This is a genomic window from Brevibacillus sp. FW301-21C12A, from assembly GCF_058788915.1.
The window spans coordinates 112629-227971 of record NZ_JBYTBG010000001.1 but is presented as its reverse complement, the minus strand read 5'-3'; the positions used below and the strand labels follow the sequence as shown (position 1 = coordinate 227971).

The following is a 115343-nucleotide window of genomic DNA, read 5'->3' as shown; positions in this document are numbered from 1 at the left end:
TCTACTTACATATCCGCAATCGCAAGCCGCAAAAAGCATTCGGAATCTGGTAGCCCGGTATTTGGAGACTCCAGCCGATGCAGATGCAATGACGAGCGGGCTGAAAGGTTTTCTTGCGAGGCTGAAACACTTCATACGATAAGGCAAACAGGTAGGAAGGGAGTGACATTCGATTGAGCAAAATTCGAGTTCTGGTCACAGATGATTCTGCATTCATGCGTAAAGTTATTAGCGACATTTTATCAGGCGATCCCGAGATTGAAGTGATTGATCGAGCAAAGAATGGACTCGAATGTATCGAAAAGTGCAAACAACTCAGTCCGGATGTCCTCACACTGGACATCGAGATGCCGATCATGAACGGCCTGGAAGCATTGGAAAAGCTCATGGCAGACTGTCCGGTGCCAGTGGTTATGCTGAGCAGCCTGACACGCGAGGGAGCAGAGGCGACGATTCAGGCTTTGGAACTGGGTGCCTTTGACTTTATTACGAAGCCGTCTGGCCCGATTTCACTCGATATTCACAAAGTCGCGGATCGGCTGATCGAGCGGGTCAAAGCGGCGGCGGTAGCAAAAGGCCACATGCGCCGGACGCTGCGACCGAGCAGACCTGCCGCGCCAGAGCCAATGCGGCCAAGTCCGGCTTCTGCCACCGCTCCGGTGCGAACGGCACAGCCGTCTGTCCTGAACGCTTTGCCGCGACTGCAAAGCAGCGGAAAAGCAAGACTGGTCGTGCTGGGAACGTCGACAGGCGGCCCCAAGGCGCTGCAAAACGTCCTGACCGCAATCCCGGCTGGCTTCCCGGCACCGATCGCGATTGTGCAGCACATGCCGGCTGGTTTTACGAAATCGCTGGCGCAAAGGCTCGACTCCCTATGCCACATACGTGTGACGGAAGTAACGGACGGGGAATGGCTTGAGCCGGGCACAGCCTATATTGCACCAGGCGGGTATCACTTTGAGGTGCACCAGGCGAATGGAAAGCTGCAGGCCCACCTGCACCAGCAAGAGCCGCGGGGAGGTCACAGACCTTCTGTCGACGTCCTTTTTGAATCCGCCAGTCGATTGACAAATGTAGACAAATGGGCAATTATCATGACAGGCATGGGAAATGATGGGACCAAAGGTCTAAAGCAGATGAAGGAGCTTGGACCTGTTACCAGTATTATCGAAGACGAGTCGAGTTGTGTCGTATTCGGGATGCCACGAGCGGCGATCCAGGCAGGACTGGCAGATCATGTGGCCCCATTAGAAAAAATTCCAGAGCTGTTGTGCAAGCTCTTGCACTGATTTTGGGAGGTGGATCACCGATGGATATGAATCAGTATTTGGACATGTTTATTGAGGAGTCAAAAGAACACCTGCAAGCAATCAACGCCAATTTGTTGCTGTTGGAAAGTGATCCGGGAAACATTGCGCACGTCAAGGAAATTTTTCGTTCGGCGCACACCTTGAAAGGGATGTCGGCGACCATGGGCTTCGAAGATATGGCCAGCCTGACGCACGAAGCGGAAAACGTGCTCGATCTGATTCGCAACCAGAAGCTGACGATCACCAGTGACATCATGGATGTCATCTTTCAAAGCGTGGATCTGATCGAAAGCATGGTGATCGATATTACAGAAGGCGGAGACGGCTCGGCCGACGTATCGGGTCCGGTGAAAAAGCTGAGGGCGATTGTCTCCGGCGATTATTCCGCCGAACAGGAAGTGGCGGCGGCTGCGACAGCCGTAGCGGAAGAGGAAGCAGTCGAGGCGGCGCAAGCGGAAGGCACGCCTGCCGAGGACCACGACCTGGACGACTACGCGCTGATGGTGCTGAAGCAGTCCAAGGAGCTCGGCAACAACGTGATGTGGATCAAGGTCACGCTGAATGAGAACTGCCTGCTGAAAGCGGCGCGCGCCTACATGGTGTTCGACCAGTTGGAATCGATGGGGGAAGTCATCAAGACGAAGCCGTCGGTCGAGGATATCGAAAACGAGTGCTTCGAGCAATCTTTCGAGATCGCCTACGTCACCATGCAGTCTGCGGAAAAAGTCCGCAGCACGATTCTTAACATTTCGGAGATACAGGACGTTGCGATTGATCCGATTCAATTGAAAAAAGAAGCGCCACCAACTCCTGTAGTGACGGAAGCAGCCGCACCTGTGGAGAAAAAAGCGCCGGACAATGCCCAGGCAGCCGCTGCCAAGAAAGCGACCGCTGGCGGCAAAACGATCCGCGTCGACATCGACCGCCTGGACATTTTGATGAACCTGTTCAGCGAGCTGGTAATCGACCGCGGACGTCTGGAGCAGTTGGCTCGCGAGATCGGCAAAAGCGAGCTGCAGGAAACGGTGGAGCATATGAGCCGCATCAGCGGAGATTTGCAAAACATCATCCTGACGATGCGCATGGTTCCCGTCGAGCAAGTCTTCAATCGCTTCCCGCGCATGATTCGCGATTTGCAGAAGGAGCTACATAAAAAAGTGAATCTGGAAATCATCGGGGCGGAGACAGAGCTGGATCGCACCGTCATCGACGAGATCGGGGACCCGCTCAACCACTTGTTGCGCAACTCGCTCGACCACGGGATCGAATCGCCGGCAGATCGGAAAATGGCCGGAAAGCCGGAAGAAGGAACGATCGTACTGCGCGCGTTCCACAGCGGCAACCACGTCTTTATCGAAGTGAAAGACGACGGCGCAGGCATCAACAAGGAAAAAGTGCTGAAAAAAGCGATTGAACGGGGCATTGTGAATCCGGCCAACGCAGACAGCATGTCGGATAAGCAAATTCACGAACTGTTGTTCGCAGCGGGTTTTAGTACCGCTGAAGTGGTCTCGGATATTTCCGGCCGCGGCGTAGGGCTGGATGTCGTCAAATCCAAGATCGAATCGCTCGGCGGCAGCGTCGGTGTCGAATCTGTTCGCGGACAAGGAACGACTTTCCTGATCCAGCTCCCGCTGACGCTCTCGATCATTTCTGCGATGCTTGTGCAGGTAAAAGACGAGAAGTACGCGGTGCCGCTTTCCTCGATTATTGAAACGGCTGTGTTCAAGAAAGACCAGATCATGATGGCTCATCGCCAAAAGGTGATCGACTTCAGGGGACGCGTTGTTCCGCTCGTTTCCTTGCAGGACATTTTCCAGGTGCCGGACAACGGGGCGGACAAAGACGATGAAGTAGCGGTTGTCATCGTCCGCAAAGGGGAAAAAATGGCCGGCCTTGTGGTCGATTCCTTTATCGGCCAGCAGGAAATCGTCCTCAAATCACTTGGCAAGTACCTGGTCAACGTCTTTGCCATTTCGGGTGCAACGATCCTGGGAGACGGCCAAGTCGCTCTCATCATTGATTGCAACGCACTGATTAAGTAGAGGGAGGGGCAGCCACATGCTCGATCAAAAAGAAATCGTAAGCGAAGTCAAAGTGATTGTGTTTCGGTTGAAGGACGAAGAGTACGGGGTAGAAGTCAATCAAGTAAAATCGATCGAAAAGCTGGAGCACATCACCCGTGTTCCACGCACGCCCCAGTTCGTCAAAGGAGTTATCAACCTGCGCGGAGTGGTCACCCCGATCATTGACCTTCGCAACCGGTTCGGGCTGGAGGAAAGCCTCTATTCCGAATCGACCCGCATCATCATCGTCGCGGTAGGCGAACTGGAAGTCGGCTTGATTGTGGATGCTGCCAACGATGTCATCGACATCCCGGTCAATGCGATTGAGCCGCCGCCAGAAGTTGTAGGCGGGGTTGAAGCCGCTTATCTGCGCGGAGTAGCGAAGCTGGACAAACGACTGTTGATTTTGTTGAATCTCGATAAAGTATTGAGCACAGAGGAAATCAAACAACTGGACTCAATTGAGGGGTAAGAAAGATGGCCTATTTCACAAAGTTTGGGGATTTCCAATTTGATGTGCTGCGGGAAATCGGGAACATCGGTGCAGGACATGCTGCAACGGCTCTCTCCAAGCTGATGCAAAAAGAGATCGACATGAAAGTGCCTCAGGTCAGCATCATACCGTTTGACGAGGTGGCGGATTGTGTCGGTGGCGCGGAAGCGGTTGTCGTTACCGTCTTTTTACGAGTTGAAGGCGATTGTCCAGGAAACATGTTTTTCATTCTCGACCTGGACTCTGCGAGACATCTGCTGGAACAAATTACGGGGATCAACAAGGATGTTTATGATTGGGAAGAGCTGGAAATTTCGGCTCTTCACGAGATCGGCAATATTTTGACTGGGTCCTATCTCTCCTCACTGGCAGATTTCACACAGCTCAACCTGCAGCCTTCTGTACCTGCGCTCGCTGTGGATATGGCTGGAGCGATTCTCAGCTACGGATTAATAGCGTTGGGTCAAGCGGGTGACTTTGCCCTCACGATTGACACAGCTTTTTTTGAAGGCAATGAAAAAGTCAAAGGGAACTTTTTCCTTATCCCTGATCCTGAATCGCTTCCTATTCTATTTCGTTCATTAGGGGTTCCGTTCGATGGAGATTATTAAGATAGGTATGGCCGACCTCGGTGTGGCAAAGCCACCGAGCAAGCTACGAACCACAGGTCTGGGTTCTTGCGTAGGGGTTGTCCTCTACGATCATATCCATAAAATTGCAGGGATGGCACACGTTATGCTTCCGGAGTCTTCGCTGGCCAAAAGCGGGGAGGTGACGATCGGGAAGTACGCCGATACAGCGATTCCCCATCTGATCGAGTTGATGGAAAAAGCAGGTGCCCAAACCCGGAATATCGTCGCCAAAATCGCGGGTGGAGCACAGATGTTTGCCTTTCTCGGAAGCAGCGACACCATGCGGATTGGGCCTAGAAATGTCGAGGCTTGCAAACAGGCTTTGAAGGAAGCTCACATTAGAATCGTGGCAGAAGATACAGGGGGAAACTGCGGTCGGACAATAGAGATGGATGCCACCAGTGGGGTTCTTCAAATCCGTACGGTAAATCAAGGTGTGAAGGAAGTATAAGAATGTTGGGAACCATTTGGATAAATGCAGGCATGGGGTTGCTCGCTTTTGTCATCACATTTTGCACGGCACTTGCGAGTAATGTCTGGCTTGTCTCTCTGGAGCGGGCCGTCATTGCTCTGGTGATATTCTTCCTTGCCGCTTTTCCGATCCGCTTTGTTCTGGCTCTCGTCACCGAGACACCAGGCCAGTCCGTGACAGCAGAAGGACCAGAGGAGTCAACCGCTCCTCTGGCTGAAGGCGGGACAGAGGCGAAGCCGACAGAACAAACGGGTGAGACGGCGGCAGAGGAAGCATTTTCTCCGCTCTCCTTCACCAAGCTGGAGGCGGTACCTCCTACTGAGGATCCAGCCACCGTTGCAGAGGTCGTTAGGCGCTTAACAGATGAGTAAAGGTTGGTGACTATTCGTGGCACGGCTAACCAGTCAAGAAAAAGCAAAAGAGTTCGATAAATGGGTCATGTGGAAGCAAGAGGGCAGTCGCGAAGCGGAAGTTGATCTCATCACCAAGTTTTTGCCGCTGGTGGACAAGGTGGCAAATCGGCTGGCCATCAATTTGCCGGCTAACGTGGACAAGGATGACTTAATCAGCTACGGACGATTTGGGTTGCTGGACGCTTTGGCCAAATTCGATCATACGCGGGGACTGCAATTCGAGACATATGCCATGTGGCGCATTCGCGGAGCCATGATTGACGGCCTGCGTGAAAATGACTGGATCCCTCGCACCGTTCGGGACAAGGCCAAAAAAATCGAAGAAGCGTACACCACCTTGGAGCAGAAAATGCTGCGAATGCCAACCGATCAGGAAGTTTCCGAATATCTCGGAATAAGCGAAAAAGATCTGCAGCAGGTGTTTCTGGAAACCTCTTTGGCCAGCATGGTTTCCATTGACGAGGCAGTGGGGGAAGAGGACGAGCAGAAGACCGCAAGACATTCCTACATCGTGGACGAGCTGACTCCGCGACCGGAAACGGTAGCAGAAGTCGGCAGCTTGAAAGAAGTGCTAGTAGGTGTAATCGACAAGCTTCCAGAGAAGGAAAGACTCGTCGTCTCCCTGTTTTACTTCGAGGAGATGACGCTGTCCGAAATCGCTGAAATCATGAGCTTGTCACCTTCACGGATCTCCCAGCTTCATTCGAAGGCTCTTTTCCGGCTTCGTTCCGCCTTGTCGAGATGGAAGTCGCAATTGATGTAAACGTAATGTACCCAAGCTTGAGAGGGGTAGAATGTATGGAAGGGATCGGGAATTATAGACTAGAGGTAAAAATCTCAGCAGATAAACTAGAGGCAGAAATCTTTCTGAAAGTCGGGGAAGAAGACCTCGAAAGCATCGTGCTCAAGGAATCGGACGTCTACAACGCGCTGCAAACGAGCAAAGTGAAGGCGGGCATCCTCGAAGAAGTTGTGCAGGAGCTGTGTGCAATCCCTGCGAAGTATGCAAACGCCCGCGTCACGATTGCGCGCGGAGTCGCTCCAGTTGACGGAACCGATGCTTTTATCGAGTATCCGTATTTGGCAACTGTTTCCGATGAGGAAGGGCCAAAAGAACTGGAAGATGGCCGAGTCGATTTTTATAATATAACCAGCATACCGAATGTAGTAAAAGGACAGCTCTTAGCCCGCAAAATTCCAGCTACCCCTGGAACCCCGGGGACAGCAGTTACCGGAGAGCCCATCGCTCCCAAAGCAGGCAAGGAAATCAACATCAAGCCCGGCAAAAATGTCGTGCACAACCAGGAGCGTACGATGCTTTACGCTGCCATTGATGGACAAGTTTCCTTTACCGACCAGGACAAACTGAACGTCTTTCCCGTTTTTGAAGTGAATGGGGATGTCGATTTTGGGGTTGGCAACATTGATTTCGTGGGAACGGTGGTCATTCGCGGGAACGTATTGAACGGATTTCGGGTCAAGGCATCTGGCGATATCCGCGTGTTAGGAAGCGTAGAGGGAGCCGAGCTATACGCGGACGGATCGATTGAGATTAAAAGCGGCATCGTGGCGCAGGACAAAGGCATGATCGTCGCAGGGAAGGACATCCGCACGTCGTTTATCCAAAATGCGAATGTGACGGCGGGCCATCAGGTGATCGTGTCGCAGAGCATCATGTTTTCCACCGTGCGGGCAGGAAAGCAAATCATTTGCAAAGGCCCGAAAGGCATTATTATCGGGGGCGTCCTGCAGGCGGGAGAAAAAATTGCCGCCCGGGTGTTCGGCAACAACAGCGCAACCCCTACCGTTTTGGAGGTAGGCGTGAAGCCGGAGCTGCGCCAGGAACTGGCCAACATTCAAAAAGATTTGCAGAATGTGTATGAAAATTTACGCAAAACGGATCAGGGCCTGGGTGTGCTCAATCAAATTTTGCACTCAGGCAAGGAGCTTACAACCGAAAAGCGGATCATGCAAATCAAGCTGACCAATACGCGACTGGTTTTGGAAAAGGAATGCAAGGAGCTTGAAGCCCGGAAAAAGGAGCTGGAAATCGAGCTAAAAGGCGAAGGCCCCGCCGCCGTAGAGGTGTACCAAGTTATGTATCCGGGGATCAAGCTGACATTCGGCAAGCTCGTGCATTTTATCAAGCATGAGTACGCCCGGACGCGCTTTATCGTCCTCGATGGGGAAATCAGTACCGCAACCCTCATCTAAAAGCCGAGTTTGATTCCGCAGGCGAGGAAGGGAGTTGAGCTGTATGAGTTTGAAAGCGGTTGAATTGCAAGTGGCGCTGCCACGCACGTTAGAGGTCAGCCGGATTCAGGAGCACCAGCTACAACGGTCCATGCATGAAACACAGTCGATGATCGATCAGCGCAAAGATTTGGACGCGCACATGCGCCAGCGTCCGGCGAACGTCGATGAAACGCAAAAAAATCAGATTCGCGAGAGGGAGCAGGGACAGCAGCAGAAGCAGGAGGACCCAGCGCACAGCGCATCTGCCGAAGCAAAGAATGCCGCAGCAAAAGAGCACAGCTCCCCTTCCTCTGTCTCCATGCGAGATCCCATGCGCGGGCGCTTTATTGATATTTCCTTATAAAAGGAACAAAGTAAGACAAGCCAGAAGCAAAGGTGGCCAACATGGACCAAGTGTATCTCATCTTGATTGGAGCGGGAATCATCATCATGCTGCTTGCTTTTTTCCTGCAAAGAAAGACGCCGGATGATGCTGCCGCCATACCGACACAGCGACTGACAGACAAGGCAGAAACTGAAAAAAGCCTGCAACGGTTAAGCAAGCAGTTCAAGCAGGAAACCGCCCTTCTTTCTGCCGAATGGCAAGAAACAAGGGCTGATTTGCTTCACGAAATCGATCTGTTGAAAAAGCGGGTCGAGCAACTGGAGCAGCAATGGAACGAAAGAGCTGCCCATGCGCAAGTGGCCGCCTCCGCCGAGCAGGGGCAAGCGAATGGCGCGCAACCTGAGGCGGAGGATGTCGATATGCTGGCTTTGCGCGAGCGCTATCGGCGCGTGTTCGAGTTGAGCCGGGAAGGGCTCTCTCCTGACGAGATCGCCAAGCGGCTGGGCGCAGGCCGCGGGGAAATCGACCTCATTTTCGCGCTGGCGCAAAGGAACGAGCGAGGTTTTGCCGATGCGTAAACGCGAGCTGTTATTCGGATTTGGCGCAGGCTTGCTCGTGGCTGCTTCGATCATCGGTCTGGTCGCACCGAAAAGCGAAGCGCCACCGGCAGCACTTACCGAGGAAGAAATCAAGCAGGCGGCGACCGAATTGCAAATGGTCGTACTCACGCCAGAGGAATACAAGCAATGGCAGGAAGAAAAAAAGGTCAACGTCCAGCCTGCACCGAGCGCCCCGAAGGCGCCGGAAGCGCCTGAAGTGCAGCAGACGAAGCCCCCGGCGACAGTCCAGCCGAAAGCGCCAGTGACGAGCGAAGCGACACCGCCAAGCGTGGAGAGTGCCGCACAGCCTGCTCCTGCCGCTGAGACGGCGAGCCAGAGCACCACGCCGGCGACAGCACCAGCCGCAACTGCCGCTCCACAGCCGCCTGCTGTCGCGTCTCCCGCAGCGAAGAAAACCGTCTCCTTTACAGTGCCGTACAAAGCGACGGCGGAGGGAGTTGCCGCGACGCTCGTCAAGGAAGGGATATTGCCTAAAAACAACAAGTTTGTGGAAGAGTTGCGCTCCATGGACAAGCTGAACCGCATCCGGGTAGGAACGTATCAGGTTTCGGTGCCTGTCTCGGAGGCGGAGATTGCCAAGCTCATCACCACGCCGCCGAAAAAATAAGGCGGTATTTTTTTGCAAAAATAATGGAATTCGTTTGTTGCAATTGAAACACCCATATGATATATTCATTTACGGTGTTGAAATCGCACGTCCACCAATTCCGGCAATGGTGCTGCCACTTTGGCAGAATTGCTTGGAACATGCGGTGAGGCGGAGGTAGGCATCAAAAAAACCACTTTTTGAAGGAGGTGTGAAATATGGCAGTAATTTCGATGAAACAACTGCTCGAGGCTGGTGTACACTTCGGTCACCAAACTCGTCGTTGGAACCCGAAAATGGCTCGCTATATCTTCACCGAACGTAACGGAATCTACATTATCGACCTGCAAAAAACCGTGAAAAAAGTTGAGGAAGCGTACAACTTCGTACGTGAACTCGCTCAAGACGGCGGAAAAGTGCTCTTCGTTGGTACGAAGAAACAAGCACAAGAATCCGTAAAAGAAGAAGCTGAACGTACAGGTCACTACTACATCAACCAACGCTGGTTGGGTGGTACCCTGACAAACTTCACAACCATCAAAAAACGTACAGCTCGCCTCGCTGAGCTGAAACGCATGGAAAACGATGGTACTTTCGAAGTGTTGCCTAAGAAAGAAGTTATCGTTCTGCGCAAAGAAATGGATCGCCTGGAAAAATTCCTCGGCGGTATCGCTCACATGGATAAATTGCCAGACGCTCTGTTTGTCATCGATCCTCGTAAAGAGCGCATCGCTGTAGCAGAAGCTCGCAAATTGGGTATCCCAATCGTTGCAATCGTAGATACTAACTGCGATCCAGATGAGATCGACTACGTGATCCCAGGTAACGATGACGCAATTCGCGCTGTGAAACTGCTCACTGCAAAAATGGCAGACGCTCTCTTGGAAGGCAACCAAGGAACAGAGCAACAAGCCACAACAACTGCGTAAGCAAGTGTGTAAAAGGGTGGACTGAGGGTGTCAGAGCCCCCGTCCATCCTTTTTTTTCTTCAAAAGGCATTTGTAGATTGTAACTTTCCAAGGAGGTTTCACCCAATGGCAATTAGTGCACAAGCGGTTAAAGAACTGCGCGAGCGTACAGGCGCAGGAATGATGGATTGCAAACGCGCGCTGGAAGAAACAGCGGGCGACATGGAAAAAGCGATTGACCTGCTCCGCGAGCGCGGTATCGCAAAAGCGGCGAAAAAATCCGGCCGTATCGCAGCAGAAGGTTTGACAGCTACAGCGGTTGCTGGTAACGTAGCAGCAGTTGTGGAAGTAAACTGCGAAACAGACTTCGTTGCGAAAAACCCTGAGTTCCAAACACTCGTGAAAGACATCGCTGAGCACGTTGTATCCCAACGCCCTGCAACTGTAGAGGAAGCGCTGGAGCAACCGTTCAAAGGTGCTGGCGACACTCTGGCACAAGTTATCAACGAAAAAATCGCGACTATCGGAGAAAACATCTCCTTCCGTCGTTTCGCTGTATCCGAGAAATCCGACAACGGCATATTCGGTACTTACCTGCACATGGGTGGTAAAATCGGCGTGCTGGTAACACTCGAAGGCACGCAAAACGAAACATTGGCGAGAGACCTGGGTATGCACGCTGCTGCTTCCAACCCTCGTTTCGCTAACCGTGAAGAGGTTTCCCAAGACGAAATCGATCGCGAGCGCGAAGTTCTGAAAAACCAAGCACTGGCTGAAGGCAAGCCTGCTAACATCGTAGAGAAAATGGTGGAAGGCCGCCTCTCCAAATTCTTCGAAGAATACGTACTGGTTGAGCAACCATTCGTAAAAGACCCAGACAAGAAAGTATCTGCTCTGTTGAAAGAAGCAGGCGCTTCCTTGAAAGAATTCGCTCGCTTCCAAGTAGGCGAAGGGATCGAGAAGAAGCAAGAAGACTTCGCAGCCGAAGTAATGGCTCAAGTGAATAAGCAGTAATAAAGGTATAGGGAACACCTTCGTGTTCCCTATTTTCAAAGCGAGAGTTTCACGACATGTGAAACTCTCCTGCACGTAAAAAGCAATGTGTCCGAAGCTTTTCAGAAGGAATGCAGACGAGGCACAGAGAATGATTCATGAATGGAGGCCGTTTCACATGCCACTTCCTGCCTATAAACGGGTTGTGTTAAAGTTGAGTGGGGAAGCACTGGCGGGGGACCTCGGGTACGGAATCGACCCGAAGGTGATCTTCTCCGTAGCGAACCAGATCAAAGAAATCGTAGAATTGGGAGTACAAGTCGCCGTAGTCGTCGGTGGAGGTAACATCTGGCGCGGACTTTCCGGAAGCTCCAAAGGAATGGATCGGGCTACTGCTGACTACATGGGGATGTTGGCCACGATTATGAACTCACTCGCCTTGCAGGATGGGTTGGAAAAAGTGAACGTCCCGACTCGTGTCCAAACCTCGATTGAGATGCGACAAGTGGCGGAGCCATACATACGCCGACGCGCCATTCGCCACCTGGAGAAAATGCGCGTGGTCATTTTCGCTGCCGGAACGGGTAACCCTTATTTTTCTACAGATACGACGGCTGCCCTGCGTGCTGCTGAAATCGAAGCAGAGGTCATTTTGATGGCGAAGAACAAGGTCGATGGGGTCTATTCCGCTGACCCGAGCCTGGATCCGAATGCGCAAAAGTACGACAAGCTGACGTTCCTGGAAGTCCTCAACAAAGGGCTGGGTGTTATGGATTCGACCGCATCGAGCTTGTGCATGGATAACAGCATCCCACTCATCGTGTTTAACATTTCCGAAGAAGGCAATATTCGCCGGGCAGTAATGGGCGATAAAATCGGTACTCTAGTGAAGGGGGAATAATCATGCCACAAACAGTGCTAAAAGACATGGAAGATCGTATGAATAAAGCGATCCTCGCTTTGAAAAAAGACTTGTCCAGCCTCCGTGCAGGCCGTGCCAACCCTGCGATGCTGGACCGCGTGATGGTGGACTACTACGGTACGCCAACACCGATCAGCCAGCTCGCGAACATCAGCGTTCCTGAGCCGCGCATGCTGACGATCCAGCCGTGGGACAAAACCGCGCTGAAAGAAATTGACCGTGCGCTGCAACAGTCTGACCTGGGCATTTCTCCATCCAATGATGGGGTTATCATCCGCCTGGTCATCCCGCCGCTTACCGAAGAGCGCCGCAAAGAGCTCGTGAAGCTGGCGTCAAAAGGCGGAGAGGAAGCGAAAGTCGCCATCCGCAATATTCGCCGCGATGCGAATGACGAGATCAAAAAGCTGGAAAAGGCTGCGACCATTTCCGAGGATGAATCCCGTCGCCATCAGGAAACGATCCAAAAAACGACCGACAAGTTCATCGCAGAAGTCGACAAGATCGTGAAGGACAAAGAAAAAGACATCTTGGAAGTATAATTTTTAGGGCGATCCCCCTCATTTGAGGGGGATGTACGTCTATATCTCTCATTACGGGGGAACACTTTATGTTAGAACATCTGGCGCGCAAATGGAGCCGCAAGGAAAAACAATCGGTACCAGCCGAGTTGGATCGTTCCGGAAAAATCCCGCAGCATGTCGCGGTGATTATGGACGGCAACGGTCGTTGGGCCAATATGCGCAATTTACCCCGGGTCGCCGGGCATCGAGCAGGCATGAAAACGGTAAAGGAAGTCGTAAAGGCTGCTGACGAGATCGGCGTGCGTTACATGACCATGTACGCTTTTTCTACAGAAAACTGGAAGCGACCACGCGACGAAGTCGATTTTCTCATGAAGCTTCCGCAGGAATTTTTGTCGACAGAATTGGATGAATTGATCGAACGCGACGTGCGCATCCGCATGCTCGGCAGCAAGGAAGAGCTGCCGTCGCATACGTTGAAGGCTCTGCATGAAGCAGAGGAGCGCACCCAAGGAAATCAAGGTCTTCAATTGTGTTTTGCCTTGAATTACGGAGGCCGCGACGAAATCGTCAAAGCGTTTTCCGTGTTGGCACAGAAAGTAAAAGCGGGGGAGCTCGATCCGGGAGAACTGGATGAAGAAGCGATTTCCCGTTATCTTTATACAAGCGACATTCCGGACCCTGACCTCTTGATTCGCACCAGTGGAGAAATTCGCTTGAGTAACTTTATGCTTTGGCAGTTGGCTTACACAGAATTGTGGTTTACGGATGTGCTCTGGCCTGATTTTACCCGTGAACACTTTTTTCAAGCGATTGTGGAATACCAAGGCCGAGCTCGTCGCTACGGGGCGGTATAGCCGAGAGGTGGAATCAGTTGAAGCAACGAATCATAACAGGCCTGATTGGTGGAGCGGCTTTTCTCTTTTTTATCTACCTAGGTGGAGCCTGGTACTCACTATTGGTGTTTTTGCTGGCCGTCATAGGCCATTTTGAATTTATGCGGATGGCTGGCATTCAGCCATTCCATGTGGCAGGAATACTCGGCTACGCGCTCGTGGTCAGCTTGCTCTGGCCGTCGCTCGCGTTTTCGGAATGGCTTCGCATCAGTATGCCGGATCTGTTGCTGCCTGTCATCCTGCTTTTGTTGATTTACTCCGTTTTGCGGAAAAATCAGTTTCACATTGAACACGTCGCCCTTACGCTGGTGGGGGCGTTATACATAGGCTTCGGTTTTACATACATGGCCGCAGCCCGCAACCTCCCCGACGGACTGATGCTCACCGCGCTGGTGATCGCAGCGATCTGGTCGACGGATTCGGGGGCCTATTTTGTCGGGAAAGCGATCGGCAAGCGCAAGCTGTGGCCGGAAATCAGTCCCAACAAAACGGTCGAGGGTGCGCTGGGCGGCTTGGCAGCGGCTATTTTGGTCGTCATCGTCATCAATGCAAGCTTCGGCAGCTTGCCATTTGACAAGGCGCTCGTCATCGCGCTGGTCGCCGGTGTCGTCGGGCAGTTGGGCGACCTGGTAGAGTCGGCGTTCAAACGACATTTTCACGTAAAAGATTCAGGACAGCTCATTCCCGGACACGGCGGCGTGCTGGATCGTTTCGACAGTTTTTTGCTTGTCTTTCCGGTTTTGCATCTGCTAGGTATCGTCTGAAACCTGGTGCATATAGAAGAGATATAGAGGGTGAAATCAGTGAAAAAAATAGCGCTCTTGGGTTCAACCGGCTCGATTGGAACAAGCACGCTGGAAGTCGTGGAACAGCATCCCGAAGAGTTTTCTGTCGTCGCCATGGCAGCAGGGACGAATGTGGAGCTGCTCGCCCAGCAGGTCGAAACGTTTCGGCCTGAGCTTGTTTCGGTGGGGAACGAGCAGGCGGCTGCCCGGCTTCGCGAACGACTGGGGAGCGGATACAAGCCCGAGATTGTCTGCGGTTCAGAAGGGCTTGAGTTGGTTGCCCGCCATGAAGCCGCCAGCATGGTCATGACCGCTGTCGTTGGCAGTGTAGGGGTCGCTCCTACACTCGCGGCGATCGAGGCAGGAAAAACGATCGGGCTTGCGAACAAGGAAACGCTGGTGAGCGCAGGACCCGTCGTGATGAAGCGGGCGAAGGAAAAGGGCGTGGCGATCATCCCGGTTGACAGCGAGCATTCCGCTGTTTTTCAATGTCTGCAGGGAGAGCGGGCAGAAGATGTGGCGCGGGTCATTTTGACGGCATCAGGCGGTTCTTTTCGCCATTTGAGCCGCCAAGAGCTGCAGAAGGTGACAAAAGAGCAGGCATTGGCGCACCCGAACTGGAGCATGGGCGCAAAAATCACCATTGACTCGGCTACGATGATGAACAAAGGCTTCGAGGTGATCGAGGCCCACTGGTTGTTTGATTTGCCGTACGAACAAATCGACTGCGTGCTGCATTATGAAAGTATCATTCACTCTATGGTAGAATACAAAGACCGGGCCGTGATGGCGCAACTGGGCACGCCGGATATGAAAGTGCCGATCCAGTACGCCATGAGCTATCCCGGCAGAAAAAATCTGACTACGGAACCTCTTGATCTGGTCAAAATCGGCTCGCTTCATTTTGCTGCCATGGATTTTGAACGCTATCCTCTGCTACAATTGGCATATGAGTGCGGGAAAGCGGGAGGCACGTACACCGCTGTCCTGAATGCAGCCAATGAAGTGGCTGTCGATCTTTTCCTCAAGGGGGCGATTGCCTTCCTCGACATCGAAAAGGTCGTCAGACAGACGTGCGAGGCTCATAAGGGCGTGCATAATCCTGAACTGGAAGAGATTTTTGAAGCTGATCGGTGGGCGCGCACGCATGCGCTTGCGTCCGTATAACAAAACTGGATCTAGACACTCCAACGAAAGGTGGCTGTTCACTTGCCTTTTCCCAACATGGATTCCGTTGAATCAATTCTCGCGATCGTCGTCGTTTTTGGTGCGCTCGTTTTCGTGCACGAGCTCGGACACTTTCTTTTGGCAAAAAAAGCAGGGATTCTGTGCCGCGAATTTGCGCTGGGAATGGGGCCAAAAATTTTTCGCGTGAAGCGGGGAGAAACGGAATACACTCTTCGCCTCTTACCTATTGGAGGTATGGTCCGCATGGCGGGCGAAGACCCCGAGATGGATATGTTGAAGCCGCACATGGAAGTAAGCCTGGAGCGGGATGCGTTAGGAAAGGTAACCCATTTTTTGCTGGATGGACCGGGGAGCGCTTCCCCTCGGGCGATTACAGGTACGGTTGTTCGCTTTGACTTGGAAAAAGATTTGCATATCGTGCTGGATGTGGGCGGGGAAGAGCGCCAGTTTTCCGTTCATCCCCAGGCGCAACTGGTTAAAGATGGACAAGAGGTGCAAATCGCGCCTTTGAACAGGCAGTTTAAAGGCAAGACGATCTCGCAGCGCTTCTGGGCCATTTTTGCCGGGCCTTTTGCCAACTTCCTGCTGGCGTTTGTCCTGTTCATCGCGATCGGGCTTTTGTATGGGGTGCCAAAAGACATCCCGTATTTGGGCGAGGTCAGAGCAAACGGCCCGGCGGCCGAGGCGGGCTTGATGCAAGGGGACAAAATTATTTCCATTCAGGGACAGCCTGTGGCTTCCTGGAAAGAAATCGTCCAGATTATCAGTACGTCGCCGGGTAAAGAAATGAAGTTTGAGTACGAGCGCAATGGACAGCGCAACTCGGTTTTGGTCAAGGTCGCAAAAGACGAAAATAACGTGGGCAAAATCATGGTGACGAACCCATTGACGTATGCCCCGGGAGAAGTGTTGAAGTACGGCGCTTCCTCGACTTATGAGTTCACGGCGATGATTTTGAAAAGCTTAGGGATGCTCTTTACCGGCTCTGTAGGGCTTAACGACCTGAGCGGTCCGGTGGGCATCTTCAAAATGACCGGAGAGTTCGCCCAGCAAGGCATGGCGATTTTGATGAAGTGGGCAGCCGCCCTCTCGATCAACCTGGGGCTGTTCAATTTGCTGCCGCTTCCGCCCCTGGACGGCGGTCGACTGGCATTTCTCGCGGTAGAAGCGCTGCGCGGGCGTCCGGTTGATCCGCACAAAGAAGGCATGGTGCATTTTCTCGGCTTCGCCTTTTTGATGCTGTTAATTTTGGTTGTAACCTGGAACGATCTGCAACGGTTGTTCTTTCAATAACGTACTATCATGATGAGTAGAAAACAGACAAAATTAAAGGATGGTGCAAAATGTACAAGCGCGAGGAGACGAAACCGGTTTTTGTGGGAGGCGTGCAAATCGGTGGCCAAAAAAGCGTAGTAATTCAATCGATGACGACAGCAGACACGCGTGATGTAGAGAAGACACTGGCCGAGATTCAAAGACTTCATGATGCCGGTTGCCAAATTGTCCGCCTGGCCGTCATCAATGAAGACGCAGCCCGCGCCATCAAAAAAATCAAGGAGCGTTCCCCGCTGCCGCTCGTTGCGGACATCCATTTCGACCACAGGCTGGCACTGATCGCTCTTGAGAGCGGCATCGACAAAATCCGGATCAACCCCGGAAACATCGGTTCCAAGGAAAAAACAAAACGCGTGGTCGAAGCTTGCCGCGAGCGCAATGTACCGATCCGCATCGGGGTAAACTCCGGCTCCGTGGAAAGAAGGCTGCTGGAGAAGTACGGCTATCCTTCGCCGGAAGCGATTGTCGAGAGCGCAGTAGACCACGTGGAAATTTTGGAAGACTTGAATTACGATAATATCGTCATCTCCCTGAAATCTTCCGACGTGCCGACGATGATCCAAACGTATTCGCTGATGGCGCAAAAGCGCAACTACCCGCTGCACGTAGGGGTGACGGAGGCAGGTACGCAGTTTTCCGGCGCGATCAAGTCTTCCGTCGGGATCGGGACCGTGCTGTCGATGGGTATCGGCGACACGATCCGCGTATCGCTGACGGCCGACCCGGTGGAGGAAATCAAGGTGGCGAAGCAAATTTTGCGCAGCCTCGATATCGTCAACAACGATCCGGTCGTCATCGCGTGCCCGTCCTGCGGCCGTTGTGCGATCGACTTGATCGGACTGGCGACAAAGGTTGAGGACGCGATCTCCACTTTGAAAGTTCCGCTGAAAGTAGCTGTCATGGGCTGCGCCGTAAACGGGCCGGGCGAAGCGCGCGAAGCGGATGTCGGCGTTGCGGGCGGCAACGGCGAAGGGCTGATTTTCCGCAATGGTGTCATTGTTCGGAAAGTGAAAGAAAACGAACTGTTTGAAGAGCTGATGAAAGAAATTAACGAAATGGTCAACGAGAAAAAACCTACCGAGGTAGGCTGATCGTCGTTGATTGCTGACGAGGCATAAGGAGGACACGCACGTGTTGAAGCAAAGTCAAATGTTGATTCCTACCTTGCGGGAAGTGCCTGCGGATGCGGAGATTGCCAGCCATAAGCTGCTTCTCCGCGCCGGTATGGCCCGCCAACTGGCTTCCGGGATTTATACGTACCTGCCATTGGCGCTTCGTACCCTGCATAAAATCCAGGCCATTGTGCGTGAAGAGATGAACAAGGCAGGGGCCCAGGAGCTGTTGATGCCTGCCATGCAGCCTGCTGAGCTGTGGCATCAGACAGGCCGCTGGGATGTGTACGGCCCAGAGCTTGTGCGTTTGCGCGACCGTCACGACCGCTCCTTTGCGCTCGGACCGACTCACGAAGAAGTCATCACCAGCCTGGTTCGCGACGAGATCAACTCGTACAAAAAGCTCCCGATCAACCTGTACCAAATCCAGACGAAGTTTCGCGATGAAGTGCGTCCGCGCTTCGGCTTGATCCGTTGCCGCGAGTTTATCATGAAGGACGCGTATTCGTTTGATACGACCCAGGAAGGACTGGATCGCAACTTCCAGGCGATGTACGACGCCTACACGAACATTTTCACCCGTGTCGGCCTGAATTTCCGCGCAGTAGAAGCGGACGCAGGCGCGATTGGCGGAAAAGGCACGTACGAGTTTATGGCCTTGTGTGACATCGGCGAAGACACGATTGCCTACTCCGAAGAAGGCGATTTTGCAGCCAACCTGGAAAAAGCGGAAGTCGTGTACAAGCCATCCGCGAAGCCGACGGAAGAAGCGCCAGCCCGCGAAAAAGTACATACGCCGGGGATCAAGACCATCGACCAGCTCGTCCAGTTCCTGAACATCGAAGCGAAGCAAATCATCAAGAGCCTCCTCTACCGCGTCGATGACAAGCTGGTAATGGTGCTTGTGCGCGGTGACCACGAGCTGAATGAAGTGAAGCTGAAAAACTTGTACGATGCGACAATCGTCGGTTTGGCATCCGAAGCGGATATCGTTTCCGTGACAGGGGCGCCTGCCGGATTCGTTGGCCCTGTCGGCTTGGATGGCGAAAAAGTGGAAATCATCGCGGACAACTACGTCCAGGATGTGTATGACGGCATCGTTGGCGCAAACGAAACCGACTACCATCTGACTCATGTTGTGCCAGGCCGTGATTTTGCCGTTTCCCGTTTTGCTGATTTGCGCAACATCACAGAAGGCGATGAGTGCCCGCGTACAGGCGGCGCGATCAAGTTTGCGCGCGGGGTGGAAGTCGGCCATGTGTTCAAGCTCGGAACGAAGTACTCGACAGCGATGGGAGCAACGTACCTGGATGAGAACGGCCGCAGCCAGCCGATGATTATGGGCTGCTACGGGATCGGCGTATCGCGGACGATCGCTGCTGTCATTGAACAAAACAACGATGAGAATGGCATCATTTGGCCTGTAGCTGTCGCTCCTTTCCATGTACATGTGATCCCGGTCAATGTTAAAGTAGAGGAGCAACGCCAAATCAGCGAACAAATTACCGAAGCTTTGCAAAAAGCGGGCGTGGAAGTTTTGTTCGACGACCGCCCGGAGCGTGCTGGCGTGAAGTTCAAGGATGCTGATTTGATCGGCCTGCCGCTGCGCATTACCGTATCGGACAAAGCGGCGCAAGAGGGCACCGTCGAAGTTCGCGTCCGCAAAAACGGGGAAACCGTGAACGTGAAGCTGGAGGACCTCGTATCTGAAGTGAAAACGATGCTTGCTCGTGTAGACCATACCGGGGCAGCCCTGTTCGGCAACGAGTAACTAGCAGGATTGAAGGAAGATTTTGTCGAATTTTACGGGGTACTCCCCTGGACACAATGGGAGTACCTCTTTTTCTTGTTTTTGGGAGGGTGGAATACCGTGGACCGTACACAAGAGCAAAAACAGCGCTTCTCTCTGCTGCTCAAGCAAATGGAAGTGCCTGACGAATGGGTCAACCGCTATTTTCTTGACGGACAGATTGACAAGCTTGAGCTTTACAAGCAAAACAAGGAATGGGTCTTTCATTTTACCTTGCCCAAGCTGCTGCCCGTAGAAGCCTATGCAGCGTTCACGAAGCGCCTGACGCAAACCTTTTCCCACCTGGCAAAAGTCGATGCCAGATTCCGCTACAAGCAAAAACCAGAGCTAGGCCTCGTGGTAGAGGAGTATTGGGATGCGCTGGTCGCAAGCTTAGAGCCGACGCTCAATTCGCTGGCCGTCACGCTACGCTCTGCCAGAAAGCAGGTCGAGCAGCAGGAAGTGAAGGTGTACTTACCGACAGAGATGACCGTCGAAGTCGCGAAGCGCAAACGGGCGGACAACGAGCTCTTAGCCGCTTTTCAAAAGGCGACGGATTGCTCCATGCGCTTTTCCTTCCACGGCGAAGAAAGCGATGAGGCTTATCAGGCGTTTGTCGAGCAGCGCAACGAGGAAGAGCGCGCGCTGGTCGAAGTCGTCATGACAGCCGCTGCCCAGGAAAGCAAAGGCTCGGAAAAGACAGAAGCCATCACGACCTTGATGATGGGCTACGAAATCAAGGACGCGCCGATTCCGATCTGCGAGATTCAGGAAGAAGAGCGCCGCGTCGTGATTCAAGGTACGGTTTTCAACGTCGAGGTCAAAGAGCTGCGTAGCGGACGTCATCTGTTGACCTTCAACGTGTCCGACTACACAGACTCCCTGACCGTGAAGATGTTCTCCCGCGACAAGGAGGACGTCAAGATGCTGGAGGCGCTCAAGGACGGCATGTGGGTCAAGGTGCGCGGCAGCGTGCAGCATGACACCTTTATCCGCGAGCTGGTGATGAACGCCAACGACCTGAACCAGATCGAACAGGTCATTCGCCGGGATCAGGCCGAGGAAAAGCGCGTCGAGCTGCATTGCCATACTCCGATGAGCGCGCTGGATGCGGTAGCTTCCGTCAAGTCGCTGATCTCGACCGCGTCGAAATGGGGGCACAAGGCAATTGCTATCACCGACCATGGAGTGGTGCAGGCGTTCCCAGAGGCGTACTCGATTGCCAAGAAGCACAACATGAAGTGCATCCTCGGCATGGAGGCGTATGTCGTTGAGGACGGCATCGACATCGTTTACAACCTGAACGCCGACAACAACTTGCCGATCGACGAGACGACCGAATACGTTGTCTTCGATACGGAGACGACAGGTCTGAATGCCGCCGAGCATACGATTATCGAAATTGCTGCCGTGAAGATGAAAGGGGCAGAGATCATCGACCAGTGGACCGAGCTGATTGACCCGCAGTTGGAGATCGGCCCGAAGACGACAGAAATTACCGGGATTACGAACGACATGCTCCGCGGCAAAGACACGCTCGATGTCGTGCTGCGCAAGTTCAAGGAGTTTACCGGAGATGCCGTGCTCGTCGCGCACAACGCGGAGTTCGACAAGGCGTTCATCAATGCTTGCGCGAAGCGGATCGGCATGGAGCCGTGGAACAACCCGTTTCTGGACACGCTGCCTCTGGCGCGGATGATGTACAAAGGAATGCGCAACTACCGCTTGGGCTCGCTCGCCAAAAAGTTCAATGTCGAGCTGATTAATGCCCACCGGGCGTTGGACGATACAGTTGCGCTCGCCCACGTGTTCCAGCAAATGCTCAAAGACATCAAGGAAGCGCAAATCAAGACGCTGGCCGAGTTGAACGAGAAGAGCAACGAAGAAGCCGACTACAAGAGCGGCCGTCCTTTCCATGCGACGATTCTCGTGAAAAACAAGGCGGGGCTGAAAAATTTGTACAAGCTCGTCAGCCGTTCGCATGTGGAGACGTTTTTCCGTTGGCCGCGCATTCAGCGCAGTCAGTTGACCAAATTCCGCGAAGGCTTGCTGATTGGAACCGCATGCAAGGAAGGCGAGCTGATGCAGTCGATCCTGCGCGGGAAATCGTCTGAAGAGTTGAAGGAAGTCGCTGCTTTTTACGATTTTCTGGAAATTCAGCCGCTTGACCATTACTCGCCACTGCTTCGCAATGAAGAAATTCCGTCGCTAGAGACGATGAAGGGCTACCATAAGATGATCGTGGAAATGGGCAAGGAAATGGGCAAGCTCGTCGTCGCGACAGGGGATGTTCATTTTCTGAACCCGCAGGATGAGATTTTCCGCGATGTGTTCCTGTTGTCAAAAGGCGACCCGACTGCCGGGAATCAGCCGCCGCTGTATTTGCGCACGACAGATGAAATGCTGGAGTCGTTTTCCTACCTTGGCGAAGAGCTGGCCAAAGAAATCGTCGTGACAAATACGAATGCGATTGCGGACATGATCGAAGACGTCAGCCCGATTCCGGACAAGCTGTACACCCCGGTCATCCCGGGCGCAGACGACGAGTTGCGCGAAATGTGCTACAACAAGGCAAAGCTGCTGTACGGCGATCCGTTGCCGGAGCTTGTGGAAAAGCGGCTGGAAAAAGAACTGAACAGTATTATCACGCACGGCTTCGGCGTCATTTACTTGATCTCGCAGCGGCTGGTAACGAAGTCGCTGCAGGATGGATACCTGGTCGGCTCGCGTGGATCGGTCGGTTCTTCCTTCGTCGCGACCATGGCGGAGATTACCGAGGTCAATCCGTTGCCGCCGCACTATCGCTGCCCGAATTGCAAGCACAGCGAGTTTATTACGGACGGCTCGATTGCCTCCGGCTTCGACTTGCCCGACAAGGAATGCCCGCAGTGCGGCACCAACTACGCCAAGGATGGGCAGGACATTCCGTTCGAGACGTTCCTCGGCTTCAAAGGGGACAAGGTTCCCGATATTGACTTGAACTTCTCCGGTGACTACCAGCCGCGGGCGCACAAGTACACGCAGGAGCTTTTCGGCGAGGACTACGTGTACCGTGCGGGGACGATCGGCACCGTTGCGGAAAAGACAGCGTACGGCTACGTCAGAAAGTACGCCGACGAGCGCGGACTGACGCTGCGCAATGCGGAAATTTCGCGGATCGTCAACGGCTGCACAGGGGTAAAACGAACGACGGGACAGCACCCGGGCGGGATTATTGTTGTTCCGGACTACATGGAAATTGAAGACTTTTGTCCGATCCAGTTCCCGGCAGACGACAGCGAGTCCGAGTGGCGCACGACGCATTTCGACTTCCACTCGATTCACGACAACTTGCTGAAACTCGATATTCTCGGACACGACGACCCGACCGTCATTCGTATGCTGCAGGACTTGACCGGCATGGACCCGAAATCGATTCCGCTCGACGACAAAAAGACGATGTCTATCTTCAGCTCGACGGAAGCGTTGGGCGTGACGCCGGAGCAAATCGGGACGAATATGGGCACGCTCGGCATTCCCGAATTCGGAACGAAGTTCGTTCGGCAGATGCTCGAGGATACGAAGCCGACGACGTTTGCCGAGCTTGTGCAGATTTCCGGTCTGTCCCACGGTACGGATGTATGGTTGAACAACGCGCAGGACTTGATTCGCAACGGCATTTGTAAACTGCCTGAAGTAATCGGTTGTCGCGACGACATCATGGTTTATTTGATCTACAAAGGTTTGGAGCCGTCGCGCGCCTTCAAAATCATGGAGTCGGTGCGGAAAGGGAAAGGCGTGCCGGAAGAGGATCAGGAAGAAATGCGCAAAAACAACGTGCCGGAATGGTACATCCAGTCTTGCCAGCGCATCAAATACATGTTCCCGAAAGCGCACGCCACCGCGTACGTCATGATGGCCGTGCGGATCGCCTACTTCAAGGTGCATCGCCCGCTCGAATTTTACGCGACGTACTTTACCGTGCGCGCCGACGACTTCGACATCCCGCTGATGGTCAAAGGCTCGGCAGCGATCCGGCAAAAAATCGAAGAAATCGAGGGCAAGGGTCACGACGCACAGCCGAAGGAAAAAGCGCTGCTCACCGTGCTGGAGATGGCTTTGGAGATGGTGGAGCGCGGCTTCCGTTTTGCCAACATCGACCTGTATGAATCCGACGCTACCCGCTTCCTGATTAAAGGCGACTCGTTGATTGCGCCGTTCAATGCCTTGCCAGGTCTCGGGACGAACGCCGCGATCAGCATCGTGCAGGCGCGGGAGGAAGGCGAGTTTTTGTCCAAGGAAGACCTGTTGTCCCGCTCGCGTATCTCCAAGACGATTCTGGAGTATTTGGAGGAGCAGGGCGCGCTGAAAGGTCTGCCGGAATCGAACCAGTTGTCGCTGTTCTAGGGCAGCGAAGCGATGCAGCCGCATCCAAAGGTTGTCAGCGGAGGGCTGTTATGCTATAATTTTTTTGGAAATACTGGTTTTATACGCACGACAGATCGAGAGTGGGGAAACCCACTCTTTCTTTCTGGCTGCACCTCATGGTTCAAACGTAAAGGAGGTACTTGCTTGAGCAAGGTAACGGGCATCGTCACCGAACTGGTCACGCCCATTGTTGACGAATTGGGTTTGGAACTGGTTGACATCGAGTACAAAAAGGAAGGCAGCAACTGGTTTCTGCGCGTGTTTATCGACAATGAAACTGGCAACATCGACATCGATGACTGCAGCCTTGTCAGCGAGAAGCTGAGTCAAAAACTTGACGAAGTAGATCCGATTCCGACTGCATACTTTTTGGAAGTATCTTCGCCGGGTGCTGAGCGTCCGTTGCGCAAGGATAAGGATTTTACCAAAGCTGTCGGCAGGCACGTGCACATTACAACCAAAGAGCCGATAGAAGGAGCAAGCCTGTTCGAAGGCGAACTGATATCGTACGAGGACGGCAAGCTGACTGTTAAGGAAGCGAAAAAAACGTACGTGATTTCCCAGGAGCAAATTGACACGGCACGCATGGCCATCGTCTTTTAGATGCCAGCGGCCGGTGGGTAAGTAAAGGAGGAGGCAACGAAAGTCATGAACGGCGATTTTATCGAGGCTTTAGAAGCCATTGAGAGAGAGAAAGGCATCACCAAAGACGTGCTGATCGAGGCCATCGAAGCGGCTCTTATCTCTGGATACAAACGTAACTTCAACTCGGCCCAAAATGTGCGGGTGGATGTAAATCGTCATTCAGGTATGGTTCGCGTGTATGCACGCAAAAACGTGGTGGAAGAGGTTTTGGACCCGCGTCTGGAGATTTCTCAGGAAGCTGCCCAAGAAATCGATCCGAACTTCCGACTGGACGATATTGTGGAAATCGAGGTGACGCCTCGCGACTTCGGCCGCATTGCCGCGCAAACGGCAAAGCAAGTGGTGACCCAGCGCATTCGCGAAGCGGAGCGCGGTCTCATTTACAGCGAGTTCATCGAGCGCGAGGATGATATCGTCACAGGGGTTGTTCAACGTATGGACGCCCGCAATTACTACATTGATCTGGGCAAAGCGGAAGCGGTTATGCCGATCACCGAGAAAATGCCTTCCGAGGAGTTCAAGTCACAAGATCGGGTGAAGGCATACATCATTAAAGTAGAAAAAACCACCAAGGGACCGCAAATCGTCGTTTCCCGTACCCATCCGGGACTTTTGAAGCGCCTCTTTGAACTGGAAGTGCCAGAGATTTACGATGGTGTGGTTGAAATCAAATCCGTTGCTCGTGAAGCAGGCGATCGCTCCAAAATCGCTGTCCATTCGATCAATCCGGACGTAGATCCTGTAGGAGCATGTGTAGGGCCAAAAGGCATGCGTGTACAGACAATCGTGACGGAGCTGAAAGGTGAAAAAATTGACATTGTTCGTTGGTCCGAAGATCCTGCCGAGTACGTGGCAAACGCGCTCAGCCCGGCGAAGGTGCTGCATGTAGAAGTCAACCTCGCCGAAAAGGTAACCCGCGTCATCGTGCCGGATTACCAGTTGTCGCTTGCGATTGGCAAACGCGGACAAAACGCTCGTCTGGCCGCCAAGCTGACAGGCTGGAAGATCGACATCAAGAGCGAGTCCCAGGCAGACCAAGAAGGCATCGTCTATCCGAAAGAAGTAGAGGGCGATGAAGGAGTCGACAACGAATAGTCATGAAGCAAAAAAAGATCCCTTTGCGTAAATGCATTGTTTGCCAAGGAATGTTTCCGAAAAAGGAATTGATCCGCGTAGTCCGGACGCCCGCTGAGGAGATTGTCATCGACCTGACGGGAAAGGCGGCGGGACGCGGTACCTATGTGTGTCGGCAGGAAAGCTGTCTGAAGCCGGATGCGTTCGCATCGGGAAAATGGAAAAAAGTGCTGGAACGTGCCCTGAACATGTCCATCTCCGAAGAGAAGTACGATGCTTTTCGTGAGAAATGGCTGGAGATGATGGGACGATGATCCCTAAAGCAGCTCAGTTGCTCGGCATTGCGATGCGCGCGCGCAAAATCGTGACCGGGGAGGAATTGGTCATCACGGCTGTTCGCAACGGCCAGGCCCGTCTCGTTTTGCTCGCATCGGACGCATCTGACAATACGGCCAAAAAAGTCAAGGATAAATGTTCCTATTACGGGGTCTCATGTGTAACCACAGGCGACCGATATTCATTGGGACACGCAATCGGAAAAGATGGGCGCGTTACCGTGGCGGTGACCGATGGGAAGTTGGCTGAAAGCATTCAGCGTCTGCTCACCTAACTTAGAAAGGGTGAAGTTTATTTGAAGACACGTGTGTATGAATATGCCAAACAGCACAACATGAGCAGTAAGGAAATCCTCAATTTGCTAAAACGATTGAACATAGAAGTAGCAAATCATATGAGTATTATGGAAGAAGGGACGATCAAGCGGATCGAGGATCACATGGCCAAACTGCGTGCCGGCTCCAAGCCGGAAGCGCGCAATACGCCTGGCGATGCAAGATCAAAACAAATGGACGATCAACGACGCCCCAACGAATCCAGAGGACAACAAACCCAGTCCCACGCAGGGCAGGGGCAGCCGTCACAAGCTGCAAAAAACGACAGACAAAACGAACGCGATCGCGGCGATTTTTCCGGCAACAATCGTCCAGGCAGCACCAGCGGAAATCAGCCCGATCAGCATAGTCCTCAACACGGAAAAAATCAGGGGAAGAATCAGGAGAGAAGACCAAACCATATGAGAAGTCAACCAGCAAAACCGACTGACCGTAAGCCGCAAAACCAACAACGTCCACAGAGCCAACAAAGACCACAAAACCAACAAAGACCGCAAAACCAGCAGCGTCCTCCGCAACAGGCAACTGCCAGCCAAACGGAAGGCCGCACCGGGGATGAGTTTGAAGACAAAGTAAAACTTCCATCCAATGTCGGTCTGGAAAAACGCGAGAAAATCAAAAAAGCTCCACAAACGCAAAAGACGTTTGAAGACAACAAAAAGAACACGCCTTTCCGCGGCGGAAATAACCGCAACCAAAACAACCGTCGTGGCGGCAACAACCACCAGCGCGGCGGACAAAAGCCACAGCGTCCAGTGCTTGAGACGCCTAGCAAAATCACCTTTACCGAGTCGTTGACGGTGAACGAGCTGGCTGTGAAACTGCGCAAGGAACCGGCGGAAATCATCAAAAAGTTGTTTAATTTGGGGATCATGGCAACGATCAACCAATACCTGGAACGCGAAGCGATCGAGCTGATCTGCGCTGATTACAACGTAGAAGTCGAAGAAAAAATCGTCATCGACGAAACCAACTTCGAAACGCTCGAAGAAGTAGATCCGCCTGAGTCGCTCGTAGAGCGTCCGCCAGTCGTCACCATCATGGGTCACGTTGACCACGGGAAAACAACGTTGCTCGACGCCATCCGCTCCACGAACGTAGTAGCGGGGGAAGCAGGCGGGATTACCCAGCATATCGGTGCTTATCAGGTCGAGATCAAAGGCAAGAAGATCACGTTCCTCGATACACCTGGTCACGCGGCGTTCACGACCATGCGTGCCCGCGGTGCGCAAATTACCGACATTACGATCCTCGTCGTTGCTGCCGATGACGGCGTGATGCCACAAACCGTAGAGGCGATCAGCCACGCGAAAGCGGCAAACGTGCCGATCATCGTCGCTGTCAACAAGGTGGATAAACCGGAAGCCAACATCGACCGCATCAAGCAAGAGCTTACCGAGTATGAGCTCGTTGCGGAAGAGTGGGGCGGGGACACCATTTTCTCTCCACTGTCTGCGAAGCAGCGCACTGGGATCGAAGAGCTGCTTGAGTACATCTTGCTCGTCGCAGAGGTTCAGGAGCTGAAAGCAAACCCTGACAAGCGTGCGCGCGGTACGGTAGTCGAAGCTGAGCTCGACAAAGGCCGCGGTCCTGTAGCGACCATTCTGGTACAGCAAGGAACGCTGCGCGTCGGCGATCCGATCGTAGTCGGCTCTACCTACGGCCGTGTACGTGCGATGGTCAACGACAAAGGCCGCCGTCTGAAAGAAGCAGGTCCTTCTACCCCTGTGGAAATTACAGGTCTGAACGATGTACCGCAAGCGGGCGACCAGTTCCGCGTGTTTGAAGACGAGAAAAAAGCCCGTGCAATCGGGGAAGCGCGCGCAGCCAAGCAGCGTGAATCCGAGCGCCGTGCAAGCTCTCGCGTATCGCTGGACGATCTGTTCCAGCACATTCAGGAAGGCGATATCAAAGAGCTGAACCTGATCGTAAAAGGCGACGTGCAAGGTTCTGTAGAAGCTCTGCGCGGCTCCCTGGAAAAAATCGACGTCAACGGTACCCGCGTGAAAATCATTCACACTGGCGTCGGCGCGATCACCGAGTCCGACGTTACGCTGGCAAACGCATCGAATGCGATCATCATCGGTTTCAACGTGCGTCCTGAGCCAAACGCTCGCAGCATGGCTGAACAGGAGAAAATCGACATTCGTCTGCACCGCGTGATCTACACCGTGATCGAAGAGATCGAGCAAGCTCTGAAAGGCATGCTGGACCCTGTGTACAAAGAAAACATCATCGGTCAGGCAGAAATCCGCGAAGTCTTCAAAGTATCCAAAGTCGGCAACATCGCCGGTTGCTATGTAACCGAAGGAAAACTGAGCCGCGATGCAGGTGCTCGTCTGATCCGCGAAGGCATCGTCATCTACGAAGGCAAGCTGGACACCTTGAAACGCTTCAAGGACGACGCCAAAGAGGTAAACGCAGGCTACGAGTGCGGTCTGACCTTGGAACGCTTCCAGGACCTCAAAGTCGGCGACGTAGTCGAAGCCTTCGTCATGGTTGAAGTGAAGCAATAATGGTAGCAGGGGTGCAGATTGAACTGTTTCTGCCCGCTTGCCAAAACTTGAAAGAAAAACGGGCCATCGTCAAAAGTCTCATTGGCAAGCTGCGAAGCCGCTTCAACGTCTCCGCAGCGGAGATGGCTTATCCCGAGCAGTGGCAGCGTACCGTGTTGGGTATCGCTGCCGTTGCTAATGAAATGTCATTTTTGCAACAAGAAATGCAGGCTGTCGTGCGGTTCGTGGAAAACCATCCCGATGTGGAGTTGATTCGGGTCGATACGGAATACTACGAATAGGGCAGCCAGCGGAGGTGAGAATAGATGAACAAAACACGAATGAGCCGCGTCGGCGAAGAAATCAAAAAAGAACTGAGCCTCATCTTGCAACGTGGACTGAAAGATCCTCGCGTCGGCTTTGTTACGGTAACGGATGTAGAAGTGAGCAGCGATCTCCAGCTTGCGAAAGTATTCGTCAGCATTTTCGGCAGCGAGGAGCAGCGCAAAGACTCTCTGGCAGGACTGACGAAAGCCAAAGGCTACCTGCGTACCGAAATTGGCAAACGCGTCAAGTTACGCCATATTCCCGACTTCGTCTTCAAGTTGGATGAGTCGATTGACTACGGTTCCAAAATTGAGTCGATCCTGCGGGAAATCTCCACAGAAGGAGAGAAACAGGATGAATCCTAATCGAGCAGCAGTAGAGGAAGCGGCCCGCTTTTTCCGGGAGCATGACCGCTTCCTGGTTCTTTCCCATGTCAATCCAGATGGCGATGCTACCGGCTCTGCGCTTGGAGTCGTGCTCATGCTTGAACAGTTGGGAAAAGAGTACGTAGTGGTGAACGAAGGGGAAACGCCGCTCAAGTTTGACTTTTTGCCGCGTTTTGACCGCTTGCGCAACCTGCGCAAACAACCGCTGACCGAAATGTTCGAGGCCGTAATCGCCGTAGACTGTGCCGATGAGTCACGGATGGGCGATGTGCGGCCTTTATTTGCATCTGGCGCCGCTGTCCTCAATATCGACCACCACCCGACCAACGACATGTTCGGAACGGTCAACCTGGTGCGGCCGGAAGCGGCGGCGACAGCGGAAATTTTGTTTGAAGTGGCGGAAGAGGCGGGAATCGCGTTCAACGAAGAACTCGCCTTGTGCATCTATACCGGCCTTTTGACAGACACAGGCGGCTTTCGCTACTCCAATACGACGCCACGGGTAATGGAAATCGCGGCCCGCTTGCTGACCTACGGGGTGAAGCCGGGCGAAGTGGCGGAGCGATGCCTGGAGGAAATCACGTTTGCGCATGTCAAAGTATTGCGCCGCGCCCTGCAGACGTTGCAGTTGTCCCACCAAAACCTCGTCGCCTCCATTTGCGTGTCGGTCGATGATTTTGCCGAGGCAGAGGCGAAGCGCGAGGATGCAGGCGGACTGGTGAACTACTGCCGCAACATCGAAGGCGTCGAGGTCGGCGTTTCCTTTGTGGAGTCGGAGCCGGGAATCGTCAAGGTCAGCATGCGCGCGAGAGATCGCGTGGACGTGTCGGCTGTTGCCAAGCAACTCGGCGGCGGAGGGCATGCCAAAGCTTCCGGCTGCACGGTCAAAGGGACGATCGCGGAAGCGAAACAAAAAGTATGGGACGTACTGGAGCCAGCATTAGGAGTGAAACACGATGAGTAACGCGCACGGCGTGCTGGTAATCGACAAGCCGGCGGGCATGACTTCCCACGATTGTGTGGCGCGCATCCGCCGGCTGTATGGAACGAAAAAGGTAGGACACACGGGAACGCTCGACCCCGATGTGACAGGCGTGCTGCCGATCTGCGTGGGCAACGCGACTCGCCTGGTAGAGTATTTGCAGGATTTGCCCAAGCGCTACAACGTCGTCTTGCGGCTCGGCTCCGCGACGACGACGGAGGATGCCTCCGGTGAAGTGCTGGAGCAAGCTCCGGTAGACGCAGCCGCGATTACGGTAGAGCGCATCGAGCAATTGCTGCAATCGTTTTTGGGAGAGATCGAGCAGGTCCCGCCGATGTTTTCCGCGGTAAAAGTAAACGGGAAGCGCCTCTACGACCTGGCCCGCGAAGGCACGGTCATCGAGCGCCAGCCGCGCAAAGTGACGCTGTACGAGCTGACGCTCCACGAGATCAAGGTAGACGGGGACAGCGTCGATATCTCGTTCACGTGCACATGCTCGAAAGGGACGTACATGCGCACCTTATGTGTTGACCTCGGTCGCGCTCTGGGTTATCCTGCCCATATGAAACTGCTTCGGCGAATCAAGAGCGGTCCGTTCGTAGAGGAGGAGGCGATTCCTCTTCAGGAACTGGAGGAGCGGGCTGCGAGTGGGGAGGACCTCTCCCGTTATCTTGTCTCCATCCCACAGGCGATTTCATTTTTGCCGTCTTATCAGGTCAAACCGGAGCGAACCCGTGCGGTGCGCAATGGACTGGCGACTGCGCTGCCAGGAGTCGATGCCGAGGTAGGCAGCCTGATCTGCCTGTTTGCAGGCGAAGAGCTGCTGGGGATTCATCGCGTGTGCCGTGGGGACAAAGGTCTTTTCGCCAAAGCAGAAAAAGTCTTTCCAGCCGAGGTGTAAACCGTGAAAACGATCTCCCTGACCTATCCACTACCAAATGAGTTGCAGGCGACGCCATGCGCGATTGCGCTTGGCTATTTCGATGGCGTACATATTGGACATCGCCGGGTGATTCAAAAGGCGATTGACACCGCAAAAACGAACGGATGGGAGAGTACGGTGCTGACGTTCGACCCCCATCCGCGCGAGGTTCTTGGGCAAAGCGGCTATACGAGCTACCTCACTCCGCTTTCCGACAAGCTGGAGCAATTCGAAAAGATGGGGGTAGACAGGACGTATGTCATGAAGTTCGATATCGGGTTTGCCGCGGTTTACCCGGAGGACTTCATTACCGAGTGCATGCTTCCCCTCGCGTGCCGGCATGTCGTGGTCGGCTTCGACTACACGTTTGGCTACAGGGGAATGGGAACCGCCCAAACGCTGCAGGAGATGAGCAAAGGCCGCTACGGGCTCGACATCATCAGCCCGGTCAACCGGCTGGGGGAAAAAGTGAGCAGCACGATCATCCGCGAGTATCTCCACCACGGAAATGTCGAGCAGGTGCGCCATCTGCTGGGCCGCCCGTACAAGGTGCGCGGCAAGGTCGTTCACGGCGACAAGCGCGGGCGCACGATCGGCTTCCCGACGGCGAACGTCCGGGTCGGACAGCCTTATCTCATCGGCAAAAACGGCGTGTACGGCGTGCGCTTCACGGTCGATTCCAAGAGCTACTTCGGCGTGATGAATGTCGGGATCAAGCCTACGTTTGAGCTGGAGAAGAAAGAAAAATCACTAGAAGTGCACATTTTCGAGTTCTCTGGTGACATTTACGACAAGGAAGTCGAAGTAGAATTTCTGTTCTACATCAGGGAAGAGCAAAAGTTCGGCGGTGTGGATGCGCTGATCGCGCAAATCGGCCGCGACGTAGACATGGCCAAGCGCAAATTTGCCGAGGGAATCTCGTAACGGAATCTCTTTGCTTTTCCTGAAATGATATGCTATAATTCAAAACGTTGTACAGATAACCGTAGCTTGGCTGTCCGATGCTCACCGACGGCAGACTCGGCTAACGGGATATAAAATAAGGAGGTGAGTCATGATGGCATTGTCTCAAGAACGTAAAACTCAACTGATCCAAGAGTTCCGTACTCACGAGAACGACACCGGTTCGCCGGAAGTTCAAATCGCTATCTTGACCGAAAACATTAACAACCTGAACGGACACTTGCGTACGCACAAAAAAGATCACCACAGCCGTCGTGGTCTGTTGAAAATGGTAGGTCAACGCCGCAACCTGTTGACATACCTGCGTGAAGCAGATGTTCAACGCTATCGTTCGGTAGTAGACCGCCTGGGTCTGCGCCGCTAGTCAGCGTTTTGTAAAAAGCGGGTTCTTCCCGCTTTTTCTATCGTGTAGGAGAGCTTGGCGCTTCTTGCTGTCAGGCTCTCTGAAGCGATAACACAAAGCATGCGATACAGGCGCAATGGAATTGGCTTCAACAGAAGCTTTTTTTATTATCCAAAACGACTGCCAAAGCTCACCATTTAATTTTCACGGTGGCAGGAAATAATACATACAGGTAGAAAACAAAGTGTAGATATGCACATTGTCGCAAAGGAGGACTGCTAGCATCATGGAGCAACAATACCGTACATATGATTTTGAACTGGCAGGCCGCAAGCTGACGCTGGAATTTGGCAAAATGGCCAAACAGGCGAACGGCTCGGTTCTGGTTCGGTACGGCGATACGGCAATCCTGTCTGCAGTTACAGTCTCGAAGGAGCCGAAAGCGCTCGACTTCTTCCCGTTGACTGTCAACTATGAGGAACGTCTCTATGCGGTCGGTAAAATTCCCGGCGGCTTTATTAAAAGAGAAGGTCGCCCAAGCGAAAAAGCCATTTTGGCAAGCCGTTTGATCGACCGCCCGATCCGTCCCCTTTTTGCAGAAGGATTCCGCAACGACGTACAAATTGTCAATACTGTTCTGTCGGTTGACCAGGACTGCTCTCCGGAAATCGCCGCTATGATCGGGACGTCTGCCGCTCTATGCGTTTCCGAGATTCCGTTTGAAGGACCGATTGCCGGTGTCATCGTTGGGCGCATTGACGGCGAGTTCATCATCAACCCGACTGTGGAGCAGGCAGAAAAAAGCGATATTCACCTCGTAGTCGCAGGTACACACAAAGCGATCAACATGGTGGAAGCAGCCGCTAACCAAGTGCCAGAGTCCGTTATGCTGGAAGCGATCATGGCCGGCCATGAGGTTATCAAGCAACTGGTGGAGTTCCAAAACCAGATCGTAGCCGAAATCGGCAAAGAAAAAATGGAAGTCATCCTGCATGAAGTCGATCCGGAAATCGATCAGGCTGTGCGCGAATTTGCAGAAGCACGTCTGAAAGAAGCCGTTCGGATTGAAGAGAAGCAGGCGCGTTACGACGCGATTGACAACATCAAGGAAGAGACGAAGGAACATTTCGCTGCCAAAGATCCGGAAGCTTATCCAGAGCAGGAGAAAATGATTAGCGAAGTGCTGGGCAACATCGTCAAGGACGAAGTTCGCCGTCTCATTACAGAAGAAAAAGTTCGCCCGGATGGACGAGCTTTGAACGAAATTCGTCCGCTTTCCAGCGAGACTGGCATTTTGTCCCGCACGCACGGTTCCGCGATGTTTACCCGCGGTCAAACACAGGCGTTGAGCGTCTGCACACTGGGCGCGCTGGGCGATGTGCAAATTCTCGATGGTCTTGGACTGGAAGAATCGAAACGATTCATGCACCATTACAACTTCCCGCCTTACAGCGTAGGGGAAGCTCGTCCGCTGCGTCCTCCAGGCCGTCGCGAAATCGGGCACGGAGCGTTGGGTGAGCGTGCAATCGAGCCGATCATTCCTTCCGAGCACGAGTTCCCGTACACGATCCGCCTAGTTTCCGAAGTCATTGAGTCCAACGGCTCGACATCGCAAGCTTCCATTTGCGCGAGCGTGCTGGCTCTGATGGATGCCGGGGTACCGATCAAGGCTCCTGTAGCCGGTATCGCCATGGGCTTGATTATGAGCAAGGATGAACAGTCTTTCTCCATTTTGACAGACATCCAGGGCATGGAAGACCATTTAGGCGATATGGACTTCAAGGTAGCAGGTACCGAGGCTGGCGTAACGGCGATTCAGATGGACATCAAAATTTCCGGGATCAATCGGGAAATTTTGCAGCAAGCGCTGGAGCAAGCGCGCGAAGGTCGCCTGCACATCCTCAAGCACATGATGAGCACGATTTCCGAACCGCGCAAAGAGCTGTCTCCTTACGCGCCGAAGATTTTGACCATGACCATCAACCCGGACAAAATCCGCGATGTAATCGGCCCACAAGGTCGCGTCATCAACAAAATCATCGAAGAAACCGGCGTCAAAATCGACATCGAGCAAGATGGACGTGTGTTCATCGCTTCGATCAACCACGAAGCGAACATGCGCGCGAAGCAAATCATCGAGGACCTGGTTCGCGAGGTTGCGGTCGGCCAGATTTATCTGGGAACCGTCAAGCGCGTAGAGAAGTACGGGGCGTTCATCGAGCTGTTTGCTGGCAAGGAAGGTTTGTGTCACATCTCCCAACTGGCTGAGGAACGCGTAGCCAAGACGGAAGATGTCGTAGCAATTGGCGACAAGGTACAAGTAAAAGTAACCGAGATCGACGATCAAGGTCGCATCAACTTGTCCCGCAAAGCCGTGCTCAAGGAACAAGCGGCCGCAGCTCAGGCCGACAAGGCACCGACCCAAGCAGAATAAACGACAAACAAAAGGCTTCGTCACTCGAAGAAATTCGTGTACGGAAGCTTTTTTCTTTTGGCCAAAATGTCTAAGTCACTCGCCTCGTTCATACATTGGACAAAGAGAGACTTGTACGTACAAAGAGGAGGGCTGGCTCCACGATGGCTGAAAGAAAGAGGAGGCTGTGGGTTACGGTCTTTGTCGCAGGAGCGATGGCGCTGCTGCTGCAATACCAGCCGATCCACCAATACATCAGCTTTGTCAAAAACGATCAGGTCGTGACGGCGGAAAAAATTTTGGATGAAAAAGAGCGGTTGCGGGCCCAGATTGAGCAGTGGAAGGAAGGACGGGAGGAAGCGCCTGTCGATGCCGTCGTGGATCAGACGTGGAAAGCGATCCCTGGCTACAACGGACGCGTCGTGGACGTGGAAGCGTCCGTGGAAAAGATGCTCGCTGCCGGAGTGACCGGGCCGGAAATGCTGGTCTACAAGGAAGTTCCGCCAGCCGTCTCGCTCGATCAGCTTGGGGCGCAGCCCATCTACCGGGGAAATCCGAAGAAGCCGACCATTTCCTTCATGATTAACGTAGCCTGGGGCAATGAATACTTGGATTCGATGCTGGATACATTGGATAAGCACAAAGTGAAGACGACGTTTTTTCTCGATGGCTCATGGGTCAAACGCTATCCGGAAGAAGCGAAAAAAATTGCCGCGCGCGGCCATGAGATCGGCAATCACGCCTACTCGCATCCGGACATGAGCACGCTGGGGACGCAGCGCATCCACCAGGAGATCAGCCGCACACAGGACGTCATTTCCAAAACGCTGGGGATCAAGCCCGCCTTGTTTGCTCCCCCTTCCGGATCGTTCAACAAGCAGGTCGTGCAAATCGCGCACGCCTCCTACCAGATGAAGACGATCATGTGGACGGCCGATACCGTGGACTGGAAAAAGCCTTCCCCAAGTTTTGTCATCAAAAAAATCAGCGGCTTGATGGGCAACGGCGTCCTTGTGCTGATGCACCCGACAGCAGCCTCAGAGGCCAGTCTGGACCAGTTGCTCACGATTGCCAAGCAAAAGGGCTTGCACCCGGTCACCGTATCCGAGGTGCTCTCCAGCCGCCGCCTGCCGTGATGCGAAAACGTGTTCATTTTATTGTGGAGATAAAAGAAGTTTGCTATAGTTAGACGTGTTTACATTCACTTCCCGAAAGTTTGCGGATAGAGAGATGATTAACCGAGGAGGATTTGTGTGATACAACGTCATACGTGTGATAACGGTCTTAGAATTGTGACGGAACGTATTCCGTCTGTTCGCTCTGTTGCGCTAGGCATCTGGGTTGGGACCGGTTCGAAATATGAGAACGAGAAAAACAACGGGATTTCCCATTTTCTTGAACATATGTTTTTTAAAGGAACGAGTACGCGCTCTGCGAAAGAAATCGCGGAGACTTTTGACGAGATCGGCGGAAACGTAAACGCCTTTACTTCCAAAGAATATACTTGCTACTATGCGCGGGTGCTCGACCAGCACGCTCCGATTGCGCTGGACGTGCTGGCCGACATGTATTTCGACTCCGTATTCGATCCGGAGGAGCTGGAAAAGGAAAAAAACGTGGTCATCGAAGAGATCAGCATGTACGAAGACACGCCTGACGATCTCGTCCACGATTTGATCGCAAAAGCGACTTACAGCACGCATCCGCTCGGCTATTCGATTTTGGGAACGGAAGACGTGCTGCGCAGCCTGAAGCGTGATGACCTGCTCAGCTACATCAACGCCCACTACCTCCCGACGAACACGGTCGTAACGGTTGCCGGCAATTTTGACGACAGCCTCATTGAAGAGATCAAAAAGCGTTTCAGCGGCTTCGAGCGACCAGGCAAGCTCGCGCCTTTAGCGGAGCCTGCGTTCGCGGCAAACGCGATCGCCCACAACAAAGCTACAGAGCAAGCGCATCTGTGCCTGTCGCTGCCGGGCTTCAAGGTGGGGCATCCGGACGTTTACTCGCTCATTTTGCTGAACAACGTCCTGGGAGGCAGCATGAGCTCGCGGCTGTTCCAGGAAATTCGCGAGGAGCGGGGGCTTGCCTACTCGGTCTACTCGTACCATTCCTCCTACAAGGAAGCGGGCACGTTTACCGTCTACACGGGCACGGCGCCTGAGCACGTGGGGCAGGTGTTCGATATCGTGACGAACGTCTTGCGCGATGTGGCCGATCACGGCATCACCGACAAGGAGCTGAACAAAGGGAAGGAACAGTTGAAAGGTAGCCTCATGCTCAGTCTGGAGAGCACCAACAGCCGGATGAGCCGCCTCGGTAAAAATGAGCTGCTGCTGGAGCGCCATCTCAGCCTCGATGAAATTATCGCCAAAATCGACCGTGTCTCGCACGAATCGGTCCTGGCTGTAGCGCAAGAGCTGTTCCGCTCGAAGCTGGCGATGGCGATGGTAAGCCCGCTGGATGGATACCCGTCCAATGTGAAAAACGATCTGTTGCTCTAATAGCTTCCTCTGTGAAAAATCCGGCATAGCCCGGATTTTTTTGCGTATATCAACAGTAACGTACACAAGGACAAAGGGGGGCTTCTCCATGCGGCTTAGCGAACTGGGCGGGAAGGAAATCATCGGTTTGGACAACGGGGAAAAAATGGGGGTCATCAGCGACTCCGACCTCGTCATCCACCCGGAAAACGGCGTCATTCAGTCGATCATTTTGCCCGGCGGCAGCTTCTTTGGCTTCGGAAAAAAACGGGAGGACCTGGTTATCCCGTGGAGCTCGATCGTGAAAATCGGTCCGGACATGGTCATCATCTCGCTTGCGCAGGTAGAGACACAAGCTACGCAAAAGTAGGCGGGGGTGTCACCGAAGTAGCGGGAGTCGAATAGGATGGGGGTAGACCGCATGGATTTCCGTCAACTTTTTCAAGAGGAAAACCTTTGCGTTCCGATCATTTAATGCAGTAAAATGTGTGGAAAGGGGAACGCAGCATGCTAACCGGCATACATGTTGCCTTCATTGGCGGAGACGCTCGCCAGTTGGAAGTCATCAAGCGATGCATTCAACTGGACGCCAGTGTCACGTTAGTTGGCTTCGACAACCTGGAAAGCAATTTTACAGGGGCAACGAAGAGACCATTAACATGCGATGTGTTGAAAGACGTGGACGCCCTCATCCTGCCCATCGTAGGAACCGATGACCAAGGCTTTGTGGAAAGCATCTTTTGCTCGAAACAATTGCAGCTTCTGGATCAACACGTGGAAAGCTTGCCGAAGCATTGCGTGGTATATACGGGAATGGCAAAACCTTACCTGAAAAAACTGTTGGCATCCAAGCAGACTCCCCTCGTGGAGCTGCTGGATCGCGATGACGTAGCCATCTATAACTCCATCCCGACGGTGGAGGGAGCACTCATGATGGCGATTCAAAATACGGATATCACGATTCATGGATCTCAGTCAATCGTTTTGGGATTAGGTCGAACAGGTTTGTCTATGGCCCGGGCCCTGCATGCACTGGGAGCGCGTGTTAGAGTGGGGGCTAGGCGTCAGGAACACTTGGCACGCATCTATGAGATGGGATTGACTCCCTTCCCGATCAGTGAGCTAAAGCAACAAGTCACGAATGCTGATTTCATTTTTAATACCGTCCCGCAGTTACTCCTCACGGCAGAGATCATTGCGCAAATGCCGCAATCGGCGTTTATTCTCGATCTTGCCTCCAAGCCGGGAGGGACAGATTTTCGATACGCCGAAAGACGAGGCATCAAAGCGCTTCTCGCTCCCGGATTACCTGGAATCGTTGCACCGAAAACCGCAGGGCAGATTTTGGCCCAGATTTTGTCGCGTCTCATTGCGGAGCAGAGGAGAACCAGGGGGGAGTCAACATGAGCATGCTGCAGGGAAAGACCATTGGCTTTGGATTGTCAGGATCGCATTGCACGTTTGAAGAAACCATGCCGCAAATCAAGCGGTTTGTGGACGCCGGAGCGAGAGTGATTCCGATCGTTTCGAATACGATCATGACGACGGACACGCGCTTTGGAACCTCGCAGAGCTGGCAACAGCAGCTCAAGGATTTGACAGGGGAGGAACTGATTTCGACGATTCCCCAGGCAGAACCTTTGGGACCTTCAAAATTGTTGGACGTGATGGTGATTGCTCCCTGCACGGGCAGCTCGACCAGCCGTCTGGCAAATGCCATCACCGACAGCGCGGTACTCATGGCTGCCAAGGCGACCATGCGCAATTTGCGACCGCTTGTCATCGCAATCTCCACCAATGATGGTCTGGGATTAAACGCTGCCAATATTGCCAAGCTGTTGGCGGCGAAGAATATCTATTTCGTGCCGTTCGGGCAGGATGCTCCGGACAAAAAGCCAAACTCGCTCGTTGCCCGCATGGACCTGTTACTGGAAACATGCGAGGCGGCATTGGAAGGTAGGCAATTGCAACCCTTGCTCATCGAAAGATTCAACTACTAAACCAAACACAAAAAAACAATTCACCTGCTTTTCGCGATTAGGAGGAGAGTAAGAGATGGCTAACCAACTGACTTACAATGTAGCAGTAGTCGGTGCGACTGGCGCAGTCGGACAACAAATGATTCGCTTACTGGAAGAGCGCAACTTCCCGATTAAACAGCTCAAGCTGCTTGCTTCCGGACGTTCTGCCGGCAAGACAGTCACGTTCAAGGGACAAGAAGTTGTCCTGGAAGAAGCTACTCCTGAGAGCTTTGCGGGAATCGATTTTGCCCTGTTCAGCGCGGGAGGAGGCGTGAGCAAGGAACTGGCTCCTCACGCTGTGCGTCACGGCGCCGTCGTAATCGACAACACCAGCGCATTCCGGATGGACCCGGATGTGCCGCTCGTTGTGCCAGAGGTGAACATGGACGCCGCTCTCGCTCATAAAGGAATCATTGCGAATCCAAACTGCTCTACCATTCAGATGGTAGCCGCTCTGAAACCCTTGTATGATCGTTTTGGAATAGACCGCATTATCGTTTCTACTTACCAGGCAGTGTCTGGTGCCGGCCAGTCCGCAATCAACGAGCTGCGCGACCAGAGCCGCGACGTTCTGGACGGAAAAGAAGCAGAATGTCATGTCCTGCCTGTAGGAAAACTGCCTGTTCACCATCAAATTGCCTTCAACGCGATTCCGCAAATTGATGTGTTTACTGACAACGGCTTTACTTACGAAGAGATGAAAATGGTCAATGAAACCAAAAAAATCTTCGGTGATGACACTGTGCAGGTTTCTGCCACATGCGTACGCATTCCGGTCGTTTACGGACACAGTGAGTCAGTTTACGTGGAGCTGAAACAGGATTACGACCTGAACGAGGTAAGAGCTCTCCTGGAGAACGCCCCAGGCGTTGTGGTGGTAGATGCGCCGCAAGAACAGCAATATCCTCTGGCTACGGATGCTACCGGCAAGCTAGATGTGTTTGTCGGCCGCTTGCGTCGTGATCTCCATCATCCTCGAGGACTGCATATGTGGATCGTTTCTGACAACCTTCTCAAAGGTGCAGCATGGAATACAGTACAAATCGCTGAAGAACTCATCAAAGCAAGAGCATAGGGGAGAGGTTTGTGAAGATTCTCGTCCAGAAGTTCGGTGGTTCTTCCTTGACGACGGAAGATTGCCGGATGAGGGCAATCTACCATATAGAAAAAGCGATCGACGAAGGCTATGCCCTCGTCGTTGTCGTATCGGCCATGGGGCGCAAAGGCGACCCGTACGCAACCGATACACTTTTGCAGTTGGTTCGCAGCAATGGGAACCAACTGCCTCGCCGCGAGATGGATATGCTGATGCATACAGGGGAGATCATCTCCGCGACTGTCATGTGCAGCATGCTCAATTCCCGCGGCATCAAGGCTACTATCTTGACTGGCGGCCAGGCCAACATCGTGACGAGCGACGATTTTACGAATGCGCAAATTATGTCGATTGACCCGAGCCGCATTTTGCAAGACCTGCATGCAGGCCAAGTCGTGATCGTGCCCGGCTTCCAGGGGCGGACAGAGAATTGGGAAATTACGACGCTGGGACGCGGTGGCAGCGACACGACAGCTACAGCTCTCGGCGTTGCCCTGCAAGCGGAGATGGTAGACATTTTTACGGATGTAGAGGGCATCATGACAGCGGACCCGCGCATCGTCGAAGAAGCGCAGCCGCTCGAAATGGTGACGTACACCGAGATTTGCAACATGGCTCACCTGGGAGCAAAAGTGATTCATCCGCGGGCGGTAGAAATCGCTATGCAGGCCAACGTGCCGATTCGCGTTCGCTCTACGTTTTCGGACGACCCTGGCACACTTGTGACGACCATGCTGGAGATCGGCAAGAAGGGGTATTCGGTTCAGGACAGGGTCGTCATGGGGATTGCCCACGTGCCGAACATTACCCAGATCAAGGTGGCCAACAAGGAAGGCTACTACGATACACAACTGCAAGTATTCAAAACGATGGCAACGAATAACATCAGTGTCGATTTCATCAACGTGAATCCGCTGGGGGTTGCCTACACCGTTCACGACGAGATGGGACCGAAAGCAGCGCGGCTCTTGACAGATATGGGCTACGAACCGCAACTGCTGCCGCATTGCGCAAAGGTTTCCGTCATCGGGGCAGGAATGACAGGAGTGCCGGGCGTCATGGCACGAATCGTTGAGGCTCTGACGCAAGAAGACATTCAGATTTTGCAATCGGCCGACTCCCATACGACCATTTGGGTACTGGTGCATGAGGCGGAAATGGTGCGGGCCGTACGTGCCTTGCATCAACAGTTCAATCTGCATGCCCACCATATGTGAGCACTCTTATTTTCATTTTTGATGCCTACTGATTACAACAAGAGGAGTTGGAAAGCTAGTGGCACGTTTTGGTCGGCTGGTTACCGCCATGGTAACGCCTTTTAATGAACAATTACAGATTGATTTCGATAAAACGGAGCGCCTGATCGATCACCTGATTGCCAACGGGACGACAGGCATCGTACTGAGCGGAACGACAGGCGAGTCGCCGACGCTCTCCCGCGCTGAGAAGCTGGAACTGTTTCGCCACGCCGTTGCGTATGCAAAAGGCAAGTGCCACATTATCGCCGGAACGGGCAGCAACGACACCGCGTCCAGCATCGAGTTCACCCAGGAGGTTCAGTCCATCGGCGTAGACGCTGTCATGGTTGTGGCTCCTTACTACAGCAAGCCGTCCCAGGAAGGTCTGTACGCTCATTTCAAAGCATTGGCAGAGTCGACGGACCTCCCTGTCATGCTGTACAACGTACCTGGCCGCTCGGTTGTGAACATGACGGCAGAGACGACCTTGCGTCTGGCAAAGCTGCCCAACGTCGTTTGCATTAAGGAAGCTTCCGGCAACCTGGGGCAGATGGCGCAAATTATCGAGCATGCTCCGGAAGGCTTCGAGCTGTACAGCGGTGACGACGGCTTGACGTTGCCCATCCTGTCGATTGGCGGGGTAGGCATTGTCAGTGTGGCGAGCCACGTTGTCGGCCCGCAAATGACCGAGATGATGGACGCCTTCTTCCAAGGAAAACACGCGGAAGCGGCGAGCATTCACCGCAAGCTGATGCCTGTGTTTGAAGGGCTGTTCGCGTATCCGAGCCCGGGGCCGACCAAAGTCGCGCTGGAAAAGCTCGGCGTTTCCGTGGGGGGAGTACGTCTGCCATTGGTGGAGCTGAACGAACAGGAAAAAGCATTTGTTCACTCGTTGTTTGCCTAACTGAAAAAAGCACGAGATGCGTAAAAGAGCCATTCCACAATTGGGATGGCTCTTTTTCCTTGTGTTCGGGTTTTCACTTCGGGTATAATGAAAATAAGTGATTTGGGGCGGTTTTTTTGAGTGGACATGACAACTAAATATAGGAGGTTACACGTTTGGCAAAGTCGAATCACTCTGTTCTCATTTTCGCCCTGGGCGGAGTCGGCGAAATTGGGAAGAATATGTATGTGGTACAAAGCGGGGACGACATCGTAGTGATTGATGCCGGATTGAAATTCCCGGAAGAGGAAATGCTGGGAATTGACATGGTGATTCCGGACATCACCTACTTGGAAGAGAACCGCGACAAAGTTCGGGGTATCATTATTACGCATGGACACGAAGATCATATCGGCGGCCTCAGCTATGTGCTGAAGCATTTGAAAGTCCCGGTTTATGCGACAAAACTTACCCTCGGCCTGATTGATGCAAAATTGAAAGAAGCGGGTATTCTAAACGAAACGAAGCGAGTATTGATTAACAGCGATTCAGAGGTCGTCCTCGGAAAAATGAAAGCGACTTTTTTCCGGGTGAATCACAGTATTCCGGATTGTGTGGGAGTATGCCTGGAAACGCCTGAAGGCTACGTCGTCCACACAGGAGACTTCAAGTTCGACCAAACACCGATCAACAACCAGGCTGCCGATCTGGCAAAAATGGCCATGATTGGCGATCGTGGTGTATTGTGCTTGCTGTCTGACAGTACGAATGCGGAACGGCCTGGATTTACCGGATCGGAACGCTCTGTCGGCATCGCGATCAAAGACGTCTTCAGCAAGGCGACGGGACGAATCGTCGTCTCTACCTTCGCGTCGAACGTGCACCGCATCCAGCAAGTCGTGGATGCAGCCGTGCAGTTCAACCGCAAGCTGACAGTTGTCGGCCGGAGCATGCAAAACGTCATCAATATCAGCAGAGAGCTGGGCTATTTGTTCGTTCCGGAAGGCTTGATTGTCGAGAGCGACGAAATCAACAAGCTGCCTGCTGAGCAAGTCGTTATTTTATCTACTGGAAGCCAAGGAGAGCCAATGTCTGCGCTCACACGCATGGCCCGATCCGCCCATCGGAAAATTGACATCCTTCCAGGAGATACGGTCATTATTGCAGCGACCCCGATTCCGGGAAATGAAAAGTATGTAGCGCGCACGATTGACCAGCTTTCGAGAATTGGCGCTGATGTGATTTATGGCGGCCATGGACCTAACGGAACCGTCCACGTCTCCGGTCATGGCAGTCAGGAAGAACTGCGACTGATGCTGAATTTAATGAAGCCTAAGTACTTTATTCCCGTTCACGGCGAATACCGGATGCTGAAAATGCATTCCTTGCTGGCTGAACAGGTGGGCATTCCAGAGGAGAACATCTTTTTGCTGGATAACGGCGACACGGTGGAAATCTCCGGGGGCCGGGCGCGTTATGGCCCGAAAGTCCACGCAGGCAATGTCCTGATTGACGGCCTGGGTGTCGGCGATGTTGGAAACATCGTACTTAGAGATCGCAAATTACTGTCCCAAGACGGCATACTGGTAGTTGTCGTTACACTCAGCAAACAAAATGGCACGATTTTGTCTGGTCCAGACATCATCTCTCGCGGTTTCGTCTACGTGCGTGAATCCGAGGAGCTGCTGGATGAAGCGAATCGCATAGTGACCCAAACACTTGTCAAGTGCATGGAAGAAAATGTAAACGAATGGTCATCCCTCAAAAACAACGTAAAAGAATCATTGGGACGTTATTTGTACGAGCAAACTCGTCGCCGTCCGATGATCTTGCCGATTATCATGGAAGTGTAAGGCTAGGAAAAGAGTCAGGAATCCCCCAAAACAACGGGGTTCCTGGCTTTTTTTGGTCTTTCGCGGCGCATGATTTTCCCATCTGCTATCCATACTACAGAGGAAAGTGAGGGAGGATCATCCATGTCGAAGCAACCATACAACCAATTTTTAAATAGGCCGCCTTTTACAAGCTCACTGGCGAACAACGACAAAGGCGCAGCCTCGGAAAGCACGCCTCCGGACGGACAGGAGCCTGCTGCTACGCCGCCTGCGGAAGCGCCAGCCCAGGAAGATCCGAAGAAAAAGCTTCTGGACTCGATCAGCCAATTGGGGCAAACGAACGTACCGCAGTTGGAAAGCAATATTTATTGTATGACCATTATCGGACAAGTAGAAGGGCATATTCAGTTACCGCCGCAAAACAAGACGACCAAGTACGAACACCTCATCCCGCAACTGGTTGCAGCCGAGCAAAACAGCAAGATCGAAGGAGTTCTCGTCATTTTGAACACCGTGGGCGGAGACGTGGAAGCAGGACTCGCGATTGCCGAGATGGTAGCCTCGATGTCCAAACCTGTCGTGACCCTTGTTCTCGGCGGCGGTCACAGCATTGGCGTTCCGATTGCGGTTGCCGGCACGTATTCGTTTATTGCGGAAACGGCGACGATGACGATTCACCCGATTCGGCTGACCGGACTCGTGATCGGCGTTCCGCAAACCTTTGAATACTTGGACAAGATGCAGGATCGCGTCGTCAGCTTTATCGCCCGTCATTCGAATATTTCCGAAGAGAAGTTTCGCGAGCTGATGACGCGCACAGGCGAGCTGACGCGTGACATCGGAACGAATGTCATCGGCGTCGATGCCGTCAAGTACGGCTTGATCGACGAGGTCGGCGGTCTGGGCAAGGCGCTGAAAAAACTGAATGAGCTGATTGAAAAAGCAAGAAACGGGGAGGGGCGGGTTCTTCAATGATTTTATACTCGATTATCCCGACGGAGACGGTTTTTGCCAACATGGACCAGGTGGAAAAGCAGGAACTGGAAGAGATTACGAACGGCCATGCGACTATGCTGGTGGAGCGGACCGGACCGTATGAGGGAAGAATCGTCAGGCTGATTAGCCCGGACCCGCAAGACTATTTGAAAGCCCATTACGCCCCCGGACAAAAAGTTCAGTTTCACCCCGAATGGCTCGTCTAAGAAGTCCTGTATTTCTATGAATTTCCTGTGTTATACTAATGATGTACGAACAGCAGCCGAACAAAATACGGCTGCCTTTTTACCATTTTTGTACATAGCGTTAGTGAGCACAGAAGGAGGCGTGCCATTGAGTAGGAGAAAAAGAGAGCGGTCACAAGCGGCATTGGCCTCGGTTGTCAAAATAGAGCTGCTCGGATTGCTCATTATTGTGCTGTCCTTGATCGGACTTCTGGAAAGCGGATGGCTGGGCAAAAATATTCTGGCGTTTATGTTCCGGTTCGTTGCCGGCTCCTGGGATTTTCTCATCCCTGTGCTGATGATCGGAATGGCTGTCCACATGATGTTTACGAGACAGGCGCCGCGGCTCACCTATCGCGTGCTTGGGATTGCGCTGATCGGTGTAGCGATCCTGACGTGGGACCATATGATTTTGTACAAGCAGATCACGGCTGACGGCAAATTCGCCGAGCAGAGCATCATTCGGGTCACATGGGACAGAATTTGGCTCGATCACAGCCAAAAAGTGTCCACGACCGGAGTGGGCGGGGGCATGGTGGGGGCGCTTTTCTTCGCTGTCACAAACGGCCTCGTCGGAACGATCGGGACTGGCTTAATTATCGTCTTTTTGTTTCTCGTCGGTCTTATGTTTCTGTTCAATCTTTCTTATGTGAACATTTTGATGTTTGTCCGGGACAAAATCGCACTTTTCTACGGCAAGGCGAAGGAGACGGTCAAAGACTCCGTGCAGCTTTTGCAGGAAGAGGGCGAGCGCCGGAAAAAAGAGGCGAAGGAAGCGGACGCGCAGCGCAAGCAGAAGCTGGCAGAAGCTGGCGAGCCTGACCCGGATGCGATTTCTGTGCGAGAGCTGAAGGCGAACTTCGACGAGCAGGCAGCGGAGCAGCCTGTCATTCCTGTCATTCACGATTTTGCCGACCGGATCGCGATGGAAGACGATGGGGGGCCGGCAGAGCCTGCGCAAACGCCCAAGCCTGTTGCCGCACAACCGAAACAGGAAATTACGTTTGCCCTGGAAGGCGACGAAGAGATTTTCGGGACGCTGGAGACGGCAGAAGAACAGCCAGCGGTGCCATATGAGCTGCCGAGCTTGCAGATGCTGTCCAGACCGCGTTCAACGGGAACGGCCAAAGATGTGGACCACACCTCGAATGCGCTCAAGCTGGTGCAAACGTTGAAAAGCTTTGGCGTAAGCGCGACGGTTTCCGAAGTGCATCGCGGCCCGGCCGTCACCCGCTACGAGGTGCAGCCAGCCACGGGGGTAAAAGTGAGCCGGATTGTCAGTTTGACAGACGACCTGGCGCTGGCGCTTGCAGCCAAAGACATTCGCATCGAGGCGCCGATTCCAGGCAAATCGGCGATCGGTATCGAGGTTCCCAACTCCGAGGTAGCCGTCGTGTCGCTTCGCGAAGTGCTGGAATCGCCGCAATATCAGGATGCGCCAGGCAAATTGACCGTTGCTTTGGGCCGCGATATTTCGGGCCAGCCGATCGTGGCCGATCTGACGAAAATGCCGCACTTGCTGGTGGCCGGAGCTACGGGCAGCGGGAAGTCAGTCTGCATCAACGGCTTGATTATGAGCATCTTGTTCAAGGCGAAACCGGACGAAGTCAAGCTGATGATGGTTGACCCGAAAATGGTCGAGCTGAACGTTTACAACGGCATCCCGCATTTGCTGGCCCCGGTCGTGACAGATCCGAAGCGGGCTTCGGTCGCGCTGAAAAAAGTCGTGGCCGAAATGGAGCGGCGCTACAACCTGTTTGCGAAAACGGGCAGCCGCAACATCGAGATGTACAATGCGCAAGTGCAGGGCCCGCCTTTACCGTACATCGTCGTCATCGTCGACGAGCTGGCTGACCTGATGATGGTCGCCCCAGGCGAGGTCGAGGACGCGATTTGCCGCCTCGCGCAAATGGCGCGCGCTTCCGGCATTCATTTGATTATTGCGACACAGCGTCCTTCTGTTGACGTCATCACAGGGGTCATCAAGGCGAACATCCCTTCCCGGATCGCCTTTGGCGTCTCCTCGATGGCGGACTCCCGCACGATTCTCGACATGGGCGGAGCGGAGAAGTTGCTGGGCAGAGGCGACATGCTCTCCTTGCCGATGGGAGCCTCCAAGCCGATTCGCGTGCAAGGCGCCTTCGTCTCTGACAAGGAAGTCGAGGAAGTTGTCCGCTTTGTCAAAGAGCAGCAGGAAGTGCGCTACAACGAAGAAATGATTCCGGGAGAAGTGCAGGAGGAGCAGCAGGCTGTCGTGGATGACGAGCTGTACGATCAGGCTGTCCAGATCGTGTCAGAAGCGCAAACGGCCTCGGCCTCGCTTTTGCAGCGGCGTTTGCGGGTAGGCTACACGCGAGCGGCTCGGTTGATCGACATGATGGAAGCGCAAGGAGTCGTCGGCCCGTACGAAGGGTCGAAGCCGCGAGAGGTCCGTGTGCCTCGTCCTTCCATTGAATCCAATATTTCCTAAATCCCTTGACTTTGCTGGTGTCGTGCAACTGGCAAAGTCATTTTTTCTGGCCGCAGTTAAAAATATTTGACTTGCATGATGGACGACCCTCATGTAAAATTTTTAACAGATTGAGGGGAATTGTTGTTATCACGTCTCATGAGAATCAGAGGTCTGACGTCCTACCTGTTGGGATGGCTAGCGGACAACAGGAGTGAATTGACGATGAGCATCAAAGGGAATGTTCGATCACTTTTCCTCTTGGTTATGGACAAAATCAAGAGTGATATCGAAACCGGACAACTGCGTCCCGGTGAACGCCTCCCATCCGAAGCCGAACTATCCAAGCAGTTAGGCGTAAGCAGGGCAACCCTTCGCGAGGCGCTCCGTCTTCTGGAAGAAGAGAAAATTGTCATTCGCAGACACGGTGTAGGGACATTTATCAATTCCAAACCTGTTTTTTCAGGCGGAATTGGGGAACTCTTTAGTGTGACGGATGCAATTGAACGCCAAGGATACACAGCAGGAACGATGATCCTGAAGACGTACTTTGGCGAGGCAGGAGACGAGGAGCGGAAAAGCTTGGCCTTGAATCCGGGCGAAGGCGTGCTGACGGTAGAGCGCATTCGGACGGCCGACGGCGAACCAGTGGTCTACTGTATCGACCGTATTCCTGCGCGCTTGGTGCCAGAAGGCTACACGGCTGGCGGGGAGTCCATTTTCAAATGGCTGGAGAGCGCTACAGGGGTGCGAATTTCGTATGCAGTGGCTCACATTGAACCCATGGGCTACAATGAAAAGGTTTCCAATCTGCTGCACTGCGACAAATCTACACCATTGCTCTTGCTCAAGCAGATTCATTACGACGAAAGTGAAAAGCCGGTTTTATACTCCCATAACTACTTCAGAGCTGACAAAATTCACTTTCACGTCGTGCGGAGACGGTTGTAATCGTGGGGGAAACCTCACTCAACAATTTTCATCAACCAAAAACAGGGGGTAATCTCAGATGAAGAAAGTTCTATCCGTGCTTTCTGTGGCAACACTCAGCCTGTCGCTTGTTCTTGCTGGCTGCGGAAGCAAACCAGAAGCACAACCTCAAGGTCAGACTGGCGCAAGCAATGGCGGCGCTGAAGGCGGTGCCAAAACAGCGATCCGAGTTGGTATGGTTACGGACGTTGGCGGCGTAAACGACAACTCCTTCAACCAAAGTGCCTGGGAAGGTCTGCAACGTTTCCAAACCGAGCTGAACCTGCCAAAAGACAGCGTAAACTATCTGCAATCCACCAGCGATGCTGAGTATGTACCTAACCTGACTCAATTTGTAAAAGACAAATGGGATCTGACTTGGGGTATCGGTTTCCTGATGGGCGATCACCTGAAAAAAGTAGCTGACGAAAACAAAGATGCGAAACTGGCGATCATTGACGCGGAAGTAGATGCGCCTAACGTGGAATCCGTTCTCTTCAAAGAGCACGAAGGTTCCTTCCTCGCTGGGGTAGTAGCAGCGAAAATGACCAAAACGAAAACAGTCGGTTTCGTTGGTGGCGTTGAAATCCCGGTTATCAAACGTTTCGAAGTTGGTTTCGAAGCAGGGGTAAAAGCGGCTGATCCTAGCGTTAAAGTAATCAAAGTGTACACAGGTGCATTTGACAAGCCTGACCTTGGCAAATCCACTGCTTCCCAAATGTACGGTCAAGGCGCTGACATCATCTTCCACGCTTCCGGCGGTACAGGTGATGGCGTATTTAACGAAGCAAAAGACCGCAAAGCTAAAGGCGAAAACGTTTGGGTAATCGGTGTAGACAAAGACCAATCCCTGACATTCGGTGACGAGATTACTCTCACTTCCATGGTAAAACGCGTTGACGAAGCTGTATTCCGTGTATCCAAAGACCTGTCCGAAGGTAAATTCGAGGGCGGTAAAATCAAATGGCTCGGTCTTGCTGAAGACGGTGTAGGCTTGGCTTCCACTTCCAATAAGAACGTTCCAGAAGACGTACTGAAGCTGGTTGAAGAATACAAGCAAAAAATCGTTAAAGGCGAAATCTCGGTGCCAGACAAGTAAAACGATGAAGCGGCAAATGGACAAGGCTGGTTCTAGGAACTGGCCTTGTTCTTTACCTTCACACTAAACCCAAAAAAATGGGGTGAGCATGGTTGAGTTCGGTAAAAAAAGTAGTTGAGATGCGAGGGATTACCAAGCGGTTCCCGGGGATTGTGGCAAACGACAACATCACGCTTTCTGTCAAGCAAGGCGAAATTCATGCGCTTCTCGGCGAGAATGGCGCAGGCAAGTCGACGTTAATGAACATTTTGTTTGGCCTGTATCAACCAGATGAAGGCGAAATCCTTATCAACGAAAAAGTAGTGAAGATTACAAGCCCTAACGTTGCCAACGAGCTTGGCATCGGGATGGTGCACCAGCATTTTATGCTTGTGGAGACGTTTACGGTAACAGAAAACATTGTATTAGGAAACGAACCGAAAAACGGGTTGCAAATAGATATCCAAAGCGCTGAAAAAGCGGTGGAAAAGCTGTCAAATCAATACGGGCTAAAGGTTGATCCTAGAGCAAAGATTCAGGATATCTCCGTAGGGATGCAACAACGCGTAGAGATCTTGAAAACGCTTTACCGCGGGGCCGACATCTTGATTTTTGACGAGCCGACTGCTGTTCTTACCCCTCAGGAAATTCATGAACTCATTGAAATCATGCATAATTTGGTCAAAGAGGGCAAGACCATCATCCTGATTACCCACAAGCTCAAGGAAATCATGGCCGTCTGCGACGCCTGCACGATTATCCGTCGCGGGAAAGTGATTGACTCCGTGCTGGTTAAAGACACGAACCCGGACGAACTGGCAGCCAAAATGGTGGGGCGCGAAGTCAACTTCCGCGTGGATAAAACCGCGGCGAAGCCGAAGGAAACCATCCTCGCTGTCGAAAACCTCACCGCCATGGGCAACCGCGGCGTCAATGCGCTGAACAATCTCAGCCTGGAAGTGCGGGCGGGCGAGATTTTGGGGATTGCAGGCGTAGACGGCAACGGGCAGAGTGAACTGATTGAAGTTTTGACCGGGTTGCGGAAAGCAACCAGTGGCCGTGTCCTTCTCAATGGCAAAGACATTACGAACCAGTCGCCGCGGGATATTTCCGAATCGGGCTTGTCGCACATTCCGGAAGACCGTCATAAGCGCGGATTGGTTCTCGATTTTACCATGAGCGAGAATATGGTGTTGGAAACGTATTTCCACCCGACGTTTAACAAAAACGGCTTTCTCGACTATGGCGCGATTGACAAGCATGCGGCCAAGCTGATTGAGGAGTTTGACGTGCGCACGCCGTCGATCTACACGCCAGCGCGAGCATTGTCCGGAGGGAACCAGCAAAAGGCGATTATCGCCCGGGAAGTGGACAAAAACCCGGATTTGCTGATCGCGGCGCAGCCTACACGCGGTCTGGACGTAGGGGCGATCGAATTTATTCATCGCCGTCTGATCGAGCAACGCGACAAAGGCAAAGCGGTTCTGCTGCTTTCCTTGGAGCTGGATGAGGTCATCAACGTCTCTGACCGGATTGCCGTGATTTATGAAGGTAGCATTGTAGGAATTGTCGATGCGAAATCGACGAGCGAGCAAGAGCTGGGCTTGATGATGTCCGGCGGAAAACGAATGCCTGGAGGAGGAAACGATGAATAAAGTGATTGCCGTCTTTACAAAAGAATCGTTCCTCGTTCCTGTCGTCGCGATCATTCTCGGCCTGCTGACCGGGGCGATCGCCATGCTGGCAGGCGGCTTCAACCCGATTCAGGCTTACATGGCCCTGATTGAAAAGGTATTCGGAAGCGCGTATAACTTCGGGGAAACGATCCGGCAGATTACACCGCTGATCTTTACGGGTCTTGCAGTGGCGTTTGCCTTTCGGACAGGACTGTTCAACATTGGGGCAGAGGGGCAGTTTATTGTAGGGATGATCGCTGCGACGACAGTAGGGGTTTCTTTTGATCTTCCTGCTTACATCCACGCTCCTCTCGCTGTGATTGCAGGTGCGGTAGCAGGCGGCCTGTGGGGCTCGATTGCCGGTTACTTGAAAGCCGCTCGCGGCGTGAACGAGGTTATCACCAGCATCATGCTGAACTGGGTCGCGCTGTACTTGGCAAACTGGGTCATGAATGCGTTTTTCATCCCGGCCGGACAACAGCGTTCGGAAATGATTAAGGAATCATCCATGATTACGATTAGCTGGCTCTCGCAAATGTTTGACAGTGCCCGCTTGCACTGGGGAACCTTGCTTGCTGTGCTTGCCGCTATCTTTTTCTACGTCATTCTTTGGAAAACGAAGTCCGGCTACGAATTGCGTGCCGTAGGTCTGAATCCGCACGCTTCCGAATATGCGGGGATGAACGTAAACCGCAACGTCGTCAATGCGATGTTCATCGGCGGCATGTTCGCGGGGATTGGCGGCGCTTGCGAGATTTTGGGCGTGTTCCATTACCAGGCGATCATGACTGCGCAGCCAGGCTATGGCTTCGACGGTATCGCTGTCGCGTTGATCGGCGGAAATACGCCGCTTGGCGTCGTGCTTGCCGCCATCTTGTTCGGGATTCTCACTTTCGGGGCAGCCGGCATGAAGTTCGGCGCTGGCGTGCCTGTTGAGCTGATCCGTGTCGTAATCGCTTCGGTCATCTTCTTTGTGGCGGCGCACGGCATCGTGAAAATTTTTGTCAAACCAATCTTGAAGAAGAAAAAGGAAGGTGGAAACTGATGGATTGGGGAGTCATTCTTAGCAACCTCGTTCATGATACCATCGTGTTTTCCACTGCCCTGATTTTTGCCTCTCTGGGCGGGCTCTATTCCGAGCGCTCTGGTGTCGTGAATATTGCGCTGGAAGGCATGATGATTATCGGTGCCTTTACAGGTGCCGTCATTACGTACGCGTTCCAAGATTCGCTGGGAGCATTCGCTCCGTGGATCGGCTTTATTTTGGCGGGGATCGCCGGTTCGATTTTTGCCCTTCCGCACGCTGTCGCTTCCGTTACCTTCAAAGCGGACCAGACAGTCAGCGGCGTGGCCTTGAACTTTTTGGCGGCAGGTCTGTCCGTGTACTTGACCAAAATCATCTTTAACGGCGCGGGCCAGACAACGACCTTGTCCAGCGTCTTTGCTAAGTGGGAAATTCCGCTTTTGCACGACATCCCGTATTTGGGACATGCTATCTTTGAAGCGTATCCGACGAGCTATTTGGCGTTTATCGCGGTCTTTTTGACCTGGTACCTGATCTTCAAAACTCCGTTCGGCTTGCGTCTACGCGCGGTCGGTGAGCATCCGCGCGCTGCTGACACGGTAGGGATCAACGTGAAAAGAATGCGTTATACCGCTGTCATGATTAGCGGTGCGCTGGCTGCTTTGGGCGGGGCGACAATCTCGCTGACGACGACGAGCAACTTTTCCCATAACACCGTATCCGGCCAAGGGTTTATCGCGATTGCCGCGTTGATTTTCGGAAAATGGCATCCGGCCGGAGCGATGGGCGCTGCCTTGTTCTTCGGGGTTGCCCAAGCGATCAAGTCTTTGGTGCAGATTTTCGGACTGACCAAGTTCATTCCGACCGAGTTTATTTTCATGCTGCCGTACGTACTGACTATTTTGGTCATGGCTGGTCTGGTTGGACGCTCCAACGCTCCTGCCGCACTGGGCAAACCGTACGATACCGGCTCTCGTTAAGGATCAGTTGACATAATTTGCGTCTGGAACCCGTTCCTTTCCGTATGCGATAATTTTTCTTGTGAGATTGCGCGGGGAGGGAAAGAAATGAACTGCTGGCTACATAAGCGCAGCCGTTTACGTTCTGCCGGGATTCTGGGCGCTTTTTTTGCCTGTCTTGGTCTGTGGCTGTCTGGCGGACTAGCCAGTACGGCAGCGGCAAAAGAGCCAGGTCCGGTCATATCGCTGGTAGTGGATGGCAAAGGGGTGGAGTCTGACGTTTTGCCGCTGCGCCAAAACGGACGGATGCTCGTGCCGATCCGGGTGATTGCCGAAGCGACAGGGTCGCAGGTCGAGTATGATGCCGAGCAACAGCGCGTTTCTTTTGGCCAAAAAGGCAAGCATGTCTCGCTCGATGTCAACAGTCGGCTGGCGTATGTGAACGGGGAGCGGGTTACGCTGGAGGCGCCGCCGATTATCGTCAATCAACGTACGCTCGTGCCGCTGCGCTTCGTCAGCGAGGCGCTCGGCTACCAGGTGGAGTGGGACGCGACGTCGTCCGTGGCGCACGTGCAGACAAAGCCTGTGGAGGATCGTGCCGTCACGGTAGAGGAAGCCGCCAATCCGTACGTGGTGCAGCCAAATGACACGCTCGGGGCCATTGCGCTTCGCCACGGGACGACGATGAGTGCGATCAAGAAAAACAACTACTTGTCCAGCGATCAACTGACGATTGGGCAAATTCTGTTTTTGCCGCACGCGGCGAAAAAAGCGGAGCATCCTCTGGCAGACAAGGTCGGAGATAAACGCTTGCTCGGTCAGGAATACTTGTTTCCGTTCAACGATGCGAGCTGGTACGAGCCGTATGGCGACAGCTTCGGTTCCGATCGCGAATGGACGGAGAGCCACAACGGCAGTGTCCGCAGGCATGAAGGCATCGACATCATGGCGCCAAAAGGGACGCCGATCTATTCGGTTTCGGACGGGACGATCAATCGCGTAGGCTGGAATACGTACGGCGGCTGGCGGATCAACATTACCGATAAAAACGGGCAGTTTCGCATGTATTACGCCCACCTCAGCGCCTACGCTCCCGGCCTTCGCGTCGGGGGGACGGTCAAGGCAGGACAGTTGATCGGATTTGTCGGAGATACAGGCTATGGCGGTCCAGGTACGGTGGGGATGTTTGCGCCTCATCTGCATTTCGGGCTGTATCGGAATGACAACGGACGAGCTGTCGATCCGTACGACTACCTTCGTTACTGGGAGCAAAACAAAGTGGTAAGCTTGTTTGGGTAATGGGACAGACTATACGGTAAGGAATCCTGACGAATAGGAGGGCTTTTCGTATGTGGATCTGTCCATACTGTGGAGGAAATCACGGCTTGCCTTTTCACGACGAGCAGTTGGATGGCGTGCTTTGCCTGTCTTCTGATTGCGGCCGGTTCGTGGAAGAAGGCGTCACTTCGGAAGATACCAGAGATTGGGATTATATGGATATGTAGCATCGAGAGCGAGCACGCGCCCGAAAAGGCCGGCTTGCTCTTTTTCTTTTTCGCGAAAAAAACACAGGAACAGCCGGACGCCAAAGGACGAAAGCGAGGAGTCTTACGGCGGGCCGCAGGCGCATACGATGGAAAACAGGCAGTTATAATGGAAGATTCTGATGAAAGATGGCCTGCCAATTGGTTACAATAGAGAAGTATAAGCAGATGGAGAAGGGAGAAGTTGCCATGAAAGCACAGACGTCTGAGATCGCGTTTCAAAGCTCCCAAATGAACGGGATGAACGTACATATTCTTCCGACCGCCAAATTCAAGACTACGACGATCGTGACGATGATTGAACAGGCTCTGTCGGAGGAACACGTGACCAAGACCGCGCTGCTGGCGAACGTCATGAAGCGGGCGAGCGCCCGTTTTCCGGAGACCAAGCTGTTGCGTGCGCACCTCGACTTTTTGTACGGCGCCATTTTTGATGTAGATGTCATGAAAAAAGGCGAACGGCAAATCCTGCAAATTTATATGGAGGTGCCGAACGAGAAGTACTTGTCTAAAGAGGACGCGCTATTGGAGCAGGCGATTCAGTTCGTAGGCGACATGCTGGTGCGGCCGTATGTGCAAAACAATGCGTTTGCCGAGAAGTATGTGACGCAGGAAAAAGAAGCGCTGCGAAAGCGGATCGAGAGCCTGATTGACGACAAGATGAAGTACGCCAATCAGCGCGTCACAGAAGAGATGTGCAAAGGAGAGCCGTTCTCCCTGCTGGTCCAGGGGCGAGTGCAAGACTTGCCGGCGATCACGGGCCAGGAGCTGTACCGCTATTTTCAGGAAATCACCACAACCAATCCGATCAACATGTTTGTCGTCGGGGATGTCGAGCCGCAAACAGTGGCCGATGCGATCCGCACGCACATCCCGCTTGCGCGCAAGGCAGCGGGCGAGTTGCAGCTCGGTGGCGCGACCAAGCAAGTTGCGGAAGAAAAGGAAGTCGTCGATCGCCTCGATGTGAACCAGGCCAAGCTGAATATCGGCTGCCGCACGCAGGTGACGTACAAGGATGACGACTATCCGGCCTTGCTGTTGTACAACGGCATTTTGGGCGGATTCCCGCATTCCAAGTTGTTTGTCAATGTCCGGGAAAAAGAAAGCCTCGCTTACTACGCTGTATCGCGCCTGGAGAGCCATAAAGGAATCATGATGATTATGTCCGGCATCGACGTCGGCAAATACAAGCGCGCAGTCGAGATCATCAAGGAACAGTTGGAGCAGATGCGGGCAGGCAATATTTCCGAGGAAGAGCTGACGCAGACGCGAGCTACCTTGTCCAACCAGTTTCGCGAGCTTTTGGACAGCGCCCGCGGCATGATTGATTTCACTTACAACGGCGTGATTAGCGGCCGCAAGCGCAAGCTGGATGAACTGCTCGCGGGAATTGAGAAGGCCGGCATCGAAGACATCAAACGGGTGGCGAATAAGGTAGCAATCGATACGATCTACTTGCTGCGCGACAAGAAGGGAGAGGCGTAATTATGCAGACGACTGTTTTTGAGCAAGTAAACGAAACCGTCTACCACGAAACATTGGACAATGGGCTGCAAGTTTTCCTGGTTCCCAAGCAAGGCTTCAGCAAGACGTACGCCGTATTTACCACACGCTATGGCTCGATTGACAGCCACTTCAAGACGCGCAGCGGCGAAGAGATTAATGTGCCGGACGGAATCGCGCATTTTCTTGAGCACAAAATGTTTGAGAAAAAAGATCGCGACGTCATGCACGAGTTCAGCAAAAACGGAGCCTCCTGCAACGCGTTCACCAGCTTCAACCGTACCGCGTACCTGTTTTCATGCACAGACAAGCTGGACGACAACCTGAATCTGCTGCTCGATTACGTGCAGGAGCCGTACTTCACGGATGCCAGCGTGGAAAAGGAGAAAGGGATCATCGGTCAGGAAATTACGATGTACGACGACAATCCGGACTGGAAAGTGTACATGAATCTGCTCAAGGCGATGTACCAAAAATATCCGATCAACATCGAAATCGCGGGCACGATCGAAACGATCTCGCACATCACCAAAGAATACCTCTACCAATGCTATGAAACGTTTTACCATCCGGCGAACATGCTGCTTCTGGTCGTAGGCTCGTTTGAACCGGAGGCGATCATGAAGCTGATCCGCGAGAACCAGACGAAAAAGGAATTTCCGCCCGCACCGCAAATTACCCGGGTATTTCCCGAGGAGCCTGCCGCACCGGCTCAGGAAAAGATCGAAGCGTTTCTCACCGTCGGTCTGCCCAAGTGCATGATCGGCATCAAGGAAAAGGAAACGGGACTGACCAAAGAAGCGTTGCTGCGCAGAGATTTGACGACGAAGCTCGTGCTGGATATCGCGTTTGGCACCAGTTCAGCCATTTACGAGCGGCTGTATGAGAGCGAGCTGATTACGGACAGCTTTGATTTTGACTACAGCAGCGAACAGGACTACGCCTATACGATCATCGGCGGAGACACGCCCGACCCGGATCGGCTCGTGGCGACGATCAAGGCAGAAATCGCGCAGCTCAAGCAAAAAGGGATCGGCCAGGAGGAGTTCGAGCGGGCCAAGCGGAAAAAGATCGGCCATTTCCTGCGCTCGCTCAACTCCGTGGAGTTTATCGCCAATCAGTTTACGAGCTTCAAGTTCAACGGAAACGATCTGTTCTCCGTGGTGCCAACGTTGGAGTCAATTACACGCGAAGAAGCGGAGACGCGCCTGCAGGAGCATTTTCTCGAGGAGCAAATGGCGGTATCCATCGTGCGTTCCGCTTCGCCGCAGGAGTAGAACATGAGCATGACGGAAAAAATGCCTTGGGCATTGGTGACGGGGGCTTCCGGAGAAATCGGCCAGGCGATCGGTACCTACCTGGCGGAAGCAGGGGTGCCCCTTTACCTGCATTACAACCGCTCAGAGCACAAGCTGGACCGGCTGGTGCATCTGTGCTCTGAGCGCGCTGTCCCTTGCGTCAAGCTGCAGGCTGACTTGCGCGATCCTGGGCAGATCGCGGCGATGTTCGGGCAGATGTCAGCGCCGCCGCTTCTCGTTGTCAACAACGCCTCGGCCGATCACGTCGGGTTGTTTACCGACGTGTCTGTCGAGACGTTTGACGAGCTGGTGGCGATGAACGTTCGCTCCGCCTTTTTGGTTTGCCAGGCTGCCTTGCCTGCGATGCTGCGCGAGCGCTACGGACGAATCGTCAATGTCTCGTCGATCTGGGGACTGACTGGCGGCTCCTGCGAGGTGCTTTACTCTTTGACCAAAGGCGCGATCAACACGTTTACCAAAGCGCTCGCCAAGGAAATGGCCCCGAATGGCATCACGGTCAACGCGGTTGCTCCCGGAGCGATCCAGGGCGGGATGATGGAGCGTTTTTCCCCGGATGAAGTGGAGATGATCGCGGACGAAATCCCCGCGAACCGCCTGGGCGACCCCCGCGAGGTGGCGGCTGTCGTGCGTTTTTTGCTGTCCGCAGACGCAAGCTACGTCACAGGCCAGATCATCAGTCCAAACGGCGGCTGGTACACGTAAGTCCTGTTCCCGCTCTCGTGAATAATTTCCGAGAAATGGTGGAAGTCTACCTCTTGTGTGGGCGGTCGGTAGAAGACCGTTGCCGCAACGAAAAAAGGAGGGAATTTCCTAATGTCGATTTTGGACAACTTTCGCGACTGGAAAGAGTTTCTCGGAGAGCGAGTAGAGCAGGCGAAACAGGCTGGCATGGAAAGCCAGACACTGGAAAACGTAGCGTACCAGATTGGAGGCTATCTGGCAGAGCAGGTCGACCCGAAAAACGAACAAGAGCGTCTGTTGAAGCAGCTCTGGGATGCGGGCGATCAGCAGCAACAGCAAGCACTCGCTTCCCTCATGGTGAAGCTCGTTCAAAATTCCGATAATGTCAATCGTGGCAACTAGACGTTTAAATCCCCTATTCATGGGGATTTTTCTTTTCGCGTTTGTCGAATGATACGAACGTGATATACTACAGAAGAAGATCATTTTGGGTGGCGGAGAGGATTGTATATGGAAGCGAAAAAAGAATGGTACATGGAGTACGAAATTGCCCGCAACCGTCCGGGTCTGTTAGGGGACGTGTCTTCTATTCTGGGGATGTTGAACATTAATATCGTGACGATCAACGGCGTGGATACGATGCGACGCGGCATGCTGCTCTTGACGGACGACGATGAAAAAATGGAGGTTTTGCGCAATGTTGTGCAAAAAATGGACAACATAACCATAACGAGGTTGCGTCCCCCGACCATGCTCGACCGTCTTGCCGTTCGGCATGGCCGGTACATCGAGCGTGACAGCGAGGACAAAAAAACGTTCCGTTTTGTGCGCGACGAGCTGGGGCTTTTGGTAGACTTCATGGCCGAGATTTTGAAAAAAGAGGGCCATCAGCTAATCGGCATCCGGGGAATGCCTCGCGTGGGGAAGACGGAGTCGATGATTGCAGCAAGTGTATCGGCGAACAAGCGCTGGACGTTCATTTCCTCAACTTTGCTGCGACAAACGGTGCGAAGCTCCTTAGCCATTGATGAAATGTCTACCGATCATGTATATTTGATAGATGGGATTGTTTCAACGCTGCGATCGACAGAGAAGCACTACACCCTGCTTCGGGAGATTATGAACTTTCCTGCCGCGAAAATCATTGAGCATCCGGATATTTTTGTGCGGGAGTCTGAGTACGAAATGTCTGATTTCCACTACATTATCGAACTTCGCCACTATCCAGATGAGGAGATTACATACGAGCTGATTAACAATCGCGGCTTTGATAATTTTGACATGAATTAAGGAGGGGCAACTGTGTCTGAGCTAGGTCAAGTCTTGCAAAGGGCCCGCGAGGAAAAAGGAATCACGCTCGACGACATCCAACGAATCACCAAGATACAGCGGCGATATTTGGAAGCCATTGAAAGAGGTCATTTTCATGTACTTCCTGGCCACTTTTATGCGCGTGCGTTCATAAAGAGCTATGCGGAAGCCGTCGGTTTGGACCCGAATCACATCCTGACGCATTTCCAGGCCGATTTGCCAGCCCAGCCGCCAACGGAGCAAGTGGAGAGATTGCGTCGCCGGAGAGTTGCTTCCGCGAATAATCCGCTGCAGGCGGGGCGTTGGGTCACCAAAACTTTGCTGGTGTTGTTCATTGCCTTGATTATCGGCGTTATTTACATCGCAGCAGTAAATAACAACGGCAATATCAGCACGCAGCCTGTACCAAGCGGAACAGTCACTCCTGGAGCGGAAATCGTCACTCCGGACAAAGGTGGAGGGGTTCCCACCTCGCCGATCGCGCAGCAGCCGCAACCGCCATCTACTGTCACGCCTCCCCCTGAGCCGGGAACGACGACACCCGAGCCGGGAGAGGTCACTTCTCAGGCGACGATCACGTTCGATTCGCAGCAAGGTTCCATGTACAACTACTCCCTGCAGGGTGGAGAAAAAATCACCGTCCACCTGAAAGTGAAGGAAGACAGAAGCTGGTTCGGGGTATCGGAAGGAAAAGGCAAAAAGTACGTCGAGGAAGGCGAACTGAAAAAGGGAGCCAAGGAAGAAATCACGATTGAACTGGGGAAATCGGCGTATGTGCGTCTCGGAAAGCCGACCGTTGTCGAATTGACGGTGAACGGAGCGGTAGTCGATACGTCCAAAATGAAGTTCATGCCGTCGAACATCACCATCAAAATGAAAGAAGCAGCAGCACAGTAGGCAAGCGTAATGCTTGCCTTTCGTACTTTCGTCTCTTTTGACACTTCCTTTAGGCTTATATTATACTGGATAGGTGTAATATGGGCTGGTGTGACCAATTGGAGGAAAAAAGATGGCAGAGAAGGTAGGTACGCGAGAAAAAGTAGCGATTGTTACGCTGGGCTGTGAAAAGAATCTTGTCGATTCGGACATGATGGCCCATCTGATAGATGAAAAAGGCTATGAACTGGTTGACAATCCGGAAGAAGCAACCGTGGTCATCGTCAATACCTGTGGTTTCATCGATGCAGCCAAGGAAGAATCTGTGAACAAGATTCTGGAAATGGGTGAATTGAAGGAAACCGGCAAGCTGAAATCGCTTGTGGTGGCAGGCTGTCTCACACAACGCTACAAAGAGGATATCTTGAACGAGATTCCCGAGGTGGACGGCATTGTCGGTACAGGCGATTTTATGTCGATTACAGGGATCATTGAAGAATCGCTGGCGGGCAAGCGTCCGATTTTTGTGGGCAACCCGATCTTTACGTACGAAGATGTAGTAAAGCGGAAGGTGAAGGAAGGCACGTACTCTGCATACATTAAAATTGCCGAGGGCTGCGACAACGCCTGTACCTTCTGTAGTATTCCCCTGATGCGGGGTGGCTTCCGCAGCCGGACGATTGAATCCATCGTCGAAGAGGCGCGCCACCTGGCTGCGCAGGGGATTGTAGAAGTGAGCCTGATCGCTCAAGATTCCACGAACTACGGTACAGACATTTACGATGGAAAGCTGATGTTGCCAGAGCTGTTGAACCGTTTGGCGGAAGTGGATGGAATCGAGTGGATTCGTCTGCACTACGCCTATCCGGGCTTTTTTACAGACGAGCTGATCCACACGTTTGCGACCAATCCAAAAGTGTGCAAATACGTGGACATGCCGCTGCAACACTCGGAAGACCATATCCTGAAAAGAATGCGTCGTCCGGGGCGACAAACGGATATTCGCGAGCTTGTGGCGAAAATCCGCGCGCAGGTGCCGGATGTAGCGCTGCGCACCTCGTTGATCGTAGGCTTCCCTGGAGAGACAGAAGAGGACTTCGAGCGCCTTTGCGAGTTTGTGAAGGACATCCGCTTCGATCGACTGGGCGTGTTTACGTATTCGAATGAGGATGACACTCCTGCTTCCCGCTTGCCCGACCATGTCGACGAAGAAGTCAAGGAAAAGCGCGCGAACATGCTGATGGAAATTCAGCGTGAGGTTGCAGGCGATCGCAACGGTCGCTTCGTCGGCCAGGAGCTGGACGTTCTCATCGAACGCTACGAGGGACGCAACGATATTTATGTAGGCCGGACGCAATACGACGCCCCGGAAATTGACGGGGAAGTATTCGTCACAGGGTTCAAAGGCAAATTAGGCTCTATCGTAAAAGTGAAGATCACACACTCCTATGAATACGATTTGGCCGGGGAGGTAGTCTAGGTGAATCTCGCCAACCGCATCACCCTCGCCAGGATTTTCCTGGTGCCGGTAGTCATGTTTTTTCTGCTGGTGCGTTACAACATCGGGACATTTTCCATTGGCAGCCTGACGATGACGTATAACGAGCTGATTGCGGCTTTGGTGTTTATCCTAGCAGCCAGTACGGACGGACTCGACGGTTACATCGCTCGCAAACGCAAGATCGTGACGAATCTGGGAAAATTTTTGGACCCGCTTGCAGACAAATTGCTGATCTCCGCAGCGCTGATTTCCCTCGTGGAGATGCAGCGTCTGGAAGCGTGGATCGCGATTGTCATCATCAGCAGGGAATTTGCTGTAACAGGTTTGCGCCTGGTCGCTGCGGCAGAAGGTCAGGTAATTGCTGCCAGCGCATTGGGTAAACTGAAGACATGGGTTCAGATTGTGGCGATTACCGCTGTCATGATCCGCAACTTCCCCTTTGAATTTTTCGGGATTCCGTTTGACGAAGTCGCCACGTGGGCTATGGTCGTTATCACGCTTTATTCCGGGTACGACTACTTTGCGAAAAATCGCAACGTCATCCAATACTCGTAGCTACGGGTATTGGTCTCTTTTTTCACAAGACTCTTCTCTATAGCCGCTATCGGTGATAAACTGTTTGGTTAGAGGCTTTTCTACTCTCAAAGAGAATGGATGAGGAAAATGAGAGCGGAGATTATCGCAGTAGGTACCGAGCTTTTGCTAGGCCAAATTGCCAACACAAATGCCCAGTTTCTGTCGCAGAAGCTGGCGGAAATTGGCGTGGGAGTCTATTTCCATACGGTTGTGGGAGATAACTCAGAGCGATTGCGGCAGGTCATTGCGCTCGCATCCGGCCGATCCGATCTCGTCATTTTGACAGGGGGGCTTGGACCGACCCAGGATGACCTGACAAAAGAAACGGTGGCAGCACACGTGGGCGTCGGGCTGGAAACGAACCAGGAAGCCATGGAAAGAATTGAACAATTCTTTTTGCAACGTGGGATTGTCATGACGGAGAACAATCGGAAGCAGGCGCTGGTGCTCTCAGGCAGCCATGTCTTTTCCAACGACTTCGGGATGGCGCCTGGGATGGCGATCCGTCATGACAGTTGTACGTTCGTGCTGCTCCCTGGACCGCCGAGCGAGCTGTACCCGATGGTGGATCGCTACGTGATGCCGTACTTGACAGACCTGTTGCCAGAGAAGCAAGTATTCCATTCCCATGTGCTGCGCTTCTACGGAATCGGGGAATCCGCTCTGGAGGAGCGGCTGCTGGATTTGATTGAAAAGCAGGACAACCCGACGATCGCGCCGTATGCCAAGGAGTTTGAAGTGACGCTCAGGCTCACGGCGAGAGCGGCTACGGCAGAAGAAGGGGAAGCGCTGATTTTGCCGGTGGAAGAAGAAATTCGCAAGCGTGTTGGCGAGTATGTGTACGGGATGGGAGAAGATTCGTCCCTGCATGCCGTCTTGGTGAGCGAGCTGAAAAAGCGAAACGAAACGATCGCATGTGCGGAAAGCTGTACAGGCGGCACGGTCGCTTCGCTGATTACGTCCGTTCCCGGCAGCTCGTCTGTTTTTCAAGGCGGCGTAGTCTGTTATACAAACGATGTGAAAAAACGGCTGCTTGACGTGCCCGAAGAGGTTTTGAATACGGACGGTGCGGTCAGTCGGCAAACGGCGCAGTTGCTTGCAGAAAATGTGCGAGCCAAGCTGGGAGCCACATACGGCGTGTCCGTGACGGGTGTGGCTGGACCCGACCCTTCGGAGGGCAAGCCTGTTGGCCTTGTCTACGTCGGAATTGCGGGTGAAGGGATGCCCACAGTAGTAAAAGAACTGCGCCTGGCTGGCAGAAGACAGGCGATTGTTGGGCGTGCCGCCAAATTTGCGCTATTTTATGCGCTGCAAATGCAAAAAGAAAGGTGACGTTTTCATGACGATGTTTTCTGATTTTCCTTTACATAAATCCATTTTGCAGGCGATCCACGATATGGGCTTCGAAGAGCCATCGCCGATCCAGGCCGCTTGCATTCCGAAAGTGCTGGCTGGGGGAGACCTGATCGGCCAAGCACAGACGGGAACGGGTAAGACCGCAGCTTTCGGGATTCCGCTCGTGGAGAAAATTACGCCAGCCAACCGCGTACAGGCTATCGTGCTGACTCCGACGCGCGAGCTTGCCATCCAGGTTGCCGGAGAGCTGCTGCGCATCTCCAAATACAACAAAGTACGCACGCTGCCGATCTACGGCGGACAGTCGATCGGCCACCAGATTCGCGCCCTGCGCCAAGGCGTGCAGATCGTAGTCGGGACGCCCGGCCGCGTCATGGACCACCTGCGCCGCAAAACATTGAAGCTCGATCATGTACATACACTCGTTCTGGATGAAGCGGACGAAATGCTGGACATGGGCTTCATCGAAGATATCGAAACGATCATCACACATATGCCGGAAGAGCGTCAGACTCTGCTTTTCTCCGCAACGATGCCGCCTGAAATCAAGCGCCTGGCGACCCGCTACATGAAGCAGCCGCAAACGATCGCGGTCAGCCGCGAAGAAGTGACAGCGCCATTGATCGAACAAGTGTATTACAAAGTGTTTGACCGGAACAAAGTAGAGAGCCTGTGTCGCATTCTCGACAGCGAGGACGTGGAGCTTGGCATCATCTTCTGCCGCACCAAGCGCGGGGTGGATGAGCTGTCCGAAGTGCTGCAATCTCGCGGGTATTTGGCGGACGGCTTGCACGGCGATCTTTCCCAGGCGCAGCGCGACAAGGTGATGAATGCCTTCCGCGAAGGCTCCATCGAGTTTTTGATCGCCACCGACGTAGCGGCGCGCGGGATCGACGTAGGAAACGTATCCCACGTCATCAACTACGACATTCCGCAAGACTCCGAGAGCTACGTGCACCGGATCGGGCGTACAGGCCGCGCCGGACGCAAAGGAATCGCCATGACTTTGGTGACTCCGCGTGAAGTTAGACAGATGATGTTCATCCAGAAGCAGACAAAAGCACAAGTGCTGTCCCGCAACGTTCCGTCGCTGGAGGAAGTGGCTGAGCGCAAGCAGGAGCAGCTCCGCGAGCAGTTGACCAGCCTGCTGGAAAGCGATGCGATTGCGGATATGTACCAAAAAGTAGCGGAAACGCTCGTTGGCCAATACCCGGCTGAGAAGGTTGCGGCTGCGGCACTGCACCTGGCTTTCCATACCGAAGCAGGGCAAATTCAGGAGACCGAAGCGTACAACTTCGGAGAGACGGGTGCGGCAAAAGGCATGGTGCGTTTCTTCCTGAACGTAGGCCGCAACGCGAACATGAAGCCGCAAGATTTGGTTCGCGAAATTTCCGAGTCGGTCGGCATCCCGGGCAAAGCGGTGGGCCGCATCGACATTTTCGAAAACTTCACGTTTGTGGAAGTGCCGGAGGAAGTGGCGGCGTTCGTCTACGAATCGCTCCGCCAAACCCGGATCAACGGCAAGCGCATCAACCTGGAGCCGGCGAAGCCGCGCGGTGCGAAGCGCTCCTAACTTCGCTACAGGTGAAAAACAGACAGCCATTTCGCTGGAAACCTCCAGGAAATGGCTGTTTTTTGTGATGCGAATATTTGTTCGCAAAAAACACTTGGCAAACGGTTCTGTCTCGATGTATGATGAAGACAAGCAAAAGAGATGCGAATAGTGAAAGGGTGTGTACCATTTGTCAGATCGTCGCGCAGCTTTGGAGAGTGCATTGCGTCAAATAGAAAAGCAATTTGGAAAAGGTTCCATCATGAAGTTGGGAGAAGTGTCCAACGTTCAGATTTCTACCGTTTCCAGTGGAGCGTTAGCTTTGGATATCGCATTGGGTGTGGGTGGATTCCCGCGCGGCCGGATCGTCGAGATTTACGGTCCAGAGTCTTCCGGTAAAACAACCGTAGCACTGCATGCCATCGCAGAAGTGCAAAGACAAGGCGGACAAGCAGCTTTCATCGATGCCGAGCACGCGCTGGACCCTGTCTATGCAGCGAAGCTGGGCGTGAACATTGACGAGCTGCTGCTCTCCCAGCCGGATACCGGGGAGCAAGCATTGGAAATTGCCGAGGCGCTCGTACGCTCCGGTGCAGTCGATATCATTGTCGTGGACTCGGTAGCAGCGCTCGTTCCGAAGGCAGAGATTGAAGGCGAAATGGGAGACTCCCACGTAGGTCTGCAAGCCCGCCTCATGTCGCAAGCCCTGCGCAAGCTGTCCGGTGCGATCAACAAGTCCAAGACGATTGCGATCTTCATCAACCAGTTGCGTGAAAAAGTAGGCGTGATGTTCGGGAACCCGGAAACAACTCCTGGTGGACGCGCCCTGAAGTTCTACGCGAGCGTGCGCCTCGATGTCCGCAAAGCCGAAGCGATCAAAGTCGGCAACGACATCATGGGTAGCAAGACCAAGATCAAAGTCGTGAAAAACAAAGTAGCGCCACCGTTCAAGGTCGCTGAAGTGGACATCATGTACGGGGAAGGGATCTCCAAAGAGGGCAGCATCCTCGATATCGGTTCCGAAATCGACGTCGTGCAAAAAAGCGGTGCGTGGTACTCCTTCAACGAGGAGCGCCTCGGCCAAGGACGGGAAAACTCGAAAGTCTTCCTCAAGGAAAACCCGCATATTGCAGCGCAGATCGAGGCAAAAGTTCGCGAGTACTTCAGCCTCAACCCTGGTTCCGTTCCAGAGGCAGAGCCGGTGATCGATCCGGAGCAAGAGGAAGAGCCAGCATTTGACCTCGATTAATGAGCGAAAAGTCAACAGCCTGTCGATGAGACAGGCTGTTTTGTGTGAAAAACGACTGGAGAGGAGCGAGAGCGCATGAAGAGCGGCCAAATTACTGCCGTTCACCGCGATAACAAGCAGAGGCAGCGCTACCATATAGATTTGGACGGGGAGTATGCGTTTACGGTACATGAAGACATACTGGTAAAGTACAACCTGTTTAAAGGCACGGAGGTAGACGAGGCATTTTACAGCGAGGTGCTGGTCGCAGAAGAAAAGCACAAGGCGTATTTGGGTGCGTTGAAGTATTTAGGGATGCGTCCGCGCACGCGCAGTCAACTGCATGCGTACTTGCTGGAAAAGGGCTTCGAGATCCGCGTCGCCGACGAGATTTGCCAGCGCTGCGAGGAGCAAGGGTACATAGACGACGAAGCGTTTGCCAAGCAATGGGTGGAGGAGAGGCTGCGCCTGAAGCCGCGAAGCTCCTATATGCTGCGGATGGAGCTGGCACAGCGCGGAGTGGACAAGTCGATTGCAGAAGATGCCGTGCAGGGCGTTTCCAGAGAGGCTGAACTGGAAGCGGCGCGCGCTTTGGTAGAGAAGAAAGCGCGGCGCATCGAAGGAGCGCCGAATCCTGACGAGGAGAGAAAGCTGTTAGCCATGCTGATGCGCAAAGGATTCTCGCATTCCATCATCCAACAGATTCGGGGAGAATTGCGCCAGAGAAGGGTTGGAGAGGATTGACTCTATTTGCATGTTCTTGACAATTCTTGTTCACAAATAATAAAATAGGTTTGTATTTACTTGGTGTATCATAACTTTTTGCGCTTTGCTCACTCGTTGCCTGTGAAACAACTGAACAACCGTGCGACAGCAGTACGGATTCAGCGGACCGAGTAAAATCGGTCCTGTTTTTTAGCGAATGTTCAAATGCGAGAGCAAAACGAAAGCGGCACTCCATGAAAAACGAATGCTTGGAAAGCGGGGAGATGTCTTACAATAAGGAGGTGAAACGAAAAAGCCTATGGATCCTATACTAACAGTTGTCATCGTGCTCGTCGCCCTGCTCATCGGCTTGGGTGCTGGCTACTTCATTCGTAAATCGATTGCGGAAGCAAAAATCTCCAGTGCGGAGGAAGCTGCGCGCCAGATCGTCGAGGAAGCGAAACGGGACGCCGAAGCCGTAAAAAAGGAAAAGGTGCTGGAAGCCAAGGATGAAGTGTTCAAGCTTCGTTCCGAAGCAGAAACCGAGTTGCGTGAGAGACGCAACGAGATCCAGCGTCAGGAACGGCGTATTCTTCAAAAAGAGGAGACGCTGGACCGCAAGATGGAACAGTTGGAGCGCAAGGAAGAAGAGTTGTCTGAGCGCGACCGTACCATCGCAGAACTGCAAAGCAAGGTAGAGCACTTATATAAAGAACAAGTTTCCGAGCTGGAACGCATTTCCGGACTGACGCAGGATGAAGCGAAAAATATCATTCTGACCGATGTGGAAAATACCGTTCGCCACGAAATGGCTGTGATGATTAAAGAAATAGAGACACAAGCCAAAGAAGAGGCGGACAAACGCGCTCGTGAAATTATTACCACCTCCATTCAACGCTGTGCAGCCGATCACGTCGCAGAAACCACCGTTTCTGTCGTGACGTTGCCAAACGATGAGATGAAGGGCCGGATTATCGGACGGGAAGGCCGAAACATTCGCGCGCTTGAGACGTTAACCGGTATCGATCTGATTATCGACGACACGCCAGAAGCCGTCATCCTGTCTGGCTTTGATCCGGTCCGCCGGGAAATCGCCAAAACAGCGCTTGATAAGCTCGTAGCGGATGGCCGTATCCACCCTGCCCGTATTGAGGAAATGGTGGAAAAAGCACGCCGTGAAGTAGACGAGCGCATTCGCGAATACGGAGAACAAGCAACATTTGAAACCGGAGTACACGGCCTGCATCCAGACCTGATTAAGATTTTGGGACGCCTGCGTTACCGTACCAGCTATGGTCAGAACGTGCTCAAACACTCCATGGAAGTGGCTCATCTCGCTGGCTTGATGGCTGCCGAGCTGAAAGAAGACGTGAAGCTGGCCAAACGTGCAGGTTTGCTGCATGACATCGGAAAAGCGATCGACCACGAAGTGGAAGGTTCCCACGTCGAGATCGGTGTGGAACTGGCCAAGAAATACAACGAGCATCAAGTGGTTGTCAACAGTATTGCTTCTCATCACGGTGATACCGAACCAACTTCCGTCATTGCTATGCTCGTGGGAGCTGCAGATGCTCTGTCTGCTGCACGCCCAGGCGCACGCCGTGAGACATTGGAAACTTATATCAGACGTTTGGAGAAACTCGAAGAAATCTCTGAGTCGTTCGATGGCGTCGAAAAGTCTTATGCGATTCAAGCAGGACGCGAAATTCGCGTGATGGTTCAACCTGACAAGATTGATGATGCGGAAGCTACCCGTCTGGCACGGGAGATTACGAAACGAATTGAAAATGAACTGGACTACCCTGGTCACATCAAAGTGACAGTCATTCGTGAAACAAGGGCGGTCGAGTATGCAAAGTAAAGTGGCTGACGGCCACTTTACTTTTTTTCTAATCACGCAATAGTTGTGTATACTAGCAATGAGGTGAATGGTAGATGAAGCTTTTGTTTATCGGAGACATTATGGGATCGCCCGGCAGAGACATCGTCAAGACGTACCTGCCGCTTTTGAAAAGAAAATACAAGCCTACGTTCATTGTCGCTAACGGCGAAAATGCGGCGCATGGCCGAGGCATTACCGAGAAGATCGCCAAAGAGCTGTTCGAGATCGGTGTTCAGGCGATTACGCTCGGAAACCATACGTGGGACCAGCGCGAGATTTTCGATTTTATTGACGAGGAGCCGCGGATGATCCGCCCGGCGAACTTTCCTGCGGGCGCGCCCGGAAAAGGCATTACGTACATCAAGCAGTCGGAAGGAGAGCTTGCAGTCATCAACCTGATGGGCAGGACGTTTCTCCCGCCGCTCGACTGCCCTTTCCAGATGGCAGACAAACTGGTCGAGCAGGCACGCAAGCGCACGAAGCTGATTTTTGTCGACTTCCACGCCGAAGCTACTTCGGAGAAACAGGCGATGGCCTGGTATCTCGACGGACGCGTCACGGCTGTAGTCGGTACGCACACGCACGTGCAGACCGCGGATGAACGCGTTTTGCCGCAAGGGACAGGATTTTTGTGCGATGTAGGGATGTGCGGTCCGAGCAATGGCATCCTCGGGATGGAACGCGAGGCGGTCATCCGCAAATTTTTGACCCAACTGCCTGTCCGCTTCGAAGTGGCGCCAGATCCTGCGCAGTTGAACGCCGTCCTGATTACGCTCGACAAGGCAACCGGGCAAGCGAAGAAATTGGAGCGAATCAGAATTGACGTAGACCATCCCTTTATGGAATAATGAACATAAGATTAGAATTTTTTGAATCTTTCTAGCGAGTTAGCAGGAATTTTTAGGGGTTATGCGAATATCATTCTAATGATGACAGGATTCCTATCAGACGGGAGGTTCAAAAAGGATGGAAGTATTAAAAGTTTCAGCAAAGTCTAACCCCAATTCCGTTGCTGGTGCCCTTGCCGGCGTTCTCCGTGAACGCGGTGCAGCCGAAATCCAAGCCATTGGCGCTGGGGCGCTTAATCAAGCTGTGAAGGCCGTAGCAATCGCACGAGGGTTTGTAGCGCCGAGTGGAGTTGACCTCATTTGTATTCCAGCCTTTACGGACATCGTGATTGATGGAGAAGAGCGTACTGCAATCAAACTAATCGTAGAACCCAGATAATAAAACTGCAAACGTATCGCCTGCCTGTTTGTTCGAAGAATGAACAGGTTTTTTCGTGTCCAAAAAAGCGGCTACAGACAAGTAGGAAGAAAAAGGGGAGAGCATGCATGAAAATATTCGACGCGCATTGCGATGTGTTGGGCAAGCTGTGGAAAGAACCGGAGCGTGACTTCTATAAAGAAGACGATTTTTTGCAAGCGGGTTTTCCTGCGCTCGCAAAAGGGAATGTGGATATACAGGTGCTTGCCTGTTTTGTGCCTGTTCACGTGCCGTATGGCCGCCGTTTTCATACGATACTAGAAATGATCGATATCTTTTATGAAAAGGTGGCGAGTGAACAATTCCGCCCGATTTACACAATGGCTGATTTGGACGAGCGCGTATTAAAGGGGGAGAAAGGGGCTATTCTGTTTGTAGAAGGGGCACATGCTCTGGAGGAAAGCCTCGTACAGCTTCGCACGTGGTATCGTCTCGGCGTCCGCGGCATGACGTTGACCTGAAATCATGGCAAATGCGTGGCGGATGGCAGCGGCGAACCGAATCCGGGCGGACTTACTGCTTTTGGTCGACAAGTAATAGAAGAGATGAATCGGCTGGGGATGGTCATCGACGTTTCCCATTTGGCGGACCCGGGGTTTTGGGACGTGATGGACCTGTCATCAGCAGCGGCGTATTCCCAGTTACTAGAAGCGCTGCTCAGACATTACAAAGAGGCGGAAGTATTGAAATTTGTGCAAGGAAATTGGTTGCGTGTTTTCGGAAACGTGCTACAATAATACATGAGGATATTAATGTACCAAGTTCAACATTAAAATTCAGGTCAAAAGTAAGTTGAGTAAAAGCACTTGCAATTTGACAGGGACAGGACTACAATTGTTACTGTCTATGCACAGAATTGTCACATCTTATCAATCTTTTTTCAGGTAAGATGGGCAGCTTGCTCACAGTCACTGAAAGGGTGGAATCTGAATGATTAGTCAACTTTCCTGGAAAGTTGGAGGACAGCAAGGGGAGGGCATCGAGAGTACTGGTGAGATTTTCTCGATGGCGATGAACCGGATGGGTTACCATCTGTACAGCTACCGCCACTTCTCTTCCCGTATCAAGGGTGGACACACGAACAACAAAATTCGCGTGAGTACAACGCCAATGCGTGCGATCTCCGACGATCTGGACATTCTCGTAGCGTTTGACCAGGAGACAATCGATTTTAACGCGCATGAGCTTCGCGAAGGTGGCATCATCATTGCTGATGCTAAATTCAATCCAAAGTTGCCGGACGGGTTGAAGCCAGTTCGCTTCTTCACTGTACCACTAACTGAGATCGCTGATGAACTGGGAACTTCCCTGATGAAAAACATGGTGTCGATTGGTGCGTCCAGTGCAATCCTCGGCATTCCAGTGGAAAGTTACCGAGCAATCGTTGAAGATATGTTCCTCCGCAAAGGCGAAAAAGTAGTAGAAAAGAACATGGAAGCGATTCGTCGCGGATTTGATTTTGTAAATGAACTGACTGGCGGCCAACTGCCTGAGTTCCAAATGGAAAAGGCTGACCCGCAAAAACAACTGTTCCTGATCGGTAACGATGCGATCGCTCTGGGTGCTGTAGCAGCAGGCTGCCGCTTCATGCCGGCATACCCGATCACACCGGCTTCCGAAGTTATGGAATACTTGATTAAAAAACTGCCAAAACTCGGCGGAACCGTTATCCAAACAGAAGACGAAATCGCCGCTATTACAATGGCGATCGGCGCTAACTTCGCAGGTGCTCGTTCCTTGACTGCTTCTGCAGGTCCTGGTCTGTCCCTGATGATGGAAGCAATCGGTCTGGCTGGTATTACAGAAACACCAGTTGTGATCGTAAACACCCAGCGTGGTGGCCCATCCACAGGTATGCCGACCAAAATCGAGCAATCCGACGTGAATGCGATGATCTACGGTACACACGGTGACATTCCAAAAGTCGTAATCACGCCAAGCACAGTAGAAGAGTGCTTCTACGATGCTGTTGAAGCGTTTAACATTGCGGAAGAATACCAACTGCCAGTTATTCTCATGACGGACCTGACTCTGTCTTTGGGCAAACAAACCGTTACTCCATTTGACTACAGCAAAGTAGAAATCCGCCGCGGGAAGCTGCTCGCTGGACAAGAATTGCCAGAAAAAGAGCAAAACGACCTGTTCAAACGTTATGAAGTAACCGAAGACGGCGTTTCTCCACGCGTCATTCCTGGTCAAAAATACGGTTTGCACCACGTAACAGGGGTAGAGCACGATCAAACCGGTCGTCCTTCCGAGAATGCTGCTAACCGTATCCAACAAATGGATAAACGTATGCGCAAGCTGGATGGCGTTTTGAAAACGTTCAAAAACCCTGTAACAGTCGATGCTCCTCATGCTGACGCGGATGTTCTGGTAGTGGGGATCAACTCCACCATCGGTACGATTCAAGAAGCAAAAGGCCGTCTGGAAAAAGAGGGAATCAAGGTCAACCATGCACAAATCCGTTTGCTGCATCCATTCCCGACCGAACAAATCAAAGCACTTGTGGACAAAGCGAAAAAAGTGATTGTTGTTGAGCATAACATCCAAGCACAAGTTACAAACCTCATCAAACAACACGTGGGAAGCGCTGAAAAAATCCAATCTGTGCTGAAATATGACGGTAACCCATTCCTGCCGAAGGAAATCTATGCTGAAGTGAAGGAGCTGGTAAAACATGGCGACTATGAAAGAGTTTCGAAATAACGTAAAGCCTAACTGGTGCCCAGGCTGTGGAGACTTCTCCATCCAGGCGGCGATTCAACGCGCCGCAGCGAACGTAGGTCTGGAACCTGAAAATCTGGCGGTTATTTCTGGTATCGGGTGTTCCGGGCGTATTTCCGGCTACATCAACTGCTATGGTTTCCACGGTATTCACGGACGTGCCCTGCCAATCGCACAAGGTGTGAAAATGGCAAACCGCGAGCTGACTGTTATCGCGGCTGGCGGCGACGGGGATGGATTTGCGATCGGTATGGGTCACACCGTTCACGCAATCCGTCGCAACATGAACATCACCTACATCGTGATGGATAACCAAATTTACGGTCTGACAAAAGGTCAAACCTCTCCGCGTTCCGCGACTGGTTTCGTGACCAAGTCTACGCCGCAAGGCTCCATCGAGTCCTCCATCACTCCAGTGGAACTGGCGCTGTCTGTTGGTGCAACCTTCGTTGCCCAATCGTTCTCCAGCGACCTGAAAGGCTTGACTGAGCTGATCGAAAAAGGAATCAAACACGAAGGCTTCTCCCTGATTAACGTGTTCAGCCCTTGTGTAACCTACAACAAAGTAAACACTTACGACTGGTTCAAAGAGAACATCGTGCCAGTAGACACGATTGAAGGCTACGATCCTCATGACCGCATCAAAGCGATGTCTACTTCGATGCAGTACAAAGGTTTGATTACCGGTCTGATCTATCAAAATACCGAGCAAAAACCTTACGAGGCGCTCGTAAAAGGCTTCAAAGAAGAAGGCTTGGCGAACCAAGACATCCGTCTGTCCCAAGAAGACTTCGACAAACTGGTTGCAGAATTTGCATAAGGTTTCGATGAAAAAACCTCTCCATCTGCGGAGAGGTTTTTTTGTACTACCAGGCGCGGTCACGCCACTGTCTGTAGACGAGCATCACCAGGAACAACACGACGAGCTGGCCAAACAGCGGGTACAAAAAGCGCAGCAGCGAGCTGAAGCCGATAAAGCTGACCAGGTAGCAGATGACGAGGATGCCGAGAATGATCGTGGCTCCGCGCAGTCGCGTCACCTGGCGAATTTGCTGCGCCAAGCCGAACACATTGGCTACGAGCGTCGAGAAAATTTCCGCGTACACCAGCAAGGAGAACAAAAACGGGATTCCCCTTCCCAGCCCTTGCAGCAGGGCGATCATCGGCATTTCCGCTTCCTGAATACCCGGCATTTTTACCGTCAACGAAGAAAAAGCCAGCAGCAAGAGCAGCCCGATTCCCAGCCCACCGATGATTCCCCCGACGATCAGCGGCTTTTCGCTTGTGCTGTGCCGGCCGATCGGCACAAGAACCGCTTGTGTCAGCGTCACATTTAAGGCAACATAGTAAAGAGGGGAGCTGAGCCAGGCCCACGGCCGCAACGCTTCTATCGTGACGCCTGTATCCAGCCATGGTTTCGAGTACAGAAACACGAGCATGGTAAAGGCAATGAGCAGGGGCACAAAAATGCTGTTCACTTGATGAATGGCAAACAGCCCTTTGCGCGTGACGAAAAAAATGAGAATCATGCTCAGCCAAATGCCGATTTGCGGGGACAAATGAAAAGACTCCCAGAAAATAGCGCCGGTAGCCGCTAGCATCACGGACGTCGTTCCTAGCATAACGGTTAGCAGCAGCGTATTAAAAACGGTGCCAAAAGGGTGCCCGAACAAATACGTGCTGACCTCTTGATAGGAATTGGCCTGGATCCGGTAGGAGATGAGCATTACCCGAATACCAGCCCACATGAATAAACTTGTCGCAATCACAATGCCAATCAAGCCATGTGTCCCGTATTGCACAAAGAACTCGACGATTTCTCTGCCTGATGCAAAGCCGGCTCCTACGACTGTTCCGATATACGTAAAAGCGATTTGCCATGAGGCTCTCCATGTTCCTTGCATCTCAGACCTCCTGTCCCACCTTATTCCATCCTATGAACGGGAGTGAACCGAATATGCGCGTAACCGTGCTTGGCTATCAATCTCCATATCCAGGCCCTGGAGGAGCGACACCGGGGTACTTGATCGAGACGAACGAAGTGAAGCTGCTCGTAGATTGCGGCAGCGGCGTGCTTTCCCAGCTCGGTGTCTATTTGCCTATTTACGAGCTGGATGCCCTGCTTTTGTCTCATTATCATCACGACCATGTGGCAGATGTGGGGGTGCTCCAGTATGGACTGATGGTGCATCAGTTGTTCGGGCAACGGCCTGCTGACCAGCCGCTTCCCATCTACGCGCCAGCGTTGCAAAAGCAGCAGACGAAAACGCTGACCTACCGGAATGCGACCCGCTTTTTCCCGGTCGAGGAGCAAAGCCAGCTCGCCATCGGGGATGTGCACGTCTCCTTCCTGCGCACGGATCACGGTGACGGGGACCCTTGCTACGCCATGCGCCTTGTGGCAAACGGGAAAACGATTGTCTACGGCGCCGACAGTGGGCCAGGGACAAACTGGCGAGGCTTTGCTGATCGGGCAGACTTGTTTATATGTGAAGGGACTTATTTGGACCATAATCGCCCAGCGAAGCCGAACGGGCATTTGTCCGTCCGCCAGGCGGCAGAGCTGGCGCAGGCGCACGATTGCCGGTCGCTTCTGGTCACCCATCTGTTCCACGGGTACGAAGAGAGCGAGGTACTAGGTCAGGCGGAGGCGTTTGTGGCAGGTCCGGTGTATGCGGCCCGCATCGGTTTGCAAATCGAGCTGTAGCAGCATGGATAGAAAGAGAGGAGAGAAAACGCTATGTTTCCAAATGTATTGGAAGTAGCACGAAAACTGATTCGCGAGCGCGTACAACAAGGCGAGACGGTGATCGACGCCACGATGGGCAACGGCAATGACACGCTCTTTCTCGCCCAGCTCGTTCAGGAGACGGGAAAGGTCATCGCCTTCGACATTCAGCCGCAGGCGATCGCCAAAACGAAAGATCGGCTGGAGCGGGAAGGCTTGGCAGACCGCGTAGAGCTGAAGCTGGCGAGCCACGAGGAAATTGAGAGCCTGAACGTGCAAGCCGCCGCGATCATGTTCAACCTGGGCTATTTGCCCGGAGGCGACAAAGAGATTACGACCCAGGCCAGCAGCACGATCCGCGCCATCGAGTCCGGCCTGCGCGTACTGCGGCCAGGAGGGATCATGACGGTAATGATCTACTGGGGCCATGCCGCAGGCGAAGTAGAAAAGGAGGCCGTGGAGGCTTTTTGCCACGAGCTTAGCCAGTTGGAGTTTCTCGTGTTGAAATACCAGTACATCAACCAGCAAAACCAGGCGCCGTTTCTTTTGGCGATCGAGCGCCGGGCCCAGTAGCGCATGTCCCCCTTTTCCCGGGCAAGCGCATATTCCGACAGGCTGCGTAAGCCTGGGCAAAAATTTTGTCAGCAGGCACAATAGGCTTGGCGGCTGCAAAATAGGCACGCCCTTGCCGTTTTTGGCACATACCCTATGTTGAGGAATGGAGCAAGGGGGATCTTTGTGGACAGAATCGGCATTATGTTAGATTGGGCCATTATGCAGAAAGGGATCAAAGGAGACAAGTCGTACGAGCGCCTGCCGTATTATGTGGAAATCGGCAAAGAGCTGGGGCTGGAGCCTGTCTTTTTTCATCCAAGGCATGTCCTTGCAGGCGAGGAACGGGTGCAAGGCTATTTTTGGAATGGCAGCAGGCTCGTTTCCCGACTGGTCCCGATCCCGCGGGTCATCCACAACCGCGTCCTGACCGGGGACCAAAAAGCCCGCGCTGTCATTTCCCGGCTCAGCAAAAAGAAGACAGTCTTCAACGGTTTGGTTGTGCGCGACAAGCGAAAGGTGCACCAGATGCTGTGGAAGAACGAGCACATTCGCAAATACTTGCCCCACACCGTTCCCTATTCAGGTGAACAGCTTCGCCAGTTTCTCGATAAATACCAGGTGGTCTATGTCAAGCCGTCAATCGGTTCTGTGGGCATCGGTGTGGCAAGAATCGAACGCCACGGGAGCGACTACCACTTTATCGCCTCGAAAAAGCGCAAAGTGATGTCGCGTCCGGCGCTGCTGGCCGCCGTCCCGCGATGGGTCGGCAACAAACGCTTTCTCATCCAGCGAGGCATCCCGCTGGCCCGCTACGGCGGAAAAACGTTTGACATTCGCGTGTCCGTGCAAAAAAATCGGGAGCGGGACTGGACGGTCAGCGGAATGGTCGCCAAAGTCGCCAACAGCAAAAACAAACTGAGCAACCTTTCGCGCGGCGGCAGGGCAGTGCCTTTCACAGAAGCGGTGGCAACGTTGTTCACGCCTGAGCAGCAAGCGGAGACGATCCAGCGCATCAGCGAAGCGGCTGTCGCCATTGCAAAGCAGTACGGCCGCCATTTTTCCTCGCTGGCGGATCTCGGGATGGACATGGGCATCGACGAGAAAGGCAACCCGTACTTAATCGAGGTCAATGTGCGGGACCAGCGGTATTCTTTTTTCAAGGCAGGGGAAAGGGCGATGTTCAAACAGACGTATCGCCATCCGTTGGAATACGCCTTGACCTTGCTGGAGGAGCAAAAGCTGCGCAAAAAACACGCGGCCCAATTTTTGCGGCTGCACGGATAACGACTGAAAAGCAGACGGTTGCCAGAGCGACGTCTGCTTTTTGCATTCTGAAGCAGGAGCTGTGGATTGACGAATAAAGATCGAAGTGATACAGCACGGCTATGTGCTCACTGACGAAGGAGAACAGCGGGGATGGCAGGAAAGCGACCTGAAGCACGATCATCGCAACGAGTAAGCTTGAGAGCGGAGAGTCGAAAAGAAAAGGACGGTGGCGCGGGCCTCCGTCTTTTTTGCATGCGGTATTACGCTTTTTCTTGTTGGGGCTGCTGGTTCTCGGCCAATGGATAGGGCAGGTTGCGAAAATGGCGATAAGCCAGGGCCAAAATGGATTTGCGCGTCAAAATTCCTTGGAAGTAATGGTCGGCATCTGCAATACAGACAAACGGGTGGTTAATGGACACTTCCAACGCCTTCAAAAATTCATCCGTATCGTGCAGGCGCGGCACTTTTGTGTCCATGACATCGTCGACGACGTACTCGGAGATTTTTTCCAGTTCAAAGCGTTCAAGTCCTAGCGATTTGTTGATAATCATGTTCGTGCTAATCAACCCGTGCAAACGGTATTGGTGGTCCAGCACCGGGACGGCCGAGTAACCGGATTTGATGAGAACGAGCAGGGCGTGCTCAAGCGAATTTCCTAATTGCACATGAGCAACTTTTGTGGACGCGATTATGAGCTCTTTGATCGGAGTATGTAACAATGGGATATCCTGATTCATCAGATCGACCACCTTTTCTGTCGTCTACGGCAGCTACACGCCGCCAGTGATCCTCTTCTATGATACCGTAAGAAAGAGGCCAGCGGTAGATGTGAACGAAAAAAGCCCGGCAGTTTGCCGGGCAAAGAATCGAGGTGTGGAACAATTGTCCCTAGTTCTAGTATGCAAGAACGGCTTCTTTTTTACATTAGGAGTTTGGAGGAAAGCAGGCGCTACGCCTTGTAAACCTCCGTTTTGTAGACCGGCTTGGACTTCGGCTTGCCTTTGCCGCCCGTCCAGTACGAGAACAGCGTGTGTTCGTACAAGAAAATACAGAGCGGCGGCGTAATCACGAACATGGCGAGCATGATGAGCGGCGTGGACCAATCCAGCCGGAAAATGACGTAGCTCTCCAGCAAAAACAGGATCAGCGGGTGGACGATGTAGATCGCCATGTTTTGCCGGGCCATGCGCGATAGCCATTGGCCGAGCTTGGGCAGCTTCCCGAGGTAGCGGGAAAGCGAGTAGAAGCTCACCAGGAAGCTCGCCGTGTAGAGCAAGTAGAGCGGTTTGAAAATGTTCAGGCTGTCGTAATACGAGACGGTGCCGTTCAAGTACTCGTAGGCAATCCAGGCAGCGGTCGCCAGCGTCACGATACAGGCTGGCACTTGCAAACGCCAGGTCCACGCGCGCCATTTTTCCAGGTTCAAGCCGGCATACGCCCCGAGAGCAAACGTAAAGATGTACATATGCACGTAGTTTTGCCCGGCTACATAGGTGTGTTCGACGAAGGCAAAAACAGGAGACGCCGTCCAGTCGATTTCCCAGAGCGGGTTGATAAACAAGTACTTGTACAGGACGTACAGGCTGATCTGTCCGACGAACAGCACCACCAGGACGCGAAAGCTTAACAATCGCTCAAACCACGGTTTGAACAGGCAAAACAGCAAATTCAACTGCAGGTAGAGCGGAATGTAGTACAGATGGTAAAACGCGCTGCCCGTAAACAGGCTTTCGAAAAACGGCGCCGCCAAAACGACAGGATCGACGGTTTGCAGCTTGAATCCGGTAAAGATCGCGGTCCAGATGACGTAGGGCAAAACGATGGTGCGCCAGCGCTTTTTCCAGAAGGCAGCCCAGTCCAACTCCCGCTTTTGGTACCAGTAAAACAGCAGCAGCCCCGTGGCAAAAATAAACAGGGAGCGCCCAAAGCGCAGCAAGATGAGCAGGACGGCCTCCACTTCGCCGTTCCACGGGTAGTCCTGTTGATTTTCAATGAAAAAACCGAGAATGTGAATCGCAAGTACGGTCAGTGCTCCAAAAACAAAAAGGGCATTCAGATCCTGAAACGTCCCCTTTCGATCGCTATTCATAAATCCTCCCAAAGTCTCACCGGCTGCACCACCTGTCAAACAGATGGAACCATTTACTTGGGCAAACGCCATTGCGGTGTAGCCAGTTCTTTTGCGGTAAAGGAGAAAAGCTGCAAACGGTTAGCCAGATGGTGCTCTGACTCCGCCAGCAACTCATCCTGTACAGAAAAAGGAACGGGGAGTGCGGGCCACTGGGAGCGAATCGCAGCGAACAGCCGCGCCTTTACGTCGTCGACCGTCGTAGGCTGTCCCGTCAGCCCAGCAATGCTTCCGACTGTCGAGCCAACGATGGTCGGGATCGGCTTGTGGGCTTCCATCTCGTCAAGCCCGGCGATCGCGTAAAAGCGCTCCATCCACTCCCCGCGCGGCCTTTCCTCTATATTAATGCAAATCTGCAAAATGGACCCGTAGCGGGTACGACGCTGCGCCATGCCCCCGATTTTTTTGCCGTGCAGCGAAAAATCGTACTCTCCGGCACAGTAGGAGCCGACAACTTCTCCAAACTCCAGCACGCCATAATCGCGAAGTCCGACCCGCAGCATTTCGGCCACAAAGGAAAAAAACGAATCAATCGAAATCGTCGTGTCTGGCAAAAGCCAGGCGACATTGAGAACACCGGCATCCAGCGGGACACAGGCGCCGCCGGACGAACGCAGCACACATCCGAAGCCATCCTGGCCAAACTGGCGCAAAGCCTCTTCCAAATGGGGCAGCCTCGCGTCTCTGCGGCCCAAATACAGGGCCTGATCGTACACCCACAGGTGGATGACCGGCACGGCCGATTCGGCCTGCATACCGGCTGCCAATGCTTCGTCGCGAGCCAAAGGTTCGAGCGGTTGGCCCCGATAGACGCCCGAATCCATCCAGTGGAAAGGCTGATTGACAGAAAATGACATAAAAAAGGCTCCTTCACAGGACAAGAGTAGCTACCATTATACAACTGAACTGCGTACATTTCTAGGTTTTTGCCTGCCTTTTTTCTGGATGGGAAAAGCTTGCAGGCGAGTGCGGAGAAAAAAACACCCGACATGCAAGCTCGTGCGCGCCGGGTGTAGGAACATTATTTGACTTCTTTCAGGCTGAAATTGTCCAGATAGGTCATTTTGCGAGGCGCTTCTTTGGTTGCGTCCTCCTGGATGTACAGGCCGAGCTTCGTTCCTTCCTGCTTGACCTGTTGCTGGCCGAACAAATATTGATCGTTGACGTAGATCGAAACGGTGTTGCCTTTGACAGCTACCTTCAGTTTGTTGCTCGCTTTCAGCTTGTAGGAGCCGGATGCGATGATTTCGATGTCGTCTTTTTCAACATCGGTAACCTTGCCGAGAACGACGCGGTCTTTTTGCACGAAGACGACATTGGCTTTGCCGTCTTTGCCGTTGAAGTACAGACCTGCGAGGCCGTCTGTACCGGAGACGTTGACATCGACGCTCAACTCGTAATTTTCCGGTTTGGCCGACTCGTTCCAGATGAGCGGCAGGAAGTAATGATCGACATCATCGTCAATGGAGACAGCCGTTACTTGCTTGTTAAGGACGCCCCAGCTACCTGTAGCCTTTTTCGTATCCCAGTTTTTCAGGTCAGCGGCGGAAAAAGCGTCGCTGATGCTGATTGGCTCAGGCTTTGGCGGTTCCGGATTCGGGAAGACGACTTTTGTCTCGTCATCTTTGCGCTCCAGAATGGCGCGGTACAGCAAGGAAGCAGCTTCCGCACGGGTGATCGGGTTCTGCGGACGGAAATAGTTGTTGTAGCCTTTCATCAGGTCCGTTTGCAGCGCGATGGCGATGTACGGACGCAGAGCTGGCGAAATTTCGCCTTGGTCGCGGAACTTTTTGAGCTGATCGAGATCGGCTTTGTGTTTTTTGTCGTAGCCAAGCAGGCGAACGAGTGCGACCGCAATATCTTCGCGGACTGCAGGCTGATCCGGTTTGTACGTGTAGGTCGAGCCGGATTTGTAGCCAGTCAGGTACGGCTTGGCGTATTCGACGTAATAAAATGCCCAGTGGGAGCGCGGAACATCTTTGAACGTCTGGGTGACAGAGCTTTTCTGGATGTCCACATCGGCTGCCGCAATCATGATTTTGGCAAACTCTGCGCGGGTCACCTGGTTGTTCGGACGGAATGTGCGGTTGTCGTATCCTTTGATGATCCCTTTTTCAGCCATTTCTGTAATTTCCTTGTAGGCCCAATGGCTACGCGGAACGTCTGAGAACGACGGAGTCGAAGCGGCACTGACAAAAGGGATGGCAGTCAGGAACATCAACACCGATAAAAATAAGGCGAATGCTCGTTTCATGCTGACCTCCTCAATATGGCTCGTGGTTTTGGTAGCTGCTTCTTACGACGACGTCTGGGTTTGGAATGTTGCACAGGACAAGGCGAAAAGGGCAAAATAGGAAAAAAGACGGAGGTTGTCTGCAAAAACGTAAGGGAGCCAGTCGCGCGTAAATGGGGAAAAAGGCGGGGAGAGCGCAGGCAAAAGGGACGAGGGCATGCTGACAGCCGCGACGATTTTTCGCGGTCCGACAGGCAGCCGTTTCGCTATCCCGCTATCCCGGCTTCGGCACGGCGGTCAGCTTTTCGTGCAGGGCATGGCGAAAGCCGATCCGTCCCGGTCTGGCAGCCGCGAGAAAATCGTGCAGTCATGGCCGTTTCGTACATTTTTTGCCTCATTATGCATTAGCTTTTGTATCCTCCAAAATGCTATAATTGTTTATTGGTGACTCATTAAACGAAATTACTAGCTGAGGTGATACATGATGACGGAATCGAAAGTGGCGACTCCGGACTTAAAATCCGCCAAGTCTCCGAAAACAACGGCGGACTATGCGAAATACTTTCAGCCGCCATCCTTGAAGGATGCGAAAAAGCGGGGAAAAGAAGAAGTGCAGGTGCACTACGATTTCGCGATTCCGGAAGACATGCGCGAGATCGGAAAAGGTAAGCGTTATCACGTCCGCACGTACGGCTGCCAGATGAATGAGCACGACTCCGAGACGATCGCCGGCATTTTGCAGCAGATGGGCTACACCTCGACAGACGAGGTAGAAGCGGCCGATGTCATTTTGTTCAACACTTGTGCGATCCGTGAAAATGCGGAGGACAAAGTGTTTGGCGAACTCGGCCACATGAAGCGGCTGAAAAACAACAACCCGAACCTGATTCTTGGCGTCTGCGGCTGTATGTCGCAGGAGGAGAAGGTCGTCAACAAAATTTTGAAAAGCTACCAGCAGGTGGACCTGATTTTTGGTACGCACAACATTCACCGCCTGCCGCAGTTGATGCGCGATGCGATGTTCAGCAAGGAAATGGTGATCGAGGTCTGGTCCAAGGAAGGCGACATCGTCGAGAACATGCCGAAGCTGCGCGAAGGCAACACCAAGGCATGGGTCAACATCATGTACGGCTGCGACAAGTTCTGTACGTATTGCATCGTGCCCTATACGCGCGGCAAAGAGCGGAGCCGCCGTCCGGAAGACGTCATCGCCGAGGTGCGCGATCTCGCCCGCCAAGGCTTCAAGGAAATCATGCTGCTCGGTCAAAACGTCAACGCGTACGGAAAAGACTTTGACGACATCGAGTACGGCTTTGGCGATCTGTTGGACGAGATCCGCAAAATCGACATTCCGCGCATTCGCTTTACGACGAGCCATCCGCGCGATTTCGACGATCATCTGATTGAGGTGCTGGCAAAAGGCGGCAACCTGGTGGAGCAAATCCATTTGCCCGTTCAGTCCGGCTCCACGGAAATTTTGAAGCGGATGGCCCGCAAATACACGCGGGAGCACTATCTGGAGCTGGTGCGCAAGATCAAGGCCGCGATTCCGAATGTCTCTCTTTCTACAGATATTATTGTCGGCTTCCCGGGCGAAACCGACGAGCAGTTTGAAGAGACGATTTCCCTGGTCGAAGAGGTCCGGTACGACTCGGCGTATACTTTCATTTATTCCCCACGGGAAGGGACGCCGGCCGCCGTCATGGAAGACAACGTGCCGATGGAAGTGAAAAAAGCGCGCCTCTACCGCTTGAATGAAGTGCTGGCCCGCATCGGTCTGGAGCAAAACAAAAAGCTGCAAGATCAGGTGCTGGAAGTGCTGATCGAGGGCGAATCGAAAAACAACCCGGATGTACTCGCAGGACGCACGCGGACGAACAAGCTCGTTCACTTTACCGCAGACAAGTCGTTGATCGGCGAGTATGTCCACGTCAAAATTACAGATGCCAAAACGTGGACGCTTCACGGCGAACTCGTTACCAAAGTCGAGGTGTAGAATATGGAACAAACAAACTTGTACACACAAAAAGAGATTCTGGACAAAGCGCGCGAGCTGGCTGCGATGATTTCGCGCACCAATGAAGTCGATTTTTTCAAACGCGCGGAACTGCAAATCAAGCACAATGAGCGCGTCCAAGACTTGATTGATAAATTGAAGCAAAAGCAAAAGCAGATGGTCATGTTTGAATCCATCAATAAGCCGGAACTGGTGAAAAAAGTCGAAGAAGAGTACAACAAGCTGCACGAGGAGCTGGACTCGATTCCGATCGTAACGGAGTTCAAGCAATCCCAGGTGGATGTGAACGATCTTTTGCAAATGGTGACGAATGTCATCACGAACACCGTATCCGAGCGTATTATTTTGGATACAGGCGGAAATCCGCTGACAGGCGAAACCGGCGGCGGGCCGGAAAAGAAACATAGCGGCGGCTGCTGCTCGTAAGGCAGGCGGCAGACGCGAAAGACGCTGACGCGATGGAGTTTTCCAAACAAGATACCCAATTTCAGGTGGGTGTTTGCACCCTAGCCGAATGCCCTGCATACAAATGTACAGAAACGTTGTATGGAGGAGGTAACGAAATGTCGGGTACAGACAAAGATCTACAGTGCCGGGAACTCATCGCGAAAGCTGTCTGCGGTAAAGGCCATAAATTCTCTACTACCACCCACACCATCATACCGTCGCAAACTCCTTCGACGATCCTCGGATGCTGGATTATAAACACGAACTTCCAGGCAGAGAAAGTCGGAGACGCGGTTGAAGTATCTGGTACGTATGACGTCAACCTGTGGTTCTCGTTTGCAAATAACACGCAAACCGAAGTCAAGCGGGAAACTGTCAAGTTCTCCGTACTCGTTCCGCTTACGTTCTTCGACAAAAACTGCAGAGGCGATCTGGAAATTGTCGCTCGCGCCGTGGAACAGCCGAAGTGCGTAAAAGCCGAGTTGAGTGCTGGAGGCACCATCACAGTCAGGGTTGAAAGCGAATTTGCCGTAGAAATCATCGGAGAAACCAAAGTCTGCGTAGTCGTCTGCAACAACTGCGATGACAAAGACTTCCACATGATTGGTGACTATGAAGAAAACAGCGACGAATTTGACGACTTTGATTCAGCCACCATGCTCGACGAGCTTGACTAAAGAGGAGAGACTCATCTCCTCTTTTTTCTTTTTTTCGCGGCGAAAAACCGGCAAGCGTCTACGCTCTCACTCTTCCCTGGGCGCAAACATAAGATATCGAAGAATACAGCATGGGAGTGTGGAGAGCATGATACGAGAAGGGTTGCAGGAGAGCGCCGCATCGCAGCCAATGACAGCCAACGCCAAAGAAGCGGTCGCTTTTTTGCACCGCCCCGAGGTCGGACGCTGGTTGCTGAAGCTGAGCGGGCTGCCTGTGGCTACGGGACGAACAGCGCCTCCCGGATGGCGAACCTACAAGCTTTGTCTCTATCAGGACCTGGTGCTGGACGTGGTGCGGAGCATGGAGCATCCGCAATGGCTGTTGCATCGTCTGGAGGAGCCTGACTACGAGCCGATTCCGTTTCCGTCCACCGATCCGGAGGTGCAGATGGTCAAAGCGCTGGCTGTCCGCAGCTTGTATGCTGTCGGAGCGGAAGCGGGGCAAGTCACGATCATAGCGGCATCTGCTCACCGGGCGAAGGTGGTTTCCGTGGCGCCGGATTGGCCGGCAGAGAAGGCGGATCGCTACATGCAGCGTGCGCGCGACTGGTGGCAGGAGCGCATGCGCAAGCAGCCGCAGGAGCTGAACAAACTGGGCGCCGACCCGGAGTTTTCGCTGCGCAGGGCAACGGGGGAAATGGCGCTCGCCTCTGATTTTTTGAAAATTAACGGGACGGTCGGCTGCGATACGACACGCTACCGGGAAGACCTGGCGCTGCATCAGCATCCGGTAGCCGAGCTTCGCCCTGCCCCGTCGGAAGACCCCGATGAGCTGTTTCTTCATATTTATGAAGCATTGATTTTCGCCATGAAAAAAATCGCCAACAAAGAGATCGAGTGGCTGGCGGGCGGGATGCCGTTTCCTGGCTATCCGATTGGCGGGCACATTCACTTTAGCGGAGTGTCGCCTACTTTTTCCTTGCGGCGGAAGCTGGACGCCTATCTCGCGTTGCCGCTCGTGCTGATCGAGGACGTCGGCTGCGTGTTGCGACGGCAACGCTACGGCTTTTTGGGCGACGTGCGGGAAAAGGCGTACGGTTTCGAGTATCGGACATTGCCCAGTTGGCTCGTGCATCCGGTCGTGGCGCGGGGAATATTGCATTTAGCCAGACTGGTCATCACGAGCCACGCCCAACTGAAAGCGACACCGCATTTGCAGTTGCCGCTGGTCAAAGCGTACTACCGCGGGGACAAGGAAACGCTGGAACCGTACGTCAGACAGGTGCGCAACGAGTTGCGGGAACTGCCGGGCTATTCGCTTTCGCGGGTTCATCTGGAAGCGTATTTTTCCTGCCTGTTGCGCGGGGACGTGTGGCTCTCTGACTTGGATCTGAAGAGCGCGTGGAACTTGCATTGAATTTTTCAACTGGAATCGAACATCAACATCGTGGCGCGATCATGGTATAATAGCGTCGAGATTGGAAGGCTAGGAGAAGAAAAAAATGGCGCAATATACCCCGATGATTCAGCAGTATCTGGCTATCAAAAAAGAGTACCCGGATACTTTCTTATTTTTCCGCTTAGGCGACTTTTACGAACTGTTTTTTGACGATGCTATCCTCGCGTCCCGCGAGCTGGAGATTACGCTCACAGGACGCGACGGTGGCGGGGATGAACGCATCCCGATGTGCGGCGTCCCGCACCATTCGGCAGATGGCTACATCGCCGAGCTGTTGAAAAAAGGACACAAAGTAGCGGTGTGCGAGCAGGTGGAAGACCCGAAAGAAGCAAAAGGGGTCGTTCGCCGCGAAGTGACCCGCGTCATTACGCCCGGCACGATGATGGAGGGCAAATGGCTCACGGACAAGGAAAACAACTACATGGCGGCATTGGCAGCCCTCGACGGCCGCATAGGGATCGCAGCCTGCGACATGAGTACAGGGGAAATGTACGTCACCTCCCTGCTCGGACAGACGGAGGCCGCGCTCGATGAGGCATTGCAATACCGTCCGAAAGAACTGGTGTTCTTCGGCTTTGATTCCTTGCCGAAAACGTCTTTGCCGTCAACGGTCGTGGAAAGCCAGCAACTGGATGCGTTTGCGGTGGACAGCCAGTACCCGGAAGCGGGAAAAGAGCTGGACGTCGCTATGCGCGCAGCCGTCAATGCGCTGCTCTACTACATCGGGACGACGCAAAAGCGCAGTCTCGCGCATATGCGGCTGTTGAAACGTTACGACAGCAAGCAATATTTGCAAATGGACGGCTTTTCCAGACGAAACCTGGAACTGACGGAGACGATCCGCGACAAGACGAAAAAAGGCTCCTTGCTGTGGCTGTTGGATCGGACGCAAACCGCCATGGGCGGACGGCTGTTGCGCAGATGGATCGAGCGGCCGCTGCTCGGACGTGCAGAGCTGGATGCCCGCCTGGATGCCGTCGAAGCGCTCAAGAGCGATTTGCTGCTGCGCTCCGATCTGCGGACTTGCCTGGACAACGTGTACGACCTGGAGCGGCTGGCTGGCCGCATCTCGTACGGAAACGCCAATGCCCGCGACCTGATCCAGTTGCGTTTGTCGCTGGAAGCAGTGCCGGAGCTGAAACGGCACTTGAGCCAGACGAATGCCCCGGTGTTGCAGGAGTTGGCCCAGGGCATGGATGAATGCGCGGACCTGGTCAGCTTTTTGCAGGCGGCGCTCGTCGACGATCCGCCGATCTCCGTGCGCGAAGGCGGGATGATTCGCACCGGCTACGATGAGTATTTGGACAAGCTGCATTCCGCAAGCCGCGACGGGAAGACGTGGATTGCCCAGCTCGAGCAGAGCGAGCGGGAAGCGACAGGCATCCGTTCGCTGAAAGTCGGCTTCAACAAAGTGTTTGGCTACTATATCGAAGTGTCGAAGTCGAACATCGCCAACGTGCCTGCGGGACGCTACGAGCGCAAGCAGACGCTCGCCAATGCCGAGCGCTACATCACGCCCGAACTGAAGGAACGCGAGGCGCTCATCCTCGAAGCGGAAGAAAAGATGATCGAGCTCGAGTACCAGTTGTTCATGGCTGTGCGCAGCGAGATCGCCGGACATATTCCGCGATTGCAAAGCCTTGCCGAGCGAATCGCTTCTGTAGACGTGCTCCAGGCGTTTGCTACGGTCAGTGACGAGCGCGGCTTCGTGCGTCCACAGCTCGCAGACGACGGCGAATACGTCATCGTCGACGGACGCCACCCTGTCGTGGAAGCCGTGCTGGAGCGGGAGAAGTACGTAGCCAATGACGTGCGGATGAACCAGGACAGTCGCCAGGTTCTGCTCATCACTGGACCGAACATGGCGGGGAAAAGCACCTACATGCGCCAGATCGCACTGATTACCGTCATGGCGCAAATCGGCTGCTTCGTGCCTGCAAAAGAAGCGAAGCTGTCGATTGTGGACCAGATTTTTACGCGAATTGGCGCTGCCGACGACCTCGTTGGCGGACACAGTACGTTCATGGTGGAAATGCTGGAAACAAGGCACGCGCTGCAAAAGGCGACTGCCAAAAGTTTGATCTTGCTCGACGAGATCGGGCGCGGGACGTCCACGTACGACGGGATGGCACTGGCGCAGGCGGTCATCGAGTACATTTGCCAGCGAATCAAAGCCAAGACGCTGTTTTCCACGCACTATCACGAGCTGACGGGGCTGGCTGACACGATGAAGGGCGTCGTCAATGTGAACGCCCGCTGCGAGGAGCGGGACGGCAAGCTCTTGTTCCTGCACAAGATTGAGGAAGGCCGGGCAGATAAAAGCTACGGCATCCACGTGGCGGAATTGGCGGAAATGCCTGTCTGGGTCATTGAGCGCGCCCGCAGCATTTTGGCGGGCTTGGAGGCGGGCAGCCAAGCGACAGCCGACATGCAAATGTCGCTGGAAACGCTATGGTCGGCCCCGGTTGCCACCGTGCGCGAGGAGCCCGTATCGCTGTTGTCGCCGGAGGAAGAGGAGATTTTGCGCGATTTGCGCGAGCTGGATTTGAACGCGACGACCCCGATGGATGCAATGATGAAGCTGTATGCATGGAAGCAGCAACTGAAAAAACGATAGGACGATAGGCAGAGGGGAGGAGCTCATGGGAAACATTCGAGTGCTCGATGAGCAGCTCGCCAATATGATTGCGGCAGGCGAAGTGGTGGAGCGTCCGGCTTCTGTCGTGAAGGAGCTGGTGGAAAACGCGATTGACGCTAGCGCCACCTCGATTGAGATTCATGTGGAGGAAGGCGGCCTGGAGCTGATCCGCATCGTCGACAACGGACACGGGATGGATCGGGACGATTGCCTGCTCGCTTTGGAACGGCATGCGACGAGCAAAATCAGCACCCCGCGGGACTTGTTCCGGATTCGCACGCTCGGCTTTCGCGGCGAGGCACTGCCGAGTATCGCGGCTGTCTCGCGGATGGAGCTGACCAGCAACCGTTCGAGCCGCGAGATCGGCACCCGGCTGCTGGTGGAAGGCGGCGAGGTCAGAGAGGTGGCGGATGCGGCGGCGGTGCAGGGGACGGAGATTTGCGTCCGCAGCCTGTTTTTCAATACACCTGCCCGGTTGAAGTACATGAAGTCGATCGCCACAGAGGTCGGCCACATTTCCGACTACGTCAACCGACTGGCGCTGACGCATCCCGGCATTTCTTTTACGTTGACCCACAACGGCAAGACGCTTTTGCAAACGACGGGCGACGGCAAGCTGCTGCACGTCATGGCGGCCATCTACGGCGTGCAGGTAGCCAAACTGCTCCTGCCGATTTCGGGAGAGACGCTCGATTTTCGCTGGGACGGCTTTTTGTCCAAGACAGAGGTGACGCGGGCGAACCGTTCCTATTTATCGACGCTGGTGAACGGCCGCTACGTTCGCAGCTACTCGCTCAATAACGCGATCATGCGCGGCTACCACACGCTGCTGCCGATTGGACGCTTTCCGATCGTCGCGCTGCAAATTGAAATGGACCCGACGCTGGTGGACGTCAACGTGCATCCCGCCAAGCTGGAGGCGCGCTTCAGCAAGGAAGACGAACTGTGCAGCGCGATCGAGCAGTCGGTGAAAACGACGTTGCGCCAAGGCTTGGGGATCGTACGGCCGATGGCGACCCAGCCAAAAGCGAAAATCTCCACGCAAGTCGTGCAGCCGCAGTTTGACCTGACATTTACGAAGCCAGCCATTGAGAAAAGCTCGCTGTTGGAGGTTAGTCCGAGGTTGCAGGAATGGATGGCGAAGCAGGAGAGCAACAAGGCGCAGGCGGGGCAGCCAGCGGGCATGGCAAACGCGGCAAGCCCTGCACACCTGGCCAACGCGGCAAGTCCTGCAAACTCTCTCTCTCCTGCCGGCCTGTCTTTCCAGGAGACGGAAAAGAAAACGGTACACGAGGCCGCTTCGCCCTATCCGCGTCCAGAGCAAGCTTTGCAAACTGGTGTTGGGGGCGGGGAGGCAGCAGGGCATACGGGGACACAAGCTGCGGCAGCGACGGGGAGCGCGTCTGCGGGTGTCGGCGAAGGGAACGAACATGGTCAATATCGCGAGCAAGACTATGCCCAAGCCCTAGACCAAGCCCAGGCTCAAGCTGGGACTGGGACGAATGCCCAGACTCTAGCTGCAGCCGAAACCCACGCACAGCCCGAAGCGGTTCAGCAACAGCCGCAGCTCCAGTCTCAGCGCTTCCAGCCGCTCAACCGAGCCGAGGAAACGGAGCCAGTCGCGCAGCCGATAAACGCACAGGCAGGGACAGCGGAACCGCCGACGGGCGCAGCATGGGCCCAAGCTGACGTCACCCGGCTTGACGAGCCAAGCGAACAGCAAGGCCAGGCGGCAACTCCAGCAGCACCAGCCAACGAAGAAACTACTACGTCGGCTGTTCCCGTCATGTACCCGGTCGGACAGGTGCACGGAACGTACATTGTGGCGCAAAACGATACGGGGATGTATTTGGTCGATCAGCACGCGGCGCAGGAGCGGATTTTTTATGAATACTTCATGGCCAAGCTGGCCGAGGAAGGCGTCGCGAGCCAAATGATGCTGTTCCCGCATACCGTCGAGGTGACGGCAGCAGAGGCAGCGCGGCTGGAAAAACGGTTGCCGCTGTTGCAGTCGTTTGGCCTGGAGGTCGAAGCTTTCGGCGGGCGAACGTTTATCGTGCGCGCGCACCCGCACTGGTTCCCGGAAGGAGCCGAGCTGGAAGTCATCGAGGAGCTGATCCAGTTTGTGCTGGAAGCAGGCGAGCACGGACAGGCTAGTGTCGTCCAGATGCGGGAAAAAGCCGCGATCATGATGTCGTGCAAAGCTTCGATCAAAGCCAACCGCTATTTGACGCACGCAGAGATGGAAAGCCTGCTGAACCAACTGCGCGAGACGAGCAGTCCTTTTACATGCCCGCACGGCAGACCGATCGTCATTCACTTCAGCGGCTACGATCTGGAGAAAATGTTCAAGCGCGTCATGTAGGCAAGCGCACAGACGCGAAGCAAACACCCCCCTTAGATGCTCTAGGGGGTCTTTCTGACTGAATCGGAAAGCATAAACGGCAAGAACAAACAACCCGATTCAGCAAGAATAACCTTCCGCTAAAACGCGTTCGCTCATCCTTGAGATGGCCGCGATAAAGGTTTTGTTATGGCTTGTCGGCAGACCGCTTTGTTTTCTCCTTGTAAAAAAATTCACAAGCACGTAACTGGCGGAACAAAACGTGATATGATAGCAGGTGATCGGACAAAAGTTTGGTACAGATTCTATTTGACCGCCAAATTAATCCTGCTTACAATAAAAGAGTTTCCGTCCAACAGGACGCAGACACACGGAAAGGAAAGCGGATACGTGATCGTAACGACGGGACTTGAGCCTGCTGAGGACACCTTGCGCCATGCGCTGGCATTGGCCGATGCGTTTGGCGTACCTGTAGTGAGACGCGGTGACTTTTCCCTCAGCCAGCTACGAAAACGGCATGGCGACGACGAAGTATTGGTCGTCTCTGCGCAAGGAGCGCGCCTGGAGGTGCCGGGGAAAAAGCCGTTCTTTTTTCACCCGAACACTGCGGCTTTTCGTATAAAGCGGCTGATGCGCGGCGATACTGATACTATGCTTGTTGCTTGCCAAATTCAACCAGGGGATGAAGTGTTGGATGCCACGCTCGGACTAGGGGCGGATGCGATTGTGTTTTCCCATGCGACAGGAGCAGAGGGGAAAGTGGTCGGCATCGAATCTGAACGAGTGCTTGCTATCATGGTCGAAGATGGACTCAAGCACTGGGCGTCTGACTCGGAACAACTGGAGAGAGCCATGCGTCGTATTGAAGTGCGGTGCGAAAACCATCTGGAAGTCTTGCAGGGATTGCCGAGCCGCTCTTTCGACGTCGTTTACTTCGATCCCATGTTTGAAATGACGGTTCACAGCTCGCAAGGAATCGCAGGAGTGCGCGAGTTTGCCAACCCGCAACCACTGACGGAGCAGGCCATTTCAGAAGCGCTCCGCGTAGCGAGAAGACGCGTGGTTATGAAGGAAGGAAAAACAGGCAAAATCTACGAGCGTTTTGGCTTCGTTCCATTTCGCTCCCGCGGCCAACAGGTCGTGTACAGCTACAAAGAGACAGGTGGAGGGGAGTGACCTTGCAGCAGAAAGAAAAGCTAGTCGTCATCATCGGCCCGACAGCAGTCGGCAAGACCCAACTGAGTCTGGATTTGGCCCAGCAGTTCAACGGCGAGATCATTTCCGGGGATTCCATGCAAGTCTACCGCGGCATGGACATCGGGACGGCCAAGGCAGAGCCTGCCGAGCTGGCGCTGGTGCCGCATCATCTCATTGATATCAAAAATCCGGACGAAGAATATTCTGTCGCCTTGTTCCAGGAAAGCGCCACCCGGCTGATTACGGAGATCAACCAACGGGAACGCCTTCCTTTTATCGTAGGCGGTACGGGTCTCTACATAGAATCGGTTACCCATCGGTTTCAATTTTCGCAAGCCGCCCAAGATCCGGAGCTGCGCGAACGGCTGCAGCGTCTGGCAGATGCGGAAGGCGTGGAAGCGCTGCACGCAAGGCTCGCTGACGTTGACCCGATTACAGCACAGCGCTTGCACCCGAACGATGTAAAACGGGTAATTCGCGCCTTGGAAATATACGAAAGCACGGGCTACAAAATGTCGGACTTTCAACTGCGGGCGCAGCACTCTCCGTACGATCTCGTCATGATCGGACTCACGATGGAGCGTGCCGTGCTGTACGAACGGATCAATCGCCGCGTCGAACTGATGATCGAAGCGGGGCTGGTCGAGGAAGTGCGCGGGCTTTTGGACAAAGGCTACGACGCTTCCATGGTGTCGATGCAAGGGCTGGGGTACAAGGAGTTGATCCCTTACCTGTACGGCGAAATTACGCTGGAAAAGGCGATCAACGACATCCAGCAGCGGACGCGGCATTTTGCCAAACGGCAGTTGTCCTGGTTCCGCCGCATCCCGGAAGTGCAGTGGTTTGACATGACCGATCCGGCTGGTCAAGCGAAGTCCGTGGAAACTATCAAGCAGATATTGGCAGGAAAGTTTCAACAATTGCCGAATATATAACATACAAGTCCTTTTAGGGGGTAGTGTACATGAAACAGACGATCAACATTCAAGATACGTTCTTGAATCATTTGCGGAAAGAAAACATCGCGGTTACCATTTACCTTGTGAACGGATTTCAATTGCGCGGGTATATTAAAGCGTTCGATAATTTCACGATTGTGATTGATAGCGAAGGCAAGCAACAATTAGTATACAAGCATGCGATCTCCACTTTCACTCCGCAACGCCCTGTATCGCTCATGTCTTCGGAAAACAACCAGCAATAAATCGCAAAACGCTCTGCCCACCAGCCAGGACTCTTGAAGTCCTGGTTTTTTCTTTTAGAAACCAAAAGGAAAAGGCGCCACAAAAGGCTTTCAGCGTCTGCACGGAAAGCCTTTGCGGCAAACCTGTTTATGAAAAGCTACAGATAGCGGGCGATTATCCGCACAAGCTTGGCAGGGAACTCGTGAAGGTTGGTCATATCCAAAAAACGTTCCTTGCCGTAGATGCCGCTAATCACCTCCTTGTCCTGGCCGATTGCGGCGGCAAGAAAGGCAATTCCTTTCCGTTCGTATTCCTGGATCGTTTGCTTCATGTCGGCAACGGCATAGCTTCCGGTATAGTCGTCCATCGCTTTCGGCTGCCCGTCGCTGATGCTGATGAGCAGCTTGGTCTGCTGTCGGCAAGCGGCCAGCCGTTCCGCCATTATTCGCAGAGCCATTCCATCGCGATTATTGCTTCTGGCGCGAATTTGCATCAGTCGGAAACGGTCGCTCGCGTCCGGTTTGTCCAGGTCTACATAGGCGAAGATGGACATTTGCTTCAAGCGGGAAACATCCGCGGTATCGCCAAAGATCAAAACAGGAATCTGGCAGAGCTGGCAAAATTCATACACCGCGATGACGGCCCGCTTGGCTGCTTCCAATCGCCCGAAGGCAGACATGGAGGCGGATTCGTCTACCCGTAGGCCCACTACCAGCGAAGGGGATTCAGCGGGCGGGCGCTTTTTGGCAAAATATTTGTAATCCCTGTAAGCGACGCTGTCTGCCTGAAACTTGCTGCCATAGTAACGATTCCGCGAAAAGTCGGAAGCCAGCTCATGCTCCAGGTAGGGCAATGTTTTTCTGGCAAGCTGTTGCACGATCGGCATCAGTTCTTTGCTCAGACGGACGTATTCCTGTTGGTCCTCCTGATCGTAGTCCGGACGGTGCACAATCAGCTTTACTTTTTTATGGATGGAATCAGCAATGACTTCTCTTGCCGCTTGATTCAGCTTTTTACGGAAGTCGCGTTCCTTTTGTTTTTCATCCTCCTGCAAAGGCGCTGGATTGGCCTGATGATAGCGGGGAGCTCCCGAAGTGGAGGTTTTTGTATGGGCAAAATCATCTGCCATATAGGAAGAGCCGTTGTCGTCGCTGTCGGCTGATTTTTTCAGGGCGATTCCTTTTTCAGCCAAGCCGTTGTCCATGTCAAAAGCCGTGTCGTCTATTTCTCCCGAAGTCTTGATTTCGATAGCATCCGGAGATTCTCGTTTTTTTTAGCTCCAGAGAGACTGCTTCTAGGCTGGCGGATAATCCTTGCTGGATAAGTGCTTCTTCCAGAAGCCGAATTTCTTCCGAGTCGGTCGTTATTTTGTAAATGATCTTGTGGTAAAGCGATTGTTTTGCGGAAGCTCCGCTGGCGATGGCATCTGCCCAGTAGAAGAAGGAGCGCATTCCCGCCACGCCTTTGATCGCGTTAGCCCGTGCGGTTTTGTCCAAAAGCAGAATCACATCCGCCAATACGGCCAGCATCTTCTCGTCATGAAAACCGGGCTGCCATCCAGTTCCAGGGCAGAGTTTAACGTCATTAACACCGCAGCGTCACGAATAACGTTCGGTTCCTGAATTTCCAATAAATATCCCTTTTGATAGGCCCTGACGATTTCGGAAGGGTAAAAGCGGTACTCGACATTTTCCCCCACGGTTTTTTCCGCCGCAAGCTTCAACAAATGCTTCATTATCCGTCAACTGTCTGTCCGGTGACAAATGATAGAGACTGTTTTTCCGTCATTTTCTTTTCCTCCGAATCGTAGTTATGTGGTGCGATTCTCGCCCCTGCGCTTCTTCTCCACGACGAGGGGGAGCAGCAGAGCCGCACCGACGAAAATGAATCCTCCGCTTGCGGCATAGACCGCGCCAAGGGAGAACATCTCTTTGAGATAGCCGGACACGGACATACCGATGACCATCATCCCCATGAAAACAGGCGTGATCGTGCCCGATACGCGGCCGATCAAGGCGCCTTCCGTGTTGCGGACGAGCAATCCACCCGCCGTTCATCAGCACGAGCAGCACCGCACCCACGGACAGGGCAGACAGTAGATCGCTCCAGACCATCGTCCGCTTTGGCTGCCAGCGATCGGCAAAAGTTCCGCCAATCAGCCCAAACAAAAAGATCGGAGCGAACTCTGCGACCGAGATCAGCGATACGTAAACAGGATTGTTGTTCGTCCATTCGCTTACGAACAGCAGAACGGCAAAATTCCGGACCCAGATGCCCAACTGCAACAGCACGCGGGAAAGGATAATCGTTCGTACATAAGGATTCCTGAACAATGTCAATACCCCATATCTTTTAATAGTCTCGCTAATGCGCGCAGACGTTCGCCTATCAGTTCATCGTCTTCGCTCAACACGCGGCTGAATTGCTTGATATCGTCATGAAGCGTGTCATTGTCCGTGCAGATCGCCACGTTCAACGCATCGCCTTGCAGAGCAATCCTGTCGATAACGGGCTTTTGCGGGTCGTAAAAATGCTCGTATCTGTATGCCTCGCGAAAATGGTTCAACGTGCGGCAAACGAGCAGCGACAGATCGAGAATGCGATGGAGCGGGAGTTCCTCCGATTCCGTCGACCAGGCTTCGCCTGTGGATTTCCATGCTTTGGCAGCGATGGCGACTTTGCCGGTGTCGTTTTTCGCAGCCAAGCCAAGCGAAAGCGCTTTGACATCCGTATTTCTGGCAGAACGGCCGTCAACCCGATCGTAGTTTTCTGACACGACGACAGGCTTGTGTTGTGAAGTAGTTGGTAGTTTCATTTTCTTTCCCTCTTTCCTTTTCGAAATTACTGCAAAGTGTAGCGGAGATTTCATCGCGAAGCAACAGTTTTTTGTTAGGATTGACAAACATTTTTGTTTTGTGTTTATTATTATACAAACCAAACCGCAAAATGTTTGTTGTTTTTTTCTTCCCGGTTTCCTGGTCCGTCTCCTTTGTCGAGACGGAAGCCAGGCGAAGCTGATGTTCGAAAATCGCACAGGAAGTCGAATACAGGCTACAGGTGTAGCGGCGCGAAAAGAGAGGAGAAACTATGAAGCGAAAAGATGAACTGAAACAGACGTTTAAAGAAGCGAAGACAGAGGCAGGGGTGTATCAAATTAAAAACACCCGAAATCAAAAAGTGTGGATTTGCAGCACCCGCAATCTGAAAACGATGAACGGAAAGCTGTTCACGCTTAAACTCGGTTCCCATATGAACAAACAGCTTCAAAGCGAGTGGGACGAGTACGGAGAAGAGGCGTTCGTCTGCGAAGTGCTGGAGGTTTTGAAGAAGAAGGAAGAGGGATACTTTGACGAAAAGGAGGAGCTTGAGAAAATGGAGCAAAAATGGCTCGACAAGCTTCAGCCGTACGGAGAACGCGGATATCACCAGAAGAAAAAGCAGTAGCAGCAGGGGCGCGGTGCCTCCGTAGCTAACCGAGATTGCTCGCCAAAATAAACGAGGGCCAGTCTACACACGTTTTCGCGCGTTTCGACTGGCCCTCTGGTCTGGCCCTTTACAATCTACAAGCCAAGGAGCAGTTATTGCTTGTCTTCAGTAAAAATCTGGAAGGTGATACCGAACTTGTCGCGCACACTGCCATAGGCAGGGCTGAAAAATGTCTCTTGCAGAGGCATATGTACTTGCCCGTCCTCTTGGAGTGTGGCGAAGATGCGCTCCGCATCAGCTTTGTCCCCTATGGAAATGCAAATGGTCACCTGATCGCCTACTTGGTGAGGCTGTCCTGGGAACGTATCGGAAAGCATCAGATGGCTCTCGCCAATTTTGAGGGTGGCATGTCCCACGAGATTTTTCGCTTCCGCAGGCAAAGGGTACTCAGGGTTTTCCGGCATTTCGCCAAAGGTCTGCTTGTACAGCACTTCGGCACCCAGTGCTTGTTCGTAAAAGGCGATTGCTTCACTTGCTGTTCCGTTCAGGACGAGATAAGGGATCAAACGCAAAGTCATTGAGGAATCATCTCCTTGGGATATGGGCTTGTTTATGGAGGGAGCAAAAGCAGCGGCTTTTCCATATCCAGATTGTACTATAAAGAACGTTTGTTCGTAAATAGGGGGTTAAAAAACCGAGGACTGGCAAAGCGTCCTCGTCTGGCAGGAAAAGCTTTTTATGCCGCCGTCTTCCTGCGAATCATCAGGAGGTAGCAGAGGATGGCGCCGAGTGTAGCGAGCGCGATGACGATCCCCATCGGAACGGCTGTGCCTTCTCCGCCAATCCCGACCAACGGCGCGACGATTCCGCCGCTGATGAAGGAGAGCAGACCTTGCAGGGCAGAAGCGCTGCCTGCGGCCTTGCTCTGGTTTTGCATCGCCAGCGAAAAGCCTGTCGCACCGACGATCCCGACGCTCGATACGACGAAGAACAGCGGAACGAGGACAGCGACCAGCCCGGCCTGTAGCAAGATCATAGCGAGCAGGGCGACACCGCCGACTGCGGCCAGCGAGATGCCGGTGACGAACAGTTTCGTTTCCTTGACTTTTCCTGCGAGCCTTCCGGTAATTTGACTGGCAATAATAATTCCGAGCCCGTTCATGGCGAAAATCATGCTGAAGCCTTGCGGAGAGACGCCAAAAATTTTCTGGAAGACAAACGGCGAGCCTGCAATGTAGGCGAACATCGCGGCTGTGACCAAGCCTTGCGACAAGGCGTAGCCCATGAATACCCGGTCTTTCAGCAGTCCGCCAAACGTTTTCAGCGTGTTGCCAATCCCGGCTTTGGAGCGGCGATGGACGGGCAACGTCTCAGGCAGGCCAAGCACGACGACAAGCAGCATGATGGCACCGATCAGCCCGAGCGCGACAAAGACGCCGTGCCAGGTAGTAAATTCCAGCAGTTGACCGCCGACAATCGGCGCGGCAATCGGCGCGATCCCGTTGATGAGCATTAGCAGGGCAAAAAATTTGGTCAGCTCGGTCCCGGAATACAGGTCGCGAACAGTCGCGCGGGCGATGACAATCCCCGCCGAGCCGGCCAGCCCCTGAACAAAACGAAGAAAGACAAACGTGTAAATCGAAGGCGCAACCGCACATAAAAAAGAAGACAAGGCATACAAAATCAGTCCGATCAAAAGCGGCATTCTCCGCCCGCGCACGTCGCTGATCGGTCCGGCAAAAAGCTGGCCGACCGAAAGCCCGATCAGGCAAGCGGTGAGGCTGAGCTGGGCCATTGAGGTGCTCGTATGCAGGTCATCTGCGAGCAGCGGCAAAGCCGGCAAGTACATGTCCAGCGACAGCGGGCCGAATGCCGAGAGGGAGCCTAAAATGGTCGCGATCCACAAACGGCGCGACTTGCTGCCGGCAAGTGACGAGGAATCCAGTTCTTTGGCTACATGGTTCAAAGCAATGTTCAAACCTTTCTCTTGTGGAATGGGGAGAGCGACAACACCTGGCTACTCGTTTGGTTCAGCAGATGGCTCCGTATTTTCCAGGTAAAAGGTTTGCAGGTTGTTGTGCATTCTTTCCAACATGCCTTGCAAGACGATTTTTTCTTCGTCTGTAAAGCACTCGAAGCATTTCAGTTCGAGAATGCGCAGCGCTTCCTTGACGGCTTTTGTCGCCAGCCGCCCTTTGTCGGTGAGGAAAACCCGGGAGATGCGCTGGTCGCGCTCGTCGGCGCGCCGTTCAACCAGCCCGCATTTTTCCATGCGATTAATCATGACCGTAAGCGTTGCGGGTTTTACCTGGATACGTCGGGCCAGCTCCTTTTGCATCAAGCCGTCTGTTTTGGCGAGACGCATCAGGAGAATCGGCTGCCCTGGGTAGACGTCGTAGTTTTGAATGAGATATTCAACGTTTTTCTTATGAAGCTTCATCACATGGCCCATCGCATGTGTCAAAGCAGTAGAATAATCAAATTCCACCAAAGTACCCCCGTTTTGTTAGCTGGCTAACTAAAAATTAATGTAAATGACTCTCAATCCACAGTCAATACTGATCTATTATACAAAAACGGAGCACGTTCGTCATGAGGGAGTAAAAGAATGTTGTCTCCGAAGGAAGGAGAGAAAGTAGCGGTTGTAGAAACTAACCATTCCGAAACAGGAAAGGACAAGGTGACAACGCGATGATTTTGAATGAAAAAATAAAAGCGGCGGAAGTCAGCCTGACTGGCGTGAACGGAGAGGACCTCGGGATCGTCGACACGAAAGTCGCGCTGCAAATGGCGAAGGAGCAGGGCGTCGACCTCGTTTGCCTTTCGCTCGCCGCAAGCCCGCCGCCGTGCCAGTTGGTTGGCCGCACGAACTATAAAGAGCAGCTCAACCGCGAAAAGGCCAAGCAGCGCAAAGAGGAAAAAGGCAGAAAAGTAAAGGAGCTTCGCTTGAGCGCCTATATCGAAGAGCACGACTACGATACGAAAAAACGGCAAGCGGAAAAAATTCTCGCGGCAGGGGACGCGGTGCAATTGACCGTGCGCCTGGAGAAAAAAGAAAGCCAGGAAGCGAAAAAATTGATCGAGCAACTCGTAAAAGAGCTTGCGCATTGCGGCGTGCAGGAAAAAGGCATTCAAGTAAGCGGCAAGCAAGTGGTCGCTGTCCTGCTTCCGAAGGAGCAATAGCTGTACGGGAAGGCCCGGCTCGTAGTGACAGATGGTATTGTCGCTTCGGCCGGGCTTTTTTTCGCAAGTGTAGCCATTGGCTTGCTTGCCGCGTCTTTTTCTAATAGAAAAGACAAGCAACCACCAAACAGAAAAGCGAGTGATTTCATGCCGTTTACCTTTTCGCACCCGGCGATCGTCCTGCCGCTGCGCAGACTGGGCTGGGTATCCTTTCCGGCTCTCGTCTTTGGCAGCATGGCGCCGGATTTTGAATATTTTTTGCGCATGCAGCCGTACAGCGTCTACAGCCACACGCTGCTTGGCCTGTTTTGCGTTGATCTTCCGCTCGTGATCGTCCTGTATGTTTTGTACCGCTACATCGTCGAAAAAGGACTGCTCGCCGTCTTGCCGCTGTGGGCGGCAAAAGGCTTGGCGAGCGGGCGGCCGCAGACACGAAGCCGCAGGCGGACGTGGGTATCGCTGGTAGTGTTCGCTTACTCCGCGCTGCTCGGAAGCTACAGCCATATCGCCTGGGATGCTTTTACCCACGACGGAGGCAGCGTGGTCGAACGGTTCGCTTTTTTGCAACAGCGCATCCCGCTCCTTTTTCTCGACGTGCCTGTCTACAAGCTGCTACAGCACGGCAGCACGCTGCTGGGCGGGCTTGCCATCGCGTTTGTGCTCTGGCGCACCGGACGCAAGAACGATCACGTCGAGATCAAACAGGCCACGCTGTACGGAAAAGGGCTGTTCTGGCTAGGAGTGGCTGTAATCGGACTGGGCGTCGTCGTTTGGCATGCCTTTTTCGTGAAAGGGGTGTCTCCCCTGATTCATCCGTTGCAGCAGGTCGTTCCTTTTCTGTCCGGAAGCCTGCTCGGGATTTGTCTGCTTGCTCCGCTGGCGAATCGGCCAGGTTTGAAAAAATAGGGCAGGTTTGCCTAGCTTCTGAGTATATTAATGTATGGCTGAAAAAGCATGTATTCGCACTGGCCCAAACTGGATGACACTTTTGAACATAAAGCATGGCTGCGCATCTGTAAGGACTGACAGGCAGGGACGAACGAACGTTTAGAGTGATGCACAAAGGCAGGTGACCGAACATGAGACATTCGGAAAGCAGTCTCTCCATTGATCCCAGCTCTGCTTCCACCTCTTCCAACTCAAACAGGATTCAAGTCGTTTTCAAACGCAACGATTTATCCATCAAGAAGCCCGAAACGCTGCCCGAATACGTAAATGCATCCGCACCCAGCGAATTGGCCTCCTTGTTTGATGAGCTTGAAAATTTGATCGGTCTGCAAGAAGCGAAGAAGACCATGTATGAGATTTACGCGCTGATAAAAATCAACAAGGAACGGGAAAAGCATCACCTGAAAATTGAAAAGCAAGTGTTTCATATGGTGTTCAAAGGCAACCCGGGCACGGGCAAGACGACGGTTGCCCGTTTGTTCGGCAAAATGTTCCGCGAAATGGGCATCTTGAGCAAAGGCCATCTGATCGAAGTGGAGCGGGCCGATCTGGTCGGTGAATTTATCGGCCATACGGCGCAAAAAACGCGGGAACTGGTCAAAAAGGCACTCGGCGGCATTTTGTTTATCGACGAGGCGTATTCGTTGGCCAGAGGGGGCGAAAAAGACTTCGGCAAGGAGGCGGTTGACTGCCTGACGAAAGCGCTGGAAGACTCGAACAAAGATTTCATTTGTATTATTGCCGGGTACAACGACGAAATGGAGCAGTTTCTGGATCTGAACCCCGGCTTGCCTTCCCGTTTTCCGGTTCACATCAACTTTTCCGATTATAGTGTGGAAGAACTTTTGGACATCGCCACTCTGATGACCCGCGAAAAGGATTTTGAGCTGACGAGAGAAGCGAAAGAAAAAATCCGCCGTCTGCTGACCGGAATCGTGAATGACCCGTTCCAGCAAAATTTCAGCAACGCCCGGTTCGTGCGCAATTGCATCGAGAAAGCGATCCGGGTGCAGGCGGTCCGGCTGATGAAAGCAAACGAGCTGACGCGGGAAGAGCTGCAGCGGCTAAGAGCCGAGGACTTTCAAGTGTGACTTCTCTACGATCCATCCGATCCCTCCGCTGCGGGGGATTTTTTTACAGATAAGAATTCTAGAAGCTTCTTATCCAGTATAAGGGCAACTAAAGCTGCACCAAAGGCTTGGCGCAGCCAAGTTTTCTAACCCTGCGCTTTGTTCTGTAGCGAATAGGGGCGGGGTGCATCGCGACCGTAACGAAATGGGCAAAATGTGGTATGATAGGGAGAAGAAAGGGCGTGAATCGGTGAACGAACTTATCAAAACAAAAGAAACTGCGATCTTGGTCGGGTGCTACCTGGATGGCCGTGATGAGGAACGGACACGTCTCTCCATGGAAGAACTGCACGAGCTGGCTGAAACGGCTGGCGTCGAAGTGCTCGATGTCGTGACGCAAAACAGAGATCGAATCGACTCTGCCTGGTATTTGGGGACGGGCAAGATTGATGAAATTGCCGAAAAGGCGCATGAGCTGGATGTGGACGTCATCATTTTCAACGATGAGCTGTCCCCGAGTCAGACGCGCAATCTGGACAAAATTTTTGATTGCAAGGTCATTGACCGGACCCAGCTCATTCTCGATATTTTCGCGGGGCGAGCGCAGTCGCGCGAAGGGAAGATTCAGGTCGAGCTGGCCCAGTACAACTATTTGCTGCCGCGTCTTGCGGGCCAGGGCAAGCAGCTTTCCCGGCTCGGGGGCGGAATCGGGACGCGCGGTCCGGGTGAATCCAAGCTGGAAAGCGATCGCCGCCACATTCGCAAGCGGATCAGCGAGCTGAAGCAGCAGTTGGACGACACGGTCCGGACGAGACAGCTCCATCGGGAACGCCGCAAGAAAAACAACGTGTTCCAGATTGCGCTGGTCGGCTATACGAACGCGGGCAAGTCGACGCTCCTCAACCAGTTGACACAGGCCAACACGTTGCAGGAAGATAAGCTGTTTGCCACGCTGGACCCGACGACCCGCCAGCTCGTGCTGCCGAGCGGCCTGGAAGTGCTGCTGACGGATACAGTCGGCTTCATTCAAGATTTGCCGACGAGCCTTGTCGCCGCTTTTCGCTCCACACTGGAGGGCGTGAAGGAAGCCGACCTGATTTTGCATGTCGTCGACAGCCACCACCCGGATTTGCGCGTGCACATGGAAGTCGTGGACAAAATTTTGCGCGAGCTGAAAGCAGAAGAAATCCCGCAGCTCGTCGTATTCAACAAGGCGGACTTGCTGACCGAAGGCGCCTACCTGCCGCATGCAGACGAATCCATTCTCGTCTCTGCCATTCGCGAAGAAGATCAGCAACGGCTTTTGGCGAGGATCGAACAATTTGTGCTTTCCTCTTATAATGAAATGAAGTTGCGCGTCCCGGTCGAGCGCGGGGACATTTTGTCGCTCTTGCACCGCGAAGGCGTGGAGATGGAGCAGCAATTTAGCGAAGAGGAAGAATCGTACCTGGTCACCGTGCGCGTGAACCGGGACAATCCGATCTACGGCAAGATCGCTCCTTTTCTCCTGGACAAACCAGAGACTGTTGAAGAGAGTTGGTAAGATAGCAGATGTTTCAATACTTTTCCCACGGAGAAAAGCTTCGTCCGCTCGTACTGGAAGTAGAAGCGACGATCTCCGAAAGACATCGTCAAATTTCCGCGCTCGTGGACACCAATCAGTTGAAGGTGTTGCGGTCTTTTCAAAAGCATGAAGTAAACGAGTTTCACTTTTCACCGTCAACCGGCTACGGCTACGACGATTCCGGGCGGGCTACGCTGGAATCAATCTACGCAGACGTTTTTGGCGGAGAGGCGGCACTGGTTCGGCCGCACATTATATCCGGCACGCACGCGATTGCCATTTCCTTGTTCGGCATGTTGCGTCCTGGCGACGACTTGCTCTACATCACGGGCAAACCGTACGACACCTTGGAGGAGGTCGTGGGGGTGCGCGGTGAAGGGCAAGGCTCGCTGAAAGACTACGGCATCGGGTACAGCTTCGTGCCGCTGACGCCTGAGGGCGAGATTGATTTTCTCGCGGTAGCGCAAGCGATCACGCCGAATACAAAAGTAATCGGCATCCAGCGTTCGCGCGGCTACGCGGATCGTCCGTCCTTCACGATCGCCAAAATCCGGGAAATGATTCGCGCTGTCAAAGAAATGAAGCCGGATGTGATCGTCTTTGTCGACAACTGCTACGGCGAATTTACGGAAGAGCAGGAGCCGCTGCACGTGGGCGCGGACATCATGGCCGGCTCCCTGATTAAAAACCCGGGCGGCGGGCTGGTCAAAACGGGCGGCTACATCGTCGGCCGGGAGGACCTCGTCAAGCTCGCTTCGTACCGGATGGCAGCGCCAGGCATCGGTGCGGAGGGCGGAGCTTCGCTGTACTCGCTGCTGGAAATGTACCAAGGCTTTTTCCTGGCGCCGCACGTCGTCGGCGAAGCGCTCAAAGGCGCGGTGTTTTCATCGGCTCTCTTGGAGCGCCTCGGCTTTCAGACAAACCCGCTCTGGCACGAGCCGCGGACAGACTTGATTCAGTCTGTCGCCTTTGGCAGTGCCGAGCGACTGATTGCCTTTTGCCAAGGGATTCAAAAGGCAGCCCCGGTCGACTCACACGTGACGCCGTATCCGAGCGAAATGCCCGGCTACGCAGACCCGGTCATCATGGCTGCGGGGACGTTCATTCAAGGGGCGAGCATCGAGTTTTCCGCAGATGGCCCGATTCGTCCCCCGTACCTCGGCTTCGTGCAGGGCGGTTTGACGTATTCGCACGTCAAAGTGGGGATTTTAACGGCATTGAACGGCATGCTGGAAAAAGGCTTGCTCGACCTGCCTGAAAAGTAAACCGGGTACAAGCGACGGCGCGGTCATAGACGAGACGGCATTCTCTACGCAGGGGATGCCGTTTTTTTGCGGCTGACACGCCGGAGAGCGGGTAGCTCCCCGCAGGAAGCGCCGACTGGCGGAAAAAGCAAGCGGCTCAATGTCCTCATGAGGCGGTTTTAAGCGAAAGCGCCGGGGTTCGAGTGTCTGGCAGCGCGGGACAAACGTGGATTTTTACCAATGCGGGTCACTTTCTGCGTGATATTTTCTAACATCCGTTGACAGTGTTTATGCTTTTGCATAAAATAAGGCATAAGGATAACGATAGAGGAGGGACAAGTCATGAGTGATGACCTTCGCCGGAATATGGCCCTCTTTCCCATTGGGATCGTCATGAAGCTGACCGATCTCACTGCGAGACAGATTCGCTACTACGAGCAAAATGACCTGATTCAACCGGCTCGCACGGAAGGGAAGCAGCGGCTTTTCTCCTTCAATGATGTAGACCGACTGTTGGAGATCAAGGAACTGATCGAAAAAGGACTCAACATTGCCGGCATCAAGCAAGTGCTGAAGCTGCAAGAACCGGTCACCGAGCCGACGGAGATTACGCAAACGTCCGAAGGCAAGCGCAAGGACATGTCTGACAAGGAACTGCACCAGTTGCTCAGACAACAGATCATGTATCGCAATGCTGCCCGCCCAGGCGAGGACGCATTGATTCGTGGAGAGCTATCCCGCTTCTTCCACTGATATAAAGTTGTGAGAGAGACAGGAGGAGAGAAATGTGAGCAAGTACACAAGAGAAGACATTATGCGATTGGCCCAGGAAGAGGACGTGAGATACATCCGTCTGCAGTTTACTGACCTGCTGGGGATTATCAAAAACGTGGAGATTCCTCTGTCCCAACTGCCAAAAGCGTTGGACAACAAAATGATGTTTGACGGTTCTTCCATCGAAGGGTTTGTTCGTATCGAGGAATCGGATATGTATCTGGTACCGGACCTGGACACCTGGGTTGTATTCCCGTGGGGCAACGAGCATGGGAAAGTTGCACGTCTGATCTGTGATATCTATATGCCGGATGGCTCTCCGTTCGAGGGTGACCCTCGCTATATTTTGAAGCGCGCGTTGAAAGAAGCAGAAGAAATGGGCTTCTCTGCGTTCAACGTGGGACCAGAACCTGAATTCTTCCTGTTCAAGCTCAACGAAAAAGGCGATCCTACGCTCGATCTGAACGACCAAGGCGGCTACTTCGACTTCGCTCCGCTCGACACCGGCGAAAACTGCCGTCGCGACATCGTATTGACCCTGGAAAAAATGGGCTTTGAAATCGAAGCTTCCCACCACGAAGTAGCGCCAGGCCAACACGAAATCGACTTCAAATACGCGAACGCGCTGCAAGCAGCAGACCAGATTTTGACTTTCAAGCTGGTTGTAAAAACGATCGCGCAAAAACACGGCCTGCATGCAACCTTCATGCCAAAACCGCTCTACGGTGTGGCAGGCTCCGGTATGCACGCGAACCAATCCCTGTTCCGCGGCAACGAAAATGCGTTCTACGACGAGACAGACGAAATGGGCCTGAGCCAAACAGCGAAGCATTACCTCGCAGGTATTTTGCAGCACGCTCGCGGCTTCACAGCGATCACCAATCCGCTCGTGAACTCGTACAAACGTCTGGTACCTGGCTATGAAGCACCTTGCTACGTGGCATGGTCGGCGAAAAACCGCTCTCCATTGATCCGTATCCCAGCCTCCCGCGGCATGGGAACCCGTATCGAAGTGCGCAGCCCAGACCCGGCAACAAACCCGTACCTCGCTTTGGCTGTCATGCTGAAAGCCGGCCTGGACGGCATCAAAAACAAAGTGACTGTACCACCAGCGATCGACCGCAACATCTACGTGATGACCGAAGAAGAGCGCGAAGCAAACGGCATCGTCAACCTGCCAGCTACGCTCAAGGAAGCGATCGAGTGCCTGAAAGCCGATCCAGTAATCTGCGAAGCCCTGGGCGAGCACGCGCTGGTACACTTCATCGAAGCAAAAGAAATCGAGTGGGATATGTTCCGCACACGCGTCCACGACTGGGAGCGCGAGCAGTACATGAGCACTTACTAAAATGGAAAAATCCCCTTGCGCCTGCTGGTGCGAGGGGTTTTTGCTTTTGTGGGCAGCTTTCGAAATTCACGTCGATGTATTGCTTTTGCCCACAATTCGCCCACAAATTTTCTAGTTGTAGATTGTTAATATGTGTTTTTCAAATTTGTCCATCCTATCTGTTTTAATTTTTTGGAAATGTGGACGAACATATCCGGCAGGTTGGGATATCACACCAGCACCTGCAAACGGACCAGGCGAGACTGGGAAAGTATGCTCCACTAATCGTGGAGCTTTTTTTATTTGCATGTTATTCGTTTCATTTCCGCCTCCATTTCATTGCGTAAGAATGCTTTCGCTTCTTCGTTTCCGGTAAGCTCCAGCAAAATCGGGTTCTCTTCGCTGCTTGCAATGACCGTAAACGTTAAAAACGGGCAGCATTTTCGCTCCAGCCGCACCCATTCCTGCACAAGCCGTAACGTATCTTGATCCCCCGGAAATTGATACTGAACCCCTTTTTCAAGCTCCGCAATGCTAATCCTTCTCGAATCAAGCTCTTCCCAAATGCTTTTGTACTCCACTCGCTCCGCTTCCGTAAAGACTGTGTGGCAACAAGCGATAGGCATTTTTGGGCTCATTTTGTCTTCCCCTTTCACGTTTCAGCAAGAATGCCTGATTTTCTACAAGCTGAACGCCCAGAGCTACCGCACCACTGACTGGAAAAGCACAAGCACAGAGCGTATGCAACTAGCAACTGATTTCATTTACAGCACCTTCCGCAAAGAGATATAATCGAATCGTAAAACTTAAAGTTAACTTTAAGTCAAGGGGGGAGTTGTTATGTCTGGACTTAGCATTGGGCAACTTGCGGCAAGGGCAGGGGTAAACGCATCGACGCTGCGTTACTATGAATCCGTTGGCTTGCTTCCTGCTCCGGAACGTCAAAATGGGCAACGCCGGTACGATGAACAACTACTCGAACGTATCAGTTTTATCAAGATCGCGCAGCAAACAGGCTTTAGCATCCAGGAAATCGCGATTTTGCTAGAAGGTTTTGAAACCAGTGGACCACTGTCTGAGCGCTGGGAACAAATGGCGAAGCAGAAACGCTCCCAACTTGAGGAAAGAAAAAAACAGCTTGATTGGATGATACAAATATTAGACAGCGGGCTAAGCTGCAAATGCCTTACGTGGTTGGAATGCCTGAAAAAAATAGAAACTACGGGTTCGCGATAGGAAAGGGCTGGGCGAGAAATGATTTCAAGAGAACAATTAGAAAAGAATCAAGTGTGGCTTTATGCGTTCCTGCTCGTGATTGCTGCTGGATTCGGGTTGTTATGGCCAGAATCAGGCGAGAGCCTTGATCGTACGATTTCGTTCGTGCTTGCCATCTTGATGTATGGAATGTTTGCCCAAATCCCTTTTTTTCGTTTAAAAGAGGCACTCTCGAATCGAAAGTTTATGTATGCGCTCCTTCTCGTCAACTACATAGCCGTACCAGTCCTTGTCTGGGGGTTAACGCGGTTTCTTCCGGCCGATCCAGCAATCTTGTTAGGGGTATTTCTTGTTTTGCTTACCCCCTGCATTGACTATGTGATTGTCTTCACCCATCTTGGGCGTGGGAACGAGAAACTCGTGTTGGTTTCAACCCCGATCCTTTTTGTCACCCAAATGCTTTTTTTGCCCGTTTATCTATGGCTTTTTATGGGCGAGAAAGCAGCAGAAATCGTGAGTGTCGGGCCATTTCTCGAAGCGTTTTTCGGGCTTATTGTCGTCCCGCTGATTCTTGCTCTACTTACGCAATGGTGGTCAACAAGACAACCACGGGGAGAACGGTTTCTTGATGCGACAGCATGGCTGCCTGTGCCTTTTATGGCGCTAACGCTTTTTGTTGTCGTTGCCTCGCAAATTGCCAAACTGTATAGCTCTTTTGATTCGATCATCCAAGTGATTCCTGTCTATGCAGCATATATGGCGATTACACCGATTATTGCGCGGATTGTTTCCCATCTATTCCGTTTGGATACCGGAGCAGGGCGAGCTTTGATTTTTAGTGCAGGCACGCGTAACTCTCTGGTCGTTCTTCCGTTTGCACTGGCGCTGCCGGAACCGCTAAACGGAGTGGCGTCGGCAGTGATCGTGACGCAAACCATTGTAGAGCTGATTGGGGAGCTAGTATATATTCGGCTGGTTCCAAAGGTGCTTTTGCGAGGGGCGGAGGGAATTGCGGAGAAACAAAAGTGATTCGTTTACATAAATGAGTTAGTAGAACATTTTTTATTGGGGTTTTAACGAGGCTGATCCGCTCCTGCAACCAAGAGTGGGAGCGGATCAGAAGGAACTGGCGATTTCCTGCTTTCCGGACTAGCTAAAAAGAGAGAAAGCAGAAGCTACCATGAAAACAGCACTCAAGCTGCTTATAATGAAAATAGTCCCTCTTGTTCTTTTTTTGACCAGAACGGATTGAGCCAGGAGGGAATCCGAGCATTGTTGGCGAGGAACTATTTCTGGCGCTTTTTCACGAACAGCACAGCGCTGGCAGCGACGACGCCTGCGAGGTAAATAATTGCGTACGATATGGCGCGCAAATAAGACAACTCTGAAGGAGTTCCGTTATAAATGGCGGTAGTAGCCGAGACGAGGATGATGCCGATGACGTAAACGGCCAGCCCGATCAAAATGCTTTTTCCCATGTCAATCTCTCCTTTGTGGCCTAGCTAGTGAGAGCATAACATGAATAAGGATTATTTTCTATTTTTTGTAAAGGGTACAAAATCAAAAAGATAACATTGTTTCTTATAGGAAAGGAACCTTTATGAACCCGCAACTAAAACAACTCCTGCTCCACTTCGACGACGCAGCCGAATGGTATGCCCCGAAAGACTTCGATTACCGAAAAGAAATGCAGCAAGTAAAAATGGTAAAAGCCCGCTTGGAAGCTGAAACAGACAACCGTTTCGAACTGGACGACTGCGTACAGGACGCCTCGTTTTTCGCAGAGATGTACATCCTGGAAAAAAGCCAACACGATGCGAAAGCGAGCGGGGGAAGCTATGCGATGTGCTACGAGCTGGCGATCCGCTTTTCGGCCTTTGGACGGTTCGTGACGATCCTTGGTGCTTTTGACGAGACGGGAAAGCAACCAGACATGAACCGCATCATCGCCACGCTGCAGGAGAACGGCTACCGCTACATCCCCGCAGACGAGCTGAACACCTTGTACGATGGGAAAAATCAAGCGATGATCGGCGAATACACCTGGTGGAACCGATTTTTCGACTACTTGTAACAGCCGCATCCTTCTTTTGCCCGCCGCTTTGGACGAACCATTTTTGTCTAGCGGGGCTTAACCTATCCGATCCACGTACATTCAGTTCGCCCGGCATGCCGAAACAATCGTTATCTCGCTTCCGACCGGCCTATCTGGCTGTACCATGCTCAAGCCAATGGAAGCTGAGAGGGCAGTTCCCCCGCCTAAACAGCGAGTGGCGGAACAGTTTGGATGTACTCGCCACGCTGGCAAAATAAGAGAAACGCTAGCAACTCCCGTGAAAAAGATTAACCTCACCTAACTTTGGTCAGGAGACAGCAAATAGAGAAGCAAAGTATAGTAAAGGTACCCGAAAGGAAAATCCTCCCTTTCCGTTGATGGACGCCATTGTCGATGAAAATCGCCCTCCTGATGGCGTGGCCTTTGTGGAAGCTCCATTTCTCCGCGCAGTTTTCGCAAAGATAGCGGGCTTCATCAAAGATTCGGTCAAAAGAACGAATGCATCCTCTCGCCCGTTTGCCGTCAACTGCCCCTTGAGTTGCTTGAGGGGTATTTTTTATGAAAACGGCTCCTTGTTCGCTAAGCTTGAACAAGGAGCCGCCACTGTTTTTCGCGCATGATCGTGTTTCTGCTCATTTGACCATCGTAGCCAGAAAATCATGCAGTTTTTCCAGCGAACGAATATTTTGATTGCAAGTGACGCTGTCTTGACACAAGTAGTTTCCTTTTTTCAAATACGTGCCGTTGCCCGCCCCCCGCGCTTCCAGGACGAACATGCCGATGTCGGTAATTTTGTTGCAGATCGCACAAATCCCTTTTTTGGGCAGGGGAGTAAAAACGCCGTGAATGCCGATCAGCTTGTCAGGGTAGTAGGCGATCATGTACTTTTTGTCTGCCCCGCTGTCGAACCAGCTTACATACGACGTCTCGGCATACGGGATTTCCGCTGTCGCAGGCGGCTTGAGCTTCTTGACCTTCGGGAACATTTTTTTGATCGCTTGCTCGGTCAAAGCGGGAAAAGGGATGATATACGGCGAGAGCCGCAGCAAAAACTGTTTGGCTTCGTTCTTTTCCTTGATGGCTGCGAGTGGCGCAAGCAGTTGTTTTTGTTCCTCTGTCATGCCGGGGAAGAGCTGGAACACGGATTCCTGGGCGATTTCTTTGCGGGCCCGGATGACGTTAGGGTCTGTGCTGCTTGTGTATGCGTTCAACAAGGTTTGCACCTGTGCTTTGATGAAGTGATAGTGGTGGGGTGAAATAAATGGTTGCATCTTTCTGGTTCCTCCTTGCAGCGTACTCCGTCAGGCGTGAGGAGTTGTGATGGTGTTTGTACCTTCTACTGTAAAAGGAGCGGAGTGCGCTGCAAAGGGAAAGAACGATTGTAAAAAGAACTCGGCATAGGAAAAGCACTGACCGTCTCGTGGACGCGCCAGTGCTTTTGTCTATTTGGCATACACAATCTTTTTGATCGTTTCCGTCGAGAGAAAGTACTGCTCGGCCAGCTCCTGGATGGAGGCGCCTTCGCGAAAAGCGTTGCGGATCGCGCTGTTGCGTTCATCCAACTGTTTTCTGCCGCCGGTCCGGGTCCCCCATTTGTGATGGGCCGTCTTCGGTTTCGGAATGTAGATGATTTCTCCCTGCACGTACTTTTGGATTTCTGCGATCAAGGTTTCTGGCAGCATGCTGGCTGCATTCACATATTTCATTTCCGCTCGCTCCTTATTTTTAAAGTGAAAAATAAGGGGCAAAGCCAGGAAATAAGAAATGAGATACGTTAGAGAAGGCGATGAATTGTCTAAACGACTGTCCACCTCATGCAAAGTATCGCCTTATTCCCAGGCTTTGCATGAGACGCTGCAGTATCTGGCAAACCAATTCCATTCACCAACCACACACCCCCTCGTTCGCGTTTTCTCCCTGCGCGCCGCCAAGTGCCCGCGCAGTAGTTCCCATTATAAATCATCTGTCCGCCATTTGCACCGCGGCTCTGGCGATTTTTTCGCCACGCGCGCGCCGTCCGCCTATGCGACAAAGGAGCGGGGGACTCTTTACCTGGTCACAAGAGTGCGGAGCTGTTCTTCCGTCCACTTTTCCACATCCAGCAGCGCCTGGTATGGATCGTCTCCCGGAATGTTAAAATAGGAGGCAAAAGCAGGTTCGGTTTTCAGGCCGTCTTGCTTGAGCTGGCGGATGGCGCGGAGGGCGTCAGCGCCACCGAGCAGCAGCAAACGGTGCTCGACGACCATGTGCCGATACGCATTTTGCTGTTCGACCGGGCGCGGTTGGGCAAACAGCTCAAACCAGAAGCCGCAGGCAAAAAACGTAATCAGGCAGGTGGGCACGCCTTGCACGAGCAGACGAGCTTCCTTGTAGCCTTCATACGCCGCATACGAAGCGCGGACGACGTCGGCAAACTGCTCGAGGTGGTGGCACTCGCAAATAATGTCCAGATCGCTGTCCGCAATGTCGATGTCCAGAGGGATCGTACCTGCGAGCACGGGATCGAACGCTTGCAGCCGCTGCATGACCGCGGATTGGGCGATGGCCTGGCCCGCAGCTTTTTGTTTCGGTGTCCCGTTGTGCAAATAAGAGAGGTCGCGCCAGTTTCGCGTCATAGTAACCCTCCGCTTTCGTTAAAATAGGCAGGTACTCCTCGCAGACGGCCTCACGGATTCGCAAAAGAAGAGTGCAACTTCAATCGGCTTTTTCTCGTATTACCTATGTGAGAGGAGTGCATAGAGAATGGATATTGTTCTTTGGATTATCGTGTTGGTGCTTTTCGCGCTAAGTATCGCCGGTATATTTTTGCCAGTACTACCCGATACGATTTTACTGTGGGCAGGCTTTTTGCTCTACCACTTTTTCATAGCCGATCCGGGAGCGGGGTTGCCAGCGTCTTTCTGGTGGGGGATGGTGGTGCTCAGTATTTTGCTGTACGGTGCGGATTTGTTGACCAACATGTTTTTCGTGAAAAAGTACGGCGGCTCCAAATGGTCTTCGGTGGCTGCGGCCGTAGGGATTGTTCTCGGAATCTTCGTGTTCCCGCCGTTCGGGATGCTGATTATGCCGTTCGTGCTCGTGGTGCTGGTGGAGTTGCTCGTGCAAAAGCAGCCGATAGAGAAAGCGGTAAAGGCAGGCTTTGGCTCGCTGATCGGCTTTTTGGGAAGCGCAGTTGTCAAAGTCGTGTTGCAGGTGAGCATGATCGTCTGGTTTTTCCTTGCCAGATAAATATAATGATAGAGACGAAAAAGGACAGCGGAGGCTGTCCTTTTTTCATGCGCTGGAACGATTAGTGGATGAGGCGATAGACGCCAATGACTTTTCCGAGAATGGTGACGTTGTCCAAAATGATCGGTTCCATCGTCGCGTTTTCCGGCTGGAGGCGGAAGTGGTTCTTCTCTTTGAAAAAGCGCTTGACGGTCGCTTCGTCTTCTTCTGTCATGGCGACGACGATATCGCCGTTGTTGGCGACG

The 115343-nt window shown here is 53.1% G+C and carries 114 protein-coding genes and 2 pseudogenes (2 of these 116 cut by a window edge); 96 read left to right on the top strand and 20 right to left on the bottom strand.

Annotated elements, in window-relative coordinates; all coding sequences use genetic code 11:
* The 72 genes and pseudogenes from AC3WQH_RS01175 to AC3WQH_RS00820 form a co-directional block, all read left to right on the top strand.
* Positions 1-142 carry the 3' portion of a MinD/ParA family protein gene (locus AC3WQH_RS01175; RefSeq protein WP_005834223.1) on the top strand. The gene continues 725 nt to the left of window position 1, outside the view, so the window shows 142 of its 867 coding nt (coding positions 726-867); its start codon lies beyond the left edge, outside the window; the stop codon is at positions 140-142.
* Between the two features lie 31 nt (positions 143-173).
* A complete protein-coding gene (locus AC3WQH_RS01170; RefSeq protein WP_238500993.1) occupies positions 174-1289 on the top strand; it encodes a protein-glutamate methylesterase/protein-glutamine glutaminase in 1116 nt (371 codons plus the stop codon).
* 20 nt (positions 1290-1309) lie between these two features.
* A complete protein-coding gene (locus AC3WQH_RS01165) occupies positions 1310-3355 on the top strand; it encodes a chemotaxis protein CheA (RefSeq protein WP_005834218.1) in 2046 nt (681 codons plus the stop codon).
* Between the two features lie 16 nt (positions 3356-3371).
* Entirely contained in the window at positions 3372-3848 is a 477-nt protein-coding gene (locus AC3WQH_RS01160) for a chemotaxis protein CheW (RefSeq protein WP_005834216.1), read from the top strand.
* Between the two features lie 5 nt (positions 3849-3853).
* Positions 3854-4480: a chemotaxis protein CheC gene (locus AC3WQH_RS01155; RefSeq protein ID WP_005834215.1), complete on the top strand. Its 627-nt coding sequence runs from the start codon at positions 3854-3856 to the stop codon at positions 4478-4480.
* Positions 4467-4952: a chemotaxis protein CheD gene (locus AC3WQH_RS01150; RefSeq protein ID WP_005834213.1), complete on the top strand. Its 486-nt coding sequence runs from the start codon at positions 4467-4469 to the stop codon at positions 4950-4952. The genes AC3WQH_RS01155 and AC3WQH_RS01150 overlap by 14 nt, the downstream gene beginning before the upstream one ends.
* Before the next feature lie 2 nt (positions 4953-4954).
* Positions 4955-5344 carry a hypothetical protein gene (locus AC3WQH_RS01145; protein WP_005834211.1) on the top strand — a complete coding sequence of 130 codons (390 nt, stop codon included), beginning with the start codon at positions 4955-4957 and terminating at the stop codon, positions 5342-5344.
* Between the two features lie 16 nt (positions 5345-5360).
* Positions 5361-6149: a FliA/WhiG family RNA polymerase sigma factor gene (locus AC3WQH_RS01140; RefSeq protein WP_005834208.1), complete on the top strand. Its 789-nt coding sequence runs from the start codon at positions 5361-5363 to the stop codon at positions 6147-6149.
* Between the two features lie 35 nt (positions 6150-6184).
* Complete coding sequence (locus AC3WQH_RS01135) at positions 6185-7600, top strand: flagellar assembly protein A (protein ID WP_005834206.1); 1416 nt, start codon at positions 6185-6187, stop codon at positions 7598-7600.
* Between the two features lie 43 nt (positions 7601-7643).
* Complete coding sequence (locus tag AC3WQH_RS01130) at positions 7644-7985, top strand: hypothetical protein (protein WP_005834204.1); 342 nt, start codon at positions 7644-7646, stop codon at positions 7983-7985.
* Positions 7986-8026: 41 nt separating this feature from the next.
* Positions 8027-8545, top strand: a complete 519-nt coding sequence (locus AC3WQH_RS01125) for a DUF6115 domain-containing protein (RefSeq protein ID WP_005834202.1) — start codon at positions 8027-8029, stop codon at positions 8543-8545.
* Positions 8538-9194: a DNA polymerase III subunit gamma/tau gene (locus tag AC3WQH_RS01120; RefSeq protein WP_492331875.1), complete on the top strand. Its 657-nt coding sequence runs from the start codon at positions 8538-8540 to the stop codon at positions 9192-9194. The genes AC3WQH_RS01125 and AC3WQH_RS01120 overlap by 8 nt, the downstream gene beginning before the upstream one ends.
* Positions 9195-9391: 197 nt before the next feature.
* A complete protein-coding gene (gene rpsB / locus AC3WQH_RS01115) occupies positions 9392-10102 on the top strand; it encodes a 30S ribosomal protein S2 (protein ID WP_005834198.1) in 711 nt (236 codons plus the stop codon).
* A gap of 105 nt (positions 10103-10207) precedes the next feature.
* Positions 10208-11095 (top strand): translation elongation factor Ts, encoded by an 888-nt coding sequence (tsf, locus tag AC3WQH_RS01110; protein ID WP_005834195.1) that lies wholly within the window; start codon positions 10208-10210, stop codon positions 11093-11095.
* Positions 11096-11252: 157 nt separating this feature from the next.
* Positions 11253-11975, top strand: a complete 723-nt coding sequence (gene pyrH / locus AC3WQH_RS01105; protein WP_005834193.1) for a UMP kinase — start codon at positions 11253-11255, stop codon at positions 11973-11975.
* A 2-nt stretch (positions 11976-11977) separates the two neighbouring features.
* Positions 11978-12535 carry a ribosome recycling factor gene (frr, locus tag AC3WQH_RS01100; protein WP_005834191.1) on the top strand — a complete coding sequence of 186 codons (558 nt, stop codon included), beginning with the start codon at positions 11978-11980 and terminating at the stop codon, positions 12533-12535.
* Positions 12536-12603: 68 nt separating this feature from the next.
* Complete coding sequence (gene uppS, locus AC3WQH_RS01095; RefSeq protein WP_005834189.1) at positions 12604-13374, top strand: undecaprenyl pyrophosphate synthase; 771 nt, start codon at positions 12604-12606, stop codon at positions 13372-13374.
* Positions 13375-13391: 17 nt separating this feature from the next.
* Positions 13392-14177 (top strand): phosphatidate cytidylyltransferase, encoded by a 786-nt coding sequence (locus AC3WQH_RS01090; protein WP_007786826.1) that lies wholly within the window; start codon positions 13392-13394, stop codon positions 14175-14177.
* Between the two features lie 39 nt (positions 14178-14216).
* Positions 14217-15365, top strand: coding sequence for a 1-deoxy-D-xylulose-5-phosphate reductoisomerase (locus AC3WQH_RS01085; RefSeq protein WP_005834185.1), 1149 nt, complete (start codon positions 14217-14219; stop codon positions 15363-15365).
* Positions 15366-15407: 42 nt separating this feature from the next.
* Positions 15408-16679: an RIP metalloprotease RseP gene (gene rseP / locus AC3WQH_RS01080; protein WP_327990604.1), complete on the top strand. Its 1272-nt coding sequence runs from the start codon at positions 15408-15410 to the stop codon at positions 16677-16679.
* 50 nt (positions 16680-16729) lie between these two features.
* Positions 16730-17812, top strand: a complete 1083-nt coding sequence (gene ispG / locus AC3WQH_RS01075) for a flavodoxin-dependent (E)-4-hydroxy-3-methylbut-2-enyl-diphosphate synthase (RefSeq protein ID WP_005834181.1) — start codon at positions 16730-16732, stop codon at positions 17810-17812.
* 43 nt (positions 17813-17855) lie between these two features.
* The gene (locus tag AC3WQH_RS01070) at positions 17856-19604 is read left to right on the top strand and encodes a proline--tRNA ligase (RefSeq protein WP_141333627.1); all 1749 of its coding nucleotides are present in this window, start codon (positions 17856-17858) and stop codon (positions 19602-19604) included.
* Positions 19605-19703: 99 nt separating this feature from the next.
* Complete coding sequence (locus AC3WQH_RS01065; RefSeq protein ID WP_039971619.1) at positions 19704-24008, top strand: PolC-type DNA polymerase III; 4305 nt, start codon at positions 19704-19706, stop codon at positions 24006-24008.
* A gap of 165 nt (positions 24009-24173) precedes the next feature.
* Entirely contained in the window at positions 24174-24632 is a 459-nt protein-coding gene (gene rimP / locus AC3WQH_RS01060; protein ID WP_005834175.1) for a ribosome maturation factor RimP, read from the top strand.
* Between the two features lie 45 nt (positions 24633-24677).
* The gene (nusA, locus tag AC3WQH_RS01055) at positions 24678-25769 is read left to right on the top strand and encodes a transcription termination factor NusA (RefSeq protein WP_005834174.1); all 1092 of its coding nucleotides are present in this window, start codon (positions 24678-24680) and stop codon (positions 25767-25769) included.
* A gap of 2 nt (positions 25770-25771) precedes the next feature.
* A complete protein-coding gene (rnpM, locus tag AC3WQH_RS01050) occupies positions 25772-26062 on the top strand; it encodes an RNase P modulator RnpM (protein ID WP_005834172.1) in 291 nt (96 codons plus the stop codon).
* The gene (locus AC3WQH_RS01045; protein WP_005834170.1) at positions 26059-26358 is read left to right on the top strand and encodes a YlxQ family RNA-binding protein; all 300 of its coding nucleotides are present in this window, start codon (positions 26059-26061) and stop codon (positions 26356-26358) included. Before rnpM ends, AC3WQH_RS01045 begins: the two co-directional genes overlap by 4 nt.
* Positions 26359-26379: 21 nt before the next feature.
* Positions 26380-28935, top strand: a complete 2556-nt coding sequence (gene infB, locus AC3WQH_RS01040; protein ID WP_007786836.1) for a translation initiation factor IF-2 — start codon at positions 26380-26382, stop codon at positions 28933-28935.
* Positions 28935-29216: a DUF503 domain-containing protein gene (locus AC3WQH_RS01035; protein ID WP_005834164.1), complete on the top strand. Its 282-nt coding sequence runs from the start codon at positions 28935-28937 to the stop codon at positions 29214-29216. Before infB ends, AC3WQH_RS01035 begins: the two co-directional genes overlap by 1 nt.
* A gap of 24 nt (positions 29217-29240) precedes the next feature.
* Positions 29241-29606: a 30S ribosome-binding factor RbfA gene (gene rbfA / locus AC3WQH_RS01030; protein ID WP_005834162.1), complete on the top strand. Its 366-nt coding sequence runs from the start codon at positions 29241-29243 to the stop codon at positions 29604-29606.
* Positions 29596-30591: a DHH family phosphoesterase gene (locus tag AC3WQH_RS01025; RefSeq protein WP_005834160.1), complete on the top strand. Its 996-nt coding sequence runs from the start codon at positions 29596-29598 to the stop codon at positions 30589-30591. Before rbfA ends, AC3WQH_RS01025 begins: the two co-directional genes overlap by 11 nt.
* Positions 30584-31510, top strand: a complete 927-nt coding sequence (gene truB / locus AC3WQH_RS01020) for a tRNA pseudouridine(55) synthase TruB (protein WP_005834158.1) — start codon at positions 30584-30586, stop codon at positions 31508-31510. Before AC3WQH_RS01025 ends, truB begins: the two co-directional genes overlap by 8 nt.
* A gap of 3 nt (positions 31511-31513) precedes the next feature.
* Positions 31514-32455 carry a bifunctional riboflavin kinase/FAD synthetase gene (locus tag AC3WQH_RS01015; RefSeq protein WP_005834156.1) on the top strand — a complete coding sequence of 314 codons (942 nt, stop codon included), beginning with the start codon at positions 31514-31516 and terminating at the stop codon, positions 32453-32455.
* Between the two features lie 133 nt (positions 32456-32588).
* Positions 32589-32858 (top strand): 30S ribosomal protein S15, encoded by a 270-nt coding sequence (gene rpsO / locus AC3WQH_RS01010; protein ID WP_025846085.1) that lies wholly within the window; start codon positions 32589-32591, stop codon positions 32856-32858.
* 265 nt (positions 32859-33123) lie between these two features.
* Complete coding sequence (gene pnp, locus AC3WQH_RS01005; protein WP_007786846.1) at positions 33124-35271, top strand: polyribonucleotide nucleotidyltransferase; 2148 nt, start codon at positions 33124-33126, stop codon at positions 35269-35271.
* A 143-nt stretch (positions 35272-35414) separates the two neighbouring features.
* Positions 35415-36386: a polysaccharide deacetylase family protein gene (locus AC3WQH_RS01000; protein WP_005834148.1), complete on the top strand. Its 972-nt coding sequence runs from the start codon at positions 35415-35417 to the stop codon at positions 36384-36386.
* 117 nt (positions 36387-36503) lie between these two features.
* Positions 36504-37757, top strand: coding sequence for a M16 family metallopeptidase (locus AC3WQH_RS00995; RefSeq protein WP_007786849.1), 1254 nt, complete (start codon positions 36504-36506; stop codon positions 37755-37757).
* A gap of 88 nt (positions 37758-37845) precedes the next feature.
* A complete protein-coding gene (locus tag AC3WQH_RS00990; protein WP_005834144.1) occupies positions 37846-38106 on the top strand; it encodes a YlmC/YmxH family sporulation protein in 261 nt (86 codons plus the stop codon).
* Between the two features lie 137 nt (positions 38107-38243).
* Positions 38244-39143: a dipicolinate synthase subunit DpsA gene (gene dpsA, locus AC3WQH_RS00985; RefSeq protein ID WP_005834142.1), complete on the top strand. Its 900-nt coding sequence runs from the start codon at positions 38244-38246 to the stop codon at positions 39141-39143.
* On the top strand, positions 39140-39736 hold the full coding sequence (locus AC3WQH_RS00980) for a dipicolinate synthase subunit B (RefSeq protein WP_007786853.1): 597 nt from the start codon (positions 39140-39142) through the stop codon (positions 39734-39736). The genes dpsA and AC3WQH_RS00980 overlap by 4 nt, the downstream gene beginning before the upstream one ends.
* 55 nt (positions 39737-39791) lie before the next feature.
* The gene (locus AC3WQH_RS00975) at positions 39792-40832 is read left to right on the top strand and encodes an aspartate-semialdehyde dehydrogenase (protein ID WP_005834140.1); all 1041 of its coding nucleotides are present in this window, start codon (positions 39792-39794) and stop codon (positions 40830-40832) included.
* A gap of 11 nt (positions 40833-40843) precedes the next feature.
* Positions 40844-42070, top strand: a complete 1227-nt coding sequence (dapG, locus tag AC3WQH_RS00970) for an aspartate kinase (RefSeq protein ID WP_005834139.1) — start codon at positions 40844-40846, stop codon at positions 42068-42070.
* Between the two features lie 58 nt (positions 42071-42128).
* Positions 42129-42995: a 4-hydroxy-tetrahydrodipicolinate synthase gene (dapA, locus tag AC3WQH_RS00965; protein ID WP_005834137.1), complete on the top strand. Its 867-nt coding sequence runs from the start codon at positions 42129-42131 to the stop codon at positions 42993-42995.
* 155 nt (positions 42996-43150) lie between these two features.
* A complete protein-coding gene (locus AC3WQH_RS00960) occupies positions 43151-44827 on the top strand; it encodes a ribonuclease J (RefSeq protein ID WP_005834135.1) in 1677 nt (558 codons plus the stop codon).
* Positions 44828-44950: 123 nt separating this feature from the next.
* Entirely contained in the window at positions 44951-45784 is an 834-nt protein-coding gene (locus tag AC3WQH_RS00955; protein WP_005834133.1) for a ClpP family protease, read from the top strand.
* Complete coding sequence (locus AC3WQH_RS00950; protein ID WP_005834131.1) at positions 45781-46011, top strand: YlzJ-like family protein; 231 nt, start codon at positions 45781-45783, stop codon at positions 46009-46011. The genes AC3WQH_RS00955 and AC3WQH_RS00950 overlap by 4 nt, the downstream gene beginning before the upstream one ends.
* Positions 46012-46132: 121 nt before the next feature.
* Complete coding sequence (locus tag AC3WQH_RS00945; protein WP_035422725.1) at positions 46133-48499, top strand: FtsK/SpoIIIE family DNA translocase; 2367 nt, start codon at positions 46133-46135, stop codon at positions 48497-48499.
* A 204-nt stretch (positions 48500-48703) separates the two neighbouring features.
* On the top strand, positions 48704-49429 hold the full coding sequence (locus tag AC3WQH_RS00940; RefSeq protein WP_005834128.1) for a GntR family transcriptional regulator: 726 nt from the start codon (positions 48704-48706) through the stop codon (positions 49427-49429).
* A gap of 58 nt (positions 49430-49487) precedes the next feature.
* Positions 49488-50546 carry a BMP family ABC transporter substrate-binding protein gene (locus AC3WQH_RS00935; protein WP_005834125.1) on the top strand — a complete coding sequence of 353 codons (1059 nt, stop codon included), beginning with the start codon at positions 49488-49490 and terminating at the stop codon, positions 50544-50546.
* Positions 50547-50665: 119 nt separating this feature from the next.
* Complete coding sequence (locus AC3WQH_RS00930; RefSeq protein ID WP_174435221.1) at positions 50666-52180, top strand: ABC transporter ATP-binding protein; 1515 nt, start codon at positions 50666-50668, stop codon at positions 52178-52180.
* Positions 52173-53246, top strand: a complete 1074-nt coding sequence (locus AC3WQH_RS00925; RefSeq protein ID WP_025846068.1) for an ABC transporter permease — start codon at positions 52173-52175, stop codon at positions 53244-53246. Before AC3WQH_RS00930 ends, AC3WQH_RS00925 begins: the two co-directional genes overlap by 8 nt.
* Positions 53246-54205, top strand: a complete 960-nt coding sequence (locus AC3WQH_RS00920) for an ABC transporter permease (RefSeq protein WP_005834119.1) — start codon at positions 53246-53248, stop codon at positions 54203-54205. The genes AC3WQH_RS00925 and AC3WQH_RS00920 overlap by 1 nt, the downstream gene beginning before the upstream one ends.
* A gap of 87 nt (positions 54206-54292) precedes the next feature.
* Positions 54293-55483 (top strand): stalk domain-containing protein, encoded by a 1191-nt coding sequence (locus AC3WQH_RS00915; protein WP_005834117.1) that lies wholly within the window; start codon positions 54293-54295, stop codon positions 55481-55483.
* Between the two features lie 50 nt (positions 55484-55533).
* Positions 55534-55689 carry a hypothetical protein gene (locus AC3WQH_RS00910; protein WP_007786872.1) on the top strand — a complete coding sequence of 52 codons (156 nt, stop codon included), beginning with the start codon at positions 55534-55536 and terminating at the stop codon, positions 55687-55689.
* 228 nt (positions 55690-55917) lie between these two features.
* On the top strand, positions 55918-57213 hold the full coding sequence (gene yfmF / locus AC3WQH_RS00905; protein ID WP_025846062.1) for an EF-P 5-aminopentanol modification-associated protein YfmF: 1296 nt from the start codon (positions 55918-55920) through the stop codon (positions 57211-57213).
* Positions 57214-57215: 2 nt separating this feature from the next.
* Complete coding sequence (gene yfmH / locus AC3WQH_RS00900; RefSeq protein ID WP_005834111.1) at positions 57216-58508, top strand: EF-P 5-aminopentanol modification-associated protein YfmH; 1293 nt, start codon at positions 57216-57218, stop codon at positions 58506-58508.
* Between the two features lie 9 nt (positions 58509-58517).
* Entirely contained in the window at positions 58518-59252 is a 735-nt protein-coding gene (ymfI, locus tag AC3WQH_RS00895) for an elongation factor P 5-aminopentanone reductase (protein ID WP_005834109.1), read from the top strand.
* A 111-nt stretch (positions 59253-59363) separates the two neighbouring features.
* The gene (locus AC3WQH_RS00890) at positions 59364-59633 is read left to right on the top strand and encodes a DUF3243 domain-containing protein (RefSeq protein WP_005834108.1); all 270 of its coding nucleotides are present in this window, start codon (positions 59364-59366) and stop codon (positions 59631-59633) included.
* Between the two features lie 108 nt (positions 59634-59741).
* Complete coding sequence (locus tag AC3WQH_RS00885; protein ID WP_005834105.1) at positions 59742-60521, top strand: YmfK family protein; 780 nt, start codon at positions 59742-59744, stop codon at positions 60519-60521.
* Positions 60522-60533: 12 nt separating this feature from the next.
* Positions 60534-61439, top strand: coding sequence for a helix-turn-helix domain-containing protein (locus AC3WQH_RS00880; protein ID WP_005834104.1), 906 nt, complete (start codon positions 60534-60536; stop codon positions 61437-61439).
* Between the two features lie 112 nt (positions 61440-61551).
* The gene (gene rimO, locus AC3WQH_RS00875) at positions 61552-62898 is read left to right on the top strand and encodes a 30S ribosomal protein S12 methylthiotransferase RimO (RefSeq protein ID WP_005834102.1); all 1347 of its coding nucleotides are present in this window, start codon (positions 61552-61554) and stop codon (positions 62896-62898) included.
* On the top strand, positions 62899-63474 hold the full coding sequence (gene pgsA / locus AC3WQH_RS00870) for a CDP-diacylglycerol--glycerol-3-phosphate 3-phosphatidyltransferase (RefSeq protein ID WP_005834099.1): 576 nt from the start codon (positions 62899-62901) through the stop codon (positions 63472-63474).
* A gap of 108 nt (positions 63475-63582) precedes the next feature.
* Positions 63583-64827, top strand: a complete 1245-nt coding sequence (locus AC3WQH_RS00865) for a competence/damage-inducible protein A (RefSeq protein WP_005834097.1) — start codon at positions 63583-63585, stop codon at positions 64825-64827.
* Between the two features lie 7 nt (positions 64828-64834).
* Positions 64835-66424: a DEAD/DEAH box helicase gene (locus AC3WQH_RS00860; RefSeq protein WP_007786887.1), complete on the top strand. Its 1590-nt coding sequence runs from the start codon at positions 64835-64837 to the stop codon at positions 66422-66424.
* Between the two features lie 169 nt (positions 66425-66593).
* Positions 66594-67652, top strand: coding sequence for a recombinase RecA (gene recA, locus AC3WQH_RS00855; RefSeq protein ID WP_025846053.1), 1059 nt, complete (start codon positions 66594-66596; stop codon positions 67650-67652).
* A gap of 75 nt (positions 67653-67727) precedes the next feature.
* Positions 67728-68375: a RecX family transcriptional regulator gene (locus AC3WQH_RS00850; RefSeq protein ID WP_005834091.1), complete on the top strand. Its 648-nt coding sequence runs from the start codon at positions 67728-67730 to the stop codon at positions 68373-68375.
* A 280-nt stretch (positions 68376-68655) separates the two neighbouring features.
* Entirely contained in the window at positions 68656-70197 is a 1542-nt protein-coding gene (rny, locus tag AC3WQH_RS00845) for a ribonuclease Y (RefSeq protein ID WP_005834089.1), read from the top strand.
* A 74-nt stretch (positions 70198-70271) separates the two neighbouring features.
* Positions 70272-71066: a TIGR00282 family metallophosphoesterase gene (locus AC3WQH_RS00840; protein WP_005834087.1), complete on the top strand. Its 795-nt coding sequence runs from the start codon at positions 70272-70274 to the stop codon at positions 71064-71066.
* Positions 71067-71184: 118 nt separating this feature from the next.
* On the top strand, positions 71185-71445 hold the full coding sequence (gene spoVS, locus AC3WQH_RS00835; protein WP_003385776.1) for a stage V sporulation protein SpoVS: 261 nt from the start codon (positions 71185-71187) through the stop codon (positions 71443-71445).
* Between the two features lie 107 nt (positions 71446-71552).
* Positions 71553-72221: pseudogene (locus AC3WQH_RS00830) on the top strand (dipeptidase).
* Positions 72222-72414: 193 nt separating this feature from the next.
* A complete protein-coding gene (locus tag AC3WQH_RS00825) occupies positions 72415-74193 on the top strand; it encodes a 2-oxoacid:acceptor oxidoreductase subunit alpha (protein ID WP_005835612.1) in 1779 nt (592 codons plus the stop codon).
* Positions 74165-75031, top strand: coding sequence for a 2-oxoacid:ferredoxin oxidoreductase subunit beta (locus tag AC3WQH_RS00820; protein ID WP_005835614.1), 867 nt, complete (start codon positions 74165-74167; stop codon positions 75029-75031). Before AC3WQH_RS00825 ends, AC3WQH_RS00820 begins: the two co-directional genes overlap by 29 nt.
* Before the next feature lie 46 nt (positions 75032-75077).
* Here the strand turns inward: AC3WQH_RS00820 and AC3WQH_RS00815 are convergent, their stop codons facing one another.
* Positions 75078-76115 (bottom strand): YkvI family membrane protein, encoded by a 1038-nt coding sequence (locus AC3WQH_RS00815; protein WP_005835616.1) that lies wholly within the window; start codon positions 76113-76115, stop codon positions 75078-75080.
* 53 nt (positions 76116-76168) lie between these two features.
* Between AC3WQH_RS00815 and AC3WQH_RS00810 the strand changes: the two genes are divergently transcribed.
* The 3 genes from AC3WQH_RS00810 (at position 76169) to AC3WQH_RS00800 (ending at position 78778) form a co-directional block, all read left to right on the top strand.
* Positions 76169-76918 carry an MBL fold metallo-hydrolase gene (locus AC3WQH_RS00810; RefSeq protein WP_005835618.1) on the top strand — a complete coding sequence of 250 codons (750 nt, stop codon included), beginning with the start codon at positions 76169-76171 and terminating at the stop codon, positions 76916-76918.
* 33 nt (positions 76919-76951) lie between these two features.
* A complete protein-coding gene (mnmM, locus tag AC3WQH_RS00805; RefSeq protein ID WP_005835620.1) occupies positions 76952-77512 on the top strand; it encodes a tRNA 5-(aminomethyl)-2-thiouridylate-methyltransferase MnmM in 561 nt (186 codons plus the stop codon).
* Positions 77513-77677: 165 nt separating this feature from the next.
* Positions 77678-78778, top strand: a complete 1101-nt coding sequence (locus tag AC3WQH_RS00800) for a YheC/YheD family endospore coat-associated protein (protein WP_310670458.1) — start codon at positions 77678-77680, stop codon at positions 78776-78778.
* A 242-nt stretch (positions 78779-79020) separates the two neighbouring features.
* Here AC3WQH_RS00800 and cbpB read toward each other — a convergent pair whose 3' ends face one another.
* The 4 genes from cbpB to AC3WQH_RS00780 form a co-directional block, all read right to left on the bottom strand.
* Positions 79021-79497, bottom strand: coding sequence for a cyclic-di-AMP-binding protein CbpB (gene cbpB / locus AC3WQH_RS00795; protein WP_005835623.1), 477 nt, complete (start codon positions 79495-79497; stop codon positions 79021-79023).
* Between the two features lie 212 nt (positions 79498-79709).
* Entirely contained in the window at positions 79710-80849 is a 1140-nt protein-coding gene (locus AC3WQH_RS00790; RefSeq protein WP_007786904.1) for an acyltransferase, read from the bottom strand.
* Positions 80850-80902: 53 nt separating this feature from the next.
* Positions 80903-81745, bottom strand: coding sequence for a lipoate--protein ligase family protein (locus AC3WQH_RS00785; protein ID WP_005835627.1), 843 nt, complete (start codon positions 81743-81745; stop codon positions 80903-80905).
* A 164-nt stretch (positions 81746-81909) separates the two neighbouring features.
* On the bottom strand, positions 81910-83142 hold the full coding sequence (locus tag AC3WQH_RS00780; RefSeq protein WP_327953565.1) for an S-layer homology domain-containing protein: 1233 nt from the start codon (positions 83140-83142) through the stop codon (positions 81910-81912).
* A gap of 463 nt (positions 83143-83605) precedes the next feature.
* Here AC3WQH_RS00780 and miaB point away from each other — a divergent pair, with 463 nt between their 5' ends.
* The 9 genes from miaB to hfq all read left to right on the top strand — a co-directional run bounded on the left by miaB (position 83606) and on the right by hfq (position 95083).
* Positions 83606-85117, top strand: a complete 1512-nt coding sequence (gene miaB / locus AC3WQH_RS00775; protein WP_005835632.1) for a tRNA (N6-isopentenyl adenosine(37)-C2)-methylthiotransferase MiaB — start codon at positions 83606-83608, stop codon at positions 85115-85117.
* Between the two features lie 3 nt (positions 85118-85120).
* Positions 85121-85564, top strand: a complete 444-nt coding sequence (locus AC3WQH_RS00770; RefSeq protein WP_005835634.1) for a YlbF/YmcA family competence regulator — start codon at positions 85121-85123, stop codon at positions 85562-85564.
* A 137-nt stretch (positions 85565-85701) separates the two neighbouring features.
* Positions 85702-86262 (top strand): outer spore coat protein CotE, encoded by a 561-nt coding sequence (cotE, locus tag AC3WQH_RS00765; protein ID WP_005835636.1) that lies wholly within the window; start codon positions 85702-85704, stop codon positions 86260-86262.
* A gap of 127 nt (positions 86263-86389) precedes the next feature.
* The gene (locus tag AC3WQH_RS00760; RefSeq protein ID WP_007786911.1) at positions 86390-87658 is read left to right on the top strand and encodes a putative amidoligase domain-containing protein; all 1269 of its coding nucleotides are present in this window, start codon (positions 86390-86392) and stop codon (positions 87656-87658) included.
* Positions 87659-87743: 85 nt separating this feature from the next.
* Positions 87744-90317, top strand: coding sequence for a DNA mismatch repair protein MutS (mutS, locus tag AC3WQH_RS00755; protein WP_327944744.1), 2574 nt, complete (start codon positions 87744-87746; stop codon positions 90315-90317).
* 25 nt (positions 90318-90342) lie between these two features.
* On the top strand, positions 90343-92703 hold the full coding sequence (gene mutL / locus AC3WQH_RS00750) for a DNA mismatch repair endonuclease MutL (RefSeq protein ID WP_492331874.1): 2361 nt from the start codon (positions 90343-90345) through the stop codon (positions 92701-92703).
* Positions 92704-93072: 369 nt separating this feature from the next.
* Complete coding sequence (locus tag AC3WQH_RS00745) at positions 93073-93858, top strand: class I SAM-dependent methyltransferase (RefSeq protein WP_025846033.1); 786 nt, start codon at positions 93073-93075, stop codon at positions 93856-93858.
* Entirely contained in the window at positions 93855-94814 is a 960-nt protein-coding gene (gene miaA / locus AC3WQH_RS00740; RefSeq protein WP_007786918.1) for a tRNA (adenosine(37)-N6)-dimethylallyltransferase MiaA, read from the top strand. Before AC3WQH_RS00745 ends, miaA begins: the two co-directional genes overlap by 4 nt.
* A 29-nt stretch (positions 94815-94843) precedes the next feature.
* Positions 94844-95083, top strand: coding sequence for an RNA chaperone Hfq (hfq, locus tag AC3WQH_RS00735; protein ID WP_005835647.1), 240 nt, complete (start codon positions 94844-94846; stop codon positions 95081-95083).
* 137 nt (positions 95084-95220) lie between these two features.
* On the opposite strand, the gene AC3WQH_RS00730 is transcribed toward hfq, so the two are convergent.
* The 6 genes and pseudogenes from AC3WQH_RS00730 to AC3WQH_RS00705 form a co-directional block, all read right to left on the bottom strand.
* Positions 95221-96267, bottom strand: coding sequence for a vWA domain-containing protein (locus AC3WQH_RS00730; RefSeq protein ID WP_007786920.1), 1047 nt, complete (start codon positions 96265-96267; stop codon positions 95221-95223).
* 1 nt (position 96268) lies between these two features.
* Complete coding sequence (locus tag AC3WQH_RS00725; protein ID WP_369750417.1) at positions 96269-96592, bottom strand: hypothetical protein; 324 nt, start codon at positions 96590-96592, stop codon at positions 96269-96271.
* Positions 96568-96786: a hypothetical protein gene (locus AC3WQH_RS00720; protein ID WP_373926230.1), complete on the bottom strand. Its 219-nt coding sequence runs from the start codon at positions 96784-96786 to the stop codon at positions 96568-96570. Before AC3WQH_RS00720 ends, AC3WQH_RS00725 begins: the two co-directional genes overlap by 25 nt.
* A gap of 87 nt (positions 96787-96873) precedes the next feature.
* The gene (locus tag AC3WQH_RS00715; protein ID WP_007786926.1) at positions 96874-97104 is read right to left on the bottom strand and encodes a hypothetical protein; all 231 of its coding nucleotides are present in this window, start codon (positions 97102-97104) and stop codon (positions 96874-96876) included.
* Positions 97100-97396: pseudogene (locus AC3WQH_RS00710) on the bottom strand (MFS transporter); the annotation flags it as partial. The pseudogene AC3WQH_RS00710 and the gene AC3WQH_RS00715, both read right to left, overlap by 5 nt.
* A gap of 2 nt (positions 97397-97398) precedes the next feature.
* Complete coding sequence (locus AC3WQH_RS00705) at positions 97399-97878, bottom strand: DUF6530 family protein (protein WP_290426165.1); 480 nt, start codon at positions 97876-97878, stop codon at positions 97399-97401.
* A gap of 272 nt (positions 97879-98150) precedes the next feature.
* On the opposite strand from AC3WQH_RS00705, the gene AC3WQH_RS00700 reads away from it, so the two are divergent.
* Positions 98151-98507 (top strand): GIY-YIG nuclease family protein, encoded by a 357-nt coding sequence (locus AC3WQH_RS00700; RefSeq protein ID WP_007786929.1) that lies wholly within the window; start codon positions 98151-98153, stop codon positions 98505-98507.
* Between the two features lie 134 nt (positions 98508-98641).
* Here AC3WQH_RS00700 and AC3WQH_RS00695 read toward each other — a convergent pair whose 3' ends face one another.
* From AC3WQH_RS00695 to AC3WQH_RS00685, 3 genes are all read right to left on the bottom strand, one after another.
* On the bottom strand, positions 98642-99067 hold the full coding sequence (locus tag AC3WQH_RS00695) for a VOC family protein (protein ID WP_005835652.1): 426 nt from the start codon (positions 99065-99067) through the stop codon (positions 98642-98644).
* A gap of 158 nt (positions 99068-99225) precedes the next feature.
* Positions 99226-100455 (bottom strand): multidrug effflux MFS transporter, encoded by a 1230-nt coding sequence (locus tag AC3WQH_RS00690; protein ID WP_310670459.1) that lies wholly within the window; start codon positions 100453-100455, stop codon positions 99226-99228.
* Positions 100456-100506: 51 nt separating this feature from the next.
* Positions 100507-100977, bottom strand: a complete 471-nt coding sequence (locus tag AC3WQH_RS00685; RefSeq protein ID WP_005835655.1) for a MarR family winged helix-turn-helix transcriptional regulator — start codon at positions 100975-100977, stop codon at positions 100507-100509.
* Positions 100978-101180: 203 nt separating this feature from the next.
* Here AC3WQH_RS00685 and infC point away from each other — a divergent pair, with 203 nt between their 5' ends.
* The 7 genes from infC (at position 101181) to glnA (ending at position 108620) form a co-directional block, all read left to right on the top strand.
* Positions 101181-101672, top strand: a complete 492-nt coding sequence (infC, locus tag AC3WQH_RS00680) for a translation initiation factor IF-3 (RefSeq protein WP_005835657.1) — start codon at positions 101181-101183, stop codon at positions 101670-101672.
* A gap of 147 nt (positions 101673-101819) precedes the next feature.
* A complete protein-coding gene (locus AC3WQH_RS00675) occupies positions 101820-102578 on the top strand; it encodes a DUF4184 family protein (RefSeq protein ID WP_310670454.1) in 759 nt (252 codons plus the stop codon).
* 173 nt (positions 102579-102751) lie between these two features.
* Positions 102752-103711: an AAA family ATPase gene (locus AC3WQH_RS00670; RefSeq protein WP_290426163.1), complete on the top strand. Its 960-nt coding sequence runs from the start codon at positions 102752-102754 to the stop codon at positions 103709-103711.
* A gap of 229 nt (positions 103712-103940) precedes the next feature.
* On the top strand, positions 103941-105233 hold the full coding sequence (gene hflX / locus AC3WQH_RS00665) for a GTPase HflX (RefSeq protein ID WP_005835661.1): 1293 nt from the start codon (positions 103941-103943) through the stop codon (positions 105231-105233).
* 8 nt (positions 105234-105241) lie between these two features.
* A complete protein-coding gene (locus tag AC3WQH_RS00660) occupies positions 105242-106519 on the top strand; it encodes a methionine gamma-lyase family protein (protein ID WP_007786938.1) in 1278 nt (425 codons plus the stop codon).
* A 321-nt stretch (positions 106520-106840) separates the two neighbouring features.
* Entirely contained in the window at positions 106841-107251 is a 411-nt protein-coding gene (locus AC3WQH_RS00655) for a MerR family transcriptional regulator (protein WP_005835664.1), read from the top strand.
* A gap of 34 nt (positions 107252-107285) precedes the next feature.
* The gene (gene glnA / locus AC3WQH_RS00650; protein WP_005835665.1) at positions 107286-108620 is read left to right on the top strand and encodes a type I glutamate--ammonia ligase; all 1335 of its coding nucleotides are present in this window, start codon (positions 107286-107288) and stop codon (positions 108618-108620) included.
* 278 nt (positions 108621-108898) lie between these two features.
* On the opposite strand, the gene AC3WQH_RS00645 is transcribed toward glnA, so the two are convergent.
* Positions 108899-109237 carry a hypothetical protein gene (locus AC3WQH_RS00645; protein ID WP_238504402.1) on the bottom strand — a complete coding sequence of 113 codons (339 nt, stop codon included), beginning with the start codon at positions 109235-109237 and terminating at the stop codon, positions 108899-108901.
* Between the two features lie 202 nt (positions 109238-109439).
* On the opposite strand from AC3WQH_RS00645, the gene AC3WQH_RS00640 reads away from it, so the two are divergent.
* Positions 109440-109835 carry a MerR family transcriptional regulator gene (locus tag AC3WQH_RS00640; protein ID WP_005835668.1) on the top strand — a complete coding sequence of 132 codons (396 nt, stop codon included), beginning with the start codon at positions 109440-109442 and terminating at the stop codon, positions 109833-109835.
* Positions 109836-109853: 18 nt separating this feature from the next.
* Positions 109854-110843, top strand: a complete 990-nt coding sequence (locus tag AC3WQH_RS00635) for an arsenic resistance protein (protein ID WP_005835669.1) — start codon at positions 109854-109856, stop codon at positions 110841-110843.
* A gap of 257 nt (positions 110844-111100) precedes the next feature.
* On the opposite strand, the gene AC3WQH_RS00630 is transcribed toward AC3WQH_RS00635, so the two are convergent.
* Entirely contained in the window at positions 111101-111292 is a 192-nt protein-coding gene (locus tag AC3WQH_RS00630) for a hypothetical protein (protein ID WP_005835813.1), read from the bottom strand.
* Between the two features lie 122 nt (positions 111293-111414).
* On the opposite strand from AC3WQH_RS00630, the gene AC3WQH_RS00625 reads away from it, so the two are divergent.
* Positions 111415-111888: a hypothetical protein gene (locus AC3WQH_RS00625; RefSeq protein WP_007786948.1), complete on the top strand. Its 474-nt coding sequence runs from the start codon at positions 111415-111417 to the stop codon at positions 111886-111888.
* 614 nt (positions 111889-112502) lie between these two features.
* Here the strand turns inward: AC3WQH_RS00625 and AC3WQH_RS00620 are convergent.
* From AC3WQH_RS00620 to AC3WQH_RS00610, 3 genes are all read right to left on the bottom strand, one after another.
* Positions 112503-113141 carry a FusB/FusC family EF-G-binding protein gene (locus AC3WQH_RS00620; RefSeq protein WP_492331873.1) on the bottom strand — a complete coding sequence of 213 codons (639 nt, stop codon included), beginning with the start codon at positions 113139-113141 and terminating at the stop codon, positions 112503-112505.
* 171 nt (positions 113142-113312) lie between these two features.
* Entirely contained in the window at positions 113313-113576 is a 264-nt protein-coding gene (locus AC3WQH_RS00615; protein WP_005835805.1) for a CD3324 family protein, read from the bottom strand.
* A gap of 342 nt (positions 113577-113918) precedes the next feature.
* Complete coding sequence (locus tag AC3WQH_RS00610) at positions 113919-114485, bottom strand: DUF4269 domain-containing protein (RefSeq protein ID WP_007786952.1); 567 nt, start codon at positions 114483-114485, stop codon at positions 113919-113921.
* Between the two features lie 127 nt (positions 114486-114612).
* On the opposite strand from AC3WQH_RS00610, the gene AC3WQH_RS00605 reads away from it, so the two are divergent.
* Entirely contained in the window at positions 114613-115098 is a 486-nt protein-coding gene (locus tag AC3WQH_RS00605) for a DUF456 domain-containing protein (protein WP_005835801.1), read from the top strand.
* A gap of 61 nt (positions 115099-115159) precedes the next feature.
* Here AC3WQH_RS00605 and lexA read toward each other — a convergent pair whose 3' ends face one another.
* Positions 115160-115343 carry the 3' portion of a transcriptional repressor LexA gene (lexA, locus tag AC3WQH_RS00600; protein WP_005835798.1) on the bottom strand. The gene runs 440 nt beyond the window's last position, so only the last 184 of its 624 coding nucleotides appear in the window; the start codon falls outside the window, past its right edge; its stop codon occupies positions 115160-115162.

What these genes read in the sequence shown, in the direction of transcription:
- AC3WQH_RS01165 (WP_005834218.1), top strand. Translation starts at nt 1,310, where the DNA reads ATGGATATGAATCAGTATTTGGACATGTTTATTGAGGAGTCAAAAGAA.
- AC3WQH_RS01160 (WP_005834216.1), top strand. Translation starts at nt 3,372, where the DNA reads ATGCTCGATCAAAAAGAAATCGTAAGCGAAGTCAAAGTGATTGTGTTT.
- AC3WQH_RS01155 (WP_005834215.1), top strand. Translation starts at nt 3,854, where the DNA reads ATGGCCTATTTCACAAAGTTTGGGGATTTCCAATTTGATGTGCTGCGG.
- AC3WQH_RS01150 (WP_005834213.1), top strand. Translation starts at nt 4,467, where the DNA reads ATGGAGATTATTAAGATAGGTATGGCCGACCTCGGTGTGGCAAAGCCA.
- AC3WQH_RS01145 (WP_005834211.1), top strand. Translation starts at nt 4,955, where the DNA reads ATGTTGGGAACCATTTGGATAAATGCAGGCATGGGGTTGCTCGCTTTT.
- AC3WQH_RS01135 (WP_005834206.1), top strand. Translation starts at nt 6,185, where the DNA reads ATGGAAGGGATCGGGAATTATAGACTAGAGGTAAAAATCTCAGCAGAT.
- AC3WQH_RS01130 (WP_005834204.1), top strand. Translation starts at nt 7,644, where the DNA reads ATGAGTTTGAAAGCGGTTGAATTGCAAGTGGCGCTGCCACGCACGTTA.
- AC3WQH_RS01125 (WP_005834202.1), top strand. Translation starts at nt 8,027, where the DNA reads ATGGACCAAGTGTATCTCATCTTGATTGGAGCGGGAATCATCATCATG.
- AC3WQH_RS01120 (WP_492331875.1), top strand. Translation starts at nt 8,538, where the DNA reads ATGCGTAAACGCGAGCTGTTATTCGGATTTGGCGCAGGCTTGCTCGTG.
- rpsB (WP_005834198.1), top strand. Translation starts at nt 9,392, where the DNA reads ATGGCAGTAATTTCGATGAAACAACTGCTCGAGGCTGGTGTACACTTC.
- tsf (WP_005834195.1), top strand. Translation starts at nt 10,208, where the DNA reads ATGGCAATTAGTGCACAAGCGGTTAAAGAACTGCGCGAGCGTACAGGC.
- pyrH (WP_005834193.1), top strand. Translation starts at nt 11,253, where the DNA reads ATGCCACTTCCTGCCTATAAACGGGTTGTGTTAAAGTTGAGTGGGGAA.
- frr (WP_005834191.1), top strand. Translation starts at nt 11,978, where the DNA reads ATGCCACAAACAGTGCTAAAAGACATGGAAGATCGTATGAATAAAGCG.
- uppS (WP_005834189.1), top strand. Translation starts at nt 12,604, where the DNA reads ATGTTAGAACATCTGGCGCGCAAATGGAGCCGCAAGGAAAAACAATCG.
- ispG (WP_005834181.1), top strand. Translation starts at nt 16,730, where the DNA reads ATGTACAAGCGCGAGGAGACGAAACCGGTTTTTGTGGGAGGCGTGCAA.
- nusA (WP_005834174.1), top strand. Translation starts at nt 24,678, where the DNA reads ATGAACGGCGATTTTATCGAGGCTTTAGAAGCCATTGAGAGAGAGAAA.
- rnpM (WP_005834172.1), top strand. Translation starts at nt 25,772, where the DNA reads ATGAAGCAAAAAAAGATCCCTTTGCGTAAATGCATTGTTTGCCAAGGA.
- AC3WQH_RS01045 (WP_005834170.1), top strand. Translation starts at nt 26,059, where the DNA reads ATGATCCCTAAAGCAGCTCAGTTGCTCGGCATTGCGATGCGCGCGCGC.
- AC3WQH_RS01035 (WP_005834164.1), top strand. Translation starts at nt 28,935, where the DNA reads ATGGTAGCAGGGGTGCAGATTGAACTGTTTCTGCCCGCTTGCCAAAAC.
- rbfA (WP_005834162.1), top strand. Translation starts at nt 29,241, where the DNA reads ATGAACAAAACACGAATGAGCCGCGTCGGCGAAGAAATCAAAAAAGAA.
- AC3WQH_RS01025 (WP_005834160.1), top strand. Translation starts at nt 29,596, where the DNA reads ATGAATCCTAATCGAGCAGCAGTAGAGGAAGCGGCCCGCTTTTTCCGG.
- truB (WP_005834158.1), top strand. Translation starts at nt 30,584, where the DNA reads ATGAGTAACGCGCACGGCGTGCTGGTAATCGACAAGCCGGCGGGCATG.
- rpsO (WP_025846085.1), top strand. Translation starts at nt 32,589, where the DNA reads ATGGCATTGTCTCAAGAACGTAAAACTCAACTGATCCAAGAGTTCCGT.
- pnp (WP_007786846.1), top strand. Translation starts at nt 33,124, where the DNA reads ATGGAGCAACAATACCGTACATATGATTTTGAACTGGCAGGCCGCAAG.
- AC3WQH_RS01000 (WP_005834148.1), top strand. Translation starts at nt 35,415, where the DNA reads ATGGCTGAAAGAAAGAGGAGGCTGTGGGTTACGGTCTTTGTCGCAGGA.
- AC3WQH_RS00990 (WP_005834144.1), top strand. Translation starts at nt 37,846, where the DNA reads ATGCGGCTTAGCGAACTGGGCGGGAAGGAAATCATCGGTTTGGACAAC.
- dpsA (WP_005834142.1), top strand. Translation starts at nt 38,244, where the DNA reads ATGCTAACCGGCATACATGTTGCCTTCATTGGCGGAGACGCTCGCCAG.
- AC3WQH_RS00980 (WP_007786853.1), top strand. Translation starts at nt 39,140, where the DNA reads ATGAGCATGCTGCAGGGAAAGACCATTGGCTTTGGATTGTCAGGATCG.
- AC3WQH_RS00975 (WP_005834140.1), top strand. Translation starts at nt 39,792, where the DNA reads ATGGCTAACCAACTGACTTACAATGTAGCAGTAGTCGGTGCGACTGGC.
- AC3WQH_RS00955 (WP_005834133.1), top strand. Translation starts at nt 44,951, where the DNA reads ATGTCGAAGCAACCATACAACCAATTTTTAAATAGGCCGCCTTTTACA.
- AC3WQH_RS00950 (WP_005834131.1), top strand. Translation starts at nt 45,781, where the DNA reads ATGATTTTATACTCGATTATCCCGACGGAGACGGTTTTTGCCAACATG.
- AC3WQH_RS00940 (WP_005834128.1), top strand. Translation starts at nt 48,704, where the DNA reads ATGAGCATCAAAGGGAATGTTCGATCACTTTTCCTCTTGGTTATGGAC.
- AC3WQH_RS00935 (WP_005834125.1), top strand. Translation starts at nt 49,488, where the DNA reads ATGAAGAAAGTTCTATCCGTGCTTTCTGTGGCAACACTCAGCCTGTCG.
- AC3WQH_RS00930 (WP_174435221.1), top strand. Translation starts at nt 50,666, where the DNA reads ATGCGAGGGATTACCAAGCGGTTCCCGGGGATTGTGGCAAACGACAAC.
- AC3WQH_RS00925 (WP_025846068.1), top strand. Translation starts at nt 52,173, where the DNA reads ATGAATAAAGTGATTGCCGTCTTTACAAAAGAATCGTTCCTCGTTCCT.
- AC3WQH_RS00920 (WP_005834119.1), top strand. Translation starts at nt 53,246, where the DNA reads ATGGATTGGGGAGTCATTCTTAGCAACCTCGTTCATGATACCATCGTG.
- AC3WQH_RS00915 (WP_005834117.1), top strand. Translation starts at nt 54,293, where the DNA reads ATGAACTGCTGGCTACATAAGCGCAGCCGTTTACGTTCTGCCGGGATT.
- AC3WQH_RS00910 (WP_007786872.1), top strand. Translation starts at nt 55,534, where the DNA reads ATGTGGATCTGTCCATACTGTGGAGGAAATCACGGCTTGCCTTTTCAC.
- yfmF (WP_025846062.1), top strand. Translation starts at nt 55,918, where the DNA reads ATGAAAGCACAGACGTCTGAGATCGCGTTTCAAAGCTCCCAAATGAAC.
- yfmH (WP_005834111.1), top strand. Translation starts at nt 57,216, where the DNA reads ATGCAGACGACTGTTTTTGAGCAAGTAAACGAAACCGTCTACCACGAA.
- ymfI (WP_005834109.1), top strand. Translation starts at nt 58,518, where the DNA reads ATGACGGAAAAAATGCCTTGGGCATTGGTGACGGGGGCTTCCGGAGAA.
- AC3WQH_RS00890 (WP_005834108.1), top strand. Translation starts at nt 59,364, where the DNA reads ATGTCGATTTTGGACAACTTTCGCGACTGGAAAGAGTTTCTCGGAGAG.
- AC3WQH_RS00885 (WP_005834105.1), top strand. Translation starts at nt 59,742, where the DNA reads ATGGAAGCGAAAAAAGAATGGTACATGGAGTACGAAATTGCCCGCAAC.
- rimO (WP_005834102.1), top strand. Translation starts at nt 61,552, where the DNA reads ATGGCAGAGAAGGTAGGTACGCGAGAAAAAGTAGCGATTGTTACGCTG.
- AC3WQH_RS00865 (WP_005834097.1), top strand. Translation starts at nt 63,583, where the DNA reads ATGAGAGCGGAGATTATCGCAGTAGGTACCGAGCTTTTGCTAGGCCAA.
- AC3WQH_RS00860 (WP_007786887.1), top strand. Translation starts at nt 64,835, where the DNA reads ATGACGATGTTTTCTGATTTTCCTTTACATAAATCCATTTTGCAGGCG.
- AC3WQH_RS00850 (WP_005834091.1), top strand. Translation starts at nt 67,728, where the DNA reads ATGAAGAGCGGCCAAATTACTGCCGTTCACCGCGATAACAAGCAGAGG.
- rny (WP_005834089.1), top strand. Translation starts at nt 68,656, where the DNA reads ATGGATCCTATACTAACAGTTGTCATCGTGCTCGTCGCCCTGCTCATC.
- AC3WQH_RS00840 (WP_005834087.1), top strand. Translation starts at nt 70,272, where the DNA reads ATGAAGCTTTTGTTTATCGGAGACATTATGGGATCGCCCGGCAGAGAC.
- spoVS (WP_003385776.1), top strand. Translation starts at nt 71,185, where the DNA reads ATGGAAGTATTAAAAGTTTCAGCAAAGTCTAACCCCAATTCCGTTGCT.
- AC3WQH_RS00825 (WP_005835612.1), top strand. Translation starts at nt 72,415, where the DNA reads ATGATTAGTCAACTTTCCTGGAAAGTTGGAGGACAGCAAGGGGAGGGC.
- AC3WQH_RS00820 (WP_005835614.1), top strand. Translation starts at nt 74,165, where the DNA reads ATGGCGACTATGAAAGAGTTTCGAAATAACGTAAAGCCTAACTGGTGC.
- AC3WQH_RS00815 (WP_005835616.1), bottom strand. Translation starts at nt 76,115, where the DNA reads ATGCAAGGAACATGGAGAGCCTCATGGCAAATCGCTTTTACGTATATC.
- AC3WQH_RS00810 (WP_005835618.1), top strand. Translation starts at nt 76,169, where the DNA reads ATGCGCGTAACCGTGCTTGGCTATCAATCTCCATATCCAGGCCCTGGA.
- mnmM (WP_005835620.1), top strand. Translation starts at nt 76,952, where the DNA reads ATGTTTCCAAATGTATTGGAAGTAGCACGAAAACTGATTCGCGAGCGC.
- cbpB (WP_005835623.1), bottom strand. Translation starts at nt 79,497, where the DNA reads ATGAATCAGGATATCCCATTGTTACATACTCCGATCAAAGAGCTCATA.
- AC3WQH_RS00790 (WP_007786904.1), bottom strand. Translation starts at nt 80,849, where the DNA reads ATGAATAGCGATCGAAAGGGGACGTTTCAGGATCTGAATGCCCTTTTT.
- AC3WQH_RS00785 (WP_005835627.1), bottom strand. Translation starts at nt 81,745, where the DNA reads ATGTCATTTTCTGTCAATCAGCCTTTCCACTGGATGGATTCGGGCGTC.
- AC3WQH_RS00780 (WP_327953565.1), bottom strand. Translation starts at nt 83,142, where the DNA reads ATGAAACGAGCATTCGCCTTATTTTTATCGGTGTTGATGTTCCTGACT.
- miaB (WP_005835632.1), top strand. Translation starts at nt 83,606, where the DNA reads ATGACGGAATCGAAAGTGGCGACTCCGGACTTAAAATCCGCCAAGTCT.
- AC3WQH_RS00770 (WP_005835634.1), top strand. Translation starts at nt 85,121, where the DNA reads ATGGAACAAACAAACTTGTACACACAAAAAGAGATTCTGGACAAAGCG.
- cotE (WP_005835636.1), top strand. Translation starts at nt 85,702, where the DNA reads ATGTCGGGTACAGACAAAGATCTACAGTGCCGGGAACTCATCGCGAAA.
- AC3WQH_RS00760 (WP_007786911.1), top strand. Translation starts at nt 86,390, where the DNA reads ATGATACGAGAAGGGTTGCAGGAGAGCGCCGCATCGCAGCCAATGACA.
- mutS (WP_327944744.1), top strand. Translation starts at nt 87,744, where the DNA reads ATGGCGCAATATACCCCGATGATTCAGCAGTATCTGGCTATCAAAAAA.
- mutL (WP_492331874.1), top strand. Translation starts at nt 90,343, where the DNA reads ATGGGAAACATTCGAGTGCTCGATGAGCAGCTCGCCAATATGATTGCG.
- hfq (WP_005835647.1), top strand. Translation starts at nt 94,844, where the DNA reads ATGAAACAGACGATCAACATTCAAGATACGTTCTTGAATCATTTGCGG.
- AC3WQH_RS00730 (WP_007786920.1), bottom strand. Translation starts at nt 96,267, where the DNA reads ATGGACAACGGCTTGGCTGAAAAAGGAATCGCCCTGAAAAAATCAGCC.
- AC3WQH_RS00725 (WP_369750417.1), bottom strand. Translation starts at nt 96,592, where the DNA reads ATGCTGGCCGTATTGGCGGATGTGATTCTGCTTTTGGACAAAACCGCA.
- AC3WQH_RS00705 (WP_290426165.1), bottom strand. Translation starts at nt 97,878, where the DNA reads ATGAAACTACCAACTACTTCACAACACAAGCCTGTCGTCGTGTCAGAA.
- AC3WQH_RS00700 (WP_007786929.1), top strand. Translation starts at nt 98,151, where the DNA reads ATGAAGCGAAAAGATGAACTGAAACAGACGTTTAAAGAAGCGAAGACA.
- AC3WQH_RS00695 (WP_005835652.1), bottom strand. Translation starts at nt 99,067, where the DNA reads ATGACTTTGCGTTTGATCCCTTATCTCGTCCTGAACGGAACAGCAAGT.
- infC (WP_005835657.1), top strand. Translation starts at nt 101,181, where the DNA reads ATGATTTTGAATGAAAAAATAAAAGCGGCGGAAGTCAGCCTGACTGGC.
- AC3WQH_RS00675 (WP_310670454.1), top strand. Translation starts at nt 101,820, where the DNA reads ATGCCGTTTACCTTTTCGCACCCGGCGATCGTCCTGCCGCTGCGCAGA.
- AC3WQH_RS00670 (WP_290426163.1), top strand. Translation starts at nt 102,752, where the DNA reads ATGAGACATTCGGAAAGCAGTCTCTCCATTGATCCCAGCTCTGCTTCC.
- AC3WQH_RS00660 (WP_007786938.1), top strand. Translation starts at nt 105,242, where the DNA reads ATGTTTCAATACTTTTCCCACGGAGAAAAGCTTCGTCCGCTCGTACTG.
- AC3WQH_RS00655 (WP_005835664.1), top strand. Translation starts at nt 106,841, where the DNA reads ATGAGTGATGACCTTCGCCGGAATATGGCCCTCTTTCCCATTGGGATC.
- AC3WQH_RS00645 (WP_238504402.1), bottom strand. Translation starts at nt 109,237, where the DNA reads ATGAGCCCAAAAATGCCTATCGCTTGTTGCCACACAGTCTTTACGGAA.
- AC3WQH_RS00640 (WP_005835668.1), top strand. Translation starts at nt 109,440, where the DNA reads ATGTCTGGACTTAGCATTGGGCAACTTGCGGCAAGGGCAGGGGTAAAC.
- AC3WQH_RS00635 (WP_005835669.1), top strand. Translation starts at nt 109,854, where the DNA reads ATGATTTCAAGAGAACAATTAGAAAAGAATCAAGTGTGGCTTTATGCG.
- AC3WQH_RS00630 (WP_005835813.1), bottom strand. Translation starts at nt 111,292, where the DNA reads ATGGGAAAAAGCATTTTGATCGGGCTGGCCGTTTACGTCATCGGCATC.
- AC3WQH_RS00625 (WP_007786948.1), top strand. Translation starts at nt 111,415, where the DNA reads ATGAACCCGCAACTAAAACAACTCCTGCTCCACTTCGACGACGCAGCC.
- AC3WQH_RS00620 (WP_492331873.1), bottom strand. Translation starts at nt 113,141, where the DNA reads ATGCAACCATTTATTTCACCCCACCACTATCACTTCATCAAAGCACAG.
- AC3WQH_RS00615 (WP_005835805.1), bottom strand. Translation starts at nt 113,576, where the DNA reads ATGAAATATGTGAATGCAGCCAGCATGCTGCCAGAAACCTTGATCGCA.
- AC3WQH_RS00610 (WP_007786952.1), bottom strand. Translation starts at nt 114,485, where the DNA reads ATGACGCGAAACTGGCGCGACCTCTCTTATTTGCACAACGGGACACCG.
- AC3WQH_RS00605 (WP_005835801.1), top strand. Translation starts at nt 114,613, where the DNA reads ATGGATATTGTTCTTTGGATTATCGTGTTGGTGCTTTTCGCGCTAAGT.